Here is a 102,041-nt window from a genome sequence, read left to right on the forward strand (position 1 = left end):
CTCGTGAGATGTGTGGTCATGAGCCGTTCGTCACTCGGTCGGGAGGGCCTGCATGGCCTTGACGAAGCCGTCCGTGTCGAGCTGTCCGTTGAAGAACTGCTGGATGGCCTTGTGCAGGTCCGAGCTGGCCTTCTGCGGGTACGCCTGGTCCCAGGACAGCTGGAAGGACGGGGCCTTGGAGACGAGGTCGTACTGGAAGCGCGAGTACTCGGGGGTGCCCGAGCTGTCGATGAACTTGTCGGTGTTGGTCGTGGTCGGCAGGTTGCCGATGTCGAGCTGCGCCTTGACGAACTCGTCGGAGTACATGAGCTTCAGGAACTCGGCGACCGCCTCGGGGTGCTTGGTCTTCTTCATCACCGAGTAGTAGTTGTTGGTGTTGCCGGCGACGTTCCCCGGGTCGCCCTTGCCGCCCTCGACGCTCGGGAAGGCGGTGTAACCGAGGTCCTTCTCGGCGAACTCCTTGTGGTCCGTGAGCTGCTGGGAGTAGTACCAGGAGCCCATCAGCTCGAAGCCGGCCTTGCCGGAGGCCACCAGCTGGACGGAGCCGCCGTTGGTGTACTTGACGGAGTCGTAGTTCTTGCCGAAGGCGCCGGTGTCGACGAGCTCCTTGATCATGTCCAGGGCCTTCTTGCTGTCCGCGCTCTCCCAGGCGCTCTTGTCGCCGCCGACGGCCTTGGCGAACAGCTCGGGACCGGCTATGCGGTCGTAGAGGTACTGGAACCACATCTGGGTCGGCCACACGTCGCCGCCGCCGAGCGCGATCGGGGTGACACCCGCGTCCTTGAGCTTGTCCACCGCGGCGAGCAGCTCGTCCCAGGTCTTCGGCGGCTGGACGCCCGCGTCCTCGAGGACCTTCTTGTTGTGGAAGAGCAGGACCGGCTGGGTGCCGCGCATCGGTATGCCGTACGGCTTGCCGTCGACGACGGCGCTGTTGAAGACGGACGGGAGGAACTTGTCCTTGAGGCCCGGGTCCTTCTTGATGAAGTCGTCGAGCGGCAGCAGCAGGTCCGCCTTGACGAACGGCTTGATGCTGCCCCCGCCCCAGTTGAAGAAGACGTCCGGGGCCTGAGGGGTGTTGATGATCGTCTGGAGCTTCGTCTGGTAGTCGGCACCGGGGATGGTGTCGAGCACCGCCTTGACGTCGGACGTCTTGTTGAAGGTGTCGACGATTCTCTGTTCGACCTTGTTGCTGGCGTCCCCGTAGACCAGGACATGGATCTTGCCGTCGTTCGACGACGCCCCGCCGTCCCCGTCACCGCAGGCCGACAGGCTCAGCGCCAGGGCGAGCGTCGCACTGGTGGCGACCAGTCTGGGCAAGCGCGCACGTGTCTTCATCGTTCGCCTTTCGAAAGTTTCGGCACCATCACCGAAAGTCCATGCTGGTCGGACAGTAAAGTGAGACCGGATTTCTGGTCAATGGCCGTGCGGCTGCCGACTCAAAACGTTATCGATCGCATGCCCTATCCTTCCTGCATGCACGATGAAGTTGAGGTGGGCGCCCGGGTGACCCTGGCCGAGGTGGCGAAAGAGGCGGGGGTCTCTCCTCCGACAGTTTCGAAGGTCCTCAACGGTCGTTCGGATGTCTCCAGCGCCACCCGGGCCAGGGTGGAGCGGCTTCTCGAGGTGCACGGCTACCGTCGGCGCAACGCGAGCCCGCCGCGCTCGCCGCTGGTCGAACTCGTCTTCCACGAGCTGGACAGTGTCTGGGCGATGGAACTCGTCCGGGGCGTGGAGGACGTCGCCAAGGCCAACCGGACCGAGGTCGTACTCACCCGCAGCGGCACCCGGCACGCACCCGCGCCGGACTGGATCGAGGGCGTGCTCAGGCGCCGGCCGCTGGGCGTCGTGCTGGTCTTCTCCTCGCTCCCCGCCGAGGTCAAGCAGCGGCTGCGGTCCTGGGACATCCCCTTCGTCATCGTCGACCCGGCCGGCGACCCCGACCCCGACGTCCCGTCGGTCGGCTCGGCCAACTGGGCCGGGGGGCTGGCGGCCACCCGCCACCTCACCGACCACGGACACGAACGCGTCGCCATCATCACGGGGTTCGAGGACATGCTGTGCTCACTGGCCCGGCTCGACGGCTACCGCTCGGCGATGACGATGGCGGGCCTGCCGATCGACCCGGCCCTGGTCCGGTACGGCGACTACAGCATGGAGAGCGGCTTCGAGCACGGCATGGACCTGCTCGCGGGTCCCGACCGGCCGACGGCGGTCTTCGCGGGCAGCGACCTCCAGGCGCTCGGGGTACTGGAGGCGGCCCGCGTCAGGGGCCTGCGGGTCCCTCAGGACCTCTCGGTCGTCGGCTACGACGACGTGCCGCTGGCCCAGTGGTCGAGCCCGCCGCTGACCACCGTCCACCAGCCGCTGCGGCACATGGCCGAGGAGGCCACCCGCATGCTCTTCCGACCGGACGAGCCCGGCCGGGCCGGCCGGCGCATCGAGCTGGCGACCCATCTCGTCGTACGGCAGAGCACGGCGCCGCCGGGCGGGGCTCCCGCCGCGCCCGGCGGCGCGGACACCTGACGAGGAACCGCGGCGGCTCCTACCGGCCCCGGTCCTCGGGCACGCCCGGCACACCCGGCGCACCGGGCCGGTCGGGCAGGTCGGGCACGTCGGGCACGTCGGTCATGCGCTCGTCGTAGCCGGTGGCGGGGTCGACGACGCGGCCGGCGGCCCACCAGTTCTCCCTCGCCGTCTCGAAGGCCACCAGCATGACGTCCTCCTCGGGGACGTCCGCGTACAGCCGGAGGTTGGCGACGATCGCCCGGAACAGTTCCGCCTTCTGCTCCGCGCCGCGCCGGTTGAACGACAACTGGATGAACAGGGTGCGCGGGGTGCGCCGCAGGCCGAACACGACCGGCTGTATGACGAGGTTGTCGTCCGCGACCTCGTGGAAGACGTGGAACTGGTCGTCCTGCGGGATCTTCAGCACGTCGACCATGGACTTGTGGAGGGCCTCGGAGACGAGGCGCCGGAACTGGGGTGTGGTTCCCTGCCGCAGGGAAACGGTGATCAGAGGCATGGCGCCGACGCTAGGAGCCGGGCAGGCATTCCGACAGCGAATGTTCGGCATGGCGGATATGCTGCCGCCTCATGGGCATGGCCGATGTGACACTGGCCGGGCTGCGGGTGCTGCGTGAGGTGGCCGAGCGCGGCACCTTCACCGCGGCCGCGCACAGCCTCGGCTACACGCAGTCGGCGGTCTCCCGGCAGGTGGCCGCGCTGGAACAGGCCACGGGAGCCCGCCTGTTCGACCGCTTCCCCGGCGGTGTGCGGCCGACCGGTGCGGGCCGCGCCCTGCTGCGCCACGCCGTCGCCGCGCTGGACGCCCTGGAGGCGGCCGACCGGGAACTGCGCGGGGTGCGGGACGCCACCGGCCGGGTGCGGCTGGGGTACTTTCCCGCCGCCGGAGCGGTGCTCGTGGCCGACGCCCTGTCGGCGCTGCGCCGGGAGCACTCCCGTCTGCGGGTGACGACACGTGAGGGGAGCACTCCCGCACTGGTGCGCGCGCTGCGCAGCGGCACCCTCGACCTGGCGCTCCTGACCTCGCGGCCCCCGCACCGCTCGCCCGACACGGACGACCCTCCCCTGCACGTCGAACCCCTGCTGGAGACGCGCCTGGCCCTGGCCGTTCCGGCGGACAGCCGCTTCGCCGAACGCGGCACCGCGGACGTCGAGGACATCGCCGCTCAGCCCTGGATCGCCGGTCCCGGCAGCATGGACGAGCCGCTGCTCGGCGTCTGGCCGGGGCTGCCCGGCCGGCCCCGCATCGCGCACACCGCCCGCGACTGGCTGACCAAGCTGCACCTGGTCGCGGCCGGGGCGGGCGTCACCACGGCCTCACCGGCGCTGCTGCCGGTGGTCCCGCCAGGCGTACGCTTCGTCGACGTCACGGGCGTGGCGGAGGAAGTACGACGTATCGACCTGGTGTCGCTGCCCGGCCGCGTCACGGCGCCCGCCGGGTCACTGGTCAACGCCCTGCGACGGCGCGCCGCCGACCTGACCGGCTGACACGCGGGCCGGCCGGGCCTCATGCCCGCCGGCGGGGCCGTGATCTCGGCCCGTCCGGGGGCGGAGGCCGCATCGACCCGTGTACCGGGTCGCCGCCTGTCTGGCCTAGGACCCCGACGCCGGGGTCAGGCGCCCTCGTGGCGCCAGACCATGCTCCGTCCGGCCTCCGCGGCGGTCTGCGGCTCGTCCGCTTCGATGCGGAGCAGCCGGTACCCGATCCGGGGCGGTATCGCGGCGCTTCGGGCGTTGGCCTGGTCGCAGTGGATCTCGATGGCCTTGACACCGGGGAGCCCCAGGCCCTCCTCGGTCAGCGCGGCCGCGGCCCGGGTGGCGAGTCCGCGGCCGGTGGCCGAGGAACAGACCCAGTAGCCGATCTCCAGGACGCCCACCTCGCCGTTCGGGAACATCGCGCCCCCGCCGAGCACCTGGTCGAGACGGTCCGGCGGGGTCAGCACGTAGACGAAGGACCGCCCGGCGTCCCAGTCCGCGTCCTGTTCGGCGCGGAACCGCTCGGTCTCCTCGCGGGTGGGCGGATGCTGGGCCCAGCGAAGCCACTCACCCAGATGCTCGACGTCGGCGGCGACGGCGTCGATGAACGCGTCGTCGGAGACCAGGGAGCGCCGTCGCAGTACCGAGCCGTCCGGCAGTGCGATGTTCTCTCGTGGAAGCCCGGAACGTAGCCCCTGTGTCATGGCTGCATCCTGGCCCACCCGGCCGGCTGTTTGAAGAGGACCTCGGTGCAGCTCCATGGCCTGCCGGAAGTCGTCGAGGGCCTCGGTGAACTCCGTGGCGGCCACGTGGAAGGTGGCGCTGCTCGTCAGGACCGTGGCCAGGGCCCTGCCCCCGGCGACCGCGTCCTGCCGACGCAGGTCCCGGGCCAGAGCCACGCCCTCGTCGAACAGCTCGCGCAGCCGCGCCTTCTGCCACCCCCAGGACAGGGCCCAGCGCACGGTGAGCATCCGGTGCAGCCGGATCTGTTCCGCCAGGCGGTCCGGGCCGTCCGGGCCGTCCGCCGCGCGGAGCGCGAGTCGGTCCACGTCGGCCCGGAGACTCTCACGGCTCTGGAAGTAGCGCTCCCTCACGTCGGGCGACCAGTGATGGACCCCGGTGCCGACAGGCGGGCGGGGCTGTCCGGCCGCCGGTCGCTCGCTGTCGGCGACGGACATGAAGAACAGGAGGGCCCAGAACGCGGCCTGGTATCCGCTCCACGACTTCGCCTCCTCCTCCCCGTGGGCTGCCAGCTCCTGGAACAGGGCGAGCGCCTCCTGACGGACCGCCGTCGCCTCGGCCCGGCGGAGGACGCCGTCGAGCATCTGGGCATACCGGATCAGCAGGTAGAGCCGGCAGGCCCGCGTCCCGTCCTTCGCGGCCTCCGCCGCCGGCACGGCGAGCAGTTCCGCCACGGCGGTCAGCGCCTCGTCGGACCGGCCCGCGGCGTCGAGGGCGGCGATCCACTCCAGCAGCGTCCAGGCGAACGTGCCGTCCTGCGGGCCGTGGGGGCGTCCGCGGGCCACGGACTCCGACAGCACGTCCGCGGCTTCCGCGTAGCGGCCCTCTTCCAGGAGGCCGGTGGCCCACGGGGACAGTCCCCACACCGCCCCGTCGCCGGACGACTCGGCCCGCGTCCGCCCGACGGCGAGCATCTCGGCCCGCACGGCGAGGCCTTCGGCACGACGGCCGAGGGTGTAGAGCGCGAGTTGGCAGCCGTCGAGGGCGTCGTACAGCACGTCGGCGTACTTGGGGTGGGCCGGATCGAGGGCGTGTGCGGCGGCCACCGCCTCCTCACACAGAGCGAGTCGGTCCTCGGGGCGGTCCCGGTACACGCGGTCGTGGCTGAGATTCCGCAGCGCGCGAGCCAGCCGCGGCAGATACGCCGCAGGGCTGACGCGCGAGAGCACCCGGCAGGCGTCGACCTCCTCGCGTGCGGTCCGTCGTCCGGACGCGAGGAGTATGTTCCGCGCGCGCACGACGCTGTCCTGATCGACCTCTGTGGGCTTGGGCACGACGACGATTCTCAGCCTCGCCCAGGCATCGGGGAAGGCCGGCGAGCTGTGCCGTCCGTCCTACGAAATCCGCCTCTGAACTGTCATGATGGACATGGTTTCGCCTCCTGGCGGACGGCCCTCAGGAGGACTGTCCGGGGAACCTGCCGGCTCGTCGGGTGAAGCGGCGCAGACCGCGCCGGGCGGGTTTGAGGGGCTTGTCCTCGGGGGCGACGGCGGTGGGGGCCGAGCCGCTGCCCGCGGGCAGGGCCGCCGCCGCGTGCACGGACTGCGGCGGTACGGAACGGCCGCCTTGTGCCAGCCGGGTCCGCACGGCCTGGGCCATGGCGTGGTGGGACGCCTCCTGGAGCAGGCCGGCCTCGGACAGCCGCTCCCACATGTGCAGCAGTTCCTGCCCCCGGGTGGCCACCTGGCTCTCGTCCCACAGCCGTTGCCATGCCGCGGTGGCACGGGCCACGTCGGGGGCGGCCCGGTTCAGGTCGGTGCGGCAGCGGATACGGGCGACGGTCAGCGCGAGGACGGTGGAGAGCATGTGGTCGCCGCGCAGGTACGCGAGGTAGGCCTCGATCGCCCGTGCCTCCAGGGAGAGTTCGTCCTCGGCACCGCGGCGCAGGGTCAGGTGTTCCCGCAGTGCGCTGGCCAGGACGAACGCGGCGTGCAGTTCCTCGCGCTGCGCGTGCTGGATGATGCGCTCGACGCGGGCGAGCGGCGGGAACGCCTCCTCCTCCGCGGCGGTGCGCTCCCGCCCGGGCGGGAGGTCGTCCTCGTCGGCGATGGTCCGGCTGGAGCCGTCGGGGTGGACCCGCAGGCGCGCCACCTGCTGCACGGTGCGGTCGATGACGGTGGCCGCGACCGGGGCCCCCAGGGTCCGGGCGAACATGGCGACGGCGTCGAGGATCGCCTCGTTGGGCGGCCGCATGCCGCCCATCTCCAGCAGGTGGCCGTTGACCACCGTCGAGCCGTCCTCGGCCACGTAGGCGTCGAGGCGGATCAGCGGCGGGGCGGCCAGCGCGGGCAGGTTCCCCTCGTCACGGGGGGTCAGCGAGTGGGTCATCCGGTCAGGCTCCGGGTCGTACGACGCCGAGGACGGGCATGGAGGCGGCCGGCGCGGTCGTGATGTTGCGGCCGGGCCGCGGTGCGTGGACGATCTGTCCGCCTCCGATGTACATGCCCACGTGGGTGGCGTCGTTGTAGTAGATGATCAGGTCTCCGGGGCGGGCCGAGGACAGACTGACACGGGTCAGGCCGCCCCACTGCGCCTGCGAGGTGCGGGGAATGGGGTGCCCGGCCGCCGCCCAGGCCGCGGAGGTGAGTCCGGAGCAGTCGTACGAGGACGGGCCCACCGCGCCCCACACGTAGGGTTTGCCGATCTGCGCCATCGCGAAGCCCACGGCCTTCCCGGCCGCTCCGCTCACCTGCGTCCCGCCGCCCGGCGCCCGCCCCTTGCCCCTGCTCTTCCCCGAAGAACCGCCGGAGGAGCCGCCGGACTCCGTCCACCTGGCCTCCGCCTCCTGGGCGCGCTGCCTTTCCAACGCGGCCAGCCTGCGGGTCTGTTCCTCCTCGAGTCCGGCCTCGATCCGCTCGGCAGAGGCGATCTTCTTCTCGATCTTCTGCTTCGCCGCGGCCTTGTCCGCACGGCTGCTCTTCAGTTCCCGCAGTTCCTTCGAGGCGGCCTCGGTCTGTTCGCCCAGTGCCTCGCGGGCGGTCTTCTGGGTCTCGGAGACGTTGACCAGGCCGCGCATGGCCTGGCGGGCCTGGGACGCCTCGTCGAGGGCCTGTTCCGGGTGGTCCCCGAGCAGCAACTGGATGCCGGTGGCGGCGAGATCGCCCCCGCGGTACTGGGTCCGCGCGGCCGCGCCGGCGAGGTCGCGCAGGTCCTTCACCCGCTTCTCGGCACGGGTGAGGTCCTTGCGGAGGGTCGTCAGCCGCTTCTCCTGCTTGGCCGCCTTCTCGTTCGCGGCGTTGTAGGCCTCGGTGGCCACCTCCGCCTCGCGGTAGAGGCCGTCCAGTTCGTCGCGGATGTCCTCGATCGACTTGTCGGTGCGCGGGTCGGGGTCGCCCGGCGCCGCGTAACCGGGGCCGGGCAACAGGATGATCGCGCAGACGAGGGCTGCCGTGGCGCCCCGACTCCGTAACCGTCTGCCGCCGGTCGACACGTTCATGAACTCCACTCTCAGAGGTCGCGTGCGGGCGGACCGGACGGGCGGCTGCCGCCGCGGTCGCCACCGCGGGTGGCGCGGTGGGCCGTTCGGGCCTTGAACACACTACCTTCCCCCGAACGGCCCACCCCGGTCTCCCCATGTGTGTCGGCTTGCTCACACGCAACTGTTCACCGGGCAGTACTCAGTTGCGCCAGGTGTCGTCGAGAGCGGTCTTCGTGGTGTTCACCGTCGCGGTGCGGTTGGCGCCGCTCTCCCAGGTCACGTTGCCCGCGCCGTCCTTGCGGAGGTACTTGTACTCGAAGGTCGTGCCCGCGGGGAGTTCGACGTCCCGCTTCCACACCGGGTAGGCGGCCGGGTCGAGTTCGAGGGCGCCGGCCGGGTTCCAGTTGCCCAGTTCCGGCCGGTTGCCGGTCACGTAGATGTTCTGTCCCCAGCTGGTGGTGGCGTCGACCGCGAAGGACACGCCGGAGGACACCGGGTCGGGGTCGCCGGGATCGCCGCCGCCGTCACAGGTGCGGGCGCCGACGTGCAGGGCGACGGCAGTGTTGGCGCCCAGGGTGGCGGTGAACCGGCCTGCCCCGTCGACCGTGACACCTTTGCCCGTCTGGACGTCGCAGTAGTCCCCCGCGGGCAGCGAAGTCTGGAACGTACGGGTCAGCGAAGTGCCCTCGTGGTTGATGGCGACGTACGCCTTGGAGCCGCGGCCGAAGGCGATCTGGTCGCCGCCGTTGTCCCACCAGTCGGTCACCCCCTGGCCGCGTGCGGTGTTGCGGAGGCCGACCATCGAGGAGATCTCGCGCCAGGCGTGCTGGCACTTCCATCCGTCGCTGTAACAGGCGTTCACCTGACCGCCGTTCGGCGGGCCCGCGTCGTGGTCGCTGAACTCGTAGCCGGAGTGGACGTCGGGGCTGCCGTACGGCCAGGCCAGCATGAAGACGTGCGCCAGGGTGTAGGTGGCGCCGTCCTTGTAGGTGAGGGTCTCGCCGTTGCGCTCGGTGTCGTGGTTGGTGACGAAGACGGCGGCCTTGTCCGAGGGCAGATGGCCCCAGGCCTCGCCGAAGTTCTTCAGGTACGCGAGGTTCTCGTTGTTGAAGACGCGCTTGAGGTCGCGTGCGTAGCGGAACTCCTGTACGTCGCCGCTGCCGACGTACTCGGCCGGGGACACGGCCTCGCCCGCGCCGTAGATCGCCTCGTGCTTCCAGTAAATGTTGGGGTTGGTGAGCCGGGACTTGATGTCGGCGAGGTCGGCGGCGGCCATGTGCTTGGCGGCGTCGATGCGGAAGCCGTCGACGCCGAGGGACAGCAGGTCGTTGAGGTAACCGGCGATCTTCCCCCGGACGTAGTCCTCCCCGGTGTCCAGGTCCGCGAGGCCGACCAGTTCGCATTCCTGGACGTTGAAGCGGTCGCCGTAGTTGTTGATCTGCGAGGTGCAGTTGTCGAGGTCGTTCGACGAGTAGAGGCCGGGATAGTCGTACTTGGTGTACGACGAGCCGCCGGTACCCGTGCCGCTACCGGCCGACATGTGGTTGACGACCGAGTCGGCGACGACCTTCACCCCGGCCGCGTGGCAGGTGTCGACCATGCTCTTGAACTGGGCGCGGTCACCGAGGCGGCCCGCGATCCGGTAGCTCACCGGCTGGTACGAGGTCCACCACTGTCCGCCCTGGATGTGCTCCTGGGGCGGTGAGACCTGGACGTAGCCGTAGCCGGCCGGGCCGAGGCTGTCGGTGCACGCCTGGGCGACGGAGGTGAACTTCCACTCGAACATCACCGCGGTGACGTCCTTGTCTCCGGGCGGGGAGGCCTGGGCCGGTGCCGCAGTGGCCAGCAGGCTGCCGGCCACGCCGGCGGTGAGGGCGAGCGCGGTGGCGGTGATTCTTCGCGCTGGGCTGGTGATCCCGTGCATGGAGTCTCCCGTGTGAGGATGCGGGTGTCCCGGGTGCGGTGCCGACGGTGTCTGGGGAGTCGACGGGTCGGCACACACTTGCAACGTGTTGCAGCAAGAATTCTGCAAGCGGTTGCGATCGTGACCGTAAGGGCGGCCTTCAACCACGGTCAACCCCTCCCGCACGCCGGAAAGTTGAAACGCGACCCCTTTACGACGTCGCCGCGTACGGGTAACTTCCCGCTGCCGTAAGAGGTTTCTGCAACTTTCCGTTCACCCTTTCAAGCCCTCCGCGTTCGATCGCCCGCCTGCTGCTTCGCCCGCCACCCCCGGAGACACGCATGAGACGCACGAGACGCACGAGACGCATGAGACGCATCTGTATGCGGTGGCTCGGACGGCCGTTGGCCGCGGCCGTCGCCGCCGGCGCCGTCCTGTCGGTGGTGCCCGCCCCACCCGCCGCCTTCCCCGCGACAGACCCCACCGCGGCGGCGGCCGAGGCCGACCGCACGGCGACGGTCTTCTACTACACGAAGACGAAGAACTGGGACCGGTACAACCTGCACTACGCACCCGACGGCGGCTCCTGGACCGAGGTCCCCGGTGTGGCGATGGAGGCCGCGTGCACGGACTGGGTGAAGAGGACGGTCCCGCTGGGCAGCGCCGAGGGGCTGCGGGCCACCTTCAACAACGGCTCGGGCACCTGGGACAACAACGGGGGCGCGAACTACGCCCTCGGCACCGGAGCCATCACGGTCAAGGACGGCGTGATCGCCCACTCCGACCCCTGTGCCGGGGGCCAGGATCCCGGCCCGGCGCCGGGAGACGGCAACCGGGCCACCGTCTACTACTCCACCCGCACCCTCGGCTGGACCACTGCCAACATCCACTACCGGCCCGCGGGCGGCTCCTGGACCGCCGTCCCCGGCGTCGGCATGCAGACCGCCTGTGCGGGCTGGTGGAAGAAGGACGTCGACCTGGGCGCGGCCACCTCGATGACGGCCGCGTTCAACAACGGCAACGGAGTGTGGGACAACAACAAGGGCACCGACTACACCCTGCCCGCCGGCGTCACCACCGTCGCCGACAACACGGTCACCGCCGACGCCGACGACCCGTGCGCCGAGGAGGTGCCCGACACAGAAGCGCCGACCGTTCCCGCCGGGGTGAGCGCCCGGCCCGACGGCGTGTCCGTCGTGCTGACCTGGGAGCCGTCCACCGACGACACAGGGGTCGCCAAGTACCAGGTGACCCGCAGCGGCGGCACCGGGGGCGAGATGGTGAGCGACGTCGGCTCCACCGTCTTCTCCGACACCGGCCTGGAGGAGAACACCACCTACACCTACACCGTCAGGGCGACGGACGCCGCGGGCAACGTCTCCGCGGCCTCGGCCGCCGCGATCGCCACCACCGGCACGAAACCGCCGACGCCCTCGGCGGGCAAGCCCCTGGCCACCGATCCCCGAAAGGACCCGATCTACTTCGTCCTGACCGCCCGCTTCAACGACGGCGACAGCTCCAACAACCGCGGCGGCAGCCAGCACGAGAGGTCCGGCAACGCGGCGAACGACGACCCCATGTTCCGGGGCGACTTCAAGGGCCTGGTGAACAAGCTCGACTACATCAAGGGCCTCGGCTTCTCCGCGGTGTGGATCACTCCGGTGGTGCTCAACCGCTCGGACTACGACTACCACGGCTACCACGGCCACGACTTCTACCGGGTCGACCCGCGTCTGGAGTCCGCCGGCGCCTCCTACCAGGATCTCATCGACGCCGCCCATGCCAAGGGCATGAAGATCTACCAGGACGTCGTCTACAACCACTCCTCCCGCTGGGGCGCCAAGGGCCTGTTCACCCCGACCGTCTACGGAGTACGCGACTCCCAGTGGAGCTGGTACTACGACGAGGAGCAGCCCGGTTTCGAGTACGACGGCCTGACCGTCGAGCCCAAGAGCGGCAAGTCCTACTACAACGGCGACCTCTGGTCGACCGCCGAGCCGACCGGCAACACCTGCGTCGACTGGGGCACGCCCACCGGCGCCAAGAGCCCCGAGGGCTACACCATCTACAACTGCCAGTGGCCCAGCCCGACGTCCGGCATGTTCCCCAAGGCGCTGTACCACGACTGCTGGATCGGCAACTGGGAGGGTGAGGACTCCCGTTCCTGCTGGCTGCACGAGGACCTCGCCGACTTCAACACCGAGAACCCCCAGGTGCAGAACTACCTCATCGGCGCCTACGACAAATACATCGACATGGGCGTCGACGGATTCCGCGTCGACACGGCCGTGCACATCCCGCGCACCACCTGGAACCGCCGCTTCCTGCCCGCGATCCAGGAGCGCGTGGCCCAGCAGCACGGCGCCGAGGCGGCGAGGAACTTCTTCGTCTTCGGCGAGGTCGCCGCCTTCGTCAACGACAAGTGGAACCGCGGCTCGGTCAACCACTCGGCGCAGTTCTACACGTGGAAGGAGCGCAAGGAGTACAGCGCCGACGACGCGAAGGCGGCCCTGGAGATGTACGAGTACGAGCAGCAGCAGGGCACGGCCAACCAGCCCACGTCCGCCAACGCCTTCCTGGAGGGCAACAGCTACCACACCCCGGACCACAGCCGCTTCTCCGGCATGAACGTCATCGACATGCGCATGCACATGAACTTCGGTGACGCGAGCAACGCCTTCCACAACGGCAAGGACTCCGACGACAGCTACGACGACGCCACGTACAACGTCGTCTACGTCGACAGCCACGACTACGGCCCGAACAAGAGCAGCGAGCGTTACACGGGCGGCACCGACGCCTGGGCCGAGAACATGTCCCTGATGTGGACCTTCCGCGGCATCCCCACCCTCTACTACGGCTCGGAGATCGAGTTCCAGAAGGGCAAGAAGATCGACTGCGGCCCCACCTGCCCCCTCGCCACGACGGGCCGCGCCTACTACGGCGACCACCTCGCCGGCGACGTGGCGGCCTCCGACTTCTCCCGGGTCGACTCGGCCACCGGCGCCGTCGCCACGACACTGGCACAGCCCCTGGTCAAGCACGTACAGCGGCTCAACCAGATCCGCCGGGCCGTCCCCGCCCTCCAGACGGGCCAGTACTCCACGGAAGGCATCTCCGGTGACATGGCCTTCAAGCGGCGCTACACCGACGGCGACACGGACAGCTTCGCCCTCGTCACCGTCTCGGGCGCAGCCACCTACACGGGCATCCCCAACGGCACCTACCGGGACGCGGTCACCGGCGACACCCGCACCGTCACCGACGGCCGCCTCACCGTCGCCGCACCCGGCAAGGGCAACCTGCGGGTGTACGTCCTGAACGGTCCCGGGAAGATCGGAGCGGACGGTCCCTATCTGAAGTAGGCCGCCGGGAGCCTCCGACGTGGGGCCGGCAGCGTTCGCGGTCGGCCCCACACTTCACAGCGCTCGTTTGCCCACAGCCGCAACGGCCTCAGCAAACTCAGACGTTGCAGCTCGGAGAAGGTCGCCGCCTTCCGCTGGCGGTTCGGCGGGTGTGGCGCAGGTCCCTGCGGGCTGCCGGGCCGCGCGTGGGTTCACTACGACGGCTTCCTCTTCTTGGGCTTCTCCCCGAGGCCCGGCAGCGGACGGGCGTCTCTCAGCGTGCCGCCCTTCTTCTTCGCCCGTGCCTTCTTCCCCGGATTCGCAAGCGCCTGGCGCTTCCGCTTGCGCTTCGTCACCCCGCTGTTCAGCCAGTCGCGTGCCGTCCTCATCTCCCGCAGCAGTTTGGTGCGTTCGGATTTCGGCAGGGTGACTATCGAGTCTTCCGCCTGTTCGAGAAGCCCCACTACGAGCCTTCTGTCCTGCCTCTCCCGTGCACCGCGCAGAGCCTCAGAGAGTGGTGTGACCTCCAGTACCGGGGCGCGGGCCTCGACATGGACGATGGTTCGCCACGTCGTCGGCTCGGCTCCCTGCACGGAGATCCGTCCGTCGGTGGTGAGCGCCAGACGCGCCGGAGCGGTGCGAGACGGCATTCCGTACACGGCGAACGCCCGGTCGGCCTCCCGCTGACACCAGCGCTTCAACACCTGTGCCGTGGCCGGTGTCCCGCCCCCGACAGCGGCGACGACTTCCCGGATGTAGGGCGGTGGTTCTCCCGCGCCGGTTCTCAGAAGGGCCGACAGTAGCGGTGTGCCCTCTTCACCAGCCTGTTCCACGGCGAGGAGCAGGCCGACCCGGTCCTGCAACGAAGTCTTCAGCAGGTCACTACCAGCCGTGCGACACAGCGCCTCCCAGGTGGGCCGGGTCCGGAAGCGTGCGGCGCTGATCAGCGCCCTCCTCAGCGCACGAACCTGGTCGTCGCGCGACCTCGGCGCCGCCGCGGGACCTGCCGCATCGAGAGGTCGCGAGCCTGATGTACGGCGTCGCAGTCCGGCTCCTGGCACGCGCAGCCCCTCGGGAGTGATGACGCAGGCCCGGAGTGGCACCCATTCGGTGCTGTTGCGGGGGCCCTCCGCCCGGAGGCGGATGTGCCGCGCCGCGCCATGTGTCTCGAAGCGGAAACGGAGCAGATATCCGTACTCGTCGCACAGTGCTTCCATGGTTTCCGGTTGCACGGTGCTCGGCCCGAAGGCCCAGTCGAGGGTGTCGGCCTCGCCCGTCAGCCGATCACGTGCGCTGGTCCACTCGGCGTGAGAGAGCTTGCTGAACTGGAAGCGTACGTGCTGCTGCCTGCCGTTCCCGACACGGAAGTCGACGGCGTCGCCGGGTCCGGACCCGAGATCGCGTGAGGTGGCACGTCCTTTGATCCCGAGTCTGCCGGTCCAGGCGGCGAGGTCGTCCTTGATGAAGAGGTGGTCGGCGCTGTTGGCGCCCGTGGCCGTGCGGTGGCAGGAGGTGTGGGGCCGGTGGGCGAAGTGGCAGACCTTGTCCCGGTACAGGCGGTCGGAAAGCTCGTTGCCACAGCCGCCGAGCTGAGTTCCGCACCAGTAGGTGTATGTACGGTGACCGCGGCGCCACCGCAGCAGTTCGTCAGCGTCGGTCGGCAGAATGATCGCCCGTCCCGAGTTCGGGCTCCCGATCACCGCGGTCTGGACGAGTCTGCTGTCCGGCCCACTCACTGCTTCCCCCGGGAACTGTCCGCACCCGTCGGGGGCGACGTCACACTGATCACTTCGGCACCAGTATGTGATCCGTACACCCACTTCACAAGCTGCCCCCTATTCCAGCTGCTGTTCGGAGGACGCCCAGTCGTCGCCGCCCTCCCCCACGGCACCTGGACCGCGTACGGCGATCTGGCAGCCTTCCTCGGTTCCGGCGCCCAGGCCGTGGGAAACCACCTGGCCAACACCCTGGGTGTGGCACACGCGTACCGGGTTCTCACCTCCGAGGGCAAGGTCTCCGACGGCTTCCGGTGGGCGACGCCCCAGGACGCCGGAAGCGACGACGTCCGCGCCCTGCTGACCGCCGACGGCGTCCGCTTCACGGCCACCGGGTCCGCCGACCCGGCCCAGCGGCTCACCGCCGACGACGATCGGGCGGACGGTGAGGACACCGCTCAGGACGCGACCGCGGAAACACCGGGCGAGGAGACCCGTGCCGAACGCTTCTTCCGCCAGCTCAACCGCGGACGACTCCCCCGGAACGGTCGAAGCGGTACGCGCCCTCTTCGCCCACTGGGAAGGACTCGGCGGCTGGATCGGCCTCGGCGTCCGGGGGCGTCGCGGGCAGGCGCTCGCCCCTTGCGTCGTTGACTTCGATCTTCAGCGTCTCGGGAGTCAGGGTCAGGGCGAGGCGTGCGTTCCTGCCCTGCACCCGGCCGTGCAGGGCGGCGTTCGCGGTCAGCTGCGCGATGAGGAGGGAGGCCGTGGCCATGTCGTCGTCGGCGGGCTCCGTCCCCGTCCGTCCCCGGTGTGTGGCGAGCCAGCGTTCGGCGGCGTGGGGTGCGGTGTGCGCGCCCCTGGCGGTGGTGGGGAACATGGTGCGGAAGTGACCTGTTCCGACGGTCGGTTCACCCGCTGAGACGGACGGCACGGACGAGGTCGCCGACCTGATCCGGGCCCTCGGCCCCCAGATGCTGCTGGATGAGGAGACCAGCGCCCGCGACGGCGTCATCCCCCGCACGGAGGTCATCGAACGCTACCGCGTCACCGACCCCGGGCGCTGCGCCCGCGCGGAACTCAGGGCACCCTCACTGCTCTTCGTGGCCGCGACCCGCGCCCGCGACGCGCTCCGCATCAGCTGGCACGACAAGCCGAGTCCGTACCTGCCGGTCTGAGCCGCGCTGCGGCCTCGCCAGTGGGCCGGCGTTCAACGCCGTCGTGTGCGAACGCGGCCCACTCGCGAGAAAGCAGCGGGTTCAGCCGAGGTCCTCCAGCAGCAGATCGAGTGCCGCCTCCTCGTGCGCCGGGCGGTCCCCAGGGTGTTCATGGCAGCGCCAGTTCCGGGTCGGCCGCCCGCATGGGCCACGGTTCCGCTCAGGGGAACGCGCCAGGGCGAGGGCCCACTGATCGCCTTGCCCCGGGAACCCGACCAGTGCAGTGGATCGTCCTGACGGGCAAGGACGAGTGGACGGAAAGCAATGGTGGAGCGGGCGGGCCGTGGTGCGGCTTCGGCGGTGAAGACGGTGCGACGGTGGGTGAGACGGCCGGGATCGACTCAGCGGACGAATGAGCCGGGCCCGTCTGCCTGGAGGCGCGGGCGTGGACGGGTGCTCGCCGGGCTGGCGGTGTGCACCGCTCTCCTGCTCTCGTTCCACCGTTCGGTGCCCAACCGCGTGGGCGGGCTGGGGAGTCTGCTGGAGTCCTTCCTGCCGTGGCTCGGCGTGGTCGTCGTGGTGCTGCTCGTCCTGGCGCTGGTGCGCCGCTCGGCGCTCGCCCTGGTGGCACTGCTCCTGCCGGCGGCCGCCTGGACGTACCTCTTCGGCGGGCTGCTCCTGCCCGCGCCGGAGCCCGGCGCCGACGACCTGGTGGTGGTGCAGCACAACGTCAGCGACGAGAACACCGACCCGGCGGGCACGGCCCGCGCGCTCGCCGGAACCGGGCCCGACCTCGTCGCCCTGGAGGAACTGGTGCCGCCGGCACTGGAGGTCTACGCGAAGACCCTCACCCCCGACTATCCGTACCGGACGGTCCGGGGCACCGTCGGGCTCTGGTCGAAGTATCCGCTCTCCGGTTCACGTCCTCTGGACATCAAGCCGCGGGGCATCGAGGAGAAGTGGCAGCGGGGGCTGCGGACGGTGGCGCACACGCCGCAGGGTGAAGTCGCCGTCTATGTCGCGCACCTGCCGTCGGTCCGGGTGGGGGTGAGCGGTCTCGCGTCGTCCTGGCGGGACGAGAGCGCCGGCCTGCTCGGGGACGCCCTCGCCGCGGAGGAGCTGCGCAGGGTGGTAGTGCTGGGCGACCTCAACGGCACGGTCGACGACCGAGCGCTGGATCCCTTGACGACCCGGCTCACCACGGCCGAGCGAGGCCTCGCCCTCAGCTTTCCCGCCGGTCTGCCGCTGGCCCGGATCGACCAGGTGATGGCCCGCGCCGGGACCGTCGGCGCCCTGCGCACCCTGCCCGCCACCGGCAGCGATCACCTTCCGGTCGTCGCCCAGATCTCCTGGGACTGAAGCAAGCCGCTTGCGGTGTTTGCGTTAGCCTTGCGTTTGTGACGCGACGACTTGCTCAGGTGGCGAAGAAGGTTGGGGTCAGCGAGGCCACGGTCAGCCGGGTGCTCAACGGCAAGCCGGGGGTCTCGGAGACGACCCGACAGTCCGTGCTCAGCGCGCTGGACGTCCTGGGCTACGAGCGGCCCACCCAGCTGCGGGGCGAGCGCGCCCGCCTGGTCGGCCTGGTCCTGCCCGAGCTTCAGAACCCGATCTTCCCCGCGTTCGCCGAGGTCATCGGCGGCGCGCTCGCCCAGCAGGGGCTGACCCCGGTGCTGTGCACCCAGACCAAGGGCGGCGTCTCCGAAGCCGACTACGTCGAGCTGCTGCTCCAACAGCAGGTTTCCGGAGTGGTGTTCGCGGGCGGCCTGTTCGCGCAGGCGGACGCCCCGCACGACCACTACCGGCTGCTCGCCGAGCGCAACATCCCCGTGGTGCTGATCAACGCGTCGATCGAGAACCTCGACTTCCCGTGCATCGCCTGCGACGACGCCGTCGCCGTCGAGCAGTCCTGGCGGCACCTGGCGTCGCTGGGCCACGAGCGCATCGGCCTGGTCCTTGGCCCCTCCGACCACATCCCCTCCCGCCGGAAGCTGGCCGCCGCCCGCGAGGCGGCCCGGGCCGCCGGCGCGGAACTGCCCGAGGAGTTCGTCGAGCGGGCCATGTTCTCCCTGGAAGGCGGCCAGGCGGCCGCCACCCGCCTCCTGGCACGCGGCGTCACCGGCATCATCTGCGCCAGCGACCCCCTCGCCCTCGGCGCCGTCCGCGCCGCCCGCCGCCACGGACACCACGTACCCCACGACGTCTCCGTCGTCGGCTACGACGACTCCGCCTTCATGACCTGCACCGAACCACCCCTCACCACCGTCCGCCAACCCATCGAAGCCATGGGACGCGCCGCCGTCGACCTCCTCTGCGCACAAATCCAAGGCACCGAAGTCCCCCACGGCGAGCTGCTCTTCGAACCGGAACTCGTGGTCCGGGGCTCCACCGCCCAGCCCGCCGCCGACTAGGGACCTCTCAGCACCGTCCTGCGACCGCAAGTCTCTTGCAGGAAATGACAGTGGCTTGCGACTACCCGACGTAGCGCGTGAAAGCCGCTGATCCGAGGCATGCCCCGGCGCCTGTCCGGCCCTCACCCACCCCACCCGGCCCTTCGGCAGGCCCACTTCGCGCTGTCCATCCCGTAGACGACTCAACATTTCTCTGCAACTCTGCGAGCGCTCCGCGTAAATGTCAGAGAACATTGAGTGTCTACCTGATGTGGGGACAGATGAGAAACCGGAACTGGAGATCGCGGGCCCTGTGCACCGTGGTCGCGACCAGTCTCCTGGCGTTGGGAGGACCGCTGCTGTCGGCCACGGCAGCCGGTGGGCCCAACATCGCCGTGGGAGACGCCACCGCGGCGAGCAGCTCGCACGGTGAGTACGGCGCCGCCAACATCACCGACGGCAACCAGGGCACGTACTGGCAGAGCGGCGGCGGCAGCCTGCCCCAGTGGGTCCAGACCGACCTCGGTGCCACCGAGCGGATCGACGAGGTCGTCCTGAGACTGCCCGCCGGCTGGGAGAGCCGCGATCAGACGCTCTCCGTCCAGGGCAGCGCCGACGGCACGGGCTTCAGCACGCTCAAGACGTCCGCCACCTACGCCTTCGACCCGGGGTCGGGCAACACGGTCACCATCGCCTTCCCCGCCACCCAGACACGGTTCGTGCGGGTGAACATCACGGCGAACACCGGGTGGCAGGCGGCCCAGCTCTCCGAGCTGGAGGTGCACGCCGCCGGGGAGTCGTCCGTGAACCTCGCCGCCGGCCGGCGGCTGACGGCGAGCAGTTCCACGGGCGCGTACACCCCGGGCAACGGCAACGACGGCAACCGGGCCAGCTACTGGGAGAGCGCCAACAACGACCTGCCGCAGTGGCTCCAGGCCGACCTCGGTTCCGCGCGCCGGGTGAACCGCGTCGTACTGCGGCTGCCGGACGGCTGGCCGACCCGCAGCCAGACGCTGAAGATCCAGGCCAGTGACAACGGCTCGGACTTCACCGATCTGACCGCCGCGAAGGCGTACACGTTCGACGCGGCGGGCGGCCAGTCGGCCGCGGTCACCTTCGACGCGGCCACCGCGCGCTACGTCCGGGTCCTGGTGACGGCCAACACCGGCCAGCCCGCCGCCCAGGTCTCCGAGCTGGAGGTCTACGGCCCGCAGACGGGTGACACGCAGGCGCCCACGACCCCGGCGAACCTCGCGTTCACCGAGCCCGCCACCGGGCAGATCAGGCTGACCTGGAACGAGTCCTCGGACGACACGGCCGTCACGGGGTACGACATCTACGCCAACGGCGATCTGCTGACCTCGGTCGCGGGCGACGTCACCACGTACACGGACACCAGGCCGGCCGGCACCACGGTCACCTACTTCGTGCGCGCCAAGGACACGGCCGGCAACCAGTCGGGCAACAGCAACCCGGTCACCCGCCGTGCCGACACCGGCGACACGCAGGCACCCACGGCGCCCTCGAACCTCGCCCTCACCGAACCGGCCGCCGGGCAGATCAGGCTGACGTGGAGCGCATCCACCGACGACAGGGGCGTCACCGGGTACGACGTCTACGCCAACAACAAGCTCCGCAAGAGCGTCGCCGGTGACGTCACGACCTACACCGACACACAGCCGGCGTCGGCGAACGTGACCTACTTCGTGCGGGCGAAGGACGCGGCGGGCAACGAGTCGGGCGACAGCAACTCCGTGATCCGGGTCGGCACCGAGGACGGCTCGAACCTGGCCGTCGGCAAGCCGATCAGCGCCTCGTCCCACATCCACACCTACGTCGCCGAGAACGCCAACGACAACAGCACCTCGACCTACTGGGAGGGGGCGGCGGGCAGTTACCCGAACACGCTGACCCTGAAGCTGAGCGCGAACGCGGACGTCGACAGCGTCGTCCTCAAGCTCAACCCCGACGCCGGCTGGTCCAGGCGCACCCAGAACATCGAGGTGCTCGGCCGCGCCCAGGACGCGTCCGGCCTCACCTCCCTGGTGGCCGCCAGGGACTACGTCTTCGACCCCGCGAGCGGCGGCAACAGCGTGACGATACCCGTCGGCGCACGGGCCGCGGACGTCCAGCTGAAGTTCACCTCCAACAGCGGGGCGACGGCCGGGCAGGTCGCCGAGTTCCAGGTCGTCGGCACCCCGGCGCCCAACCCGGACCTCGAGGTGACCGGGCTGACCACGGCGCCCGACTCCCCCGTCGAGTCGGACGAGATCACGGTGTCCGCCACCGTGCGCAACAGCGGTGCCGCGGGCGCTCCGGCCGGGAAGGTCGCCGTCCGGCTGGGTGGCACCAGGGTCGCCACCGCCGACGTCCCCGCCCTGGAGGCGGGCGCGCAGCGCACGGTCAGCGCGTCCCTCGGGGCACGCGAGGCCGGTTCCTACGAACTGAGCGCGGTCGCCGACGAGGCGAACGAGATCATCGAGCAGAACGAGACCAACAACACCTACACCCGGCCCGATCCGCTGGTCGTCAAGCCGGTGCAGAGCTCCGACCTGGTCGCCGCCGCCGTCACCACCTCGCCGTCCAGTCCGGCCGCCGGTGACGACGTGACGTTCAAGGTCGCCCTGAAGAACCAGGGCACCCAGGACTCGGCGGGCGGCAGCCACACGGTGACGCTCGCGCTGGTCGACTCCAGGGGCAGCACGGTCAAGACCCTCACCGGCGCGCACTCCGGTGTCATCGCCGCCGGCTCGACGGCCCCGGCCGTGGGCCTCGGCACCTGGAAGGCGGCCAACGGCTCGTACTCCCTGAAGGTCACGGTCGCCGACGACGCGAACGAACTGCCGGTCAAGCGGGAGAACAACACCTCCACGCAGCCGCTGTTCGTCGGGCGCGGCGCGAACATGCCGTACGACATGTACGAGGCGGAGGACGGTTCGGTCGGCGGCGGTGCCACCGTGGTCGGGCCCAACCGGACCATCGGTGACATCGCGGGCGAGGCGTCCGGCCGCAAGGCCGTCCATCTGGACAAGACCGGCGAGTACGTCGAGTTCACCACGAAGGCGGACACCAACACCCTGGTGACCCGCTTCTCGATCCCGGACGCGCCGGGCGGCGGCGGCATCGACGCCACGCTGAACGTGTACGTCGACGGCGTCATGAAGAAGGCGCTGCCGCTGACGTCGAAGTACGCGTGGCTGTACGGCGCCGAGGCGTCGCCGGGCAACTCCCCCGGTGCGGGTGCCCCGCGGCACATCTACGACGAGGCGCACATCATGCTGGGCGAGACCGTCCCGGCGGGCAGCACGATCCGGCTGCAGAAGGACGCGGCGAACACCTCCGACTACGCGATCGACTTCGTCAACCTGGAGCAGGTCTCCGCGGCGGCGAACCCCGACCCGGCGGCGTACGCGGTGCCGGCCGGGTTCACGCACCAGGACGTGCAGAACGCGCTCGACAGGGTCCGCATGGACACCTCCGGCAAGTTGATCGGCGTGTACCTGCCGCCCGGCGACTACCAGACGTCGAGCAAGTTCCAGGTGTACGGCAAGGCGGTGAAGGTGGTCGGCGCCGGTCCCTGGTTCACGAAGTTCCACGCGCCCACCACGCAGGACAACACCGACATCGGGTTCCGTGCCGAGGCGAGCGCGAAGGGTTCGACGTTCGCGAACTTCGCCTACTTCGGCAACTACACGAGCCGCATCGACGGACCAGGCAAGGTGTTCGACTTCTCCAACACCTCGGACATCGTGATCGACAACATCTGGAACGAGCACATGGTGTGCCTGTACTGGGGCGCCAACACCGACCGGATGACGATCAAGAACTCCCGGATCCGCAACATGTTCGCCGACGGCATCAACATGACCAACGGCTCGACCGACAACCTCGTCTCCAACAACGACGCCCGGGCGACCGGCGACGACAGCTTCGCGCTCTTCTCCGCGATCGACGCGGGCGGCGCGGACATGAAGAACAACCTGTACGAGAACCTCACGACCACGCTGACCTGGCGTGCGGCGGGCCTGGCCGTCTACGGCGGCTACAACAACACCTTCCGCAACATCCACATCGCGGACACCCTGGTCTACTCGGGCATCACCATCAGCTCACTGGACTTCGGCTACCCGATGAACGGGTTCGGCACCGACCCGACGACCTTCGAGAACGTCTCGATCGTCCGGGCCGGCGGTCACTTCTGGGGCGGGCAGACCTTCCCGGGCATCTGGGTGTTCTCGGCGTCCAAGGTGTTCCAGGGGATCAGGGTCAACAACGTCGACATCGTCGACCCGACCTACAGCGGCATCATGTTCCAGACGAACTACGTGGGAGGTCAGCCCCAGTTCCCGATCAAGGACACGGTCTTCACCGACGTCTCCGTCACGGGCGCGCACAAGAGCGGCGACGCCTTCGACGCCAAGTCCGGTTTCGGCCTGTGGGCCAACGAGATGCCCGAGGCGGGGCAGGGACCCGCGGTCGGTGAGGTCACCTTCAACGGGCTGAAGCTCGACGACAACGCCGTGGACATCCGCAACACGACGTCCACCTTCAAGATCATTCGCAACCCGTAGACCTGGCCGCGACAAGGGCCCGACGATAGCCGTTGTCGGACAGGTCACCGACTGGCGCAAGTCTCTTGCGAAGACTTGCGCTAGTCTTGCGTTTGTGACGCGACGACTTGCTCAGGTGGCGAAGAAGGTTGGGGTCAGCGAGGCCACGGTCAGCCGGGTGCTCAACGGCAAACCGGGAGTCTCCGAGACGACCCGGCAGTCCGTACTGAGCGCGCTGGACGTCCTCGGCTACGAGCGGCCCACCCAGCTGCGGGGCGAGCGCGCCCGCCTGGTCGGCCTGGTCCTGCCCGAGCTTCAGAACCCGATCTTCCCCGCGTTCGCCGAGGTCATCGGCGGCGCCCTCGCCCAGCAGGGCCTGACCCCGGTGCTGTGCACCCAGACCAAGGGCGGCGTCTCCGAGGCCGACTACGTCGAGCTGCTGCTCCAACAGCAGGTCTCGGGGGTCGTCTTCGCCGGCGGCGGCCTGTTCGCGCAGGCGGACGCCCCGCACGACCACTACCGGCTGCTCGCCGAGCGCAACATCCCCGTGGTGCTCGTCAACGCCTCCATCCCCGATCTCGGCTTCCCCTGCATCGCCTGCGACGACGCCGTCGCCGTGGGACAGTCCTGGCGGCACCTGGCGTCGCTGGGCCACGAGCGCATCGGCCTCGTGCTTGGCCCCTCCGACCACATCCCCTCCCGCCGGAAGCTGGCCGCCGCGCGGCAGGCCGCCGAGGCGGCGCACGGCGCCCTGCCCGACGCGTACGTGGAACGCGCCATGTTCTCCCTGGAAGGCGGCCAGGCAGCCGCCACCCGCCTCCTGGCACGCGGCGTCACCGGCATCATCTGCGCCAGCGACCCCCTCGCCCTCGGCGCCGTCCGCGCCGCCCGCCGCCACGGACACCACGTACCCCACGACGTCTCCGTCGTCGGCTACGACGACTCCGCCTTCATGACCTGCACCGAACCACCCCTCACCACCGTCCGCCAACCCATCGAAGCCATGGGACGCGCCGCCGTCGACCTCCTCTGCGCACAAATCCAAGGCACCGAAGTCCCCCACAGGGAGCTGCTCTTCGAACCGGAACTGGTCGTCCGCGGCTCCACGGCGCAGGTTTCCACCAGGTAGCGAGAACCCGGCGTCTTCAACCACCTGTCAAACATTTACGAAATCAGCGCGAGATATTGCGTTCACTTGTTCACGGTGGTTGAGTGAGCGGCGCCCCACAACGCATCGGCGGTGGGGCGCCTTCCACGTTCATGCCCGAAGGGGACCACCCATGAGAAGTGCTCGGTTCCGCCGTACTCGCCGTGCCGGCGCCATCACGCTCGTCTCCGCCCTCACCCTGACCGCTCTCGCCGCCTGCGGCACGAGCAGCAGTGACGACGGCGGCGGTTCCGAAGGCGGCAGCGGGTCCTCCGACCCGGCCGCTCCGCTGGACCCGAAGACCAAGGTGACGATCACCATCGACTGCATGCCGCCGAAGGCGAAGGCGGCCGAGCTGAAGGAGTGGCAGGAGGACGTCAAGGAGTTCAACAAGACCTACCCCAACGTCACCATCGAGGGGCGCTCCACCCCGGGCCAGTGTCTGGAGCCGCCGCGCTTCACCGCGATGCTGAAGGCCAAGTCCCAGCCCGACGTCTTCTACACGTACTTCACCGACCTGCCCCAGGTGCTGGACAACGACGGCGCCGAGGACATCACGGCCTACGTCAACGACAAGACGGTCCCGGCGCTGGGGGACATCGACCCGAACGTCCTCGGCTCGCTCAAGCACGAGAACAAGCTCTACGGCCTGCCCACCAGCAACTACACGATGGGCCTGCTGATCAACCGCAAGCTCTTCAAGCAGGCCGGGCTCGACCCGGACACCCCGCCGCGCACCTGGGACGAGCTCCGCACCGCCGCCAAGAAGATCGCCGACCTGGGCGACGGCATCGCGGGCTTCGGCGAGTACAGCGCGGGCAACACCGGCGGCTGGCACTTCACCGCCCAGATGTACAGCCGCGGCGCCGACGTCGTGGACGAGAGCGGCAAGAAGGCGACCTTCAACAACGAGGTGGGCAAGGAGGTCGCCGAGAACCTCCACGCCATGCGCTGGGAGGACGAGAGCATGGGCAAGACCCAGCTGCTCCAGTGGGGCGACCTCCAGAAGCAGATCGCCACCGACAAGCTCGGCATGTTCCTCGCCGCGCCCGACGACATCACGTACATGGTGCAGCAGCTCGGCGCCGACTACGAGAACTTCGGCATGGGCCCGATCCCGGGCGGCAAGAACACCCTCGCCGGCGGCAACAGCTACATGATCAAGAAGGGCATCTCCTCCGACAAGATCAAGGCGGCCGTCGCCTGGCTCAACTTCGAGAACCTCACCGTCGGCAAGGGGCAGTTCGACTGGGCCCGCAAGAAGACGGACGAGCTGCCGGTGGGCCTCCCGCAGCCCAACTTCTGGCTGAACGAGTCGAAGAAGAAGGACGACGCGGCCCGGATCGAGCACGCCACGATGCCGGTCGAGAACTTCAAGTCGTTCATGGACACCCCGGTCCCGGGCCTGGCCGAGCCGCCGAAGGCCCAGGAGGTCTACAAGGTCCTGGACAACGTGATGTCCGGCCTCCTCACCAACGAGGACGCCGACGTCGACAAGCTGCTCTCCAGCGCGGAGCAGCAGGTCAACCAGGTTCTGGCCACGCAGTGACCGGCTCCCTCGGGGGGCGGGCCGCACCGCCCCCCGGGGCCCATGAGATCAGTCCCAAGGAGCGACGATGTCGGCCCCCAGCCTGACCCCGAGCAAGGCGGCCAGAGCCCGCCACGCCCAGCCGCCGGTGGACGGCCCGCCCCAGCGCGGCGGGTCGTTCGGCAGGAGCCTGAAGCGCAACCTCACCGCGCACGGCTTCCTGATCGGAGCGGTTCTCTGCTTCGCGTTCTTCTCCTGGTACCCGATGGTCCGGGAGTTCTTCCTCGCCTTCCAGAAGACGGACCAGGGCGAGGTCTCCTGGGTCGGCCTGGAGAACCTGGAGACGGTCTTCAACGACCCGGCCTTCTGGCAGGCGTGGCGCAACACCGCGCTGTTCACCGCGCTGGCGCTGGTGCTCGGCTTCGCGGTGCCGTTCGTCGTCGCGATCGTCATCAACGAACTGAGGCACGGCAAGGGGTACCTCCGGCTGCTCGTCTACCTGCCGGTGATGCTGCCCCCGGTCGCCTCGGTGCTGCTGTTCAAGTACCTGTACGACCCCGGCTACGGCATGCTCAACGAGGTGTTCGGGTTCTTCGGACTGCCCGAGCAGCAGTGGCTGCAGGACCCCGACCTCTCCATGCTCTCGGTGGTCATCGCCTCGACGTGGATGAACATGGGCGGCGCGGCCCTCATCTACCTGGCCGCGCTCCAGGGCATCCCGGGCGAGCTGTACGAGGCGGCGGAGCTGGACGGTGCCGGGCTGCTGCGCAAGATCTGGCACGTCACCATTCCGCAGACGCGGCTCATCCTGTCGCTGATGCTGCTGATGCAGATCATCGCCACGATGCAGGTCTTCGTGGAGCCCTTCCTGCTCACCGGCGGCGCCGGCCCCGAGGGTTCGACGACCACGGTCGTCTACCTCATCTACCAGTACGCCTTCAACTTCAACAACTACGGTGCCGCGGCGGCCCTCGGCCTGCTGCTCCTCGTACTGCTGGCCGGCTTCTCGGCGGCGTACGTGAAGCTCAGCCGCGCCGAGGACGAGTAGGGCCGGGGGAATCCACAGATGTCCACACGCACACTCATCTCACCGGCCCAGCTCGCCCGCCCGCGCGGCAAGGCGCTGTACTGGGTGGTCTTCGGCCTCGTCGTCGCCCTGTTCACCGTGGTCTTCCTGGGCCCGATGTACTGGATGGTCTCCAGCGGCTTCAAGGACACCCAGGAGGTCGTGCAGACCCCGCCGACGCTGGTGCCCGAGTCCTTCGAGCCCGACAACTACTCGCAGGCCTGGAACGTCATGGACCTGGCGAGCCTGCTGGGGAACACGCTGTTCTACGCGTTCGGCGCGCTCGCCTTCCAGCTGGTGTTCGACGTGGCGGCGGCCTACTCGCTGTCCAAGCTCCGGCCGGTCCTCGGCAAGGCCATCCTCGGTCTGATGCTGGCGACGCTGATGATCCCGGCGACCGTGCTGGTGGTGCCCCAGTACCTGACGGTGCTGGACGTGCCGATCTTCGAGCGCAACCTGCTGAACACGCCGTGGGCGATCTGGCTGCCCTCGGTGACCAACGCCTTCAACATCTTCCTGCTGAAGCGGTTCTTCGACTCGATCCCCCGGGAGCTGCTCGACGCCGCCTCCATCGACGGTGCCTCGCCGATGCGCACCCTCTGGTCGATCGTGCTGCCGATCTCGCGGCCGATCCTCGGCGTGGTGTCGATCTTCGCGATCGTGGGCGTCTGGAAGGACTTCCTCTGGCCCATGCTGACCCTGCCGGACCCCGCGAAGCAGACCCTGAACGTCGGGATCTACTCCCTGTCGAACGGGGTGCCCGTGAACGTGCTGATCGCGGCTCTCACCATGGCCTCACTGCCGACGCTCATCATCTTCCTGATCTTCCAGCGCAACATCATGAGCGGACTCACCGCCGGAGGGCTCAAGGGCTGAGGGGCCCGGGGCCGGGGCGCCTGCCGCCCGTCCTGCCTCCCCTTCCTCCTCTCCCTCCCGGCTCGTCCCGTCAACCTTCGCCGCCGGCCTGTCCGACGCCCCGCTCTGTCCGGGCCGGCGGCGAAGATCCACCCTGCCCGAAAGGACCGTCACGTGGCAGCCCCCAACTCGCACCGCACCGAAGACTGGTGGCGCGACGCCGTCATCTACCAGGTGTACCCCCGCAGTTTCGCCGACGGCGACGGCGACGGCACCGGTGACCTCGCGGGCGTGAGGGCGAGACTGCCCTACCTCGCCGAACTCGGCGTGGACGCCGTCTGGTTCACCCCCTGGTACGTCTCCCCGCTCGTGGACGGCGGCTACGACGTCGCCGACTACCGCACCATCGACCCCGCCTTCGGCACCCTGGGCGAGGCCGAGAAGCTGATCGCCGAGGCCCGAGAGCTGGGCATCCGCACCATCGTCGACATCGTGCCCAACCACGTCTCCGACCGGCACGCCTGGTTCCGGGCGGCGCTGGAGGCCGGGCCGGGCAGCGCGGAGCGGGAGCGGTTCCACTTCCGCCCCGGCCGCGGTGCCGACGGCGAACTGCCGCCCAACGACTGGCCCTCCCAGTTCTCCGGCCGCACCTGGACCCGGGTCCCGGACGGCGAGTGGTACCTGCACCTGTTCACCCCGGAGCAGCCCGACCTCAACTGGGCCCACCCCGAGGTGCGCCGGGAGCACGAGGACGTGCTGCGCTTCTGGTTCGAGCGCGGGGTGGCGGGCGTACGCATCGACTCCGCCGCGCTGCTCGCCAAGGACCCGGCGCTGGCGGACTTCGTGGAGGGCGTCGACCCGCACCCGTACATCGACCAGGACGAGCTGCACGACATCTACCGCTCCTGGCGCAAGGTCGCCGACGCGTACGGGGGTGTCTTCGTCGGTGAGGTGTGGCTGCCCGACGCCGAGCGCTTCGCGCGCTATCTGCGGCCCGACGAACTGCACACCGCTTTCAACTTCAACTTCCTGTCCTGCCCGTGGGAGGCGGACCGGCTGCGCCGCACCATCGACGACACCCTGGCCGAGCACGCCCCGGTCGGCGCCCCGGCCACCTGGGTGCTCTGCAACCACGACGTGACCCGCACGGTGACCCGGTACGGCCGTGCGGACACCGGCTTCGACTTCGCGAAGAAGGCCTTCGGCACCCCGACCGACCTCGCCCTGGGCACCCGGCGCGCACGGGCCGCCGCGCTGCTGACGCTGGCGCTGCCCGGCTCCGTCTACCTCTACCAGGGAGAGGAACTCGGCCTGCCCGAGGCGGACATCCCGCGCGAGCGGATACAGGACCCGATGCACTTCCGCTCCGGAGGCGTCGATCCGGGCCGGGACGGCTGCCGGGTACCGCTTCCGTGGGCCGCCGACGCGCCGTACTGCGGGTTCGGCTCGGAGACCGAGCCCTGGCTGCCGCAGCCGGAGGGCTGGTCGGCGTACGCGGCGGACCGCCAGGGCGCGGACCCGGAGTCGATGCTCTCGCTCTATCGCCGGGCCCTCGGCCTGCGACGGTCCACGGCGGGGTTCGGGGACGGCGGCCTGGACTGGCTGCCCGCGCCGGACGGCGTCCTCGCGTTCCGGCGTGCGGGCGGCCCGGTGTGCGTCGTCAACCTGTCCGCGGCACCGGTCGAGCTGCCCGCGCACAGCGCCGTCCTGCTCGTCAGCGGGCCGCTGGACGAGGCAGGCCGGCTGCCGTCGGACACGGCGGTGTGGCTGCGCGCCTGAGCCGTCGCCGGGCGGCACCCCCTGCCGGTGCGGACGCCGGAGGGGGGTCCGCCGTCGCCGGTCGTCCCGTGGCAGGGCAGAATCAGGACAGGAGGCCGTGGGAGGAGGCGACGCGTGCGGGAACGAGCGTGGCTGGGCGGGCTGCGCCGCCCCCCGAACCCCCTCGTGAGCGGGCACCGGGCGGCACGGGGCGCGCTGCGGTCGATGTCGGAGGCGCTCGGCGCGCGCCGCCGCCTGGCCTGGCTGAACGCGGCGGACCTGAGCATCGGCACCACGCTGGACGTGCGGCGGACGGCGGAGGAGCTGGCCGACTTCACCGTGCCCGAGCTGGCCGACGGTGCCGCCGTGGACCTGCTGGACTCGGTGCTGCGGTTCCAGGAGGGCGACCGGGTCACGGGAGGCGAGGCACCGCGGCTCAGGGCGATGGCGGTGTCGGAGGTCGAGGGCCTGAACCTGGCGCCCGATCCCGTCGGCGAGCTGTCGGTGCACACCGCCGACCGGCTGGGGCAGCGGTGCCTCACCACCCGCAGGCCGGTGCTGGTGTCCCGGATGACGCGCGCCGACTTCGCCGTGATCGCCCCCTCGCGCGAGTCGTCGGACATCATGCGCCGGGCGGGCGTCCACTCCTACCTGGCGGTGCCGCTGATCGCCCGCGGGGTGCTGCTGGGGCTCGCCGACTTCGTCCGGGCCGGGCATCGGGCGCCGTTCAACCGGACCGACGTGGCCCTGGCCATGGAGCTGGCGTCCAAGGCCGCCGTCTGCATCGACAACGCCCGCCTCTACGGGCGCGAGCGCGACCACGTGGTGACTCTCCAGCGGGCGCTGCTCCCCCGGTCCAGCCCGAGCACCCCGGGTCTGGACGTGACCTCGTGCTACGACCCGGCCGCCGATCCGGCCGCGGTGGGCGGCGACTGGTTCGACGTGGTCGCGCTGCCCAGCGGCCGCACCGCGCTGATGGTGGGCGACGTGATGGGGCGCGGGCTGGCCGCCGCCGCGACCATGGGGCGGCTGCGCACGGTGGCCCGGACCCTGATGGCGCTGGACATCGCGCCCGAGCGGCTGCTGGCCCGGCTCGACCTGGCCGCCCGCGACCTGGAGGAGGACCAGGTCGCCACCTGTCTGTGCGCGGTCTACGACCCGTACGGCAGCACCTACCGCATCGCCAGCGCCGGGCACCCGCCGCCGCTGCTGACCGGGCCGGACGGCGCGGTGTCGTTCCTGGACGTGCCCGCGGGGGCGCCGCTGGGGACGGGGGTGATCCCGTACGACCCGGTCGAGCGACCGGTGCCCGAGCGGAGCCGGCTGACGCTGTACACGGACGGGCTGATCAGGTCGCGCACGGCCGACCTGGGCACCCAGCTGGAGCGGCTGCGCGAGGCGGTGGGCGGCGGCGTGCCCGAGGACGGCACCGAGTGCCGGGCGGTGGCCGAGCGGGTCGGCGGCGACCGGTCGGACGACGCGATCGTCCTGGCCGCGTTCGCCCGGCCGCTCGGTCCGGACTGCGACGTGTACGTGCGGGCGCTGCCGCCGGACGGCAAGGCCGCCGGGCAGGCCCGTACGGCGGTGCGCGAGCAGTTGGAGCGGTGGGGCCTGGACGAACTGGTCGACACCACGGAGCTGGTGGTCAGCGAGCTGGTCGGCAACGCCCTGCGGTACGGGAACGCCCCCGGGGAGCTGCGGCTGCTGCGGCACGAGCGGCTGTCCGTGGAGGTCTCCGACTCCGGCCCCGACCTGCCGCAGATCCAGCACGCGGACGTGAGCGACGAGAGCGGGCGCGGTCTCCAGCTGATCAACATGATGTGCCGGCGCTGGGGGTCGTGCCGCACGCCCGACGGGAAGGTGGTCTGGGCGGAGCAGGACCTGCCGGTGCGGGCCGGGGCGCCCGGCCCGCAGTAGCGTCCCCGCGGCCGGCCTAGGCGGCCTTGTCGAGGGCCGGGCGCTCGAACTGGGTGCGGTGCAGTTGGGCGTAGCGGCCGTCGGCCGCGAGGAGTTCCTCGTGGGTGCCGCTCTCCACGATGCGGCCGGCCTCGACCACCAGGATGCGGTCGGCCGCCCTGACCGTGGACAGCCGGTGCGCGATCACCACGGCCGTCCGGCCCTGGAGGGCTTCGGTGAGCGCTTCCTGGACGGCCGCCTCGGAGGTGTTGTCGAGGTGGGCGGTGGCCTCGTCGAGGATGACGACACGCTGGCGGGCCAGCAGCAGCCGGGCGATGGTCATGCGCTGGCGCTCGCCGCCGGAGAGCCGGTAGCCGCGCTCGCCGACCACGGTGTCGAGCCCGTCCGGCAGGGACCGTACGAGGTCGGCGAGGCGGGCCCGGCGCAGCGCCTCCCACAGCTCGTCCTCGGTGGCGCCCGGCCGGGCGAGGAGCAGATTGGCCCGGACGGTGTCGTGGAAGAGGTGGCCGTCCTGGGTGACCATGCCGACGGTGTCGCGCAGCGACCGGGCGCTCAGTTCGCGCACGTCGACGCCGCCGACGCGGACGGTGCCGCCGTCGGTGTCGTACAGGCGCGGCAGCAGCTGGGCGATGGTGGACTTGCCGGCGCCGGACGATCCGACGAGGGCGATCGTCTGCCCCGGTTCCGCGCGGAAGGAGAGGCCGTGCAGGACCTCTTCGCCGCCGCGGGTGTCCAGGGTGGCCACCTCTTCGAGGGAGGCGAGGGAGACCTTGTCGGCGGACGGGTAGCCGAAGCGGACGTCGTCGAACTCGACGGCGACGGGGCCGTCGGGGACCGGGCGGGCGTCGGGCCTCTCGTCGATGAGCGGGGCCAGGTCGAGGACCTCGAAGACCCGCTCGAAGCTGACGAGGGCGCTCATGACCTCCACGCGGGCCCCGGCGAGCGCGGTGAGCGGCGCGTACAGACGGGTCAGCAGCAGGGCCAGCGCGACGACGGCTCCCGCGTCCAGGGTGCCGCGCAGGGCGAAGAAGCCGCCGAGGCCGTAGACGAGGGCCAGGGCGAGGGCGGAGACCAGGGTGAGCGCGGTGATGAAGGCGGCCTGGGCGGTGGCGGTGCGCACCCCGATGTCGGCGACGCGGCGGGCCCGGTCGGCGAACTCGGCGGACTCCTCCTCCGGGCGGCCGAACAGCTTGATCAGGGTGGCGCCGGGCGCCGAGAATCGCTCGGTCATGCGGGTGCCCATCGCGGCGTTCAGGGCCGCGGCCTCGCGCTGCATACGGGCCATGCGGCGGCCCATCCGCCGCGCGGGGAGGACGAACACCGGGAGCAGCACCAGGGCGAGCAGGGTGATCTGCCAGGACAGGGTCAGCATCACCGCGAGGGTGAGCAGCAGGGTGACCACGTTGCTGACCACGCCGGAGAGGGTGTTGCTGAAGGCGCGCTGGGCGCCGATGACGTCGTTGTTGAGACGGGAGACGAGCGCTCCCGTACGAGTACGTGTGAAGAACGCGACCGGCATGCGCTGCACATGATCGAACACGGCCGTCCGCAGATCGAGGATGAGTCCCTCCCCGAGCGTGGCCGAGAGCCTGCGGGAGAAGACGCCGAGCACCGCCTCCGCGACGGCGATGAGCGCGATGAGCAGGGCGAGGCGCACGACCGTGCCCTCGTCGCCGTCCGACACGATCGCGTCGACGACCTTCCCGGCCAGCACCGGGGTGGCGACGGCGAGCAGTGCGGTCGCCATCCCGAGCAGCACGAAGCGGACGATGCGGCGGCGGTGCGGGCGGGCGAACGCGCCGATGCGGCGCAGGGTGGCGCGGGCGAAGGGACGGCGCTCGTCTTTGGCGTTCATGACGCTGTACAGCTGCGTCCACGCCGTGGTCTCCATGCTCATGCCGACGACGGTAGAACCTCGACCAACATTGAGGTCAAGACGGCACGGTCCGCGGTCCGTAAGCCGCAATCCGCGCGTCGGCCACCCGTAGTTGGCGCGCCTGGGGGAATGTCTTGTGCTGTGACGACTGCGGTTCGAGCCTCCGAGAAGCCACTTCTGCACCGTGTGCCGGTCCGAAGGATCCTGTGTGTGCTCCCGCTGCTCCTGGTGGGCGTGGTCGCGGTGCGGCACCGGTCCGTGCTGGCCGACGGCTTCGGCCAGCTCGCCACCGCCCGGTGGCCCTGGCTGCTGGCCGCGGCCGGCGCGACCTGTCTGACCTGGGTTGCCGCCGCCTGCACCCGGCAGGGCGCGGTGGTGGAGCGGCTGCCCGCGCGGCGGCTGCTGGCCACCCAGTTCGCGGCCGGCGCGGCCAACCACCTGCTGCCGACGGGCCTGGGCGCGAGCGCGGTGAACCTGCGGTTCATGACGGTGTGCGGGCTGCCGCTGGCCCGATCCTCGGCCGCGCTCGCGCTCTACCTGCTGGCGGAGAGCGTCGGCCGCCTCGCCGTACTGGGCGCCCTGCTGATCGCGTTCCCCGGCGCGCTGCGGCTCGGCACCCTGCTGCCCGAGGGAGCCGTGGGACCGCTGCTGGTGGTCGCGGGCGCGGTCCCGGTCGTGGCGGCGGTGGTGCTGGCGCTGCTGCCGCGGTTGCGCGGGGCGCTGCTCTCCTTCCTGCGGACGGCACTGGGCGAGGCCCGGTCGGTGCATGCCCGGCCGGTTCGCGCGCTGGCGTTGTGGGGCGGCGCGCTGGCCTTCCCCCTGTTGCAGGCCTCGGCGCTGGTCCTGGTGGGGCGGTCGCTGGGGCTGCCGCTGCCGGCCGGGCACATGGCGGTGGCGTATCTCGCGGCGACGGTCGCGGTGGCGCTGGTGCCCACGCCGGGCGGCATCGGTTCGGTCGAGGCGGCGCTGGTCGTGGCGCTGGTGGCGGCGGGCGGGCCGGCGGCCGTGTCCACGGCGGTGGTACTGGCGTTCCGGCTGCTGACGGTGTGGCTGCCGCTGCTGCCGGGGGCGCTGACACTGGCGGCACTGGTGCGGATGCGGGTGATCTGAGCGGCGGCCCGGGAGGTCATCCCGGGTGCGGTCGGGCGACGGTGACGTGGACCGGCCCGCCCCGGGGGTCGACCCGGTGCGTCCAGCGTGCCGTCAGCTTCAGCGGGCGGTGCGGCACGGCGGTGGTGAGGTGGAACCGCTCGCGGTGCAGGGGGCGGCCGTCCTGGGTGACGTACAGGACGGGGCGGGGCAGCGGGACCGCCGTGCGCAGGAGGTAGGGGAGGCGGTCGTCCGGGGTGACGCGGTTGGGGGCGATGCGGAGCAGGGGCGGGCCCGCGAGGAGGGGGACGCCACCGGGCCAGTACGGGTCCGCCGTGCCCGTGCCGCCCTGGAGCCACTCGCGTACGGCGGTCGCGGCGTGCGCGCCCTCGTGGGCCGCCGTGTACGCGCTCTCGACGGCGTGCAGCACGCTGCCGACCGCGAAGACACCGGGCCGTGAGGTGCGCAGGGCGCCGTCCACGGCGGGGCCGCGGGTGCCGGGGTCCAGGGTCAGGGTGCCGCGCCGGGCGAGTTCGTGGTCGGGGACGAAGTCACCGGTGAACACCACCGTGTCGCAGGGCAGCACCGTGGTGCGGCCGTCGCGGTGCCGTACGCGCACGCCCGACAGGCGCCCGCGGCCGAGGAGTTCGGTGACCGTGGTGCCGGTGAGCACGGGGGTGCGCTGTCGCAGACGGGCCGGCAGGGCCCACGCGGGGGCGGCGGGGGCCCGGGGCAGTTCCGTGACCAGCGCGAGGACCTCCGCTCCGGCGGCCCGTACGGTGTCGGCGGCGGCGTGGGAGACGCCCTCGGCGCCGACGATCACCGCGCGGGTGCCGATGTGCTGCCCGTACAGGTGGACCGCCTGCTGGAGTTCGCCGGTGGTGTAAACGCCGGCGGGGCGGGTGCCGGGGACGAGACGGGCGGCGCGGGGCCGTTCGCGGGCGCCGGTGGCCAGCACCACGGCGTGGGCGGCGAGGGTCTCCGCACCGCGTGGTCCCACGGTGGTGAGGGCGCGCGGGCCCGCCCAGTCGAGGGCGGTGACGCCGGTGCGCAGGTCGGCTCCGGCGCGGGCGGCCGCGTCGGCGAGGTGGCGGGCGTGGGCCGGGCCGGTCAGGACGTGCGGCCGGTCGCCGAAGCCCCGGTGCGCGCAGTGTCCGGGGACTCCCCCGGGCGACTGTTCGCGCTCCAGGACCACGACGCGTGCGCCGGTCCGCGCGAGCCGGGCGGCGGCCGTGAGCCCGGCGGGCCCGGCTCCCACCACCAGGACGTCGACCTGTCGACTTGTCACCCCTGCGCCTCCTCGAACAACGCGCGCACCGCCGCCCCGCAGTAGAAGCCCTGGCAGCGGCCCGCCCGGGCCCGGGTGCGGCGGCGCAGTCCCTCCAGGGAGCGGGGCGGGACCGGCCCGGCGAGGGCGTCGCGGATCTCGCCGCGGGAGACGCGTTCGCAGTGGCAGACCAGGGTGCCGTACTCCGGGTCGGCGGCGACCAGGTCGGGCCGCTGGTGGGGGCGGGGGAAGGCCTCGCCGAGGTTCGGCATGCGGACCGGTTCGAGCGGGCGCCGGGGGCCGAGGTCGAGGCCGGTGTCCGCGAGGAGGGCGGTGACGTGCGCGGCGATGGCGAGGGAGGCGGTGAGGCCGGTGGAGCGGATGCCGCCGACGGTGACGTAGCCCTGGTGGGGGTGGGCGGCGATCCGGTAGTCGTCGTGCTCGGTGGCGGCGCGCAGGCCCGCGTAGACGGCGGTGACCTCCTCCTCCAGCAGGGCGGGGAGGATACGGCGGCCCTGTTCGCGCAGGCGCCGCAGTCCCTCGGCCGTCGAGCCCGTGTCGCCCTTGTCGTCCAGGTCCTCGGCGGTGGGGCCGAGCAGGACGTTGCCGTAGACGGTGGGGGCGACCAGGACGCCCTTGCCGAGGGCGGTGGGGACGGGCAGGAGGATGTGGCGGACCAGGGCGCGGGCGAACTTGTCGTGGACGACGAGCTGGCCCCGGCGCGGAGTGACGGTGAAGTCGTCGTGGCCGAGGCTCCGGTCGAGGGTGTCGGCGTGCAGTCCGGCGGCGTTGACGAGCCGCCGGGCGTACAGCGGGCCGCGCGGGGTGTCGAGCCGGTGGACGCCGTCCGTGCGACCGGCGTGCGTGACCGGCGCTTCGAGGTGCAGGTCGACTCCGGCGCGGACCGCCTGGGTGGCGTACGCGAGGGTCGTCGTCCACGGGCAGATGATGCTCTCGCCGGGTACGTGCAGCGCGCCGAGCGCGCCGGGGCCGAGGCGGGGTTCGCGGGCGTAGAGGTCGGCGGCGCCGAGGACGCGGGTGTCGTGGCACTCGTTGCGGCGGGCCTTCTCGGCGAGGCGGGGCAGCGCCGCCAGCTGCTCCTCGTCCCAGGCGACGAGCAGGGCGCCGACGCGTTCGACGGGGATGCCCGACTCGGCGGCGTACGCGGCGAGTTCGCGGGAGCCCTCGCGCACGAGCCGGGACTCCAGGGAGCCGGGTACGGCGTCGAACCCGGTGTGCAGGATGGCGGTGTTCGCCTTGGAGGTGCCCTGCCCCACGTCGTCCTGCGCCTCGACGAGGGCGACGCGCAGCCCCGGGTGGTGTGCGAGCCGCCGGGCGATCGCACACCCGACGACCCCGGCCCCGACGATCGCCACGTCGTACGGCTCGACGGGCGGCGCCCCCGACGCGGTGACGCTCACGCGGGGCCCCCGGCGAGCAGCGCGGTGACCGCCCCGCGGAAGCGGGTGCGGCGCTCGGTGGCCTCGTCGGCGGTGATACGGGGCTCGTACACGGTGGTGGGTCCGGCGGTGGGGAGCGCCTCGGCGAGGGTGAGGGACGGGTCCGCGCCGAGCCGGGCGAGGGTGCCGACGCCGAGCGCGGTGGCGTCGGGCAGCGCGGAGACCTCGACGGGGCGTTGCAGCAGGTCGGCCTGGGTCTGCATGAGGAGCGCGGAGCGGGTGAGGCCGCCGTCCGCGCGCAGGACCGTCAGCGGGGTGCCGAGGTCGGCCGCGGCGGCGTCGGCGAGTTCGGCGACCTGGGCGGCGAGGCCCTCGCACAGGGCGCGCACCAGGTGCCCGGGCGCGGTGTCCAGGCCGAGGCCGGTGAGCGAGCCGCGCACGTCGCCGCGCCACCAGGGGGCGGCCAGCCCGGCCAGTGCCGGGACGAAGGTGACGCCGCCGGTGTCGGGCACCGTGGCGCCCACGGGGTCGAGGTCGGCCGCGCCGGTGATGACGCCGAGGCCGGTGAGCCAGCGTACGGCGGAGGCGGCCGTGTACACCTGGCCGTCCAGGCAGTGGTCGGCGCGGCCGTCGAGCCGCCAGGCGACGCAGGCGGCCAGGCCCGAGGCGCCCCGGCGCGGTGTGCCGCCGGTGTGGGCGAGGAGGAAGGCGCCAGTGCCGTAGGTGCACTTGGCGGTTCCGGATTCGGTGACGCGCTGGGCGAGCAGCGCGGCCTGCTGGTCGACGGCGAGTCCGGTGAGCGGGAGTTCGGGCCCGAAGGCCCGCACCGTGCCGACGTGGGCGGCGTTGTCCACGACGGCCGGGAGCCGTTCGCCGGTCAGGCCGTACAGCTCCAGGGCGCGCGGCGACCACTCGGCGTGGTCGAGGTCGAGGAGCTGGGTGCGGGAGGCGGTCGCGGCGTCCGTGACGTGGGCGCCGGTGAGGCGGTGGACCAGCCAGCTGTCGGAGGTGGTGACCCGTCCCTCGCGGGTGAGGTGCCGTCGTATCCAGGCCATTTTCGGCGCGGCGAAGTACGGGTCCAGGGGCAGCCCGGTGAGACGGCGCAATTCGTCGGCGTGGTCGTCGAGTTCGGCACACAGGGGTGCAGCCCGGCGGTCCTGCCAGACCAGTGCGTCGGTGAGCGGGCGGCCGGTGTCCGGGTCCCAGGCGAGCACCGTCTCGCCCTGGTTGGCCAGGCCCAGCGCGGTGACCGGCTCGCCGGCGTCGGCGAGCGCCCGGTGCCCGGCCTCGACCACCGAGCCGTACAGCTCCTCCGGGTCCACCTCGACCAGGCCGCCGGGCAGGTACCGGGGCCGGACCTCGGCGAATCCGGTGCCGACGACGCCCCGTTCGGGGCAGATCACCAGCGCCTTGGTGCCGGACGTGCCCTGGTCGACGGCGAGTACCGCGTCCGGCATCGGCACCTCCCGGCTCCCGCGCCGACGGTCTCGGCGATCACTGCGCGCCAGCCTGCCCGCACGGACACACCGCGTCAAGGTTGACTGACCGTCCGTCAGTTCGCGCTGGTGGCAACGGTTTTGCGCCGCTGTGGCAAAAGTGAACAGAGGCGGAACCTCCGCCTCTATAGTGTGCGCCGACCGCTCGACCACCGCACCGCCGCCCCCGGGGAGGGCTGTTTGTCACGCCATGCTGCCGTACGGTCCGTTCCGCTCCTCGCAGCGGGCGTGTGATGGCCAGGGACGGAGCACAGCCCGCCTACGACCCCGCCGGACACGACACCGCGCTGCGCTCCGCCCTCCAGGAGGTGCGGGCCGGGCGCTGGATGTCGATGCGCATCCTGCTGGAGCAGACCGGCACCTGGTCGCAGTGGACGCGCCGCACCCAGGTGCTGGCCGCCTCCGCGGCCGGTACGGATGTGGTGCGGGCCTGGCTCGCGGAGGAGCCGGACAGCGTGGCGGCGGCGGTGATGCACGCCCGGGTGGTCGTGGAGCGTGCGCTGCGGGCGCACCGCGAGGCCCATCCCCGCACGGGCGAACTGTGGCTCCAGGCCTGGCACGCCTGCGACGCGGCGACGCGGGCCGCGCCCCACGATCCGGTGCCGTGGGTGTGTCTGCTGGCGCTGGCCCGGCTGGACGAGGGTCTGCGCTGGGAGGAGCACCGGATGGCGCCGCCGGAGCCGATGCTGCCGCCGGGACCGTGGGGACTGCTCGCCGAGGCCGGAAAGCGCGACCCGTACAACCGGGAGGCCCACCACCGCATGCTGCAGTTCTTCCATCCGCGCGGCGGCTCCGACCGCCTCGCCCAAGCGGCGGGGTTCGCGCACTGGGCGGCGGGGTCGGCGCCGCCGGGCTCGGCGCTGCACGTGCTGCCGCTGTACGTGCGGGTGGAGCGCTACCGCCGTTCGGGCGCGCGGGAGGCGGCACTTGATCTGCACTGGGTGGCGGAGGACGCCGCCCGTGAGGCCCGGCAGGCGTTCGACTCCTGGTTCACGCTCTCCCCGCTGGACGAGCGGTCGCTGCCGGACCTGAACCACCTGGCCCACGCCTTGTGGGGCGCCCTCCGGTTCCGGGAGGCGAACCAGGTGTTCGACGCGCTCGGCCCCTACTGGACGCCGCTGCCCTGGGCCTGCCGGGCCCCGGGCGACGGTTCGGCCGGGCGGGCGGTGGAGGTGTTCCTCCAGGCCCGCACGCGCAGCCGTTCGGCCGCCCGCGGCCGTGGCCACGGCCGACGGCGCCCCTGACCCCCCACCCTTCCGTCCCCGGAGGTCTGCCATGTCCCGCCCCTCTGAACCGTCCGCCACCGACGAGGAACAGCGCCTGCGCGAACTCGGCTACCGGCCGGTGCTGGCCCGCCGCATGGGCGGCTTCGGCAACTTCGCGATCAGCTTCTCGGTGATCTCGATCCTCTCCGGCTGCATGACCCTGTACGGCTTCGGCATGGGCACCGGCGGCCCCGCCGTGATGCTGTGGGGGTGGGCGGGCGTCGGCCTGTTCGTGCTCTGCGTCGGGATGGCGCTGGCCGAGGTCACCAGCGCGTATCCGACCTCGGGCGCGCTGTACTACATGGCCGACCGGCTGGGTGGCCGCCGCTGGGGCTGGTACACCGGCTGGCTGAACCTGCTGGGGCTGCTCGGCGCGATCGCTGGGATCGACTACGGGGCGGCGCTGTTCACGGGCGCGTTCCTGAACCTCCAGTGGGGCTTCGAGCCGACGCCGGAGAAGACGATGCTGATCTTCGTCGTGATCCTGCTGCTGCACGCCACGCTCAACCTGTTCGGCGTGCGGCTGGTCAGCGTGCTCAACTCGGTCAGCGTGTGGTGGCACCTGGCCGGTGTCGCGCTGATCGTCGGCGCGCTGGTGATCGTGCCCGACCACCACCAGTCGCCGTCCTTCGTCTTCACCGAGTTCGTCAACGACACCGGCTGGGAGAACCCGCTGTACGTGGCGGCGATCGGCCTGCTGCTCGCGCAGTACACCTTCTCCGGCTACGACGCCTCCGCCCACCTGTCCGAGGAGACCTCGAACGCCTCGGTGTCGGCGGCGCGCGGCATCGTGCGGGCCATCTGGGTGTCGTGGCTGGCGGGTTTCGTGCTGCTGGCGGGACTGACCTTCGCGATCCAGGACTACGACGCGACCCGCGACACCGCGACCGGCGTGCCGCCCGCGCAGATCCTCCTGGACGGCCTGGGCACGGACGGTGCGAGCGCGCTGCTCCTCGTGGTGATCGTGGCGCAGTTGTTCTGCGGCAATGCCGAGGTGGCCGCCGCCAGCCGGATGGTGTTCGCGTTCAGCCGGGACGGCGCCCTGCCCGGCTCGTCGCTGTGGCGCAAGGTCTCCGCCCGCACCCAGACCCCGGTCGCCGCGGTGTGGCTGTCGGTGGCGGTGGCCTGCCTGCTGGCGGTGCCGTCCCTGTACTCGGCGACGGCCTACGGCGCGGTGACCGCCATCAACGTCATCGGCATCACCCCGGCGTACGCCATCCCGGTGCTGCTGCGGCTGCGGGCCGGCGACCGGTTCACGCCGGGGCCCTGGAACCTGGGCCGGTGGAGCAGGCCGGTCGGGTGGGTCGCGGTGGTGTGGGTGGCGTTGGTCACCGTGCTGTTCTGCCTCCCCCAGTCGTCCCCGGTGACGGCCGACACGATGAACTACGCCGTCGTCGCCCTGGTCGTCGTACTGGTTTTGGCCACGGTGTGGTGGTTCGTCGCCCGCCGTTCGTACGGCACGCCGACGGCCGCGGCCTACGGCGACGACCGTGAGCAGGCGGAACTCGCCGAGGGCATCGTCTGAAACGCCCCGTTCCGCGCCTCGGCACGGTACGGAACACCGCCCGGGATACGGCAGGATGAGCCCTCGCGCCGGTCGAACTGCCTTGCGGTTCGGCCGGGTCGCGCATCCCCGACATGCCGTGGGCATTCGTTGATTCCGTAGTCGTTCGTTGGAGGCGGCCGGTGACCGAGGACCTGACCATGGACCACCTGCTGCCCGCCGGCATCGCGCTGGGGGCGGGTCTGCTGGGGGCGTTCCTGCTGCGGATGCTGCTGCGCTGGCTGGCGGGCCACGCCGGGCGCACCCGCTGGGGCGGCGACGACGTGATCGTGGCCGCACTGCGCACGATGGCGCCGTGGGCGGCGGTCGCGGCCGGGGTGGCCGGCGCGGCGGCGGCGCTGCCGCTGACCCGGACGGTGCAGCACGGCGTCAACCAGGTCCTGACGGTGCTGCTGATCTTCGTGGCGACGGTGACGGCGGCCCGGGTGGTCGCCGGGCTGGTGCGGACGGTGACGACCTCGCGCTCCGGGGTCGCCGGGTCGGCCACGATCTTCGTCAACATCACCCGGATCCTGGTGCTGGCCATCGGCTTCCTGGTGATGCTCCAGACGCTGGGCGTCTCCATCGCGCCGATGCTCACCGCGTTGGGCGTGGGCGGCCTCGCGGTGGCGCTGGCCCTCCAGGACACGCTGGCCAACCTCTTCGCGGGCATTCACATCCTCGCCTCCAAGACCGTGCAGCCGGGCGACTACATCCAGCTCAGCAGCGGCGAGGAGGGCTACGTCGAGGACATCAACTGGCGCCAGACCACGGTGCGCGAGCTGTCCAACAACCTGGTGGTGATCCCGAACGGCCAGCTCGCGAAATCGAACATGACCAACTTCATGCGGCCCGAGCAGCAGCTCACGGTCCTGGTCCAGGTCGGCGTCTCCTACGACAGTGACCTGGACCACGTGGAGCGGGTGACGGACGAGGTGATCGCCGAGGTGATGACCGAGGTCAGCGGCGCGGTGCCGGACCACGAGCCGGCGATCCGCTTCCACACCTTCGGCGACTCGCGGATCGGTTTCACGGTGATCCTGGGCGTGGGCGAGTTCAGCGACCAGTACCGGATCAAGCACGAGTTCATCAAGCGGCTGCACCGGCGCTACCGCGCGGAGGGCATCCGGATCCCGTCGCCCGCCCGGACGGTCGCGCTCCAGCAGGGGGCCGTGGTCCTGCCGCAGCAGCGGGCGGGCGAGGACGTCGTCCCGCTCCCCTGACCCCGAGGTGGCCGGAATCTCCCCGCGACCCCTGTCGAGCCGGGGTCGATCACGAGATATCTTGATGTCGAGCAATGTTGCAGACGTGGAGCGGAGCACCCGGTGACTGACTCGACCATCATCTATACACACACTGACGAGGCCCCGGCCCTGGCGACGTATTCGTTCCTGCCGGTGGTCCGGGCGTACGCCTCGCAGGCGGGTGTCGCGGTCGAGACCCGCGACATCTCGCTGGCCGGCCGCATCATCGCCCTGTTCCCGGAGTACCTCACCGAGGACCAGCGCATCCCGGACGCCCTCGCGGAGCTGGGCGAGCTGGCCAAGACGCCCGCCGCCAACATCATCAAGCTGCCGAACATCTCGGCGTCCATCCCGCAGCTCAAGGCCGCCGTCGCCGAGCTGCAGGGCCAGGGCTACGCGCTGCCGGCCTACCCGGACGACCCGAAGACCGACGAGGAGCGCGACGTCCGCGCCCGCTACGACAAGGTCAAGGGCTCCGCGGTCAACCCGGTGCTGCGCGAGGGCAACTCCGACCGCCGTGCCCCGGCGTCGGTGAAGAACTACGCCAAGACCCACCCGCACCGCATGGGCGCCTGGACCGGCGAGTCCAAGACCAACGTGGCGACCATGGGCGAGAACGACTTCCGTTCCACCGAGAAGTCCACGGTGATCGCCGAGGACGGCACCCTGCGGATCGAGCTGGTCGGCGACGACGGCACCACCACGGTGCTGCGCGAGTCGGTGCCGGTGAAGAAGGACGAGGTCGTCGACGCCTCCGTGCTGCGCGTCGCCGCGCTGCGCGAGTTCCTCACCGCGCAGGTCGCCCGCGCCAAGGCCGAGGGCATCCTGTACTCGGTGCACCTGAAGGCCACGATGATGAAGGTCTCCGACCCGATCATCTTCGGCCACGTGGTGCGCGCCTTCTTCCCGAAGACCTTCGCCCAGTACGGCGAGACGCTCGCCAAGGCCGGCCTCACCCCGAACGACGGCCTGGGCGGCATCTACAAGGGCCTGGAGTCCCTGCCCGAGGGGGCGGAGATCAAGGCGTCCTTCGATGCCGAGCTGGCCGAGGGCCCGGAGCTGGCCATGGTCGACTCCGACAAGGGCATCACCAACCTGCACGTGCCCTCGGACGTCATCATCGACGCCTCCATGCCGGCCATGATCCGCACCTCCGGTCACATGTGGGGCGCGGACGGCGGCGAGCACGACGCCCTCGCCGTGATCCCGGACTCCTCGTACGCCGGTGTGTACCAGGCCGTCATCGAGGACTGCCGCGCCAACGGCGCCTACGACCCCTCCACCATGGGTTCGGTCCCGAACGTCGGCCTCATGGCGCAGAAGGCCGAGGAGTACGGCAGCCACGACAAGACCTTCGAGATCCCCACCACCGGCACGGTCCGCCTGGTGGACGCCGCGGGCAACGCGGTGCTGGAGCAGACGGTCTCCGCCGGTGACATCTTCCGCGCCTGCCAGACCAAGGACGCGCCGATCCGCGACTGGGTCAAGCTCGCCGTCACCCGCGCCCGCGCCACCGGCGACCCGGCCGTCTTCTGGCTGGACGAGGGCCGCGCCCACGACGCCAACCTGATCGCCAAGGTCAAGGCGTACCTGCCGGAGCACGACACCGAGGGCCTGGACATCCGGATCCTCAACCCGGTCGAGGCCACCAAGCTGTCGGTGGAGCGCATCCGCCGCGGCGAGAACACCATCTCGGTCACCGGCAACGTGCTGCGCGACTACCTGACCGACCTGTTCCCGATCCTGGAGCTGGGCACCAGCGCCAAGATGCTGTCGGTCGTCCCGCTGATGGCGGGCGGCGGCCTCTTCGAGACCGGTGCCGGCGGCTCGGCCCCCAAGCACGTGCAGCAGCTGGTCAAGGAGGACTACCTGCGCTGGGACTCGCTGGGCGAGTTCTTCGCCCTGGTGCCGTCCCTGGAGCAGTACGCCGAGGCCACCGGCAACACCAAGGCCAAGGTCCTCGCCGACACCCTCGACCGCGCCACGGCGACCTTCCTCAACGAGGACAAGTCCCCGACCCGCCGCGTCGGCGGCATCGACAACCGCGGCAGCCACTTCTACCTGTCCCTGTACTGGGCGCAGGAGCTGGCGAAGCAGACCGACGACGCGGACCTGGCCAAGGCCTTCGCGCCGCTCGCCGAGTCGCTCACCGCGAGCGAGCAGAAGATCGTCGAGGAGCTGAACGCCGTCCAGGGCAAGCCCGCCGAGATCGGCGGCTACTACCAGCCCGACCCGGCCAAGGCCGCCGAGGTCATGCGCCCGTCGGCCACCTGGAACGAGGCCCTGGCGTCCTTCGCCTGATCCTCCCCGGGCCCGCACGGACCCCGGCACCCCGTCTCCGTCCCTCGGAGGCGGGGTGCCGCCGCTTCACCACTCCCGCGGCGCGATCAGCTCCTCCGGGTCCGCGTCCGCGAAACCGTAGGCCTCGGCGACGAACCAGAAGGCCTCGCCGATCTCCTCCCGGGCCGTGGTCTCGATCTCGCTGCCCGCCTCCTCGAAGGCCGCCTCCAGCTCGTTGAACTCCTCGGTGGCCGCGTGGGTCAGCGCATAGAGCGCCGCCAGGTCGCCCGGCCGGTCCGCCTCCACACGGGCGCACAGCCGGAGCAGGATGTCGCGGCCCCGGTCCACCACCGGGTGCGGGAAGTAGTCGTCCTCGTACAGTCCGGCCAGAAACCGGTGTGCGGCCACCCGCTGGTTGGTGATCGGCATGGTGCCCCCTGTCCTCGCTGCGTCCTCGCTGCCCGGTACCGTCCCCGTGATCCTGCCGCACCCCACTGACAACGCCCTCGGAGCCGCCCCGTGACCGACGCCCCGCCCGCCTTCGCACTCCTGCCGGGCGCCGCCGCGTCCCCGGTGATCCTGCACGTGCCGCACTCCTCCCGCGAGATTCCGGCCGACGTGCGGAGCGGCATCGTCCTGTCCGACCGGGAGCTGGAGCGGGAGCTGGACCACATGACCGACTCGCACACCGCGGAGATCGCCGGGCGGGCCGCCGAGCTGGCCGGTGTCGCGCCCTGGCGGTTCGTGAACCGGGTGTCGCGGCTGGTGGTCGACCCGGAGCGGTTCCCGGACGAGCGGGAGGAGATGACCGCCGTCGGGATGGGCGCCGTGTACACGCGGACCTCGCACCGCGAGGAGCTGCGCGCCGCGGACATGGACCCCGCGCCGCTGATCGAGCGGTACTTCCGGCCGTACGCGCGAGCGATGACCGAGGCCGTCGCCGACCGGATCGCGGCCACCGGCCGGGCCGTGATCATCGACGTGCACTCCTACCCGACCGAGCCGCTCCCCTACGAACTGCACCGTGAGGGTCCGCGCCCGCCCGTCTGCCTGGGCACCGACGCCTTCCACACGTCGCCCGGGCTGCTCGCCGGGGCCCGGGAGGCCTTCGCCCCGTGCGGGGAGACCGGGCTGGACAGCCCGTTCGGCGGGACGTACGTGCCGCTGGACTTCTACGGGACGCGGAGCGAGGTCGGCGCGTTGATGGTGGAGATCCGCCGGGACACCTACATGACGGAGCCGGGCGGTCCGGCCGGGCCGGGGCTGTCCCGGCTCGCCGGGTCGCTGGCGGCGCTCGTCGACGCCGTGTCGGGCTGAGGACGGCCGGCCTGTCCCACCGGCTGGAGCACTCCCGCGCGACAGCCGGACGGGTGCGCGGCGAGGGTGGGGGGATGACGCAGGAGACCACCACGCTCACCGGCCAGTCGCCGCCCCCGGTACGGGACTGGCCCGCCCTCGACCTGGACGGCCCGGAATTCGATCCGGTCCTCGCCGAGCTGATGCGCGAGGGGCCGCTGACCCGCGTCCGGCTCCCGCACGGCGAGGGCTGGGCCTGGCTGGCGACGCGGTACGACGACGTGAAGGCGATCACGAACGACCCGCGCTTCGGACGCGCCGAGGTGACGAAGCGTCAGATCACGCGCCTCGCACCGCACTTCAAGCCGCGGCCCGGCTCGCTCGCCTTCGCCGACCAGCCCGACCACAACCGGCTACGGCGAGCGGTCGCGGGCGCGTTCACCGTCGGCGCCACGAAACGGCTGCGGCCCCGGGCGCAGGAGATCCTCGACGGGCTGGTGGACGGGATCCTCGCCGAGGGCCCGCCGGCCGACCTGGTCGAGCGGGTCCTGGAGCCCTTCCCGATCGCCGTCGTCAGCGAGGTGATGGGCGTGCCGGCCGCAGACCGGGAGCGCGTGCACTCCTGGACCCGGCAGATCATCTCGACCTCCGGCGGCGCCGAGGCCGCCGAGCGGGCCAAGCAGGGCCTGTACGGGTGGATCACGGAGACCGTCCGTGCCCGGGCCGGCAGCGACGGCACCGACGTGTACGCGATGCTCGGCGCCGCCGTGGGCCGCGGCGAGGTCGGCGAGACGGAGGCCGTCGGGCTCGCGGGGCCGTTGCAGATCGGCGGCGAGGCCGTCACGCACAACGTCGGCCAGATGCTGTACCTGCTGCTCACCCGCCCCGAGCTGATGGCGCGGATGCGCAAGCGGCCCGGGGCGCGCGGCACGGCCCTTGACGAGCTGCTGCGCTGGATCTCGCACCGCACGTCGGTCGGCCTCGCCCGCATCGCCCTGGAGGACGTCGAGGTGCACGGGACGCGCATCGCCGCCGGTGAGCCGGTGTACGTCTCGTACCTGGCCGCCAACCGCGACCCGGACGTCTTCCCCGACCCGGACCGCATCGACCTGGACCGCGACCCCAACCCGCACCTGGCGTACGGCAACGGGCACCACTTCTGCACCGGCGCCGTGCTCGCCCGGATGCAGACCGAGCTGCTCGTCGACACGCTCCTCGACCAGCTCCCGGGGCTGCGGCTCGCGGTCCCGGCCGAGCAGGTGGCCTGGCGCCGCAAGACCATGATCAGGGGTCCGCGCACGCTGCCCTGCACCTGGTAGCCCCGCACCCGGCGGGCGGCGCGCTCAGGCCCGCAGCCACTCCGTCACGACCACCTCGCGGCCGGTCCGCAGCCGCAGTGCGAACGGGCCGGCGGGCGGTGCGTCTCCGGCGAACCGGCCCATGTCGTCCGCCGTCAGCCGCGCGTGGGCCCGCGGGCCGCTCAGCACCTCGATCCCGGCGGGACCCGGCGGCAGCAGCTGGCCGATCAGGCCGTCCGCGGTCACCTCCACGTCGACGGTCACCGCGTCCGTGCGGAAGGTCAGCATCCGCGGCGGGTCCGTCTCCCCCCTGACGGGGATGCCGTCCACCAGCGAGTCGAAGGTCAGCTCGGCGACGCGGGCGTCCAGGTCGTGCAGGACGAAGGCGTCGACGGCGATTCGCCGCAGCTCGGCCGGGACCGGGTCCAGGATCGCGGCGGCCTGCCGCAGCTCCTCCTCAAGGAGACCGTCGTGCAGCTCCCCGTCGTGCTCGTCGTGCTCGTCGTTGAGATCGCTCATTTCGTCCCCCGTGCCTCCAGCCGGGCCCGCAGCCGGCGCAGACAGCGCTGGCGCATCGGCCCGATGCTGCCCACCGCGATACCCAGCGCGGCGGACACCTCCTGATAACTGGGCGGTGGCGAGGAGATCAGCACCCGCAGCAACTGGCGGCACCGCTCGCCCAGTTCCTCGAACTCCTGCCACAGCAGCCGTACGCGCTCGGTCTGCGCGGCGGCCTCCTCGGAGTCGAGCACCGACTCCTCCGGCGTACGGTCCTCGCTCGGCCGGTCGAGCAGCTGCGGATCGTCGGTCGGCGTCCACCGCTTGGAGGCCCTGAGCAGCTTCAGGCACTCGTGCCGTGCCGTGCTCGCCAGCCAGGAGCCGGTCTTCTCCGGCTCCCGGATCCGGCCCAGATGCTGGGCGAAGCGGAACCAGGCGGTCTGGTACACCTCGTGCGCGTCGGCGTCGGACAGCCCGTGCGACCTGGCCACGGACCACACCAGCGGGCCGAGCCCGTCCACCAGTGACTTCCAGGCCGCCGCGTCCCCGTCGGCCGCCGACTGGACGAGCGCCCCGACATCTGCACGGTCCACGGTCCCACCCCTCGTGTACGACCTGCCATCGTACGCCGTGGAGTGGATGGTTCCGACCGCCAGCAGGCCGTTCACGACCCGCCTTCCGACGGGTCGACGGGGACCGGGCGCCAGGTGGGCGGCAGCAGCGCGGGCACGTGCGCCCCGCGCACCTCCGCGTACTCGGTGTTGGCCGCGAGCAGTTGCCGCCCGGCCGCGCGCGGGTCGGTCTCCTTGTGCGCCGTCATGCGGGAGGCGACCAGTCCCGCGACCACGGGGGTGGCGAAGGAGGTGCCGCTCCACTGCGCGTGTCCCTCGAACATCACCTGGTCCGGCTTGGCGGGCGCCTCGCCCGGCTCGCTCAGCACTCCGTTGTGCCGGGGGTACTGGCAGGTGCAGGCGTAGGTGAAGCCGAACCGGCAGGCGTCGTAGGTGGAGTGCTGGTAGACGTACGGCACGGGTGTCCCGAAGCCGGTGAGGGCGCTGGTGAGGCGCTCGCCGGGGGCGTAGGCCCGCACCCAGCCGCCGTGGTTGCTGAAGCAGGCGCCGAACTCGCCGTCGGAGCGCAGCGCCCCGATCGACAGCACCGAGTCCTCCCAGCCGGGCAGGGTGGCGTAGGCGGCGGGCCAGAAGGGCGTGGCGCTGGCGTTGTTGCCCGCGGCGGCGACCAGCAGGGTGCGCTGGTCGCGGAGTTCCTCCATGAAGGCGTGGACGCCGAGCAGGCCGTCGGTGCGGCCGTTGGAGGTGCCGGCGGAGAGGCTGAGGACCTCGGGCCAGCCGCCGCGGTCGACGGCCTCGAAGAGCTTCTCGCCCAGCTCCGACTCCAGGATCGCGCCCGCGTCGTTGAGGGTGTTGCGGACGGTCACGTCCGTGTTGGGCGCGACGGCGGCGACGAGCCCGGCGATGAAGGTGCCGTGGCCGACGTACTGACAGAGGACGCCGTCGTCGCCGCACTCCCTGATCTGGGCGTCGCCGTCGGTGTGGGCCAGCAGCGGGTAGGACCGGTAGTCGTGCATGAGGCCGGTGTCGATGACGAGGACGCCGACGGCGGTCTCGGCGTCGTACGGCGTCCCGTCGGCGGCCGGGTTGGGCGGCTCGCTCAGCGGGACGGGGACGGGTTCGTCACCGGGGCAGGCGTTGACGGCGATGGAGACGACGTGGTTGCGGCTGATCAGCCGGCGGCCGGCGCGGCCCTCCACCGTCCTGAGGGAGCGCAGGGCGTGGGCGACGGTGGGGTCGCCGTCGCGGGCACCCTCGCCGGGGTCGGCGACCTGGATGCGGGTGATGCCGGTGCGGTTGGACTCGGGGCTCGCCCGGCGCACGTGGTCCGGGATGAGTCCGGCCATCGTGGTGAAGTGGTCGCGCACGGTGTCCTCGACGAGCCGGGCCTCCTCGCCGTCGCGGGCGAGGACGACGCCCTTCTCGTAGAAGAACTCGGCGGAGTCGTCCGGGCCCATCGCCAGCGGGACGTCCGGCATCGAGCGCTGGATCTGGTCGAACTGCTCGCGGAATCGCTGTGGTGCCATTCTTGTCCTCCACTGTGGCGGTGGCGGTGACGACGGCCGGGGCCCCGGGCGTGAGAGCGGGTGTGACCCCGGATGTGACCACGGTGGTGGCAGCGGTCGTCAATCAGAGTCCCGGGGCGGCCGATTGATACAGACTCGAACCTGTGTGGCGTGGTTCCGGAGCACTACCATCCGTGGGGTGACAGCGCGAAACGACTCGGTTCTCGACCTGCTGCCGATGGTGTTCGCCGCCCCGGGCGAAGCGCTGGCGCGGGCGGAGGAGTTGCTCGGCGCCGATCCGTCGCCGCTGCACGCCTCGGTCGCCCATCAGGTGATCGGCATCTGGCAGCGGGACTTCGGCGACACCCGGCGCGCCCTGGCCCATCTGCGGCGCGCCCGAGACCTCGCCGCGCGCGCGGACTCGGCCGAGCGGGAGGCGGACGTCCTGGCCACGCTCGGGGTCGCGCTGGTGCACGCCGGGCGTACGCGGGCGGGGCTTGAGGCGTTCGAGCGGGGCGTGGCGCGCGGGAGCGGCCACACGCGCGCGCGGGTGCTGTTCCGGCGGGCCTACGTGTGGTGGGTCCTCGGCCGGCACGGCGAGGCGCTGGAGGACGTACGGCGGGCGATCCCGGTGCTGCGGCAGGCGGAGGACGTGATCTGGACGGCGCGGGCGCTGACGCTGCGGGCGACCGTGCATCTGGCGCTGGGCTCGGTGGAGCGGGCGGACGCCGACTTCACCGCGGCGGAGGCGCTCTGGGACACCACGGGCCAGGAGCACGACAAGGCCGACGCGGTGGAGAGCCGGGGTCTGGCGGCCTTCCGGTCGGGTGACGTACCGGCGGCGCTGCGGCTCCTCGACGAGGCCGAGGAGCGATACGGGAAGCTGGGCACACCGACGTTCATGCTGACCATCCGGCGCTGCGAGGTGCTGATGGCCGCGGGGCTGGCCACCGAGGCGCTGGCGGAGGCGGACGGGGCGATCGCGGCGCTGGACGGGATCGGCGGCCAGTCCACCCGCAAGGCCGAGCTGCTGCTGGTGGCCGCGCGGGCGGCCCGGCTGGCGGACGAGCCGCAGACGGCGCTCGCGCGCGCCGCCGTCGCGGTGCGGCTGTTCGCCGGGCAGCGGCGCACCTGGTACGAGACGCACGCCCGGCTGGTGCTGATCGAGGCGCGGGTCGCCACGGGGCGCGGGTCGGGGCGGCTGGTCGCGGACGCGGCGGCGGTGGCGGAGCGGCTGGCGGCCTTCGGTGCGCCGGCCGCGCCGGAGGCTTCGCTCCTGGCGGGCCGGATCGCGCTGGACCTCGGCTGGACCGCTGACGCGGAACGGCATCTGGCGGTGGCCGCGCGCAGCCGGCACAGCGGGCCGCCGCTGGCGCGGATGACGGGCTGGGCGGCGCAGGCGCTGCGGGCGCGGGCGGCGGGGTCGGCGCGGGGGGTCCTGGAGGCCTGCCGGCGCGGTCTGGACGTCCTCGACGACCACCGGATGACGCTGGGCGCCTCGGAGCTGCGGGCCCGGGCCACCGCGCAGGGCGCGGAGCTGGCGGCGCTGGCGCAGCGGGCGTCGCTGGTCTCGGGCGGGCCGCGGCGGCTGCTGGGCTGGAGCGAGCGCTGGCGGGCGACGGTGCTGTCGGCGCCGCCGACCCGGCCGCCGGCCGATCCGGTGCTGCTGACCGCCATGACGGCGTTCCGGGAACTGGCGGCCCGCGCGGAGGAGGCCCGCACGGACGGCGGCCGGCCCGCTCCCGCGCTGGAGCGCGAACAGCGGCGCCTGGAGCGGGAGATCCGCTCCCGCACCCTGCACATGCGGGGCGAGGCGCCCGGCGACGGCGACCGGTTCGACGTGGGGCGGCTGTTGCGGCGGCTGGGCGACGAGGTGCGGCTGGTGGAGCTGGCGGTGCTCGACGGGCGGGTGCACGTGCTGCTGTGCGGGCAGGGCAGGGTACGGCGCTTCGAGGCCGGGCTGCTGGCCGAGGCGGAACGGGAGGCCGAGCACGTTCAGGCCGGTCTGCGGCGGCTGGCCCATCCGGGGGCCGATGGACGGCTGCCCGTGGTGGAGGCGGCCGGCGCCCGCCTCCAGCACCTGCTGCTGGGACCGGCCGCGGACCACCTCGGCTCCGGCCCGGTCGTGGTGGTCCCGCCGGGCCGGCTGCACCGGGTGCCGTGGGCGCTGCTGCCCGTCCTGCGGGAACGCGTCGTCAGCGTGTCGCCGTCGGCGAGCAGTTGGCTGCGTGCGAGGGACACCGCTCCCCCGCCCGGCGGCCGCCAGGTCCTGGTCCGCGGCCCCGGCCTGGCGAGCGGCGGCGCCGAGGTGCCGGAACTCTCCGAGCGGTACGCGGGGGCGCGGCCGCCGGGACCGGAGCGCGGTGGACAAGCAGAGCCTGCCGCCCGGCCCGCGGTGCCGCCCCAGGGCGAGCGCCGGCCGGGGAACCTCGGCGAACCGACCGGGCCGTACCAAGTACCACCACAGCCCGGACCGGACCGCGGCGAACACCCACGGCCGACCGGCCCGCCTTCCACGCCGCCGCAGGCCGCACCGGACCACGAGAAGCGTGGAGAACACGGAGAGCACGGAGAGCACGGGGAGCACGGAGAGCACGGGGAACCCGCCGGGCCGCACCAGGCAGCCGCACCGGGCGGACCGGGTCGCAGGCAGTACGCGCAGGCGGCCGGTACGCCTTCAGTGCCGCCGCAGGCCGCGACGCCGGACCGCGGCGAACACGCACCGTCGCCCGGAGCGCGTCGGCTGCCGTCGCAGGGCGGGCCGCACCGCGGCGAACGCGGGCGGCCCGCCGGGGCGCTCGCGGTGCCGCCCCGGAGTGGGTGGGAGCGCGGGGGGCGGCGGGAGCCGGCCGCGGCGGAGGGCGGCGGGAGGCGGGTTTCGCTGCTCGTCGACAGCGACGGCGGGGAGGTCGTCGGGCCGGAGGGCGACGCTGCCGGGCGGGCCCGTTCTGGTGCCCCCGGGACCGGCGCCGCCGTGCGGGGCGCAACCGTGGTGCTGGAGGGCGACGACGCACGGGTGCCGAGCGTGTTGCGGGAGCTGGACGGGGCCGCGTTGGCGCACATCGCGGCGCACGGGACCTTCCGCGCGGACAGCCCGCTGTTCTCGTCGCTGCGGATGGCCGACGGGCCGCTCATCGTGCACGACTTCGAGCGGCTCGACCGCAGCCCGTACCGGATCATCCTGCCCTGCTGCGACACCGCCCGCTTCGCGTCGGTCGGCGCCGACGAGTTGCTCGGCCTGGTCACCGCGCTGCTGCCGCTGGGCACGGCCGGGGTGGTGGCGTGCACCGCGCCGGTCAACGACGCCGCGGTGGTGCCCCTGATGCTCGCGCTACACAAGGGGCTGGAGGCCGGCCTGTCCCTGGCGGAGGCGCTGCGCGACGCGCGGGCCGCGCTGCCGGGCGACGCGGTGCACCAGGCGACGGGGTGGGCCTTCACGGCGTTCGGGGCGGCCTGAGCCCGCCGCCCCGCCCCCCGGTGCCCGGCCGACGGGTCAGGCGGGTTGGGACTCGGGCAGTTCCATGAGCCAGGGCAGGGCGCCGCGGTCGCCCGCCCCGAGGCGGGTGTAGGCGCCGTAGAGGTGGTTGCCCACGGTGCGGACGGAGAGGGTCAGTCGCTCCGCGATCTGCCGGTTGCTCAGGCCCGCGGCGGCGAGCGTGACGATCTGCCGCTGCCGGGCGGTGAGTTCGCCCAGCACCAGGCCGGACAGCGCGGGGGTGCGGGCGCCCTGGCAGCGCCGGGCGAGGGCGGCGGCCCGGGTCCGGGCGGTGCGGGCGGCCCGCGGGTCGCGGTGGACGGGTACCGCCTGGGCGCTCGCCTCGGCCGCGAACAACAGGAATCCGCGCCGCTCCAACTCGTCGGCGACCCGGTCGAGCGCGGGCCCGTCCGCGCGCGCGAGGGCGTCGGCGTGCGCGGCGAAGACGCCGGTCAGACGGCCCGCCGCCCGCTCGGGCGCGCCCAGCCGGACGGCGTCGTACGGGTCGCCCCGGCCGGCCTTCCGGGCCGCCTCGTCGAGGTCGCCGCGAGCGGCGGCGGCCCAGGGGACGCCGTCGGCCGACTCGTCGCCGCCGGGTCGTCCCTCACCCGACTGTGCGACGGCCAGGGCGAGTTCACCGAGGCAGGCCGGATCGCCGCGGTCGGTACGCAGGCCCTCGCGGGCCCAGGCCGCGGCGTCGCGCAGCCGCCCGCCCAACCGGGCGAACCGGGCCCGCAACGCCGCGTACGCGGCCGGCAGCGGCACTCCCTCGGCGGCCAGCCACTCCCCCACGGGGGCCTCGGCCGGCCGTACGTCGGCCCGCTCGATGCGCAGGGCGAGGGCGGCCCGCTCCGCCTCCAGGGCGGGGCCGGTCCGGTCCGGGGTGCGGACGGCCAGGCGCCGGGTCCGCAGTCGCCCCGCGGCGGCGCGCAGCACCGGGCCGTGCAGGGGGTGCGCGAGACGGGTGGCACCGTGGTCGTCGACGGTGACCAGGCCCTCGGCCTCCAGGTTCTCCAGGATCCGCACGTCGAGGGCGTCCAGGTCCAGGTCCAGGGGCAGGGGCTCGGCGAAGGCGAGGCGTTCGAGCGTCTCCCGCTCCTCGGTGCGGGGGCGGTCGAGTACCTGGGCGGCGCGCTCCCGGACCGCCGGGGTGACCGGCACCGGTCCGCGCCAGGCCCACTGGTCCGTGTCCGGGACCGGCACGAGCAGGCCGCCCTCGCGGACGGCGGTCAGCAGTTCGCGCAGCAGCCGCAGGTCTCCCCGGCACAGGCGGTGCAGCCGGTCGACGGTGAGCGGCTCCAGGGCGGTGTCCGCGCCGGCCGCGAGCAGTTCGTCGGTCTCCTCGCGGGGCAGCGGTTCCAGGGCGAGCCGCGGCAGCAGCTCACCGGACCACAGCCGGGAGACCGCGTCCGGCACGGAGGTGCCGTCGGTGGCGACGACCAGGAGGCGGGTGCGGCCGTGCACGGCGAGCTGGTGCACGAGGGCGGCGGAGGCGGCGTCGAGCAGATGCGCGTCGTCGACCAGCAGCAGCCGTACACCGGACAGGAGTTGGACCGCGCGGTGCAGCGTGACCCCCTCGGGCAGCAGGTGCGCGAAGGCGGCGAAGGGGATGTCCCGGGTCTCGGGCGTCCCGGCGGCGCGGGCGCAGTCGGTGCCGCGCACGGCCTCCGTCACCAGCCTGGTCTTGCCCGCGCCCGCCGGGCCCGTCACCACGAGGCCGCCCCGTCCGGCCGCCACGGACCTGCGCACCAGCTCCAGTTCGTCCGCCCGCCCGGTGAACGGCCAGGGGGTCTCCAGCCTCTTCGCGTCCCGCAGAGAAGTCGTCACGGCAACATGAGTCGGCATACTCATCCCTGATACAGGGTGACTTGAGTACCCCCCGACTCAGGTGCCGGGGCCGGGCCGGACGGCACCCTGATGGCCATGACCGCACGCTACTGCTCGCTCGCGCAGCAGCCCGCCCCGGTGCTTCCGCCGGGGCTGGCCGTCGAGCGCGTCGCCGCGCTCGTCGGCGGGCAGCGGATGTGGGTCAACGCCACCGTGCTGCACTACTGCTTCCTCGGCGGCGACACCGACGCCTCGGTGGTCCCGATGCCGGGCACCGGCAGGCCGCGGCGGGGTTCGTGGGTGGGGACCGAGGAGCAGCGGGACGTGGTGCGCGACTGCTTCCGGGAGTGGCGGGACCTCGGCATCGGGCTCGGCCTCGAAGAGGTCCGCGACCGGTCGGAGGCGGAGCTGCGCATCGGCTTCCAGCCCGGTGACGGGTCCTGGTCGGCGGTGGGCAAGGACGCGCTCCGGGTCGGTCTGAACGACCGTACGATGAACTTCGGCTGGGACCTGACCGCACCGGGCGAGCGGGCGACGGCCCTGCACCAGATCGGGCACGCGCTCGGCATGCTGCACGAGCACCAGAGCCCGTTCGCGGGCATCCTGTGGGACGACGAGGCGGTCTACGCCGAGCTGGCGGGCCCGCCCAACCACTGGAGCCGGGAGCGGACCTTCCACAACATCCTACGCAAGCTCGACGGCGACGAGGCCAACGGCCCGGTCTGGGACCCGCAATCGATCATGGAGTACCCGTTCCCCTCGGGTCTGATACTGGAGCCCGAGCACTACCGTTCCGGCCTGCGCCCGCCCGGTACGCTCTCCGCCGCCGACAAGGAGTTCGCCCTGCGCTGGTACCCGCCCACCGGCCGGCCCGGTCCGCTGGTGCCGTTCCGCTCGGTGCCGCTGGGTCTGGGGCCCGGCGAGCAGGCCGACTTCCGCGTGGATCCGCCGGAGACCCGCGAGTACACCGTGGGCACCTTCGGCGACAGCGACGCCGTCGTCGTGGTCTTCGAGGAGCGGGACGGTGTGCCCCGCTACTTCGCCGGACAGGACGACGGGGGAACCCCCCGCAACGCCACGATCAGGGCCCGTCTCGTCAAGGGCCGCCGCTATGTCGTCCGGGTGCGCCTGTACTCCTCGTGGGGTGCGGGCGAGACGGCGGTCATGTACTGGTGACCGCGCGGCTCACAAGCACCCGTGCGCCGTGGCCACAGACCGGCGCCGGGGGCCGGCCGCGGCGCGCCGCCTTCGGGGGAGGGCGACGCGCCGCGGCACACGCCGTGTCCGCCGCTGGGGGGCGGCGGACACGGCGACTTCCTGATGTCCCGTCCCGTCAGGCGGGACGGCCCGCGAGGTGGCGGCGGAAGGCCGGGTGGGCGGTCAGGCGCCGGACGTGGGACCACAGGGCGGGGTGATCGTCGGCGTGCCGCGGGGTGTCGCGTCGCACGAGTGCCGCCCACACCTCGACGTCGGCGGCGGTCAGCCGGTCGCCGACCACGTGGGAGTGCGCGGCCAGTCGCCGCTCCAGCAGATCCAGCACGCCGGGCAGCGCCGCGGGGTCGGCGCCCCGGGCGCACAGCTCCTCGACGGTGGCGATCTCCGCCTCCGCGCCGCGGGGATAGAGCACCGGCCCGGTGACGGGTGTGAAGGCCCGGGCGAGGTCGCGCATGATGTCGCGCGCGTGCGTGTTCACGATCCGCCCCGACCAGCCGTCGCTGAGCACCGGCGCGACGGCCGGGCCACGGTAGTGGTGGGCGCTCGCCTCGTACAGCGGCCGCAGCGCGGCGTATCCACCGTCGGGACGGTCGGGGCGCGGGGGCAGGACGGTCACCGGACAGATCTCGTCCAGGCCGAGCAGGCGGTGCACGACGGCGATGCCCAGACAGTCGTCGTGGCCGGGTGAGAGGTGGAGGCGATAGCGGCGTGGCACGGCGTAGTGGCCGCTGCGCGGGTCGCGGCCGATCCGGCCGCGGAAGGCGGGGGCAGGGACGAGCGGTGTGACGGTCATGGTTCTCCCCGGTGTTTCCCTACCTAATCACTAGGATTACTGGGGAAGTGTCGGCCGGTGCCGAAGAGGCGTCAAGAGGGTGTCCGCCCACCAAGAAACAGCGAGGAGGGGGCACCACGGCAAAAGGGCCCCCGCGAGCTTCCGCCCGCGAAGACCCTTCACCACCGTCGGGACGACAGGATTTGAACCTGCGACCCCTTGACCCCCAGTCAAGTGCGCTACCAAGCTGCGCCACGTCCCGGTGCGCGATCCGCGTTTGCCGTGATCGCGCTGGTCAAGCCTACCCCATCCGCGCGGCGGGGCGGCGACCGGCCATGCCCCGTTCGACGATGACCAGCGGTTGAGTACCTGCATACGGTGGATGAGATGGGATGATCACATCGCGAGACGCCTTTGCGTCACGCCACCCGGCAGGCGTTACCTCGCACGGTGCGAACCGAAAGAACCGCAAACAGCGAACACGACGAACACCTCGGTGACGACGTCACCGGCGACCGCTCCGCCCGGCGTGCCGTGACCGTCTTCCCGGTCCTCGTCCTCCTGGCCGGCGCCCTCGGGCTGCTGCTCCCCGGGAGTTTCACCGGGTGGAGCGAGGCGGTGCCCTACCTGCTGGGCGTCGTGATGTTCTGCATGGGCATCACCATGACCCCGGAGGACTTCCGCGGAGTCGTGAAGCGCCCCTGGGCGGTGGCGCTCGGGCTCGTCGCGCACTACGTCATCATGCCGGGGCTCGGCTGGGCGATCGCCCACCTGCTCGACCTGCCGCCGCAGCTGGCCGCCGGCGTCATCCTGGTGGGCTGCGCGCCCAGCGGTACGGCCTCCAACGTGGTGACCTACCTGGCCCGGGGCGACGTCGCCCTGTCCGTCTCCGTCGCGACCGTCTCGACCCTGGTCGCCCCGCTGGTCACCCCGCCGCTGACGCTGCTGCTGGCCGGCGAGTACCTGCCGGTGGACGCCGGGTCCATGGTCACCGACATCCTCAAGACGGTGCTGCTGCCGGTCCTCGCCGGCGTCGTCGTACGGCTGCTCGCGGGGCGGTACGTGCAGCGGGCGCTGCCGGCGCTGCCCTGGCTGTCCGCGCTGACGATCTCCGTGATCGTGGCGGTCGTCGTGGCGGGCAGTGCGGACGCCATCAAGTCGGCCGCGGGGCTGGTGTTCGTCGCCGTCGTGCTGCACAACGGGCTCGGTCTGGCCCTCGGTTACGGCGCGGGGCGCCTCGGGCGGCTGGGCGAGCCCGGCAGCCGTGCCATGGCCTTCGAGGTCGGCATGCAGAACTCCGGCCTCGCCGCGTCGCTGGCCACGGCCCACTTCAGCCCCCTGGCCGCGTTGCCGGCGGCGGTCTTCTCCGTCTGGCACAACGTGTCCGGCGCGGTGGTCGCCGCGTGGCTGTCGCGGCGGGGGCGGTGAGCGGACGTGACAGCGTGCGGCTCCCCCGCGCGGGCGCGACCGGCCAGAGCGCACCCGAAGCCGGACGACGGCCCCTGGTAAAACGGTGCCCTCCGCTCAGCCACCGCTGACCTGTGCTGGGCCGCGATACCGGTGACGACCATGGACGAGAGGCCCGCGACCGCGGAGAAAGAGCTGTCGGGAAGTCGTCAGGCTCCCGGCGGCGTGCCGTGGGTGTGGAAGGACGCGATGGTCTTCAGGCCCCAGGCCTGTCCCCTGGTTGTTCGCGTTGTTCGGTCCATCGAGGCCAGGCTTTGTCCTGTCAAAAGGTTGACAGGATGCCGACGCCCGCCCAGGGTGGCCTCGGACAGATCACGGACAGGTTCGAAGAGGGGCTCTCATGGTCGAGGCACTCGGTGTCGCCGTCGTCGGTTTCGGCTGGATGGGCCGGGTGCACACCCAGGCGTACGCCCGGGTCCGCCACCACTATCCGCACCTGGCGCTGCGCCCCGAGTTGGTGACGGTCGCCGAGGAGGTCCCGGGGCGGGCCGAGGAGGCCGCCGCACAGTTCGGGTTCGCGTCGACGACCCGCGACTGGCGCGAGGTGGCGGCGGACCCGCAGGTGCACGCCGTCAGCATCACGGCCCCCAACTTCCTGCACCGCGAGATCGCCGTCGCGATGGCCGGGGCGGGCAAGCACATCTGGGTGGAGAAGCCGGTCGGCCTGTCCGCCGACGACGCACGGGCGGTGGCCGACGCGGTGGCCGGGGCAGGTGTGCAGGGCGCGGTCGGCTTCAACTACCGCAACGCCCCCGCCGTGGAGGCCGCCCGCGACCTGATCGCCGCCGGGGAGATCGGCACCGTCACCCATGCCCGCATCCGGCTCTTCAGCGACTACGCGGCCCACCCGGAGGGTGCGCTGACCTGGCGCTACGAGCGGGAGCGCGGTGGCAGCGGGGTGCTCGGCGACCTGGCCTCGCACGGCGCGGACCTGGCCCGGTTCCTGCTCGGCGACATCGCGTCGCTGACCGCCGACACGGCGGTCTTCCTGCCGGAGCGGGCCCGCCCGGCCGCCGCCACCGCCGGTCACGCGCGGGCCGCGGGCGGCGAGTTGGGTCCGGTCGAGAACGAGGACTACGTCAACTGCCTGCTGCGCTTCGCCTCCGGCGCCCGCGGAGTCCTGGAGGCCTGCCGGGTCTCCGTCGGCGAGCAGAACAACTACGGCTTCGAGGTGCACGGCACCACGGGCGCGGTGTTCTGGGACTTCCGCCGCATGAACGAACTGCGCGTCAGCCGCGGCACGGAGTACCAGGACCAGCCCGTGAGCACCGTGTACGTCGGCCCCGGGCACGGCGAGTTCGCCGCCTTCCAGCCGGGCGCCGCGAACGCCATGGGCTACGACGACCTGAAGGTGGTGGAGGCCCACCGCTTCCTGCGCTCGATCGCGGAGGGCACCCCGTACGGCGCCACCCTGCCGGACGCCGTGTACAGCGCGGCCGTACTGGAGGCCATGTCGCGGTCGGCGGACAGCGGCACCTGGGTCAGTCCCGCGGTGTCCGGGTGACGGCGCCCCGGCGGCGGGCCCGCGTCGCCCACCGGCCCAGCAGGCCCTGGACCGGGACCAGTACGAGCCAGCTCCACATGGCCGCGGGACCGACCGCCAGGGCCAGCGGGATACTCAGCCCGAAGACCACCGTCGTCGCCGCGATGTCCCGGCCTAAGATGACCTTGGCGACGCGCCGGGGAGCTGCCGTCCACACCTTCGAGCGGTCGCGGTTGCCGACCTGGACAACCCGGCCGTCTGGATGCTCCAGGCCCGCCTGATCCGCGGTACTGGTAAAATCGCGCTCTTCGGGCCCGAGCGGCCCGGAGTTCCGGTGAGGCACCACTGACCATGACCGAACCCGGCCCGGCCGCCCGCGCGCGGCTCGACCGAGCACTGGACCACCTGGACGTCACCTTCCGTGGGATGACCGCCAGGTCCGACGAGGTCCAGTGCGACTGCCACTGGGGCAGCCCGGAGGAGCTCGCCCTGCTGAAGCTCCCCGACACGGAACTCGAACCCGACCTCCTGCACCGCACCTGGAGCGCACCCGACTGGGATGACCACGGCGCCGTGCTGCGCCGTGTCCTCCCGCAGTTCGCCCGCGAACTAACCGGCGGCCTCGGCGCCTACGCGTGGGACATCGACAACGTCGGCGCCTCGTTCCACCGCGCCGACTGGCAACAGTGGCCCGCGCCGCAGAGCGAAGCCGTACGGGAATTCCTGTATGCCTGGTGGGCCCACACCCTGCTCACGCCGGACCCCGCCGTCCCCGTCCCCGAGCTCTTCGCGCTGTGTGCCGAGGCATCCGCCACTGTCGGCCCCTGGCTGGCGGTCTGGGAGGCCCTCCGCCACCCGGTCACCGACCAGCACCTCACCGACACCGTCGACCGGTGGGAGTGGGACCTCTTGGAAGACGCACTCCCCTGGCAGTCGTCGGCGTTCTGGCCGGACGAGGAAGCGGAAGCCGCACGAACGGAACTGGCCGCCTGGCTCGTGCGCGAGGCCCCCGCACGCCTCCGCGCCACCGGCGCACCCGCCGAACTCCGGCACGCCGTACGTCTGCTCGGCCTCCCCCGTGCCGACCGCTGGGACGACCCGCACGCACCGCGCCATCGCTACGCCTGACGCGGCCGCACGCAGGCCCACGTCCGTCACTGCGTTGTTCTTCCGGCGAGTGCTACCAGGGCCCCCACCCGGACGCGTCGGATCCCCGTCTTCAAACGACGGCGAGCTCAAGCGGTCAGCGCATCACTGCTGTTCAGAAGGTCAGCGTAGACCTCCGCCGGAGTGCGGTAGCCGTGGGTCTTGCGCGGGCGGTGGTTGAGCTCGTGTGCGATGGCGTCCAGGTCTGCCTGGCTGAACGTGCGGAGGTCCGCGCCCTTGGGGAGGTACTGCCGTAGCAGCGGGTACAGCGCGTTGCCGCGTTCCGGGAACGGCTGGCCGAGAAACGGCGTTGTCAGTGGGGTCTGCCAGGGTGTGCTCCGTGGATGAACTGGTGGAGCATGTCGACTGTCAGGATCGTGTGCTGGGGGTGGCCACCCGTTGGCAGGCCACCCGGGAGGGCTGGCTGCATCGGATCTCCTCGACGGTGTGTCGTGATGAGCGTGGTCGGATCCTCGTCCATAGGCGGTCGGAGCAGCTGTCGCGCTTCCCGGGCTCCATGAGGTCATGGTGGGTGGCGCCGTGGCTGTCGGCGAATCCTATGAACAGGCTGCCGGGCGGGAGCTGACCGAAGAGCTGGGCGTCCGTGGCCTACCGCGCTTGCTGTTCCGGTTCATCAACCGGAGCGGTCTGAGCCCCCACTGGCTCGGCGTGCACGAAGCCGTGATTCCGGATGCTGTGACCCCCGATTCCGACGAGGTCGCCTGGCATGGCTGGCTGACGGAGTCGGAGCTTCACTCGGCCCTGCTGGCATGGCGCTTCACTCCCGACAGCCATGAGGCCTTCAGCCGGTATCTCGCGTTCCGGGACGCGAGGTGTTGACCTGTCTGGTCTCTTCGATCGGGTCACTCGGCCCAGGGACAGCAGGAAGCAGAGGACGCCGTCCATCGCCGGGCTCGAACAGAGTCTCCAGCCCCTGCTCCACCACCGGCCACAGGCCACACGCGACAGGCCCAGGACGGGCCAAAAGGCTCGCGCCTTTCAGCTCAGGGACGACGGGCGACGCGGAGGCGGCACCGCCCGCAACAGCTCCCACAACGGACGTGACCCGGACGCCCACACGGCCAGCGTCTGCCGGTCGACGACGTGCAGCCGCTGCTGCTTGGCGAACGTGACCGCCGGCCCCGTCACCCGTCCGTTCGTGACGATCACCGCAACATCCGCGCCGTGCACCTGCCGGGCCGTTCCGTTGAGCACCTGCAGATCCGGCGTCCCCACCGCCGAGCCCCGGGCACCGTCGCGGCGGTGCTTGCACTGGATCACCCAGCGCCGCCCGTACGGGTCCGTGGCCTTGACGTCCGCCCCCAGGTCCCCACGGCCGCCGACCCGCTCGGCGTCCCGGCAGCCGTCCCGCCGCATCAGCTCCCGTATCGCGTCCTCGAACCGCGTGTGGTGCAGCGCGTCCAGCTGCGGCAGTCCGTAGCGCAGACCCTGCGCCCGCACCGCCTCCCACTGGGCCCGCTGCCGCCGGTTGTAGAGCCAGCCGGCGCCCGCCAGCACGGCGAGCACCAGGACCACGACCAGCACCCACCAGTGCGCCAGCAGCCAGTTGACCACCATCACCACCAGACCGATACCGGCCGCCGCCACCACGGCGAAGGCGATCAGCCGTGCGTCCCGCTGCTGCTGCCTCCGGCTGGACCGCCTCGTACGCCGCCTCACCGGCGACCGCCGCCGGGTCACCGCTCCCACCGGATCGGGTACGACACCGTGGGACGAGGCTGTGGCGCCCGCGCAGCCGGGGCGTGGTCGAACCGGATCGGGTACTGGACCGTGGTCTGCGGCCGCGGAGCCCCCTCACCCGTCGAGACGTTGCTGTTGCCCAGCCCGACCACGGCCAAAGCAACCACCCCGAGGATCACCGTTTCCCGTTTGGCACCCGGAGCCCACCGCGAATGACCGCGAACCGGTGTCCCGTCAGAACGCACATACGACCGTACCCAAGGCATACAAGCCTCCCCCTCGCAGCGACTCCCCGCACAACCACCCATGCTGACAGGAGGCACTGACAACGCGTCAGGACGCCGACACCCATAGTGATCAAGGAAAGAGAGAACGGGCCAGCTCAGGAACGACCGGGGGGGGTGGATTCGTTCGAGAGATTCGAGAGCGGGGGACGGGTGCAGGGCTCGACGCGCCGCGAGTCGCACTGACACAGATCGTCAACTGATTGATTCTCACGGGTCTGGTCGCTGTCCCGGACCTGCGTAGGGTTTCAAGCAGACGGCAGTGCGGCATTTGCGCACTCGATCTGCCGCAGCGCCGAGTGTTCAGGCGTACCCACGAGAGAAGGAAACACATCCCCTATGCGCGCCCTTGTGGTCGATCACAGTGGGGCCGGACCCGTCCGGTTCGCCGATGTCGATGAGCCCGTACCGTCCGCCGGTGAGGCACTGGTGGAGATACGGCACATCGGTCTCAACTTCGGAGAGCTGAATTACGTGGACCAGTGGCCGGCCGGCGCTGTGCACGGTCACGACGCGGCCGGCATCGTGGTGCGCGCCGCATCCGACGGCTCGGGACCGCCCGAAGGTACGCGCGTCGCGGTGGGAATGGCTCCCCACGCGTGGGCGGAGCGGGTGGCAGTCAGTCCCGCCTCACTCGGCACCGTCCCCAAGAGCGTGGATCTGGCCGATGCCGCCGCGCTGGGGATCGCCGGGGTCACCCCATTGCGGGTGCTGCGCACGCGTTCCCTGCTGGCGCGCAACGTGCTGATCACCGGCGCCAGCGGGGGCGTGGGGCACTTCGCCGTCCAACTGGCAGCGCTGGCGGGCGCCCGGGTGACGGCACTCGTCGGTTCGCCGGAGCGGGCCGCCGGACTCCGCGAACTCGGCGCCGACAAGGTCCTGACCGACCTGGCCGAGACCGGGGACCGGTTCGACCTCGTCCTGGACACGGTCGGCGGACCACTGGTGGCCCAGGCGTGGAGTTCCCTCGCCGAGGGCGGCACCCTCCACCTGGTCGGTTACTCCTCGGGACAGGAGACCACGTTCCCGTCAGGTGCCTTGTTCGGCTTCGGCGAACCCCGCAGCATCGCCACCTACGGCGACATGACACCGACCGGCGGGGAGCTGACGGACCTGCTGGGCCTCATGGCCGCCGGGAGGCTCTCGGCGCCGGTCGGACTGCGAGGCCACTGGCACGAGGTGGGTGACGCCGTCCAGGCGCTGTTCGCGCGGAAGGTGCACGGAAAGGTCATCCTTGACGTGGCCTGACGCCGTGGACCAGGACACGTGCACCGTCGCCCGCCGGGGGCGGCTCGCGGCGGTGGACGAGAATGGACCCATGGATGTACTGGCGGAGGTCTTGCGTGTTTCGGGTGCGCGTGGGGCGCTCGGGGTCATGCTGAAGGCTGGGGGAACCTGGGGCCTGTGGCTGGACTCCTATCCAGGAGCGGCACTGCACGTGGTGTCCCGCGGCACTATGTGGCTCCACGTCACGGGCGAGAAACCTTTTCAGGTGCAGGCCGGGGACGCCGTCCTGGTGCCACCGGGCACCGCACACGGGATAGCCGGCGGCATCGGCGTGACGATGGGCTCCTGCGACCGTGAAGAGGCGGCCCGGGCTTTTGGCGATGGCCGAGCCCTGAGGCTGGGCTCGGCGCCGGTGCAGACGGAAGTGATCATCCTGCACTACGAGCAGGACCCGGAGGTGCGCACACCGGTGCTCACCTCCTTCGCTCGGCCGATGCACGTCACAGCCGGGGAGAACGCGCAGCTCAGAAGGACCGTCGAACTTCTCGCTGCTGAGCTCGCGCAGCCGCAGTTCGGCACCACCGCCGCCATCAACAGCATTGTCGACCTTCTGCTCGTCCAGTTCGTACGCGCCTGGCTTGCCCGCCATCCGCAGGAGCAGTCCGGCTCATGGCTGGGAGCGATGCGTGATCCGGTCGTGCGCGACGCTCTCGCGTGTGTCCACGCCCAACCGGGCCACCCCTGGACCACGGAGACCCTGGCCGCCGCGACGAGCGTCTCCCGGGCGACGCTGTCCAGGCGTTTCCGGTCCGCCCTCGGACAGACGCCGGGCGCGTACGTGACGCAGTGGCGCATCGACCTGGCGTCCGTCCGGCTCCGAGATACCGATGAGCCGGTCGAGTCGATCTCCGGCGCGGTCGGATACGGCTCTCCGCACGCTTTCAGCCGTGCCTTCAGACGTGTCCGAGGCACGGCCCCGGGAGAGTACCGTTCTCGACTTCGCAAGTGACCCGCCTCGGGACTGGTGGGCTCGCTTGTTGAGATGTCGCGTATTCCTCGTTGAGGCCGTGCCTGGTGTCACCGTGTGTGGTCGCCGGAGGCGTATCGGGCCCAGGTTCCTCCGGCTTCAGTGACCAAGGCGGGTGGTTCTTCGCGGCTACGGCGGAGACCGAGCGGGAGAACATCCGGGAGTCGACCCTCGAAGGGCTCGACGCGGCGGCCCGCAAGGGCAAGCACGGCGGCCGGCCGCCCGTCATCACCGAGGACATGCTGCACACCGTGCCGCGGCGCCGAGCGAACGGCGAGTCGGTCGAGCAGACCCAGCCCGACCTGATCATCCCCACCGGCAAACGCAAGGGCCAGACCCCCAGCGTCGCGAGCATCCATCGCGCGCTCGCCGAGCACGAGAAGCAGGAGGCGTACCCCGAGGCCGTTGCCCAGGCACACGCCGACTTCGCCGACCGCCAGGACGCCGACGACATCCCCCGCCCCGCCGAGTCCGCATCCGGCGACCGGACGACCCGCTCACCCCGACGCCAGTCGGACCATGATCAATCTCAACGGCACTTCCTGTACCGCAACTACTCACACCCGGTCAGCGACGGTAGGAGCGAGCCCGCGGACGGCCCCGTCACACGCCGGGGGCGGCGGCGCGCGTCACACGGTCGCGGTGTCGGACGGCATGTTGTGCGGGGTGACGACCTGGATCGCCGACGGCCGCGCCGGACCGGCGGGAGGCAGGGCGCCGTGGGCGCGCATCACGTGGCGGCAGGCCTCGCGCAGGTCCTGGCGCAGGTCGTGGTGGAGCACGACGGACAGGCGCCGTTCGCGCAGCAGCCGGGTGTTGTCCTGGTCGAGGTCGTGGGCGACGAACACGTCGCAGGTGCGGCCGAGGTCCTCGAAGGCGCGCAGGGTGGCGATGTTGCCGCCGCCCATCGAGTAGACCGCCCGGATCCGCGGATCGCGTTCAAGCGCGGCCCGCACCAGGTCGTACTGGGTGGCGTCCAGGCCCTGTCCCTCGGCGATCTCGACGAGGGCCCGCCCGGGGTGCCGGGCCCGCATGACGCCGCGGAAGCCCATCTCGCGTTCCTCCTCGTTGCGGAAGAAGCCGCTGCTGAGGCTGGTGAGGACGTTGCCGGGGCGTTCGCCGAGCCACTCGCCCATGAGGTAGGCGGCGGTCGCGCCCGCGGCCCGGTCGTCGATGCCGACGTAGGCCACCCGGGGGCTGGCCGGCAGGTCCGTCGCCAGGGTGACGACGGGGACGCCCGCGGCGGTCAGCCGGCCGACGGCGGCGGTCACCTCGGGGACGTCCGGGGCCTTGAGGATCACCCCCTGGGAGCCGCGCCGGGCGATCCGGTCCAGGGTCGCGGTCAGCTCCCCGGCCGGGCCCGTCTCGCGGAAGTGGAACCGGCAGCGCACCACGGCCGGGTGCAGCGCGGGCAGTTCGGCCTCCAGGGCCGCACGCACGGCGGTGGAGAAGCGCTCCGGCGACTGCATCACGATGTCGCACATGAACGTGCGGCCGACCAGTCGGACCTGGGTGCGCTGGCGGTCCAGGTCGGCTATGGCCCGTCGGACCTCGTAGGCGGTGCTCTCGCGCACGCCGCCGCGGCCGTTGAGCACCCGGTCGACGGTGGCCTCGCTCAGGCCCGCCTGCCGTGCGATCTCCCGGATCGGGAAGGGATGCCCCATGACCGGCTCCTCGGCTTCGTCCGCGCGGCGCGCCCTGAGGGGTTTTTGATGGCCGCCTGCTGGTTGTTCGACGCGTTTGTCAGGACAAGAATGGCAGCACCGCGTCGCCCCTGTCAGCGAAAGGACGACGATGCCCGCAGCGCCCGTCCCCGCCCACCGCTCCCGGCTGTCCGCAGGCGACTGCGACCTCGACGCCTTCCGCGTGCTCGTGGAGCAGCCGACCGACCCGGCCGCGTACCCGCGGGCCGCCGCCGTGGAGCGGCACGTCCCCGTGTACGACGCCGGGCAGCTGCGCGACGACGCGGAGACGGCCGCCGAGCTCGTCCACGCCCTCGCCGACGGTCCCGGCATCGTCGTCGTCGCGGGCGCCTTCCCGGACCCGGCCGTGGTCGACCGGGCCACCGCGGTGTTCGACGCGCTGATCGCCGAGCAGCGCGCCTCGGGGACCGCCGCCGGTGACCACTTCGCCGCGCCGGGGGCCAACGACCGGGTGTGGAACGCCCTGGAGAAGGCGGCCCTGCGCGATGCGGAGGCGTTCGCCGACTACTACGCCAACGACGCCCTGGCCCTGGTCGCCCGCGCCTGGCTCGGCCCCGGCTACCAGGTCACCTCCCAGATCAACGTGGTCAACCCGGGCGGCGCCGCCCAGACCGTGCACCGCGACTACCACCTGGGCTTCCTCTCGGGCGAGGCCGCCGCCGCGTACCCGGCGCACGTGCACCGCCTGTCCCCGGTGCTCACCCTCCAGGGCGCCGTCGCGCACTGCGACATGCCCGTGGAGTCGGGGCCCACGATGTACCTGCCGCACTCCCAGAAGTACGAGCCCGGCTACCTGGCGTGGCGGCTGCCGGAGTTCCGGGCCTACTTCGAGGCGCGTCACGTGCAGTTGCCGCTGGCCAAGGGCGACGCGGTCTTCTTCAGCCCCGCGCTGTTCCACGCGGCGGGCACCAACCGTTCCGCGGGCGTCCGCCGCATGGCCAACCTGCTGCAGATCTCCTCCGCGTTCGGCCGGGCCATGGAGAGCGTGGACCGGGAGGCGGTGGTGGACGCCGTCTATCCGGTGCTGCTGAGGCGGAAGGCCGAGGGCGTGGACGGGCGGTGGCTGGAGCAGGTGGTCGCCGCGAGCGCGGAGGGGTACCCGTTCCCGACCAACCTCGACCGGGACCCGCCGGTCGACGGCCTGGCCCCGCCCTCCCAGGCGGACCTCGTACGGCGGGCGCTGCGCGAGGAGTGGACCCCACAGGCGCTGCGCGCACAACTGCGGGCGGGCCGGGCGCGACGAGAGAGCCGGTGAACGGGGGCGCACGGGGCACGGGCCCCGGCACGGACACCCCACACCCCGAGCAAGGAGCAGCACAGCACATGCGTATCGGAATCCTCGGCCTCGGCCGCATCGGCGCCTTCCACGCCGAGACCCTCGCCGGACTCGACGCCGTCGACTCCCTCGTCGTCGCCGACCCGTTCGCGGACGCCGCGAAGGCCGCCGCCGAGCGGTTCGGCGCCGAGGTGGCCGGATCGCCCGAGGCGGTGCTCGCCGCCGGTGTGGACGGTGTGGTGGTCGCGGCGGCGACCGACGCCCACCCGGACCTGATCCTGGCCGCCGTAGAGGCCGGTGTGCCCGTCTTCTGCGAGAAGCCCGTCGCCCGCACCATGACGGAGGGCGTCGAGGTGCTCAAGGCGCTCGCGGGCCGTGACGTGCCGGTCCAGATCGGCTACCAGCGCCGCTTCGACGCCGGGTTCGCCGCAGCGCGGGCCGCCGTGCGGAGCGGTGAGCTGGGGCCGCTGCACACCGTACGGTCGACCACGCTGGACCCGGCGCCGCCGCCCGCCGCGTACGTCGCCGCCTCCGGGGGCATCTTCCGGGACTGCTCGGTGCACGACTTCGACTCGATCCGCTGGGTGACCGGCCGGGAGGTGAGCGAGGTGTACGCCGTCGGCGGCAACCGCGGTGCCGACTTCATCCGGGAGGCGGGCGACGCGGACACCACCGGCGCGGTCCTCACCCTGGACGACGGCACCATCGCGATGGTCTCCAACAGCCGTCACAACGCCCGTGGTTACGACGTCCGGATGGAGATCCACGGCTTCGACGACTCGATCGCCGTCGGCCTGGAGGACAGGCTGCCACTGCGCTCGGTGGAGCCGGGCGTGACCTTCCCCGCCGGTACTCCCCACGACTTCTTCATGGCCCGTTTCACCGCCGCCTACCGCGCCGAGCTGACCGCGTTCACCGAGGTCGTCGCCGGTGCCCGCACCTCGCCCTGCACGGTCGAGGACGCGCTGGAGGCTGGCTGGATCGCCGAGGCGTGCACGCTGTCGCTGCGCGAGCACCGGCCGGTGACGATCGCGGAGGTACGGCGCGGCTGAGCTGGGGGCGGGTGCACGGTCCGGCGGGCTGCCCGGTCAGCCCGCCGGCTCGCTGATGTTCACCATCCAGGTGACGCCGAACCGGTCCGTGCACATGCCGAAGACGTCGCCCCACATCTGCTTCTCCAGGGGCACGGCGACGGAACCGCCGGCGGACAGCTTCTCCCAGTAGCCGCGCAGCTCGGTCGCGTCGTCGCCGCTGAGACTCACCGCGAAGGTGTTCCCCGGCGTGTACTGCATCCCGGGCGGGGTGTCGGCACCCATCAGGGTGAAGCCGCTCGGCGTCTCCAGCATGCCGTGCATGATCTTGTCGGTGTACGCGGGGTCCGGCATGCCGGCCGAGCCGAAGGTGTTCAGCGCCAGGGTGCCGCCGAACACCTGCTCGTAGAACTCCATCGCCTGTCGGGCGTCGCCGTCGAAGCTGAGGTACGGGTTGAGACGCGAGGACATGGTGCCTCCCGGAACGGGACGAGGTGTCAGTGCTGGGCACGCTAGCGCGCACCACTGGCATCGGCCCGCCGAGCGGCGCACCGGCGGGACGCTCCCCCGCCGGTGCGGCCGGTCTCAGGCGCCGCAGGAGCGCAGGAACTTCCGGGTGCGCACCGCGATGGGCAGCGGCTTGTCCGGCTCGCAGGGGTACATGTCCTGCTCGACGATGGCGAACAGGTCCACGCCGAGTTCCTGGGCGGCCGTGAGTACCGGGCCCAGCTCCGGCACTCCGCCGGGCGGCTCGCACATCACGCCGCGCTGCACGGCCGGGCCGAACGGCACCCCGCCCTCGCGCACCCCGGCGAGGATGTCCGGGTCGACCTGCTTGAGGTGGAGGTAGCCGATGCGCTCGCCGTAGGTCTCGATCAGCTTGACGCTGTCGCCGCCGCAGTAGGCGTAGTGACCGGTGTCCAGGCAGAGGTTCACCAGGTCGGAGTCGGTGGCGTCGAGGAAGCGCTCGACGTGCTCCTCGGTGTCGATGTGGGTGTCGGCGTGCGGGTGGACGACGATGTCCAGGCCGTAGGTCTCCCGCACCTCGCGGCCCAGGCGTTCCATGCCCCGGGTGAGGTGGCCCCACTGCTCGACGGTCAGCTCCGGCGGTTCGAGGATCTCGGCCGTCTTGTCGTCGCGCCAGAAGGACGGGATGACCACGAGGTGTTTCGCGTCCATCGCCTTGGTGAGGGCGGCGACGCGGCCGACCTGTTCCCAGGTGGCGTCCCATTCGGAGGGGCCGCGGTGCAGTCCGCAGAAGATGGTGCCCGCCGAGACCTTGAGGCCGCGCCGGGTGACCTCGTCGGTGAGCCGGGCGGGGTCGGTGGGGAGGTAGCCGTAGGGGCCCAGCTCGATCCAGTCGTAGCCGGCCTCGGTGACCTCGTCCAGGAACCGTTCCCACGGCACCTGCCGGGGGTCGTCGGGGAACCAGACGCCCCAGGAGTCGGGGGCCGAGCCGACGCGGATGCGGTCGAGGGCAGAGGGCATGCTCAGGCCTTCCCTTCGGCGGTGCCGGATGCGGTGCTGTCGGACGCTGCGGCGTCGGACTCCGCCGCGTCGGATGCGGAGGCGTCGGATGCGGCGGCGTCGGTCCTGTCGGCAGTATCGGGTGCGGCGGCCTTCGCCGCAGCGCCCGCCTCGTCGGGGAGCGCCTCCACGTCGACGCCGCCGACCTGCGCCAGCTCGTGCTTGAGGGCGGCCAGTTCGGCGCCGCCCGCCATGTGGTTGGTGAGCGCTTCGAGGGTGATGTCGGCGCGGGCGGCGCTCAGTTCGAGGGTTCCCAGGCGCAGCACGCTGAAGTGGTCGCCGACCATGTAGGCGTGGTGGGGGTTGTGGGTGATGAAGATGACGCCGAGTCCGCGTTCGCGGGCGGCGGCGATGTACTTGAGGACCACGCCGGACTGCTTGACGCCGAGGGCGGCGGTGGGTTCGTCCAGGATGAGGACGCGGGCGCCGAAGTAGACGGCGCGGGCGATGGCGACACACTGGCGCTGGCCGCCGGAGAGGGTGCCGATGGGCTGTTCGAGGTCGTCCAGGACGATGCCCATGTTGCGCAGTTCCTCGTCGGCGGTCCGCTTCATGCGGGCGATGTCGAGGCGGCGCACGGGCCAGGGGCCCTTGGTCATCTCGGAGCCGAGGAAGAAGTTCCGCCACACCGGCATCAGCGGGATCGTGGCGAGGTCCTGGTAGACCGTGGCGATGCCGCGGGCCAGCGCGTCGCGCGGGGTGCCGAAGCGCACGGCGTCGCCGTCGACGAGGAACTCGCCCTCGGTGTGCTGGTGCAGCCCGGAGATGATCTTGATGAGGGTGGACTTGCCGGCACCGTTGTCACCGAGCACGCAGGTCACCCGGCCGGGGTGCACGGCGAGGTCGACGCCGTGCAGGGCGCGGATGTTGCCGTAGGACTTGCCGGCCCGGCGCAGTTCGACGAGCGGGCGGTCCTGCTGGGGTACGGGGTCGGCCAGGACGGCGCCGTGGGTGCCGGGGGCTGCGGGGCTCTTGCTGGTCATGCCGATCACCTCCGGGTCGCGGCGCGGCGGACGTACAGGTTGATGAGGACGGCGCCCAGGAGCATCACGCCGAGGAAGGCCTTGAACCAGTCGGGGTTCCAGCCCGCGAAGACGATGCCCTGGTTCACCATGCCGAACATGAAGGCGCCGAAGACGGGGCCGATGGCGGAGCCGTAGCCGCCGGTGAGCAGACAGCCGCCGATGACGGCCGCGGCGATGTAGATCAGCTCCTGGCCGACGCCCTCGCCGGACTGCACGGTGTTGAAGGAGAACAGCTGGTGCATGCCGACGAACCAGGCGCCGAAGCCGACCAGCATGAACAGTGTGATCTTGGTGAAGGTGACCGGCACGCCGACCGCGCGGGCGGACTCCTGGCTGCCGCCGACGGCGAAGATCCAGTTGCCGTACTTGGTGCGCAGCAGGACCCAGGTGGCCAGGGCCGCGAAGACCAGCCACCACACCACCGTGATCTTCACCTCGACGCCGCCGACGTCGAAGGACGAGGCGAACAGGGCCTTGGCCTGGTCGAAGCCGTCCATGTCGCTGATGTCGTCGGTGGCGACGTTGCCGGTGACGAGCTTGGTGACGGCGAGGTTGACGCCCTGGAGGACCAGGAAGGTGGCCAGCGTGACCAGGAAGCTCGGCAGGCCGGTCTTCACCAGCACCCAGCCGTTGAAGGCGCCGACGGCGAGCGAGGCCACGAGGGCGACGACGACGCCCATCCAGACGTTCATGGTCAGCTGGTAGCTGAGCATGCCCGCGGTGAGCGCCGAGGTGACCACGGCGACACCGGCGGACAGGTCGAACTCGCCGCCGATCATCAGCAGGGCGACGGGCAGCGCCATGATGCCGATGGTGGACGACTGGTACAGCACCGTCGCCATGGAACCGCCGTCGCGGAGGGTGGGCGCGGCGATCAGGAAGAAGACGAACACGGCGACGGCGCCGAGGAAGACCCCGACCTCGGGCCGGGCGAGCACCCGCAGCGCCACGGAGCGCTCACGGGTGCGTCCGTCGGTTTGCTTGGGGCCGGGGGCCGGCGGTGTGGTCACCGCCGGCTCAGCCTGCCTGGCCATGCTCATCACCGGGTGCCCTTCGAGGCGAACTCGGCGACGGCCTTGACGTTGGTCTTGTCGACGAAGGCCGGGCCGGTCAGCACCGGCTGCTCACCGCCGCCGCTGTAGTTTCCGTTGTTCTTGTAGAGCCACAGGCCGTCGACCGCGAGGTAGCCCTGGAGGTAGGGCTGCTGGTCGACGGCGAACTCGATGTCGCCCTTCTCGATGGCGCCGGTCAGTTCCTTGTTGAGGTCGAAGGTGGCGACCTTGGCCTTGCTGCCGGACTCGTCCACCGACTGCACGGCGGTCATGGCGAAGGGGGCGCCGAGCGTGACGAGGTGGTCGATGCCGCCGTCCTGCTTGAGCTTGGCGGTGATGGTCGACTTCACCGAGGGCATGTCGGTGCCGTTGACGTAGAGGTTCTCGATGGACCCCTCGAAGGTCTTCTTCACACCGTCGCAGCGCTGGGTCAGGCCGACGTTGCCCTGCTCGTGGATGACGCAGACGGCCTTCTTGGCACCGTCCTCGTTGAGTCGCTTGCCGAGCGCCTCGCCGGCCACGCCCTCGTCCTGGCCGAAGAACTCCATCAGGCCGAGCTTCTTCCAGTCCGCCAGACCGGAGTTGAGCCCGACCACGGGTATGCCGGCCTTCTCCGCCTTGTCGAGGACACTGCGCAGGGCGTCCGGCTTGGCAAGGGTGACGGCGATGCCGTCGACCTTCTGGTCGATCGCGTTCTGCACCAGGTTGGCCTGGTTGCCCGCGTTCGGGTCGGCGGAGTAGACGAGCTTGACGTTGTCCTTGTCGGCGGCGGCCTGGGCGCCCTTGCGGACGATGTCCCAGAAGGTGTCGCCGGGTGCCTGGTGGGTGACCAGGGCGACCGTCATGCGCGGGGTGTTCGCCTTGCCCGCGGAGGCGCCCGAGTCGCTCTCCTCGTCGGCCTTCTTCCCGCCCGAGCTGCTGGAGCAGCCGGCGAGGGTCAGGGCCGCGGCGGCGGCGAGGGCCACGGCAGGGGCGAATCTGCGGGAGCGGGCGTGCGAAGAGCGGTCCATCTTTTCCTGCACCTCACTGTGCGACTGTGCGACGGGAGAGCCGTGTGCCAGACCCGAGTGCCAGACCCGAGAAGAATGGCTGTTGCTGCGCTGGGACCGGATACAAGTCCTTGGGACGCCCACTGTCAATACTTTGTCAAGACATCATTTCACTCACAGGTCCGAATGTAAGTACAAAGTATTGACAGCGTCGTCCAGGAGTCATACACCTTGGGAGGCGGCAGGCCCCCGCCCAGCCAAAGGAGCGTCGCACATGGCCGAGTCAGTCCCGCGTTTCGATCTGATCACGATGGGCCGCATCGGGGTCGATCTCTATCCTCTGCAGACGGGCGTACCCCTGGCGGAGGTTGAGACCTTCGGCAAGTTTCTCGGCGGTTCGGCCTCCAACGTCGCGGTCGCGGCCGCCCGGCTCGGCCGCACCACGGCTGTCATCACCCGCACGGGCGACGATCCCTTCGGCGGTTATCTGCACGGCGCGCTGAAGGAGTTCGGCGTCGACGACCGCTGGGTCACGCCGGTCGCCGCGTACCCGACCCCGGTGACGTTCTGCGAGATCTTCCCGCCGGACGACTTCCCGCTCTACTTCTACCGCCTCCCCAAGGCCCCGGACCTGGAGATCCACCCGGAGGAGCTGGACCTGGACGCGATCCGCGCGGCCTCGATCTTCTGGATGACCGGCACCGGACTGAGCGAGGAACCGAGCCGTACGGCGACGCTGGCCGCCCTCGCCCACCGCGCGAAGTCCGGCACCACGGTCTTCGACCTGGACTGGCGCCCCATGTTCTGGGCCGACCCGGACCAGGCCCGCCCGTACTACGCCGAGGCGCTCGCGCACGCGACCGTCGCGGTCGGCAACCTGGACGAGTGCGAGATCGCCACCGGCGTGCGCGAACCCCGCGCCTGCGCCGAGGCGCTGCTGGCGGCCGGTGTGGAGCTGGCCGTCGTCAAGCAGGGCCCGAAGGGCGTCCTCGCCGTGCACCGCGACGGCCGGTCGGCCGAGGTGCCGCCGGTCCCGGTCGAGGTGGTCAACGGCCTCGGCGCGGGCGACGCGTTCGGCGGCTCCCTGTGCCACGGTCTGCTCTCCGGCTGGGAGCTGGAGCGGATCATGCGGTACGCCAACGCGGCCGGCGCCCTCGTCGCCTCCCGTCTCGCCTGTTCCTCCGCGATGCCCACCGAGGCGGAGGTCGACGACCTCCTCGCGCGAGCCACTCCCTGAACGGAGCAAAGCCTTGTCCCGCAGCATCTCCAGCATCCCGGACCTCACCGCGGTCCGCGCCCGGCACCCGGAGGCGATCGCCGAGGCCGCGGCCCGCCGGGTACGCCGCCCGCTGATCGGCGACTCCGGCCGCCTGATGATCGTGGCCGCCGACCACCCGGCGCGCGGCGCGCTCGGCGTCGGCGACCGCGGGCTCGCCATGGCCAACCGGGCCGACCTGCTGGAGCGCCTGTGCACCGCGCTGTCCCGGCCCGGCGTCGACGGGGTGCTGGCCACCGCCGACGTGCTGGAGGACCTGCTGCTGCTCGGCGTGCTGGAGAACAAGGTCGTCATGGGCTCGATGAACCGCGGCGGCCTCGCGGGCGCCGCCTTCGAGCTGGACGACCGCTTCACCGGCCACCGCGCCGAGGACATCGCCCGGCTGCGCTTCGACGCGGGCAAGCTGCTGCTGCGCATCGACTACGACGACCCCGGCTCGCTGACCACGATGGAGGCGAGCGCCCGGGCGGTGGACGCCATGGCGGCCCGCGAACTGCCGCTGTTCGTGGAGCCGTTCATCTCCCGCCGGATCGACGGGCGGGTGCGCAACGACCTGTCGGCCGAGGCCGTGACCCGCTCCATCGCCATCGCGTCCGGCCTTGGCGGCACCTCCGCCTACACCTGGCTGAAACTGCCCGTCACCCGGAACCCGGACGACATGGCCGAGGTCCTGGAGACCTCCACGCTGCCCGCGGTCCTGCTCGGCGGCGACATAGGGGGCTCCCCGGCGGACCAGACCGCGGCCTACGAACGCTGGCGCAAGGCGCTGAGACTGCCCACCGTGCAGGGCATGGTCGTCGGCCGCTCGCTGCTCTACCCGGCCGGGGGCAGCGTGGAAGAGGCGGTGGACACGGCCGTCGGACTGCTGTGACCGGGACTGCTGTGAGCGAGGAGAGGCGGAGGAGCGGACGATGACGTATCACCTTCCCGCGGGCAGGGCGGCGGCCGACGGCCCGTACCCCGTGGACGTGACGCCCGAGAGCGCGGGCTGGGGCTACTCCAGCCTGCGCGTGGTGAACCTGGCCCCCGGCGGCAGCCACACCTTCGACAGCGGCGAGAGCGAGTGGATCGTGCTGCCGCTGAGCGGCGGCTGCACGGTCGCGACCGCCGACGACTTCGGCCGGGAGACCTTCGAACTCGACGGCCGGGACAGCGTGTTCAGCGGTGTCACCGACTTCGCGTACGTCCCCCGCGACGCCCGCACGACTTTGACCTCCACCGGCGGCGGCCGGTTCGCCCTGACCGGCGCCCGCTGCACCCGTCGGCTGCCCGCCCGTTACGCACCGGCGTCCTCGGTGCCGGTGGAGCTGCGCGGCACCGGGAACTGCTCGCGGCAGGTCAACAACTTCGGCGCGGCGGGGACGTTCGAGTGCGACAGGCTGATCGCGGTCGAGGTCCTCACGCCGGGCGGCAACTGGTCGTCGTTCCCGCCCCACAAGCACGACGAGCACCGCCCGGGCGAGGAGTCGGTGCTGGAGGAGATCTACTACTTCGAGTTCGCGGCCCACGACGGCACCCCCGGCCTCGGCTACCAGCGCGTCTCACCGTCCGGGCGGGGGCAGGGGACCGACGTCCTCGCCGAAGTGCGCGACGGGGACGTCGTACTGATCCCCGACGGCTGGCACGGGCCGTCGATGGCGGTCCCCGGCCACCACATGTACTACCTCAACGTCATGGCGGGGCCGGAGCCCGAGCGCGCCTGGCTGATCTGCGACCACCCCGACCACGCCTGGATCCGCGACACCTGGCCCGAGCAGCCGGTCGACCCCCGGCTCCCCCTCTACACCGCACCGGAGAGGTCCGCATGAGCGCCGCCGCCACCCGCCGACTGACCACCGCCCAGGCCCTGGTGCGCTTCCTGGCCGCGCAGTACACCGAACGCGACGGCGTGCGGCACCGCCTGATCGCAGGCACCTGGGGGATCTTCGGCCACGGCAACGTGGCCGGCCTCGGACAGGCGCTCGTCGAGTACCGCGAGGCGATGCCCTACCACCAGGGCCGCAACGAACAGGCCATGGTGCACGCGGCCGTCGGCCACGCCCGCCACCTCAACCGCCTGTCCGCGCAGGCGGTGACGACCTCCATCGGACCCGGCGCCACCAACCTGGTCACGGGCGCGGCCCTCGCCACGATCAACCGGCTGCCGGTCCTGCTCCTGCCCGGCGACTACTTCGCCTCGCACGCCGCCGACCCGCTGCTCCAGCAGCTGGAGCACCCGGTCGAGGCCGACGTGTCCGTGAACGACGCCCTGCGGCCCGTGTCCCGGTACTTCGACCGGATCACCCGCCCCGAGGCGCTCCTCGCCTCCGCACTCCAGGCGATGCGCGTGCTCAGCGACCCGGCGGAGACCGGCGCGGTCACCCTCGCGCTGCCGCAGGACGTGCAGGCGGAGGCGTACGACTGGCCGGAGGAGTTCTTCGCCGACCGCGTGTGGCGGGTGCGCCGTCCCGCGCCCGACCCGGTGGAGCTGGCCGAGGCCGTCCGGGCGGTCCGCGCCGCCGCGCGTCCGCTGATCGTCGCGGGCGGCGGCGTCCACCACAGCGAGGCCGAAGCGGCCCTGAAGGCACTGGTGGACGCCACCGGCATCCCGGTCGCCTCCACCCAGGCGGGCAAGGGCGCGCTGCGCCACGACCACCCGGCGGACCTCGGCGGCATCGGCCACACCGGGACGGCGGTGAGCGACGCCCTGGCCCGCACCGCGGACCTGGTGATCGGCGTCGGCACCCGCTACTCGGACTTCACCACCGCCTCCGGCACCCTCTTCCAGCACCCCGGCGTGCGCTTCCTGAACCTCAACATCACCGCCTTCGACGCCCACAAGCTCGCCGCCGCCACCCTGGTGTGCGACGCCCGGTCGGGGCTGACCGCGCTCACGGAGGCACTGGCCGGGCACCGGGTGGACGCGGCGTACGAGGCGGAGTACCGCACCGGCAGGGTCCGTTGGGAGGAGGCGGTCGAGGGGGCGTTCCGGGCCGACGACGAGAGCGCGGTGCCCACCCAGACGCAGGTGCTGGGCGCGCTCGACGCGGTGGTCGGCGACGAGGACGTGGTGATCAACGCGGCCGGTTCGCTCCCCGGCGACCTGCACAAGCTGTGGCGGGCCCGCTCCCCGCGCCAGTACCACCTGGAGTACGGCTACTCCTGCATGGGCTACGAGATCCCCGCCGCGCTCGGCGTCCAGCAGGCCGCGCCCGACACCCCCGTGTGGGCCCTGGTCGGCGACGGCACGTACCTGATGAACCCGACGGAGATCGTCACGGCGGTGCAGGAGAACCTGCCGGTGAAGCTGGTGCTGGTCCAGAACCACGGTTACGCGTCCATCGGCGGCCTGTCCGAGTCGGTGGGCGCCGAGCGCTTCGGCACCGACTACCGCCACCGCGTCGCCGACGGCTCCTTCACCGGCGCCCCGCTCCCCCTCGACCTCGCCGCCAACGCGGCCAGCCTCGGCATGGACGTACTGCGCGCCAAGACGGTGCGGGAACTGCGCGAGGCGCTCTCGACGGCCCGCGCGGCCACCCGCCCGACGTGCGTGTACGTCGAAACGGCGCCCGCGGGGGCCGCGCTGCCGGCGCAGGCGTGGTGGGACGTGCCGGTGGCCGAGGTGTCGGCCCGCGAGGCCGCCACACAGGCGCGGGCGGCCTACGAGCGCGCCGTCGCCGACCGCCGCCGCCACCTCTGACCCCTCCGGCACCCCCGCCACCCAGCCAGTCCCCTATGCAAGGGAGGTACGTCCATGGCGAAGACCGGCGACCCCGCACGTGCCGTGACCGCCCCCGCGATCGGCACCCTGGACTTCGCCCTGGACCGGAGCAGTCCGGTGCCGCTCTACTACCAGCTGGCCCGGCAGTTGGAGGCGGCGATAGAGCACGGCGCCCTCGCGCCGGGGAACCTGCTGGGCAACGAGGTCGACCTCTCCGTCCGCCTCGGCCTGTCCCGGCCGACGGTCCGGCAGGCCATCCAGTCCCTGGTCGACAAAGGGCTGCTGGTACGGCGGCGCGGGGTCGGCACCCAGGTGGTGCACAGCCAGGTCAGGCGCCCGCTGGAGCTGAGCAGCCTTTACGACGACCTGGAGGCGGCCGGACAGGACCCCGGGACCCGGGTGGTGCGCAACGAGCACGTCCCGGCCACCGCCGAGGTCGCGGCGGCCCTCGGCCTCGCGGAGGGCACCGAGGTCGCCGTCCTGGAGCGCCTGCGCCTCACCCACGGGCAGCCGGTGGCGATGCTGTGCAACCACCTCCCGGCGGACCTGCTGGAACTCGACGACGCCCGGCTGGAGTCGACCGGTCTCTACCGGATGATGCGCTCCTCGGGCATCACCCTGCACAGCGCCCGGCAGACCGTCGGCGCCCGCGTCGCCTCCCGCGAGGAGGCCGAGCGGCTCGGCGAGCGGGAGGGCGCCGCGCTGCTCACCATGCGGCGCATCGCGTACGACGACACCGGGCGGCCGGTCGAGTACGGGACGCACGTCTACCGCGCGTCCCGGTACGCGTTCGACTTCCAGCTGCTGGTCAGGAACTGACCGGACGGCCGGCCGCCGCGGCGTCAACCACTCCCTCGAACATCACCTGATCGATCGATTTCATCGTGTTCCACGCAACTGCATGACTTCTTCGCAAGTCGTACACCCGCAAGTCACGAACACTGCACAGGGAACACGATGAGTCAGCAACACGAGCAGCAGTCCGGCCCGAGCGTGGCGCAGCCGGCGAAGAAGCGCAGCGTCGGGAAGATCGTCGGTCTCGGCTGCGCCGGCGTCATCGGCGTCGTCGCGGTCCTCGGCATCGCGGGCGCCCTTGCCGGCTCCGGCGAATCCTCGGACCAGGGCGCCAAGGACAAGGCCGTCGCGGCCGACGGCAAGCCCCGGGGCGAGGAGGACAAGCGGCAGGAAACGGAGGAGCGTTCGGCGACGCAGGCCGAGCAGTTCAAGGACTGTGTCGCCGAGTCCGGCACCGCGACCGAGAAGGCTGCCGCACAGCACATCACCAAGGTCACGGGAGCGGACCGGCGCAACGACGTGCTCGACAACGCCGAGGTCTTCACCGACTTCTCCGGCGGTCTGGCAGGCCCCCATCAGGGCGAGGGCAAGCTCATCGCCTCGGCCTTCGTCTCCTGCTACGAGTCGGACAACGGACTGGTGACCGTCTACGGCGAGGACGGGGAGATGCTCGCCAACGCCAACTACTGAGCCGCGATCACGCGGCATAGGCTGGCGCGGGTGAACAGGCGAAAGCACAAGAGACTGTCCCGGCGTCTCGTCGATGCCGCGCTCGTCGGCGACCTGTCGCGGGTGCGGGCGGCGCTGCGGGCCGGGGCACCGGCCGAGACGGCGGACACGGCCGGGAGCACCCCGCTGTACCTTGCGTCCGTGAACGGGGACGCCGACATCGTCCGCGTACTGCTCGCGGCCGGTGCCCGGCCCAACACGGAGAGCGGGACCGGCTCGGAGGGCACACCGCTGTGCGGGGCGGCCTGCTGGGGGCACATCGAGGCCGTCCGCGCGCTCCTCGAGTACGGAGCCGACCCGAGCCTGCGCGAGGACCACGGCACCGGCTGGGCGCCGCTGGACTGGGCGTCGAACGGGCCGCACCAGGAGACGGTGGACCTGCTCGTCTCCGCGGGGGCGCGGCCGCGGGACTGAACACCGGGAGGAGACGGCACGAAGAAGGGCCTTCACGGACTCGCGTCCGTGAAGGCCCTTCACACCGTCGGGACGACAGGATTTGAACCTGCGACCCCTTGACCCCCAGTCAAGTGCGCTACCAAGCTGCGCCACGTCCCGGTGTCGTCACGCGCGGTGAACCGCGCGATCACGCGGACAGCACTTTACCCCACGAGCGGGGCCGCGCCTAAGTGGGCACGGGAGGGGGACAATCGGTCCCATGGACAGCCCTGCCGACAGCCCCGTGGACAGCACCGCCTCCGACCGCCCGGCGGAGGGGCGGGACCGTGACGACGAGGGCCGGGCGCGCAACGCCCGGCCGCGGGACGGGCTCGGACGCCCGCTGCCGTACGGCGCGGACGGCGTGCCGCGCCAGCCAGAGGGCGTCGTACGGGCCCCGGACGCGACGGTCACCGAGGCGCAGCGGCTGCTGGACGACGGGAAGCCGTTCCACGCGCACGAGGTGTTCGAGGACGCCTGGAAGTCGGGGCCCGAGGAGGAGCGGGGCCTGTGGCGGGGCATGGCTCAGCTGGCCGTCGGGCTCACGCACTCCGCGCGCGGCAACGTCACCGGCGGGGCGAGGCTGCTGCGGCGCGGGGCGGGCGCCGTGACCGAGTGGGCGGCGTCGGGGGCCGGGCGGGAGCGGCCGTACGGGATGGACCTCGGCTCGGTCGCCGGGTGGGCCCGGGAGCTGGCGGACGACGTGGAGGGCGGGGTGTCCGTGGACGCGGCGGCGCGGGCGCCCCGGCTGCGGGGCTGAATCCCGCCGGGGCGGCCCGGTCGGGGCGCGGTCGGTGGCGTACGGCAGACTCGTGGCGTGCGGACAATTCATGTGATCGGTATCGGCGCGGGCGACCCCGAGCAGTTGACGCTCCAGGCCGTCAGGGCGCTGCGCGGCACGGACGTGTTCTTCGTCCTGGACAAGGGCGAGGCGAAGGCCGACCTGGTGCGGCTGCGCCGGGACATGCTGGAGGCGCACGTACCGGAGGGGACGTACCGGGTCGTCGAGGCACGCGACCCCGAGCGGGACCGGAGCGCCGGCGGCGCGGCGTACTCTCCCGCCGTCGGAGACTGGCGCAGTGCCCGCGCGGGCATCTACGAGCGGCTGATCGCCGAGGAGCTGGGCGAGGACGGGACCGGCGCGTTCCTGGTCTGGGGCGACCCCGCGCTGTACGACAGCACGCTGGGCATCCTGGAGGAGATCCTGGAGCGCGGCTCGGTGGCGTTCGAGTACGACGTCGTGCCCGGCATCAGCAGTGTCTCCTCGCTGGTCGCCCGGCACCGGACCGGGCTGAACCGGGTGGCGCGCCCGGTGCAGATCACCACGGGGCGGCGGCTCGCCGAGGGCTTCCCCGAGGACGCGGACGACGTCGTCGTGATGCTGGACGCGCACCAGGTCTTCCGGCAGTACGCGGACCAGGACATCGACATCTACTGGGGTGCCTACCTGGGCACCCCGGACGAGATCCTCGACTCCGGTCCGATCGCCGAGGCCGCGCCGCGCATCGAGCGAGTGCGCGCGGAGGCCCGGGAGCGCAAGGGCTGGATCATGGACACCTACCTGCTGCGGCGCAATCCCGGCCAACGCTGATCCGGCCGGGCCGCCTTCCGACCGTGCCCCCGGCCGGACCCGGGCGGACCGTCCCCGCATGCGTGGCCCGTGCACCGGTGTGATCGTGACCGTGTGACAGTCGCCGAGGAATCCCCACGGACCGCAGCCGCCCAGCCGCCCGTGCTGGACCGGCGGCGCCGCAACGTCGTCTTCGTCACGATCATGCTCGGCATGCTGCTCGCGGCCCTGGACCAGACGATCGTGGGCACCGCGCTGCCCACGATCGTGTCGGACCTGGGCGGCGCCGAGCACATGTCGTGGGTGGTGACCTCGTACCTGCTCGCGGAGACCGTGGCGACGGTGCTGGTCGGCAAGTTCGGCGACCTGTTCGGCCGCAAGGTCGTCTTCCAGGTGTCCGCGGTCGTCTTCATCACCGGCTCGTTCCTGTGCGGGCTCGCGACCAACATGCCGCTGCTGATCCTGTGGCGGGCGGTGCAGGGCGTCGGCGCGGGCGGCCTGATGGTGACGGCGATGGCGCTGATCGCGGACGTCATCCCGCTGCGGGAGCGGGGCAAGTACCAGGGCGCCATCGGCGCGGTGTTCGGGGTGGCGACGGTCATCGGTCCGCTGCTGGGCGGGCTGTTCACCGACCACCTGTCCTGGCGCTGGGCGTTCTACGTCAACGTGCCCATCGCGGTGGTCGTGGTGATCGCCGCCGCCCGCACCATCCCGGTGGTGAAGTCGGCGGCCCGGCCCGTCATCGACTACCTGGGCATCGCGCTGGTCGCGGTCGGCGCCAGCGCGCTGATCCTGGCGACGAGCTGGGGCGGCAACGAGTACGCGTGGGGCTCGGCCGTGATCATCGGCCTGTTCGCGGGCGGGCTGATCGCGCTCGGGCTGTTCTGCTGGGTGGAGACCCGGGCTGCCGAACCGATGCTGCCGATGCGGCTGTTCTCCAACCCGGTGTTCACGGTCTGCTCGATCCTCAGCTTCATCGTGGGCTTCGCCATGCTGGGCGCGCTGACGTATCTGCCGACGTATCTGCAGTACGTGGACGGCGACTCGGCCACCGTCTCCGGGGTGCGGACCCTGCCGATGGTGGCGGGGCTGCTGATCGCCTCGGTGTTCAGCGGCAACGTGGTCAGCAAGACGGGGCGGTACCGGCTGTTTCCCATCGTGGGCACGCTGGTGATGGGTGTCGGCCTGTACCTGATGTCGCTGATGGGTCCGGACACGGGCGCGGCCCTCGAGTCGCTGTACATGTTCGTGCTGGGCACGGGCATCGGGCTGTCCATGCAGGTGCTGACCATCGCCGTGCAGAACACGGTCGAGTACTCCGACCTGGGCACGGCGACCTCCGGCGTCACCTTCTTCCGCACGCTGGGCAGTTCCTTCGGCACCGCCGTGTTCGGCACGATCTACGCCAACTCGCTGGGTCCCAACCTGCGCGACGGAGTCGCGGCGGCGGCCCGCACCGGGGCCGCCGACCCGTCGGTGATCGCCAGGGCCTCGACCAGTCCGGAGGGTGTGCACCGGCTGCCGCCCCCGGCGTCGGCGCCGATCGTCGGCGCGTACGCGGACACCATCCAGACCGTGTTCCTGTGGACGGTGCCGGTCGCGGCCCTGGGATTCCTGGTCGCGCTCTTCCTCAAGCAGGTCCAGCTGCGCGACAGCGCCCGCGCGGGCTCGACGGACATGGGCGAGGGCTTCGCCTCGCCGCACGACGCCAGCAGCAGGCGGACGCTGGAGGCCTCCGTCGGGAAGATCATCGGGGGTACGGAGCTGGACACCGCGCGCCGGATCGTCGCCGGCAGCGACACCCGGCTGGATGTCGCCGGTGCCTGGGCGGTGATGCAGGTGGACCTGTTCACGCGGCTGGTCGGGCACGCCAGCCTCGGCCTGATCGCCGCCCGCCGACGGCTGCCGCCGGAGGTGCTGCTGCCGGTCTTCGACCGGATGGTGGAGGAGGGGTTCCTGACCCGGCACGGCTCCCTGCTCTCCCACACCGACGCGGGCGCCCGTGAGGCGCTGGTGATCGGCCGGGCGTGGGCGGCCTGGCTGGAGGACCGGGTGGAGCGGGACATCGGCCGCCCCACGGACACGGAGCTGCGCGCGGCCGTCGACGCCATCGCCAAGCGCCTGCTGGTGGAGGACCTCAGCAGCGGCCTCCCCCAGCGGCTCAGGCAAGGAGCAACTGCAGACCGCCCACAACCGTCGCCGCGATCACCAGACGCTCGAACAGGCGTTGGTTGATCCGGTTCACGGCCCACTTGCCGAGCAGCGCGCCGGGCACCACGAAGACGACCAGCGCCGCGTCGAGCAGCAGCGAGTGGCCGTCGATCAGGCCGAGCCCCGCGCTGAAGGGCAGCTTGGAGACGTTGACGATCAGGAAGAAGAACGCCGACGTGCCAAGGAAGCCGAGTTTGCGGAAGCCCGCGGAGAGCAGGTACATCGACATGACCGGGCCGCCCGCGTTGGCGACCATCGTGGTGAACCCGCCCAGGACGCCGTACGAGCGGGCCTTCACGCGGCCGGTGCGCGAGGTGACCTCGTCCGGCTGCCCCTCGGCGTCGGCCCGGCGCCGGCGCCACACCGTCACTCCGGCCATGAACAGCAGGATCACACCGATCGAGGTGCGCACGACCGCGTCGTCGGCCCACACCAGGAACAGGGTGCCGACGACCACGCCCACGCCGACCGCCGGGAAGAGCCGCCACAGGGTGGGCCAGTGCGCGTGGCGCCGGTAGGTGAGGACGGCCAGGACGTCACCGGCGATCAGGATCGGCAGCAGGATTCCGGTGGAGGCGCGGGCGGGCAGGACCGCCGCGAAGATCGCGAGGCTGACGGTGTTGGCCCCGCTCACCGCCGTTTTGGAGAAGCCGACGAGCAGGGCCGCGAAGGCGAGGGCGGCGAATTCCCAGCCGGTGAGGTGCCAGAGCGTCATGGTGTCCATTGCGGGGACCGATGCTATGCGCACCCCACCGGTGTCGTATGCACCGTCTCGCCCATTGATCCTTAACGGTCGGCGTACCGCACGCGCAGCTCCCGCTTCAGCACCTTCATGCTCGGCCCGAGCGGCAGCTCGTCCGCGAACTCCACCCGGCGCGGGTACTTGTGCCGCCCGAGGTGCTGCTTGGACCACTCGGTGACCCCGGCGGCGTCCGCCACCGCGTCGGGCGTCGTGCCGGGGGCGCGCACGACCACGGCGCAGACCTCCTCGCCGTGCAGTTCGTCCGGGAGCCCGATGACGGCGACCTGGGCGATGCCGGGGTGGCGCATCAGCACCTCCTCGACCTCGCGCGGGTAGACGTTGTAGCCGCCTCGGATGATGACGTCCTTCTTCCGGTCGACGATCCTCAGGAACCCGTCCTCGTCCTTGGTGCCCAGGTCCCCGGTGCGGAACCAGCCGTCGACGAGCGCTTCCGCCGTGGCCTCGGGGCGGCCGAGGTAGCCGGAGAAGACGTTGTGGCCGCGGACGACGACCTCGCCCAGTTCGCCGGGCGGCAGCAGTTGGACGGAGCCCTCGACCTCCGCGCGGGCGATCTCCACGTCGACGCCCCACAGCGGGTGGCCGATGGTGCCGGGCCTGGCGCCGAACACCGGCTGGTTCACGGCGGCCGCCGGTGAGGTCTCCGACAGCCCGTATCCCTCGTAGATCTTCGCCCCGAAGGCCTCCTCGAACCGTTCGAGGACGGCCACCGGCAGCGAGGCGCCGCCGGAGATGCACACCCGCAGGTCCGGCAGGGCCGCGGCTCCGGCCGCCGCGGCGGCGAGGGCGACGAACATGGTCGGCACCCCGTGGAAGGTGTTGACGCCCTCCTTCACCATCAGCTCGATCGCGCGCGCCGCGTCGAAGCGCGGCAGCAGGACGAGGGTCGCGCCCGCCCGCCAGGTGGAGTTGAGGGAGACGGTCTGGCCGAAGGCGTGGAAGAGGGGCAGCGCGCCGAGCGCCACGTCGTCGGGCCGGATGTCGTTGGCGTCGAAGGCGTTGACCGTCGCGTTCATCACCAGGTTGAAGTGGCTGAGCACGGCGCCCTTGGGGACGCCGGTCGTGCCGCTGGTGTAGAAGACGACGGCCGGGTCGTCGGCGTCCCGGGTGACGTACGAGGGCAGCGGCTCCGCGTCCGCGGCGAGCCGGTCGAACTCCTCGCCGAGCGTGATCGTCCGCACGCCCGCCTCCCGCGCGGCGGCCGCTCCGGTCGCCGCCTGCGCCGGATGGCACAGCAGCAGGGTGGCGCCGCTGTCGCGCAGGACGTGCTCGACCTCGGCCGGGGACAGCAGCAGGTGCACCGGCACCACCACGGCTCCGGCCGCGGCGACGGCGTAGTACGCGACGGGGAAGTCGGCGGTGTTCGGTGCCATCAGCGCCACCCGGTCCCCCGGCCGGACGTCCAGGCCGACGAGGGCACCGGCCTGGGCGCGGGCCCGCCGCCACACCTCGGCGAAGGTCAGCCGCAGGTCGCCCTCGACCAGCGCCTCCTTGTCGGGACGGCGCCGGGCGTTCTCGGCGAGGATGGCGGCGACGGAGAGGGTTGCCATGGGGTGTTGCTCCGTTTCCTTGCTGCGGCTCTGCAGAGGGGGGTGGCTCTACGGCTGGGGCTCGGTGGCCGACTGGTGGCCTAGTGGCGTTCGACGAGGACCGCGCTGCCCTGCCCCACGCCCACGCACATCGTGGCCAGCCCGCGGCCGGCGCCCGTGCGGCGCATACGGTGGAGCAGTGTGGTGAGGATGCGGGCGCCGGAGCAGCCGAGCGGGTGGCCCAGCGCGATGGCCCCGCCGGTGGGGTTGACCAGGTCGGGGTCGATGCCGAGCTGGTCGACGCAGGCGAGGGCCTGGGCGGCGAACGCCTCGTTGAACTCGGCCTCCGCGAGATCGCCGACGCTCCAGCCGGCCCGGGCGAGGACCTTGCGGGTGGCGGGGACCGGGCCGATGCCCATGACGTCGGGGTGGACTCCGGCCGAGCCGCCCGCGACGTACCGGCCCAGCGACTCCAGGCCGAGGTCGTTCAGCGCCTCCTCGCTGACCAGGAGGAGGCCGGCGGCGCCGTCGTTCATCGGGGAGGCGTTGCCCGCGGTGACCGTGCCGCCGGGGCGGAAGACCGGCTTCAGGCGCCCCAGCTTCTCCAGGGAGGTGTCCTCGCGGACGCACTCGTCGGTGTCGACGACCACCCCGTCGGGACGCTCGACCGGGAGGATCTCGTCGTCGAAGTGACCGTTCTTCCGGGCGTCGGCGGCCAGGCGGTGGCTGCGCAGGGCGAACGCGTCCTGGCGTTCGCGCGGGACGCCGTAGCGCTCGGCGACCTCCTCGGCGGTCTCCCCCATGGCGAGCAGGCCGTGCAGGTCCTTCATCGCCGGGTTGACCAGGCGCCAGCCGAGCCGGGTGTCGGCGGTCTCGATGCGGTGCGGCAGCGCCTCGTCGGGGCGGGGCAGCACGAAGGGGGCACGGCTCATGGACTCGGAGCCGCCCGCGAGGACGATGTCGGCCTCGCCCGCGGCGATGGTGCGGGCGGCGGTGGTGACGGCTTCGAGGCCGGAGGCGCACAGCCGGTTCACGGTGGCGCCGGGCACGGTCTCGGGCAGGCCCGCGAGCAGGGCGGCCATGCGGGCGACGTTGCGGTTGTCCTCGCCCGCCTGGTTGGCGGCGCCCCAGTACACGTCGTCGATCCGGGCGGGGTCGAGCGCGGGCACGTCGGCGACCAGGCCGCGGAGCACGGCGGCGGCGAGGTCGTCGGGGCGGACGGTGGACAGCGCGCCGCGCAGTTTGCCGATCGGGGTGCGGCGGGCGGCCGCGAAGTGGACGGGACGCACGAGGGACTCCTGACCGTCGTCGCGCGGTCACCGGACGGCGCACCGCCGCCGCGTCGACCACCACGAACCTTGATGAGCACTACCCTTAATTAGCACTGCTAGTTTTGGACTATAGACCGTCGGACGGCGTCCTGGGAAGATCCTCCGGACGACGTCACCGACGCAGCCGGAGGAGCCATGGCCGAGGCCCGCGAACACACGCTGACCGGAACGCGGGGGCGGATCGCCGTCCGCGAGTGGCCCGCCGTGCGTCCCCGCTACGTGGCGCTGCTGGTCCACGGATACGGCGAGCACACCGGGCGCTACGAGGAGGTGGCCGGCGTCCTGACCGGCCACGGCGCGGCCGTCTACGCACCGGACCACACGGGGCACGGGCGCTCGGACGGCGAGCGGGTGGTCGTCGAGGACTTCGAGGACGTGGTCACCGACGTGCACGCCGTGGCGGACCTCGCCCGCGCCGACCACCCCGGTCTGCCCCTGGTCATGGTCGGCCACTCCATGGGCGGTCTGATCGCCTCCCGCTACGCCCAGCGCCACCCGGGCGAGCTGACGGCGCTGGTGCTGTCGGGGCCCGTCATCGGCGACTGGGAGCTGCCGCGCCGGCTGCTCACCCTGGAGGAGATCCCCGACACCCCGATCAGCCCGGCCTCGCTCTCCCGCGACCCGGCGGTGGGAGCGGCGTACGCGGCCGACCCGCTGGTCTGGCACGGGCCGATGAAGCGGCCGACGCTTCGCGCGTTCGTGCGGACGCTGGAGACCGTGGCCGAGGGCGGCGACGTCGGCCGGCTGCCGCTGCTGTGGGTGCACGGGGACGACGACCGGCTGGTGCCGCTGCCCGGCAGCCGCGTCGGCGTGGAACCGCTGAGCGGCGGCGACCTGACCGAGCGGATCTACCCGGGCGCCCGGCACGAGGTCTTCAACGAGACGAACCGGGCGGAGGTCTTCGCGGACGTCACGCGCTTCCTGGACGGCGTGCTCGCCCGCTGACGCGGCGTGCGTTTGCCTCCCGCACCCCTTGGGCACCCGCGCCCGCATGGAGTGGTTGCGCCGCGCCGCCTGCGTGGATGAGGACCCCGATCTGTTCTTCCCGGTGGGCACCGCCGGACCCGCCCTGCGGGACACGGCGGCCGCCAAGCGCGTCTGCGCCGGATGCCCGGTGGCCCCCGAGTGCCTGGCCTTCGCCCTGGAGTCGGGGCAGACGTCGGGCGTGTGGGGCGGCACCGACGAGGCGGAGCGCGTCGCGCTGCTCCGGCTGACCACGCAGCACGCACGTACGCACGACGAAATGAGGGACACCTCATGGCCGACGCCCTCGAACTCGACGCGCTGTGGGAGGACTTCCACCGCGTGGTGAACATGACCTCCGCGGAACTCGCCAACTGGCTCCGGGTGCGCGACTCCGGCGAACTGACCGAGCCGCTGCCGGACGACGCCGGGCCGCCGCTGGGGCAGCACGTCCTCGCGATCCTGCAGAAGCGGCGCACCGACCTGACCGATGACGACCTGCGGGCGATGCGCAAGGTCGTGGACACCGTGACCTCGCAGGCCGACCTGGAGAACGAGCCCCAGGCCGACGACACCCGCCTGCGGCACCGGCTCATGACGGTCGGTCACGACCCGCTGAAGCCGTAGCCGTGGCCCGCGACCAACGGCGGACCGTGCGCGAACTCGTCGACGCGCACGGGCGGACGTACGCCGACGAGGCGGGCATCCGGCTGAAGAACACCCCGCAGCCGCTGTACCGGCTGCTGGTCCTCGCGCACCTGCTCAGCGCCCGGATCAGCGCTTCCGTCGCCGTCGCCGCCGCCCGCGCCCTGAGCGAGGCGGGACTGCGCGACGCGCGCCGCATGGCCGGGGCCACCTGGCAGCAGCGGGTGGACGCGCTCGGCCGGGGCGGCTACCGGCGCTACGACGAGCGCACCGCCACCCAGCTCGGCGAGGCCGCCGAGCTGCTGACCGAACGGTGGGGCGGCGACCTGCGCCGGCTCCGCGACGAGGCGGACGGCGACGTCTCCGAGGTGCGGCGGCTGCTCCAGGAGTTCCCCGGGGTCGGGCCGACCGGCGCGGACATCTTCCTGCGGGAGGCCCAGCCGGTCTGGCCGGAGACGGGTCCCCGTCTGGACCGCAAGGCCCTCCAGGGCGCGGAGCGACTCGGTCTGCCCGGGGACCAGGACCGGCTCCTCGCCCTGGCCGGGAAGACGGAACCCGCCGTCCTCGCGGCCGCCCTGGTGCGGGCGGCGGTGGACAAGAAGGTGGCCGAGGACACCCTCGACCGCGTCTGCTGAGAGCGCCGGACCCGGCGGTTCCGCCCGGCCCTCCTCCCTCCTTCCGCCCCCAGCCGCGCCGGTCACCCGAACAGGCCCGTGCGCTGGTGCGCCCCCGGCCCCGGTGATGCGCTGAGGACACCGTTTCCCGTCCCAGGAGGCATCCCGCGATGAGCCGTCGTCCGTCCCACCCCGTCCGTCTCCTGGCCTCCGCCCTGGCGGCGGGCGCGCTGCTGACCACCGCGGCCTGCTCGGACGGCGACGGGTCGCAGAGCGCCTCGGACACCGCCGCCGAACAGGCCCAGGTCGCCCGGCCCGACGCGGCGAAGCAGACCCCGACCGGCTCCCCCAGCGCCTCCCCCGCCGTCCTCACCGAAACCGGCGCCAAGGCCGCCCTGCTCACCGAGGCCGACCTGGAGGGCAACTGGAACCAGGTCCAGGACGCGGACAAGTGGCGCGACCGGCTGCTCGTCGGCGAGGTCGACGTGGCCGGCTTCCTCACCGCGAAGTCCAACGCGACGGACTGCCAGGCACTGCTGGACGCCCTCTACGACGACGGCCTGCTGGGCGACCCGTCGGGACCGTCGGCCCTCACCGGCTTCGAGCAGGGCGACTCCCGCCTGCTGGAGCAGGTGGCCGGGTACGACCGAGCGGGTCTGGACGCCCGGATGAAGTGGCTGCGGACCCTGCCGGACACCTGTGACGAGTTCACCGCCACCGGCTCCGGGGGCGCCAAGCGCACGGTCCAGGTGACCGAGGCGTCGGTGCCCGACGTGGGTGACGCCCGCACGGGGCTGCGGGTGAGTGTCCAGGGGGACGCCGAAGGCGGCCCCGTCACGCTCACCGTGGACGTCGCCGCGGTGCGCGTCGACACCTCCGCGGTCACCGTGATGGGCGGCGGCCTCGAGGGCGGGCAGACCGACTCGGTCGCACAGGCGGTGCGGCAGGGCACCGAGCGTCTGCAGACCGTCCTGGACGGCAAGACTCCCTCCCCGCAGCCGACCACCATGGACTGACCCCGGCCGGCCTTCACCGCGTCGTGCGCACATCCGGCGAAACCCGGACAGGGTGATCACCGGGCGGCACAATGGTCCGCGACGGACGGCGCACGCGCGAAGGAGCCGAGACGTGAGCGAGAGCGACCCCGTGCCCGGCGGGCGCCCCGGCGAGGTCGAGCGGGCGACCGCACTGAGCGGCGAGCTGGCCGGGCAGGGCGTGCACGGCGTGGTGCTGGCGTACGTCGACACCGCCGGGATCGCCCGGGTGAAGACCGTGCCCACCGCGAAGCTCGCCGCGGCCGCGGCCTGGGGCGTCGGCATGTCGCCGGTGTTCGACACCTTCCTGGCCGACGACTCGATCGTCGGCACCGACGTCCTGGGCTCCCCCGACGGCGACCTGCGCCTCTACCCCGACCTCGACCGGCTGACCGTGCTCGCGGCGCAGCCCGGCTGGGCCTGGGCGCCGGTGGACCGGATCACGCAGGAGGGCGCCCCGCATCCGGCGTGCGGACGCACCGTGCTCCGCCGGATCGTGGCCGGGGCGGCCGAGCGGCACGGCATCGCCTTCAGGGCCGCCGTCGAGATCGAGTGGGTCGTGGGCCGGGGCGACGCGGACGGCGACGCCTTCGTCCCGGCGGTGTCCGGACCGGCGTACGGCGCGGCCCGGCAGGTCGAGCTGAGCGACTGCGCCGCCGACCTGCTGGCGGCGCTCGCGGCGCAGGGCGTGGACGTGGAGCAGTTCCATCCCGAGTACGCGGCGGGGCAGTTCGAGGTCTCGGTGGGGGCGCTGGACCCGGTGGCGGCGGCCGACCACAGCGTGCTGGTGCGGCAGACGATCCGGGCGGTCTCGCGGCGCCACGGGCTGCGCGTCTCCTTCGCCCCGGCCGTCCTCGGACAGGGCGTCGGCAACGGCGGGCACCTCCACCTCTCCGCCTGGCGCGACGGGACGAACCTGCACGCGGGCGGGACCGCCCGGTACGGGATGAGCGCCGAGGCGGAGTCCTTCCTGGCCGGGGTGCTCGGCCACCTCCCGGCGCTCACGGCGCTGACCGCACCGAGCCCGGCCAGCCGACTGCGGCTGCGGCCCTCGCAGTGGGCCGGGGTGTTCACCGCCTGGGGCCGGGAGACCCGTGAGGCCGCGCTGCGGATCGTCACCGGCACCGCCGGGATCCGCGACCGTGCGGCGAACCTGGAGGTGAAGCCGGTCGACCTCGCCGCCAACCCGTACCTCGCCCTCGCCTCGGTGCTCGCCGCCGGACTCGACGGGCTCGCCTCGTCCGCCCCGCTGCCCGAGGAGATCACCGGCGACCCGGCCCGGCTCGATCCCGCCGCGGCCGCTGCCCGGGGCGTGCGGCGGCTGCCGGTCACGCTCACGGAGTCGGTGGCCGCCTTCCGTGCCGACGGCGTGTTGCGCGAGGCGCTGGGTCCGGTGCTGGCCGACGCGGTGATCGCCGTACGGCTGGGCGAGGCCGGGTCGGTCGAGGGGCTGGACGACGACGGCGTGGCGGCGGCGTACCGCTGGAAGTACTGAGATGGCCGCCGGACCCGTCGACGAGCGGCTGGCCGCGCTGGAGCTGGTGGACCACCACTGCCACGGCGCCGTCACCGACGACCTGGACCGCGCGGGTTTCGAGTCCCTGCTCACGGAGGGCGAGGCGTGGCCCGGCGTCTCCCCCTTCGACAGCCCCGTCGGTCTCGCCGTGCGCCGCCACTGCGCGCCCCTGCTGGGTCTGCCGCGCCACTCCCCCGCCGACGTGTACCTGGCCCGGCGGTCCGAGCTGGGCGCCGCCGAGGTCAACCGGCGGTTCCTGCGGGCCGCGCGCACCGGCGTGTTCTGTGTGGACACGGGGTACGCCCCGCACCGCGTGACGAGTCCGGCCGAGCTGGCCGAGGCCGCTGACGCGAGGGCGTACGAGGTGGTCCGGCTGGAGGGCGTCGCGGAGGCGGTGGCGGCCGCCGGGGTCGAACCCGACGCGTACGCGCGGGCGTTCCGCACGGCCGCGTGGGAGGCGGTACGGCGGCCGGGCGTGGTGGCCGTCAAGTCGGTGGCGGCCTACCGCACCGGGTTCGACCTGGACCCGGCCCGCCCCTCACCCGCCGAGGTCACCGGGGCCGCCCGGCGCTGGCTCGCGCACGGCGGCGGCCGGCTCGACGACCCGGTGCTCGTGCGGCACCTGCTGTGGACCGCCGTGGACCTCGGCCGGCCGCTGCAACTCCACACCGGGTTCGGCGACAGCGACATCCGCCTGCACCGGGCGGACCCCACCCTGCTGACCGACTGGCTGCACCTGACCGCCGGCACCATCCCGGTCCTGCTGCTGCACTGCTGGCCGTACCAGCGCCAGGCCGCCTATCTCTCCGCGGTCTTCGAGCGGGTGTACCTCGATGTGGGACTCACCCTGCACCACGTGGGTCCCGCGCGGGCGGGCGCGATCCTCGCCGAGGCCCTGGAGATCACTCCGTTCCGCAAGCTGCTGTACAGCTCCGACGCCTACGGGGTGGCCGAGTTCCACCACCTGGGGGCGCTGGCCTTCCGGCAGGGACTGGCCGGTCTGCTGCACGAGCGGCTGGACGCCGACGAGCTGTCCCTCGCGGACGCGTTGCGCCTGGCCCGCTGGGTGGGACGGGACAATGCCCGGCGGGTCTACCGGCTGCCCGGCGGTCCGGCGGACGACGGCTGAGCGGCGTGGGACGGGTCACAGTCCCGGAGCGCCGCCCGGGAAGCACGAACGGCTGAAAGTATGATCAAGCGATGTCTGACATGACCGAAACCACGCCGGGCTGGCTGACGAGCGACGAACTCGAAATGGCGCGCGCCCGCATGCCGATCCTGTACGTCGAGGCCGTGCCCGTACGGGTGGACGACAGCGGCGAAGTCACCAGCGTCGGCCTGCTCCTGCGCATCGGGCCCGACGGGACGGTCAGCCGGACGCTGGTCTCCGGGCGCGTGCTGCACCACGAGCGGGTCCGGGACGCCCTGCTGCGCCATCTGGAGAAGGATCTCGGCCCGGTGGCGCTGCCCCGGGTGCCGACCTCGCTCCAGCCGTTCACGGTGGCCGAGTACTTCCCGACGCACGGTGTCACGCCGTACCACGACCCCCGGCAGCACGCGGTCTCGCTCGCCTACGTCGTGCCGGTGACGGGTGACTGCCGGCCGCGCCAGGACGCGCTGGACCTGGTCTGGTTCGATCCGCGCGAGGCCCTGTCCGAGGCGGTGCGCAGCGAGATGCCGGGCGGGCACGGGGTGCTGCTGAAGCAGGCGCTGGCGCACGTGGGCTGCGTGGGCTGAGCGCTCCCCGGGGCTACTCCTCGCGCCGGTCCCCGTCGCTCAACTGCGGGTCCAGGTCGTCCCTGAGCAGGCCCCGGGACCCGGTCTGCCCGGTGCGGTAGGCGGAGCGGGCCACCAGGTGGGACGCGACCGGGCTGGTGAGAAACTGGAAGAAGGCGATGAGCGCGAGGGTGCCCACGTCGGTGCCGTGGCGCAGCCTCAGCGCCACCCCGGTGAGGACGAGGAGCATGCCGAGGGTCTGCGGTTTGGTGGCGGCGTGGCTGCGGGAGAGCACGTCGGGGAAGCGGACCATGCCGATCACCCCCAGGAGGCACTGCAGGCAGCCGAGGAGCAGCAGGACGGTCCCGGCCAGGTCGGCGGCCTCGGCCCAGGCGTTCACCGGTGGTCCTGCCTGCCGTCCGGGCGCACGGTGGGCCGGTCGCGCACGGCGATGAAGCGGGCGATGCCCACCGAGCCGGTGAAGCCGAGGAAGGCGAGCACCAGCATCACGGGGAAGTAGAAGGAGTCGCGGTCGTGGGCGGCCTTGACGCCGATGCCGGCGATGATGAGCGCCGCGGCCACGTCCAGGGCGACGGCGCGGTCCAGCATCGAGGGGCCGTACCAGATCCGGTACAGCAGCAGTGCGCCGGCGACGAGGATCATCGCGAGCGCGGCGACGAGCAGGGCGTCTTCGACGGTGTGCAGGGTGGTCACGTCGGGAGGTCACCTTCCGGTACGGGACGGGCGGCATCGGCGATGTCCTCGGCGGTGCCGAAGGCGCGGGCGACGAGTTCCTCCATGCGCCACACCTGCCGCTGGGCGCCCTCGATCTCGCCGGGGTTGCCCGCGTCGAGGACGTGCAGGAACAGGGTGGCCGTCGACCGGCGCACCTCGATGACGGAGCCGCCGGGGACGTTGGAGACGGCGACGGCGGTGGCCGTGAGCATGAGGTCGCTGCGCACCCGCAGCGGGACGGCGACGACCGCGGCGTGGTAGGGGCCCTTGGCGAAGATCTGCCGGGTGACCTCGACGCTGGAGGAGAACATGTCGAACAGCAGGTAGGCCGCGAGGCGCAGCACGCCCAGGGGGCGCAGCCGGAGGCCGATGTCCACGGCGGGCAGCGGGAAGGCCAGGCACAGGCAGAGGGCGACGAGGACGCCGTTGACGAGGTTGGCCCAGGACGGGGTGCCCCACAGCAGGATCCAGATGACGGTGAGCCAGCCCACGAGCGGCAGGTCGAGCACGCGCCGGCCGCGGCCGACCCGGAAGGACCAGCTGTAGGGGGAACGGTCGCGGAAGAGGTTGCTCACCGGCCGAGCACCGCCTCGATGTAGGGGGTACGGGCGAGGAGTTCGGTGGCGGCGGCCTGGGTGAAGGTGGTGAGGGGGCCACCGAGCACGGTGTACGACAGGCCGAGGGCGACGGCGGCGCCGGTGGCGACCAGCATGGGCCAGGGCAGGTGCTTGGTGGTGGTGATGGACTGCCCGAGGAAGCCCGCGGAGACGACGGCACCCGCGGGCACCGGCAGCCCGCTCCCGGAGCCGGCCCCGGTCGGTCTGCCGGGGCCGGGCGCCTCTCGGGGGTCGGGCGTCCCTCCTGGGTCGGGCGTCCCTCCTGGGTCGGGCGTCCTCCCCTCTTCGTCGCCCCCCGTGTCGTCCCCCGTGTCGTCGTCCGTGTCGTCGTCCTCGGCCGACTCCAGCACGACGCCCTCCTCCTCGGCCCCGGGGGGCGCGTCGCGCCAGAACGCGAGGTTCCAGACCTTGGCCATGACGTAGAGGGTGAGCAGGCTGGTCGCGGCGGACCCGGCGACCAGTGCCCAGGCCCAGCCGCCGCCCGCGGCGACGCCCGCGCGCATCAGACCGAGCTTGCCGATGAAGCCGGACAGCGGCGGGATGCCCGCGAGGTTCATGGCGGGCACGAAGAACAGCACGGCGAGCAGCGGCGTCGTCCTCGCCAGGCCGCCGAGGCGGGTGAGTTCCGTGGTGCCGTCGCGCCGCTCGATGAGTCCGGCGACGAGGAACAGGGTGGTCTGCACGGTGATGTGGTGGGCCACGTACACGATCGCACCGCTGATCCCGCCCCCGCCCGCGAGGGCGATGCCGAAGACCATGTAGCCGATGTGGCTGATGAGCGTGAAGGACAGCACCCGCTTCAGGTCGGTCTGGGCGACGGCGCCGAGGATGCCGACGACCATGGAGGCGAGTGCGGCGAGCATCAGCAGGTCGCCCAGGCGGTGACCGGGGAAGAGCAGGGTCTGGGTGCGCAGCATCGAGTAGACGCCGACCTTGGTCAGCAGTCCGGCGAAGACCGCGGTGACGGGCGCGGGGGCGGTGGGATAGGAGTCGGGCAGCCAGGCCGCGAGCGGGAACACTGCCGCCTTGATGGCGAAGACCGTCAGCAGCATCGCCTCCAGCAGGGTGCGCACGCCGAGCGGCACCTCCTGGAGCCGCTGGGCGAGCTGGGCGAGGTTCACGGTGCCCGCGACCGCGTAGGTCATGGCGATGGCGACCAGGAAGAGCACGGAGGAGAACAGCGAGATGATCACGTACGTCGATCCGGCTCGGATGCGCGTCGCGGTGCCGCCGATGGTGAGCAGGACGAAGCTGGCGACGAGCATGATCTCGAAGCCGACGTAGAGGTTGACGAGGTCTCCGGCGAGGAAGGTGCAGGAGACGCCCGCCACGAGGATGAGATAGGCGGGGTGGAAGACGCCGACCGGCGCCTGGTCGTCGCGGTCGGCCATGCCCTGGCCCAGCGAGTACACGAGGACGAGCAGGGTGACGGCGCTGGAGACGGTGAGCATCAGGCCCGCCAGCCGGTCGGCGACGAGGGTGATGCCGACCGGCGGTGCGAAGTCGCCGAGGTGCACGCTGAGCGGGCCGTGGCGGTCGGCGGCCACCATGAGCACCACGGAGAGCACCAAGACCGCGCCGAGTACGGCGATGCTGATGAAGCGCTGGAACCGGTGCAGCCGGGGCCCGATGGCCAGCTTCAGGCCGGTGACGCACAGGGGCAGCAGGACGGGGAGCGGGACGAGCGCGTTCACCTGGTTCCTTCCGTGCCGGCGCCCTCGGGGTCGTCGGGCTGGTCGGGCGGCGGGTGGCAGGAGTCCTCGCCGGGGAGCGAGTCGGGTTCGCGGCCGGTCTCCTCGGGGTCGTTGGAGGGTCCGGCGACACGGGCCGGGGCGGGCCCGGGGCGGCCGGCGGCGTCGGTGGAGCCCAGTTCGCGGCCTTCCCGGTAGTCCTCGGGGTCGGCGCCGAGGATGTCGTTCCACAGGTTCCCGGAGACGTCGTTGGCGCGGGCCTGGTAGGCGCGTTCCTCACGGACCCGCCGGCGCAGCCGTCTGCGGGCGGCGCGGTAGCGGGCGCGCTGCTCGGCGTCGGCGCCGCCTTCCTCGGCGCGGGCCTCGCGGTAGCGGTCGCGGAGTTCGCCGCGCCGGTCGAGGAACTCGGCGCGCAGGGCGACCAGCCGGTCCTCGGTGTCGTCGCTGATCTCGTCGGAGCCGGTGACCTGGTGGCTGCGGTAGGCCATGGCGAGCAGGAAGGCGGTGGTGGCGAGGGTGATGACGATCGCGGTCAGGGCGATGGCCTGGGGCAGCGGGTCGGTGACGCGGTTGCGGATGATGTGCGGGTAGAGCAGGGGCGCCTCGCCCGCGCTGCCGGTGGCGGCCAGGACCAGCAGGTTGACGCCGTTGCCGAGGACGACGGCACCGAGCAGGATCCGGGTCAGGGAGCGGGTCAGCAGCAGAGTGGCGCCGACGGCGCTGAGGACGGCGGCGGCCACCAGCAGGGACAGGCTCACCGTCATGCGCGACCCGCCTCCGGGCGCGGGGCGGCCCGCTCGATCTGGCGGTCGATCCGGGCGCCGAGGGCGCGCACGATGTCCAGGACCACGCCGAGCACGAGCAGGTAGACCCCGCAGTCGAAGAGGACGGCGGTGGACAGGTGGGCGTCGCCCCACACGGGCAGGTGACCGTGCCAGGTCCAGCCGTGCAGGACGGTGCCCTCGCCGAGGCCGCCGAGCGCGACCCCGGTGGACAGGAACAGGCCGAGGCCGGTGAAGACGCCCGGCTTGAAGGGCACGGCGTCGGCGAGTTCGTGGCGGCCGCCGGCGAGGTAGCGGGCGATGAAGGCGACGCCCGCGGTCAGACCGGCGACGAAGCCGCCGCCCGGCAGGTTCTCCGCGCACAGCAGCAGGTATACGGAGAGGACGAGGACGGGGTGGAAGATGAGACGGGCGACCACTTCCAGGACGAGGGAGCGGCGCTCGGGGGCGAGGGTCGCGCTGGCGGCGAGCCAGGTCCGCTCGGGTCCGCCCTCGTCGCCGGTGGGCAGGCCCGCCGACTCGTAGCGGCTCGCCCGCCAGGCGGTGCGCAGTCCGGCGTGCGGGTGGTCCCCGGGCAGCGGCAGTACGGGCTGTTCGGCGCCGTCGGCGCGGCGGTGCAGGTAGATGAGGCTGGTGACGCCGATCGCGGCGGCGGCGAGCACCGCGGACTCCCCCATGGTGTCCCAGGCCCGCAGGTCGACGAGGATCGTCGCGACGACGTCCTTCAGCCCGTGGTGCGCGGTCTCCTCGACCATCGCCGCTCCCGCGCTGTCGGCCCGGCGGTGCCCCGCCATGATCCAGACGACGACGGCGACGGCGGCGCCGCCCGCGAGGGCCACCGGCATCCGCAGCAGGCGCCGCCACCGGCTGAAGTTCTCCTCGAAGCGCACCGGCATCCGGCGCAGCACCAGCACGAAGACGATCATCGAGACGGTCTCCACGCAGAACTGGGTGAGCGCGAGGTCGGGCGCGCCCTGGGCGACGAAGAGCAGCGCGGTGCCGTATCCGGTGAGGCCGGCGAAGACGACGGCCTTCATCCGACGCCGCACACCCAGGCACAGCAGGGCCGCGGCGCAGGTCAGCAGGGCGACGGCGGCCTGGGCGGGATGGTCCCACAGGCGCGGGGCGGGTACGTCGGTCCAGGGTTCGTCCGCGACGAGCACGGCGATCTGTCCGGCGAGGACGACGCTCATGGTCGTGACGAGGTACACCGACAGCGAGCCGCGCTGCACGAATCCGGTGCACTGCAGGGCGGTGCGCTCCAGGGCGAGCAGCATCCGTCCGAAGACGAGGTCCGCTGAGCGCCAGGCGAGCCGCTGACCGGCCCGTGCGACGGGGCTCGCGGCGAGGAAGAGCAGGACGCCGCCCGCCCAGGCCGCGCCGGACAGGCCGAGGGCGAGGCCCGCCCCGTGCCACAGCGCCAGGTGGTACGGGTGGGCGGGCGCGGGGAACTGCCCGGCGTAGGTGCCCAGCAGTCCCTGGAGCCACGGCACTCCGGGGCCGAGGACGAGGCAGGCGAGGGCGAGCACGGCGGGCGGCGCGAGGAAGGCCGCCGGGACGGGGTGCGCGGCGGTGTCGGGGAGGCCGGGCTTGCGGGCGAAGGCGCCCCACAGGTAGCGCAGGGTGTAGGCGGTGGTCAGGGCCGAGCCCACGACGGCCGCGGCGAGCGCCCAGCGGTCGCCGGTGCTTCCGTCGAGGAGCGCCTGGAAGGCGGCCTCCTTGGCGCTGAAGCCGAGCAGGGGCGGCACGGCGGCCATGGACGCTCCGGCGAGCACGGCGACGGCGCACACGGCGGGCAGCCGGCGGCCGAGTCCGGAGAGCTTGCGCAGGTCGCGGGTGCCGGTGGCGTGGTCGACGATGCCGGTGACCAGGAAGAGCGGCGCCTTGAACAGGGCGTGCCCGAGGATCATGGCGGTGGCGGCGAGGCCGGTGTCGTGGCGGCCCGCGCCGGTGAGGACGGTGAGGAAGCCGAGCTGGCTGACGGTGCCGTAGGCGAGGACGAGTTTCAGGTCGTGCAGCCGCAGCGCCCGCCAGCCGCCCAGCAGCATCGTCACCGAGCCGAGGACGAGCAGGAGCGGGCGCCAGGGCGTGACCTCGGCGAAGGCGGGGGCGAGCCGGGCGACGAGGTAGACGCCGGCCTTGACCATGGCGGCGGCGTGCAGGTAGGCGCTGACCGGGGTGGGGGCTGCCATGGCGTTGGGCAGCCAGAGGCTGAAGGGCCAGATCGCGGACTTGGACAGGGCGCCGACGAGGATCAGCACGATCGCCGTGGACAGCGCGGCCGACGGGTCGGGCGGGTCGGCCAGGATCGCCGAGATGCGGTAGGTGCCCGCCTCGTGCCCCAGGAGCAGGAAGCCGACGAGCATGGTCAGTCCGCCGAGCGCGGTGACGGTGAGGGCCTGCAGGGCGCTGCGCCGGTTCCGCTTGTGGTCGCTGGTCTGGCCGATCAGCAGGTAGGAGAAGACGGTCGTCAGTTCCCAGAAGATGTAGAGCAGGACGAGGTCGTCGGCGAGGACGAGCCCCAGCATGGCCCCGGTGAAGGCGAGGAGGTTTCCGGCGAACCTGCCGAGCTGTCGGGAGCGGTCGTCGAAGTAGGAGGCGCAGTAGACCAGGACGAGGGTGCCCACGCCCGCGGCGAGCAGCACCATGAGTTCGGCGAGGGCGTCCAGCCTCAGTGCCCAGTCCACGTGGTACGTGGGCAGCCAGCGCCGCACGGCGGTGTCGGCGCCGCCCGCGGCCGTCGTGCTCCATCGGGTGGCGGCCCAGGCGGTCGCCGCGGCGGGCGGCAGGGCCAGCACCAGGAAGGCAGCGGTTCCGCACCGTCTGACCAGCGGCGCGGCGAACAGCGCGAGCGCGAAGTGGCAGAGGATGAGCGCGGACACCCGACAGTGATATATCGGGCATCTCGCCCGAGCGCCCAGGCACGCCGCAGGGAGAACAATCGAGGGGCGGGTTGGGGTATGTACGGAAACCCCCCCCCGGGAACCCAAGTGGCCCCGCGGGGGCCCCGGGTTTTTAACAGCGGCCCCCGTACCCCCCCGCAAAGGGGCG

Annotated in this window: 83 protein-coding genes, 2 tRNA genes and 1 pseudogene (1 of these 86 running past the window's edge); 48 read left to right on the forward strand and 38 right to left on the reverse strand. The window is 72.3% G+C overall.

Annotation, left to right across the window (positions count from 1 at the left end; genetic code table 11):
- Positions 1–20 carry the 5' portion of a carbohydrate ABC transporter permease gene (locus ACFYZ3_RS32050; RefSeq protein WP_388525059.1) on the reverse strand. 937 nt of this gene lie to the left of the window's left edge, so the window shows 20 of its 957 coding nt (coding positions 1–20); it begins with the start codon at positions 18–20; the stop codon falls past the left edge of the window.
- 10 nt (positions 21–30) lie between these two features.
- Complete coding sequence (locus tag ACFYZ3_RS32055; RefSeq protein ID WP_388525062.1) at positions 31–1,335, reverse strand: ABC transporter substrate-binding protein; 1,305 nt, start codon at positions 1,333–1,335, stop codon at positions 31–33.
- Positions 1,336–1,473: 138 nt separating this feature from the next.
- On the opposite strand from ACFYZ3_RS32055, the gene ACFYZ3_RS32060 reads away from it, so the two are divergent.
- A complete protein-coding gene (locus ACFYZ3_RS32060) occupies positions 1,474–2,523 on the forward strand; it encodes a LacI family DNA-binding transcriptional regulator (protein WP_388525065.1) in 1,050 nt (349 codons plus the stop codon).
- A 19-nt stretch (positions 2,524–2,542) separates the two neighbouring features.
- Here the strand turns inward: ACFYZ3_RS32060 and ACFYZ3_RS32065 are convergent, their stop codons facing one another.
- Positions 2,543–3,022, reverse strand: coding sequence for a tautomerase family protein (locus ACFYZ3_RS32065; RefSeq protein WP_388525069.1), 480 nt, complete (start codon positions 3,020–3,022; stop codon positions 2,543–2,545).
- A 71-nt stretch (positions 3,023–3,093) separates the two neighbouring features.
- Here ACFYZ3_RS32065 and ACFYZ3_RS32070 point away from each other — a divergent pair, with 71 nt between their 5' ends.
- Positions 3,094–4,011 carry a LysR family transcriptional regulator gene (locus tag ACFYZ3_RS32070; RefSeq protein WP_388525072.1) on the forward strand — a complete coding sequence of 306 codons (918 nt, stop codon included), beginning with the start codon at positions 3,094–3,096 and terminating at the stop codon, positions 4,009–4,011.
- 125 nt (positions 4,012–4,136) lie between these two features.
- Here the strand turns inward: ACFYZ3_RS32070 and ACFYZ3_RS32075 are convergent, their stop codons facing one another.
- The 4 genes from ACFYZ3_RS32075 to ACFYZ3_RS32090 form a co-directional block, all read right to left on the reverse strand.
- Positions 4,137–6,014: a GNAT family N-acetyltransferase gene (locus ACFYZ3_RS32075; RefSeq protein WP_388525075.1), complete on the reverse strand. Its 1,878-nt coding sequence runs from the start codon at positions 6,012–6,014 to the stop codon at positions 4,137–4,139.
- Positions 6,015–6,135: 121 nt separating this feature from the next.
- Complete coding sequence (locus tag ACFYZ3_RS32080) at positions 6,136–7,068, reverse strand: hypothetical protein (RefSeq protein ID WP_388525078.1); 933 nt, start codon at positions 7,066–7,068, stop codon at positions 6,136–6,138.
- A 4-nt stretch (positions 7,069–7,072) separates the two neighbouring features.
- Positions 7,073–8,176 carry an NlpC/P60 family protein gene (locus ACFYZ3_RS32085; protein ID WP_388525081.1) on the reverse strand — a complete coding sequence of 368 codons (1,104 nt, stop codon included), beginning with the start codon at positions 8,174–8,176 and terminating at the stop codon, positions 7,073–7,075.
- A gap of 181 nt (positions 8,177–8,357) precedes the next feature.
- Positions 8,358–10,082: a carbohydrate-binding module family 20 domain-containing protein gene (locus ACFYZ3_RS32090; RefSeq protein WP_388525084.1), complete on the reverse strand. Its 1,725-nt coding sequence runs from the start codon at positions 10,080–10,082 to the stop codon at positions 8,358–8,360.
- Between the two features lie 362 nt (positions 10,083–10,444).
- Here ACFYZ3_RS32090 and ACFYZ3_RS32095 point away from each other — a divergent pair, with 362 nt between their 5' ends.
- Positions 10,445–13,426: a carbohydrate binding domain-containing protein gene (locus ACFYZ3_RS32095; RefSeq protein ID WP_388525270.1), complete on the forward strand. Its 2,982-nt coding sequence runs from the start codon at positions 10,445–10,447 to the stop codon at positions 13,424–13,426.
- Between the two features lie 194 nt (positions 13,427–13,620).
- On the opposite strand, the gene ACFYZ3_RS32100 is transcribed toward ACFYZ3_RS32095, so the two are convergent.
- Positions 13,621–15,141 carry a hypothetical protein gene (locus ACFYZ3_RS32100; RefSeq protein WP_388525087.1) on the reverse strand — a complete coding sequence of 507 codons (1,521 nt, stop codon included), beginning with the start codon at positions 15,139–15,141 and terminating at the stop codon, positions 13,621–13,623.
- Positions 15,142–15,640: 499 nt separating this feature from the next.
- Entirely contained in the window at positions 15,641–16,000 is a 360-nt protein-coding gene (locus ACFYZ3_RS32105; RefSeq protein WP_388525090.1) for a hypothetical protein, read from the reverse strand.
- Positions 16,001–16,094: 94 nt separating this feature from the next.
- Between ACFYZ3_RS32105 and ACFYZ3_RS32110 the strand changes: the two genes are divergently transcribed.
- From ACFYZ3_RS32110 to ACFYZ3_RS32155, 10 genes are all read left to right on the forward strand, one after another.
- On the forward strand, positions 16,095–16,298 hold the full coding sequence (locus ACFYZ3_RS32110; RefSeq protein WP_388525092.1) for a hypothetical protein: 204 nt from the start codon (positions 16,095–16,097) through the stop codon (positions 16,296–16,298).
- Between the two features lie 432 nt (positions 16,299–16,730).
- Positions 16,731–17,636, forward strand: a complete 906-nt coding sequence (locus ACFYZ3_RS32115; protein WP_388525095.1) for an endonuclease/exonuclease/phosphatase family protein — start codon at positions 16,731–16,733, stop codon at positions 17,634–17,636.
- Between the two features lie 38 nt (positions 17,637–17,674).
- Positions 17,675–18,685: a LacI family DNA-binding transcriptional regulator gene (locus ACFYZ3_RS32120; RefSeq protein WP_388525098.1), complete on the forward strand. Its 1,011-nt coding sequence runs from the start codon at positions 17,675–17,677 to the stop codon at positions 18,683–18,685.
- A gap of 260 nt (positions 18,686–18,945) precedes the next feature.
- The gene (locus tag ACFYZ3_RS32125) at positions 18,946–23,235 is read left to right on the forward strand and encodes a discoidin domain-containing protein (RefSeq protein WP_388525101.1); all 4,290 of its coding nucleotides are present in this window, start codon (positions 18,946–18,948) and stop codon (positions 23,233–23,235) included.
- Positions 23,236–23,329: 94 nt separating this feature from the next.
- On the forward strand, positions 23,330–24,343 hold the full coding sequence (locus ACFYZ3_RS32130; RefSeq protein ID WP_388525104.1) for a LacI family DNA-binding transcriptional regulator: 1,014 nt from the start codon (positions 23,330–23,332) through the stop codon (positions 24,341–24,343).
- A gap of 151 nt (positions 24,344–24,494) precedes the next feature.
- Positions 24,495–25,910, forward strand: coding sequence for an extracellular solute-binding protein (locus ACFYZ3_RS32135; RefSeq protein WP_388525107.1), 1,416 nt, complete (start codon positions 24,495–24,497; stop codon positions 25,908–25,910).
- A 67-nt stretch (positions 25,911–25,977) separates the two neighbouring features.
- Positions 25,978–26,937, forward strand: coding sequence for a carbohydrate ABC transporter permease (locus ACFYZ3_RS32140; protein ID WP_388525110.1), 960 nt, complete (start codon positions 25,978–25,980; stop codon positions 26,935–26,937).
- An 18-nt stretch (positions 26,938–26,955) separates the two neighbouring features.
- Positions 26,956–27,831 (forward strand): carbohydrate ABC transporter permease, encoded by an 876-nt coding sequence (locus tag ACFYZ3_RS32145; protein WP_388525113.1) that lies wholly within the window; start codon positions 26,956–26,958, stop codon positions 27,829–27,831.
- A gap of 153 nt (positions 27,832–27,984) precedes the next feature.
- The gene (locus tag ACFYZ3_RS32150) at positions 27,985–29,589 is read left to right on the forward strand and encodes a glycoside hydrolase family 13 protein (RefSeq protein WP_388525116.1); all 1,605 of its coding nucleotides are present in this window, start codon (positions 27,985–27,987) and stop codon (positions 29,587–29,589) included.
- Positions 29,590–29,703: 114 nt separating this feature from the next.
- Positions 29,704–31,485 (forward strand): SpoIIE family protein phosphatase, encoded by a 1,782-nt coding sequence (locus ACFYZ3_RS32155; protein WP_388525119.1) that lies wholly within the window; start codon positions 29,704–29,706, stop codon positions 31,483–31,485.
- 16 nt (positions 31,486–31,501) lie between these two features.
- Here ACFYZ3_RS32155 and ACFYZ3_RS32160 read toward each other — a convergent pair whose 3' ends face one another.
- A complete protein-coding gene (locus ACFYZ3_RS32160; protein ID WP_388525272.1) occupies positions 31,502–33,376 on the reverse strand; it encodes an ABC transporter ATP-binding protein in 1,875 nt (624 codons plus the stop codon).
- A gap of 195 nt (positions 33,377–33,571) precedes the next feature.
- Here ACFYZ3_RS32160 and ACFYZ3_RS32165 point away from each other — a divergent pair, with 195 nt between their 5' ends.
- Entirely contained in the window at positions 33,572–34,471 is a 900-nt protein-coding gene (locus ACFYZ3_RS32165; protein ID WP_388525122.1) for a YbhN family protein, read from the forward strand.
- Positions 34,472–34,487: 16 nt separating this feature from the next.
- Here ACFYZ3_RS32165 and ACFYZ3_RS32170 read toward each other — a convergent pair whose 3' ends face one another.
- Genes ACFYZ3_RS32170 through ACFYZ3_RS32180 form a run of 3 tightly spaced genes read right to left on the reverse strand, consistent with a single transcriptional unit; the run spans position 34,488 to position 38,574 of the window.
- Positions 34,488–35,738: an NAD(P)/FAD-dependent oxidoreductase gene (locus ACFYZ3_RS32170; RefSeq protein ID WP_388525124.1), complete on the reverse strand. Its 1,251-nt coding sequence runs from the start codon at positions 35,736–35,738 to the stop codon at positions 34,488–34,490.
- Entirely contained in the window at positions 35,735–37,138 is a 1,404-nt protein-coding gene (locus tag ACFYZ3_RS32175; protein WP_388525127.1) for an FAD-dependent oxidoreductase, read from the reverse strand. The genes ACFYZ3_RS32170 and ACFYZ3_RS32175 overlap by 4 nt, the downstream gene beginning before the upstream one ends.
- A complete protein-coding gene (locus ACFYZ3_RS32180) occupies positions 37,135–38,574 on the reverse strand; it encodes an FGGY family carbohydrate kinase (RefSeq protein WP_388525130.1) in 1,440 nt (479 codons plus the stop codon). The genes ACFYZ3_RS32175 and ACFYZ3_RS32180 overlap by 4 nt, the downstream gene beginning before the upstream one ends.
- A gap of 272 nt (positions 38,575–38,846) precedes the next feature.
- Here ACFYZ3_RS32180 and ACFYZ3_RS32185 point away from each other — a divergent pair, with 272 nt between their 5' ends.
- The 4 genes from ACFYZ3_RS32185 to ACFYZ3_RS32200 all read left to right on the forward strand — a co-directional run bounded on the left by ACFYZ3_RS32185 (position 38,847) and on the right by ACFYZ3_RS32200 (position 44,966).
- Positions 38,847–39,857 carry a hypothetical protein gene (locus ACFYZ3_RS32185; protein WP_388525133.1) on the forward strand — a complete coding sequence of 337 codons (1,011 nt, stop codon included), beginning with the start codon at positions 38,847–38,849 and terminating at the stop codon, positions 39,855–39,857.
- A gap of 31 nt (positions 39,858–39,888) precedes the next feature.
- Positions 39,889–41,403: an amino acid permease gene (locus ACFYZ3_RS32190; protein WP_388525136.1), complete on the forward strand. Its 1,515-nt coding sequence runs from the start codon at positions 39,889–39,891 to the stop codon at positions 41,401–41,403.
- A gap of 179 nt (positions 41,404–41,582) precedes the next feature.
- Positions 41,583–42,644, forward strand: a complete 1,062-nt coding sequence (locus tag ACFYZ3_RS32195; protein WP_388525275.1) for a mechanosensitive ion channel family protein — start codon at positions 41,583–41,585, stop codon at positions 42,642–42,644.
- A 102-nt stretch (positions 42,645–42,746) separates the two neighbouring features.
- Positions 42,747–44,966 (forward strand): NADP-dependent isocitrate dehydrogenase, encoded by a 2,220-nt coding sequence (locus tag ACFYZ3_RS32200; RefSeq protein ID WP_388525139.1) that lies wholly within the window; start codon positions 42,747–42,749, stop codon positions 44,964–44,966.
- 66 nt (positions 44,967–45,032) lie between these two features.
- Here the strand turns inward: ACFYZ3_RS32200 and ACFYZ3_RS32205 are convergent, their stop codons facing one another.
- The gene (locus tag ACFYZ3_RS32205) at positions 45,033–45,374 is read right to left on the reverse strand and encodes a DUF5713 family protein (RefSeq protein WP_361014257.1); all 342 of its coding nucleotides are present in this window, start codon (positions 45,372–45,374) and stop codon (positions 45,033–45,035) included.
- Positions 45,375–45,464: 90 nt separating this feature from the next.
- Between ACFYZ3_RS32205 and ACFYZ3_RS32210 the strand changes: the two genes are divergently transcribed.
- Together ACFYZ3_RS32210 and ACFYZ3_RS32215 are read left to right on the forward strand one after the other, a co-directional pair.
- On the forward strand, positions 45,465–46,262 hold the full coding sequence (locus ACFYZ3_RS32210) for an N-formylglutamate amidohydrolase (RefSeq protein WP_388525142.1): 798 nt from the start codon (positions 45,465–45,467) through the stop codon (positions 46,260–46,262).
- Between the two features lie 74 nt (positions 46,263–46,336).
- Entirely contained in the window at positions 46,337–47,560 is a 1,224-nt protein-coding gene (locus ACFYZ3_RS32215) for a cytochrome P450 (protein WP_388525144.1), read from the forward strand.
- Between the two features lie 24 nt (positions 47,561–47,584).
- Here ACFYZ3_RS32215 and ACFYZ3_RS32220 read toward each other — a convergent pair whose 3' ends face one another.
- From ACFYZ3_RS32220 to ACFYZ3_RS32230, 3 genes are all read right to left on the reverse strand, one after another.
- Entirely contained in the window at positions 47,585–48,058 is a 474-nt protein-coding gene (locus ACFYZ3_RS32220; RefSeq protein ID WP_388525147.1) for a hypothetical protein, read from the reverse strand.
- Positions 48,055–48,630, reverse strand: a complete 576-nt coding sequence (locus ACFYZ3_RS32225; RefSeq protein ID WP_037923721.1) for a sigma-70 family RNA polymerase sigma factor — start codon at positions 48,628–48,630, stop codon at positions 48,055–48,057. Before ACFYZ3_RS32225 ends, ACFYZ3_RS32220 begins: the two co-directional genes overlap by 4 nt.
- 71 nt (positions 48,631–48,701) lie before the next feature.
- Positions 48,702–50,135 carry a S8/S53 family peptidase gene (locus tag ACFYZ3_RS32230; RefSeq protein ID WP_388525150.1) on the reverse strand — a complete coding sequence of 478 codons (1,434 nt, stop codon included), beginning with the start codon at positions 50,133–50,135 and terminating at the stop codon, positions 48,702–48,704.
- Between the two features lie 217 nt (positions 50,136–50,352).
- Here ACFYZ3_RS32230 and ACFYZ3_RS32235 point away from each other — a divergent pair, with 217 nt between their 5' ends.
- A complete protein-coding gene (locus ACFYZ3_RS32235) occupies positions 50,353–53,571 on the forward strand; it encodes a CHAT domain-containing protein (RefSeq protein ID WP_388525277.1) in 3,219 nt (1,072 codons plus the stop codon).
- A 36-nt stretch (positions 53,572–53,607) separates the two neighbouring features.
- Here the strand turns inward: ACFYZ3_RS32235 and ACFYZ3_RS32240 are convergent, their stop codons facing one another.
- Entirely contained in the window at positions 53,608–55,440 is a 1,833-nt protein-coding gene (locus ACFYZ3_RS32240) for a LuxR C-terminal-related transcriptional regulator (RefSeq protein ID WP_388525153.1), read from the reverse strand.
- A gap of 72 nt (positions 55,441–55,512) precedes the next feature.
- Here ACFYZ3_RS32240 and ACFYZ3_RS32245 point away from each other — a divergent pair, with 72 nt between their 5' ends.
- Positions 55,513–56,592 carry a hypothetical protein gene (locus ACFYZ3_RS32245; protein WP_388525156.1) on the forward strand — a complete coding sequence of 360 codons (1,080 nt, stop codon included), beginning with the start codon at positions 55,513–55,515 and terminating at the stop codon, positions 56,590–56,592.
- 157 nt (positions 56,593–56,749) lie between these two features.
- Here the strand turns inward: ACFYZ3_RS32245 and ACFYZ3_RS32250 are convergent, their stop codons facing one another.
- Together ACFYZ3_RS32250 and ACFYZ3_RS32255 are read right to left on the reverse strand one after the other, a co-directional pair.
- Positions 56,750–57,424 carry a glutathione S-transferase C-terminal domain-containing protein gene (locus ACFYZ3_RS32250; RefSeq protein WP_388525159.1) on the reverse strand — a complete coding sequence of 225 codons (675 nt, stop codon included), beginning with the start codon at positions 57,422–57,424 and terminating at the stop codon, positions 56,750–56,752.
- Positions 57,425–57,591: 167 nt separating this feature from the next.
- A tRNA-Pro gene (locus ACFYZ3_RS32255) sits at positions 57,592–57,665 on the reverse strand.
- Positions 57,666–57,853: 188 nt separating this feature from the next.
- On the opposite strand from ACFYZ3_RS32255, the gene ACFYZ3_RS32260 reads away from it, so the two are divergent.
- Both ACFYZ3_RS32260 and ACFYZ3_RS32265 read left to right on the forward strand, forming a co-directional pair.
- A complete protein-coding gene (locus ACFYZ3_RS32260) occupies positions 57,854–58,831 on the forward strand; it encodes a bile acid:sodium symporter family protein (protein ID WP_388525162.1) in 978 nt (325 codons plus the stop codon).
- A 379-nt stretch (positions 58,832–59,210) separates the two neighbouring features.
- Complete coding sequence (locus tag ACFYZ3_RS32265; protein WP_388525165.1) at positions 59,211–60,374, forward strand: Gfo/Idh/MocA family protein; 1,164 nt, start codon at positions 59,211–59,213, stop codon at positions 60,372–60,374.
- Here ACFYZ3_RS32265 and ACFYZ3_RS32270 read toward each other — a convergent pair.
- Positions 60,352–60,570, reverse strand: a complete 219-nt coding sequence (locus ACFYZ3_RS32270; protein WP_388525168.1) for a hypothetical protein — start codon at positions 60,568–60,570, stop codon at positions 60,352–60,354. The two genes, ACFYZ3_RS32265 and ACFYZ3_RS32270, sit on opposite strands and share 23 nt — an antisense overlap.
- A gap of 134 nt (positions 60,571–60,704) precedes the next feature.
- Between ACFYZ3_RS32270 and ACFYZ3_RS32275 the strand changes: the two genes are divergently transcribed.
- Both ACFYZ3_RS32275 and ACFYZ3_RS32280 read left to right on the forward strand, forming a co-directional pair.
- The gene (locus ACFYZ3_RS32275) at positions 60,705–61,481 is read left to right on the forward strand and encodes a hypothetical protein (RefSeq protein ID WP_388525171.1); all 777 of its coding nucleotides are present in this window, start codon (positions 60,705–60,707) and stop codon (positions 61,479–61,481) included.
- Positions 61,482–61,839: 358 nt separating this feature from the next.
- A pseudogene (locus tag ACFYZ3_RS32280) lies at positions 61,840–62,339 on the forward strand (NUDIX hydrolase).
- Between the two features lie 159 nt (positions 62,340–62,498).
- Here the strand turns inward: ACFYZ3_RS32280 and ACFYZ3_RS32285 are convergent.
- Positions 62,499–63,179 (reverse strand): restriction endonuclease, encoded by a 681-nt coding sequence (locus ACFYZ3_RS32285; RefSeq protein ID WP_388525174.1) that lies wholly within the window; start codon positions 63,177–63,179, stop codon positions 62,499–62,501.
- 644 nt (positions 63,180–63,823) lie between these two features.
- On the opposite strand from ACFYZ3_RS32285, the gene ACFYZ3_RS32290 reads away from it, so the two are divergent.
- Together ACFYZ3_RS32290 and ACFYZ3_RS32295 are read left to right on the forward strand one after the other, a co-directional pair.
- Complete coding sequence (locus ACFYZ3_RS32290; protein ID WP_388525177.1) at positions 63,824–64,732, forward strand: zinc-binding dehydrogenase; 909 nt, start codon at positions 63,824–63,826, stop codon at positions 64,730–64,732.
- A 70-nt stretch (positions 64,733–64,802) separates the two neighbouring features.
- A complete protein-coding gene (locus ACFYZ3_RS32295; protein ID WP_388525179.1) occupies positions 64,803–65,720 on the forward strand; it encodes a cupin domain-containing protein in 918 nt (305 codons plus the stop codon).
- Between the two features lie 647 nt (positions 65,721–66,367).
- On the opposite strand, the gene ACFYZ3_RS32300 is transcribed toward ACFYZ3_RS32295, so the two are convergent.
- Positions 66,368–67,402, reverse strand: coding sequence for a LacI family DNA-binding transcriptional regulator (locus tag ACFYZ3_RS32300; RefSeq protein WP_388525182.1), 1,035 nt, complete (start codon positions 67,400–67,402; stop codon positions 66,368–66,370).
- Positions 67,403–67,532: 130 nt separating this feature from the next.
- Here ACFYZ3_RS32300 and ACFYZ3_RS32305 point away from each other — a divergent pair, with 130 nt between their 5' ends.
- A complete protein-coding gene (locus tag ACFYZ3_RS32305) occupies positions 67,533–68,696 on the forward strand; it encodes a phytanoyl-CoA dioxygenase family protein (RefSeq protein ID WP_388525185.1) in 1,164 nt (387 codons plus the stop codon).
- 68 nt (positions 68,697–68,764) lie between these two features.
- On the forward strand, positions 68,765–69,769 hold the full coding sequence (locus tag ACFYZ3_RS32310; RefSeq protein ID WP_388525188.1) for a Gfo/Idh/MocA family oxidoreductase: 1,005 nt from the start codon (positions 68,765–68,767) through the stop codon (positions 69,767–69,769).
- A 36-nt stretch (positions 69,770–69,805) separates the two neighbouring features.
- Here ACFYZ3_RS32310 and ACFYZ3_RS32315 read toward each other — a convergent pair whose 3' ends face one another.
- From ACFYZ3_RS32315 to ACFYZ3_RS32335, 5 genes are all read right to left on the reverse strand, one after another.
- Entirely contained in the window at positions 69,806–70,219 is a 414-nt protein-coding gene (locus ACFYZ3_RS32315; RefSeq protein ID WP_388525191.1) for a VOC family protein, read from the reverse strand.
- Between the two features lie 114 nt (positions 70,220–70,333).
- Positions 70,334–71,236, reverse strand: a complete 903-nt coding sequence (locus ACFYZ3_RS32320) for a sugar phosphate isomerase/epimerase family protein (protein ID WP_388525193.1) — start codon at positions 71,234–71,236, stop codon at positions 70,334–70,336.
- A 2-nt stretch (positions 71,237–71,238) separates the two neighbouring features.
- On the reverse strand, positions 71,239–72,258 hold the full coding sequence (locus ACFYZ3_RS32325; protein ID WP_388525196.1) for an ATP-binding cassette domain-containing protein: 1,020 nt from the start codon (positions 72,256–72,258) through the stop codon (positions 71,239–71,241).
- Between the two features lie 5 nt (positions 72,259–72,263).
- Positions 72,264–73,340, reverse strand: coding sequence for an ABC transporter permease (locus tag ACFYZ3_RS32330; protein WP_388525199.1), 1,077 nt, complete (start codon positions 73,338–73,340; stop codon positions 72,264–72,266).
- On the reverse strand, positions 73,340–74,362 hold the full coding sequence (locus ACFYZ3_RS32335) for a sugar ABC transporter substrate-binding protein (RefSeq protein WP_388525202.1): 1,023 nt from the start codon (positions 74,360–74,362) through the stop codon (positions 73,340–73,342). The genes ACFYZ3_RS32330 and ACFYZ3_RS32335 overlap by 1 nt, the downstream gene beginning before the upstream one ends.
- A gap of 253 nt (positions 74,363–74,615) precedes the next feature.
- Between ACFYZ3_RS32335 and iolC the strand changes: the two genes are divergently transcribed.
- The 7 genes from iolC to ACFYZ3_RS32370 all read left to right on the forward strand — a co-directional run bounded on the left by iolC (position 74,616) and on the right by ACFYZ3_RS32370 (position 81,255).
- Positions 74,616–75,578, forward strand: coding sequence for a 5-dehydro-2-deoxygluconokinase (gene iolC / locus ACFYZ3_RS32340; RefSeq protein ID WP_388525204.1), 963 nt, complete (start codon positions 74,616–74,618; stop codon positions 75,576–75,578).
- 13 nt (positions 75,579–75,591) lie between these two features.
- On the forward strand, positions 75,592–76,488 hold the full coding sequence (locus ACFYZ3_RS32345; RefSeq protein WP_388525207.1) for a deoxyribose-phosphate aldolase: 897 nt from the start codon (positions 75,592–75,594) through the stop codon (positions 76,486–76,488).
- Positions 76,489–76,528: 40 nt separating this feature from the next.
- Positions 76,529–77,425, forward strand: coding sequence for a 5-deoxy-glucuronate isomerase (iolB, locus tag ACFYZ3_RS32350; RefSeq protein WP_388525209.1), 897 nt, complete (start codon positions 76,529–76,531; stop codon positions 77,423–77,425).
- The gene (gene iolD, locus ACFYZ3_RS32355) at positions 77,422–79,296 is read left to right on the forward strand and encodes a 3D-(3,5/4)-trihydroxycyclohexane-1,2-dione acylhydrolase (decyclizing) (RefSeq protein ID WP_388525212.1); all 1,875 of its coding nucleotides are present in this window, start codon (positions 77,422–77,424) and stop codon (positions 79,294–79,296) included. The genes iolB and iolD overlap by 4 nt, the downstream gene beginning before the upstream one ends.
- Positions 79,297–79,350: 54 nt before the next feature.
- Positions 79,351–80,136, forward strand: a complete 786-nt coding sequence (locus ACFYZ3_RS32360; RefSeq protein WP_388525214.1) for a GntR family transcriptional regulator — start codon at positions 79,351–79,353, stop codon at positions 80,134–80,136.
- Between the two features lie 138 nt (positions 80,137–80,274).
- Positions 80,275–80,802: a hypothetical protein gene (locus tag ACFYZ3_RS32365; RefSeq protein WP_388525217.1), complete on the forward strand. Its 528-nt coding sequence runs from the start codon at positions 80,275–80,277 to the stop codon at positions 80,800–80,802.
- 30 nt (positions 80,803–80,832) lie between these two features.
- Positions 80,833–81,255: an ankyrin repeat domain-containing protein gene (locus ACFYZ3_RS32370; RefSeq protein WP_388525220.1), complete on the forward strand. Its 423-nt coding sequence runs from the start codon at positions 80,833–80,835 to the stop codon at positions 81,253–81,255.
- A gap of 67 nt (positions 81,256–81,322) precedes the next feature.
- On the opposite strand, the gene ACFYZ3_RS32375 is transcribed toward ACFYZ3_RS32370, so the two are convergent.
- Positions 81,323–81,396 (reverse strand) — tRNA-Pro (locus ACFYZ3_RS32375).
- A gap of 100 nt (positions 81,397–81,496) precedes the next feature.
- On the opposite strand from ACFYZ3_RS32375, the gene ACFYZ3_RS32380 reads away from it, so the two are divergent.
- The 3 genes from ACFYZ3_RS32380 to ACFYZ3_RS32390 all read left to right on the forward strand — a co-directional run bounded on the left by ACFYZ3_RS32380 (position 81,497) and on the right by ACFYZ3_RS32390 (position 85,081).
- The gene (locus tag ACFYZ3_RS32380) at positions 81,497–82,036 is read left to right on the forward strand and encodes a DUF309 domain-containing protein (RefSeq protein WP_388525223.1); all 540 of its coding nucleotides are present in this window, start codon (positions 81,497–81,499) and stop codon (positions 82,034–82,036) included.
- A gap of 57 nt (positions 82,037–82,093) precedes the next feature.
- Positions 82,094–82,867 (forward strand): precorrin-6A synthase (deacetylating), encoded by a 774-nt coding sequence (gene cobF / locus ACFYZ3_RS32385; protein ID WP_388525226.1) that lies wholly within the window; start codon positions 82,094–82,096, stop codon positions 82,865–82,867.
- A gap of 93 nt (positions 82,868–82,960) precedes the next feature.
- Positions 82,961–85,081, forward strand: coding sequence for an MDR family MFS transporter (locus ACFYZ3_RS32390; RefSeq protein ID WP_388525229.1), 2,121 nt, complete (start codon positions 82,961–82,963; stop codon positions 85,079–85,081).
- Here the strand turns inward: ACFYZ3_RS32390 and ACFYZ3_RS32395 are convergent.
- The 3 genes from ACFYZ3_RS32395 to ACFYZ3_RS32405 form a co-directional block, all read right to left on the reverse strand.
- The gene (locus tag ACFYZ3_RS32395) at positions 85,008–85,781 is read right to left on the reverse strand and encodes a sulfite exporter TauE/SafE family protein (RefSeq protein ID WP_388525232.1); all 774 of its coding nucleotides are present in this window, start codon (positions 85,779–85,781) and stop codon (positions 85,008–85,010) included. The genes ACFYZ3_RS32390 and ACFYZ3_RS32395 overlap by 74 nt on opposite strands.
- Before the next feature lie 62 nt (positions 85,782–85,843).
- Positions 85,844–87,367, reverse strand: a complete 1,524-nt coding sequence (locus ACFYZ3_RS32400; protein WP_388525235.1) for a long-chain fatty acid--CoA ligase — start codon at positions 87,365–87,367, stop codon at positions 85,844–85,846.
- A gap of 80 nt (positions 87,368–87,447) precedes the next feature.
- Entirely contained in the window at positions 87,448–88,635 is a 1,188-nt protein-coding gene (locus ACFYZ3_RS32405; RefSeq protein ID WP_388525237.1) for a thiolase family protein, read from the reverse strand.
- 177 nt (positions 88,636–88,812) lie between these two features.
- Here ACFYZ3_RS32405 and ACFYZ3_RS32410 point away from each other — a divergent pair, with 177 nt between their 5' ends.
- The 8 genes from ACFYZ3_RS32410 (at position 88,813) to ACFYZ3_RS32445 (ending at position 95,186) form a co-directional block, all read left to right on the forward strand.
- Entirely contained in the window at positions 88,813–89,622 is an 810-nt protein-coding gene (locus ACFYZ3_RS32410; RefSeq protein ID WP_388525240.1) for an alpha/beta hydrolase, read from the forward strand.
- A 46-nt stretch (positions 89,623–89,668) separates the two neighbouring features.
- Positions 89,669–89,989: a WhiB family transcriptional regulator gene (locus ACFYZ3_RS32415; RefSeq protein WP_388525243.1), complete on the forward strand. Its 321-nt coding sequence runs from the start codon at positions 89,669–89,671 to the stop codon at positions 89,987–89,989.
- Positions 89,935–90,267: a DUF3140 domain-containing protein gene (locus ACFYZ3_RS32420; protein ID WP_388525245.1), complete on the forward strand. Its 333-nt coding sequence runs from the start codon at positions 89,935–89,937 to the stop codon at positions 90,265–90,267. The genes ACFYZ3_RS32415 and ACFYZ3_RS32420 overlap by 55 nt, the downstream gene beginning before the upstream one ends.
- A 2-nt stretch (positions 90,268–90,269) precedes the next feature.
- Positions 90,270–90,920 (forward strand): endonuclease, encoded by a 651-nt coding sequence (locus tag ACFYZ3_RS32425; RefSeq protein WP_388525247.1) that lies wholly within the window; start codon positions 90,270–90,272, stop codon positions 90,918–90,920.
- Between the two features lie 149 nt (positions 90,921–91,069).
- Complete coding sequence (locus ACFYZ3_RS32430) at positions 91,070–91,915, forward strand: hypothetical protein (protein WP_388525250.1); 846 nt, start codon at positions 91,070–91,072, stop codon at positions 91,913–91,915.
- 112 nt (positions 91,916–92,027) lie between these two features.
- Positions 92,028–93,428, forward strand: a complete 1,401-nt coding sequence (gene glnA3 / locus ACFYZ3_RS32435; RefSeq protein ID WP_388525252.1) for a gamma-glutamylpolyamine synthetase GlnA3 — start codon at positions 92,028–92,030, stop codon at positions 93,426–93,428.
- A gap of 1 nt (position 93,429) precedes the next feature.
- Positions 93,430–94,578 carry an amidohydrolase family protein gene (locus tag ACFYZ3_RS32440; protein WP_388525254.1) on the forward strand — a complete coding sequence of 383 codons (1,149 nt, stop codon included), beginning with the start codon at positions 93,430–93,432 and terminating at the stop codon, positions 94,576–94,578.
- A gap of 80 nt (positions 94,579–94,658) precedes the next feature.
- Entirely contained in the window at positions 94,659–95,186 is a 528-nt protein-coding gene (locus ACFYZ3_RS32445) for an NUDIX hydrolase family protein (RefSeq protein ID WP_361015895.1), read from the forward strand.
- Between the two features lie 13 nt (positions 95,187–95,199).
- Here ACFYZ3_RS32445 and mnhG read toward each other — a convergent pair whose 3' ends face one another.
- From mnhG to ACFYZ3_RS32475, 6 genes are read right to left on the reverse strand one after another with little or no spacing between them, the layout of a single operon-like run.
- The gene (gene mnhG, locus ACFYZ3_RS32450) at positions 95,200–95,565 is read right to left on the reverse strand and encodes a monovalent cation/H(+) antiporter subunit G (protein WP_003972187.1); all 366 of its coding nucleotides are present in this window, start codon (positions 95,563–95,565) and stop codon (positions 95,200–95,202) included.
- Positions 95,562–95,879, reverse strand: coding sequence for a monovalent cation/H+ antiporter complex subunit F (locus ACFYZ3_RS32455; RefSeq protein ID WP_361015817.1), 318 nt, complete (start codon positions 95,877–95,879; stop codon positions 95,562–95,564). The genes mnhG and ACFYZ3_RS32455 overlap by 4 nt, the downstream gene beginning before the upstream one ends.
- Complete coding sequence (locus ACFYZ3_RS32460; protein ID WP_388525258.1) at positions 95,876–96,475, reverse strand: Na+/H+ antiporter subunit E; 600 nt, start codon at positions 96,473–96,475, stop codon at positions 95,876–95,878. The genes ACFYZ3_RS32455 and ACFYZ3_RS32460 overlap by 4 nt, the downstream gene beginning before the upstream one ends.
- Entirely contained in the window at positions 96,472–98,211 is a 1,740-nt protein-coding gene (locus tag ACFYZ3_RS32465; RefSeq protein WP_388525261.1) for a Na+/H+ antiporter subunit D, read from the reverse strand. Before ACFYZ3_RS32465 ends, ACFYZ3_RS32460 begins: the two co-directional genes overlap by 4 nt.
- Positions 98,208–98,972, reverse strand: coding sequence for a Na(+)/H(+) antiporter subunit C (locus ACFYZ3_RS32470; RefSeq protein WP_388525264.1), 765 nt, complete (start codon positions 98,970–98,972; stop codon positions 98,208–98,210). The genes ACFYZ3_RS32465 and ACFYZ3_RS32470 overlap by 4 nt, the downstream gene beginning before the upstream one ends.
- Positions 98,969–101,872 carry a Na+/H+ antiporter subunit A gene (locus ACFYZ3_RS32475; RefSeq protein WP_388525267.1) on the reverse strand — a complete coding sequence of 968 codons (2,904 nt, stop codon included), beginning with the start codon at positions 101,870–101,872 and terminating at the stop codon, positions 98,969–98,971. The genes ACFYZ3_RS32470 and ACFYZ3_RS32475 overlap by 4 nt, the downstream gene beginning before the upstream one ends.
- Positions 101,873–102,041 lie beyond the last annotated feature (169 nt).

This window comes from Streptomyces sp. NPDC001599 (assembly GCF_042893535.1).
Classification (GTDB): Bacteria; Actinomycetota; Actinomycetes; order Streptomycetales; family Streptomycetaceae; genus Streptomyces.

Coding starts and splice junctions, on each gene's coding strand:
- ACFYZ3_RS32445 (WP_361015895.1), top strand. CDS start 94,659: ATGACCGAAACCACGCCGGGCTGGCTGACGAGCGACGAACTCGAAATG.
- ACFYZ3_RS32145 (WP_388525113.1), top strand. CDS start 26,956: ATGTCCACACGCACACTCATCTCACCGGCCCAGCTCGCCCGCCCGCGC.
- ACFYZ3_RS32400 (WP_388525235.1), bottom strand. CDS start 87,367: ATGGCAACCCTCTCCGTCGCCGCCATCCTCGCCGAGAACGCCCGGCGC.
- ACFYZ3_RS32060 (WP_388525065.1), top strand. CDS start 1,474: ATGCACGATGAAGTTGAGGTGGGCGCCCGGGTGACCCTGGCCGAGGTG.
- ACFYZ3_RS32470 (WP_388525264.1), bottom strand. CDS start 98,972: ATGACGGTGAGCCTGTCCCTGCTGGTGGCCGCCGCCGTCCTCAGCGCC.
- ACFYZ3_RS32365 (WP_388525217.1), top strand. CDS start 80,275: ATGAGTCAGCAACACGAGCAGCAGTCCGGCCCGAGCGTGGCGCAGCCG.
- ACFYZ3_RS32110 (WP_388525092.1), top strand. CDS start 16,095: ATGCTGCTGGATGAGGAGACCAGCGCCCGCGACGGCGTCATCCCCCGC.
- ACFYZ3_RS32090 (WP_388525084.1), bottom strand. CDS start 10,082: ATGCACGGGATCACCAGCCCAGCGCGAAGAATCACCGCCACCGCGCTC.
- ACFYZ3_RS32275 (WP_388525171.1), top strand. CDS start 60,705: ATGACCGAACCCGGCCCGGCCGCCCGCGCGCGGCTCGACCGAGCACTG.
- ACFYZ3_RS32415 (WP_388525243.1), top strand. CDS start 89,669: ATGGAGTGGTTGCGCCGCGCCGCCTGCGTGGATGAGGACCCCGATCTG.
- ACFYZ3_RS32325 (WP_388525196.1), bottom strand. CDS start 72,258: ATGACCAGCAAGAGCCCCGCAGCCCCCGGCACCCACGGCGCCGTCCTG.
- ACFYZ3_RS32085 (WP_388525081.1), bottom strand. CDS start 8,176: ATGAACGTGTCGACCGGCGGCAGACGGTTACGGAGTCGGGGCGCCACG.
- ACFYZ3_RS32320 (WP_388525193.1), bottom strand. CDS start 71,236: ATGCCCTCTGCCCTCGACCGCATCCGCGTCGGCTCGGCCCCCGACTCC.
- ACFYZ3_RS32235 (WP_388525277.1), top strand. CDS start 50,353: ATGGTGTTCGCCGCCCCGGGCGAAGCGCTGGCGCGGGCGGAGGAGTTG.
- ACFYZ3_RS32330 (WP_388525199.1), bottom strand. CDS start 73,340: ATGAGCATGGCCAGGCAGGCTGAGCCGGCGGTGACCACACCGCCGGCC.
- ACFYZ3_RS32240 (WP_388525153.1), bottom strand. CDS start 55,440: ATGAGTATGCCGACTCATGTTGCCGTGACGACTTCTCTGCGGGACGCG.
- ACFYZ3_RS32125 (WP_388525101.1), top strand. CDS start 18,946: ATGAGAAACCGGAACTGGAGATCGCGGGCCCTGTGCACCGTGGTCGCG.
- ACFYZ3_RS32250 (WP_388525159.1), bottom strand. CDS start 57,424: ATGACCGTCACACCGCTCGTCCCTGCCCCCGCCTTCCGCGGCCGGATC.
- ACFYZ3_RS32420 (WP_388525245.1), top strand. CDS start 89,935: ATGGCCGACGCCCTCGAACTCGACGCGCTGTGGGAGGACTTCCACCGC.
- ACFYZ3_RS32180 (WP_388525130.1), bottom strand. CDS start 38,574: ATGCCGGACGCGGTACTCGCCGTCGACCAGGGCACGTCCGGCACCAAG.
- iolC (WP_388525204.1), top strand. CDS start 74,616: ATGGCCGAGTCAGTCCCGCGTTTCGATCTGATCACGATGGGCCGCATC.
- ACFYZ3_RS32265 (WP_388525165.1), top strand. CDS start 59,211: ATGGTCGAGGCACTCGGTGTCGCCGTCGTCGGTTTCGGCTGGATGGGC.
- ACFYZ3_RS32220 (WP_388525147.1), bottom strand. CDS start 48,058: ATGAGCGATCTCAACGACGAGCACGACGAGCACGACGGGGAGCTGCAC.
- ACFYZ3_RS32215 (WP_388525144.1), top strand. CDS start 46,337: ATGACGCAGGAGACCACCACGCTCACCGGCCAGTCGCCGCCCCCGGTA.
- ACFYZ3_RS32195 (WP_388525275.1), top strand. CDS start 41,583: ATGGACCACCTGCTGCCCGCCGGCATCGCGCTGGGGGCGGGTCTGCTG.
- ACFYZ3_RS32065 (WP_388525069.1), bottom strand. CDS start 3,022: ATGCCTCTGATCACCGTTTCCCTGCGGCAGGGAACCACACCCCAGTTC.
- ACFYZ3_RS32360 (WP_388525214.1), top strand. CDS start 79,351: ATGGCGAAGACCGGCGACCCCGCACGTGCCGTGACCGCCCCCGCGATC.
- ACFYZ3_RS32295 (WP_388525179.1), top strand. CDS start 64,803: ATGGATGTACTGGCGGAGGTCTTGCGTGTTTCGGGTGCGCGTGGGGCG.
- ACFYZ3_RS32245 (WP_388525156.1), top strand. CDS start 55,513: ATGACCGCACGCTACTGCTCGCTCGCGCAGCAGCCCGCCCCGGTGCTT.
- ACFYZ3_RS32440 (WP_388525254.1), top strand. CDS start 93,430: ATGGCCGCCGGACCCGTCGACGAGCGGCTGGCCGCGCTGGAGCTGGTG.
- ACFYZ3_RS32315 (WP_388525191.1), bottom strand. CDS start 70,219: ATGTCCTCGCGTCTCAACCCGTACCTCAGCTTCGACGGCGACGCCCGA.
- ACFYZ3_RS32185 (WP_388525133.1), top strand. CDS start 38,847: ATGGCCAGGGACGGAGCACAGCCCGCCTACGACCCCGCCGGACACGAC.
- ACFYZ3_RS32395 (WP_388525232.1), bottom strand. CDS start 85,781: ATGGACACCATGACGCTCTGGCACCTCACCGGCTGGGAATTCGCCGCC.
- ACFYZ3_RS32380 (WP_388525223.1), top strand. CDS start 81,497: ATGGACAGCCCTGCCGACAGCCCCGTGGACAGCACCGCCTCCGACCGC.
- ACFYZ3_RS32310 (WP_388525188.1), top strand. CDS start 68,765: ATGCGTATCGGAATCCTCGGCCTCGGCCGCATCGGCGCCTTCCACGCC.
- ACFYZ3_RS32070 (WP_388525072.1), top strand. CDS start 3,094: ATGGGCATGGCCGATGTGACACTGGCCGGGCTGCGGGTGCTGCGTGAG.
- ACFYZ3_RS32290 (WP_388525177.1), top strand. CDS start 63,824: ATGCGCGCCCTTGTGGTCGATCACAGTGGGGCCGGACCCGTCCGGTTC.
- ACFYZ3_RS32160 (WP_388525272.1), bottom strand. CDS start 33,376: ATGGAGACCACGGCGTGGACGCAGCTGTACAGCGTCATGAACGCCAAA.
- ACFYZ3_RS32080 (WP_388525078.1), bottom strand. CDS start 7,068: ATGACCCACTCGCTGACCCCCCGTGACGAGGGGAACCTGCCCGCGCTG.
- ACFYZ3_RS32190 (WP_388525136.1), top strand. CDS start 39,889: ATGTCCCGCCCCTCTGAACCGTCCGCCACCGACGAGGAACAGCGCCTG.
- ACFYZ3_RS32305 (WP_388525185.1), top strand. CDS start 67,533: ATGCCCGCAGCGCCCGTCCCCGCCCACCGCTCCCGGCTGTCCGCAGGC.
- ACFYZ3_RS32055 (WP_388525062.1), bottom strand. CDS start 1,335: ATGAAGACACGTGCGCGCTTGCCCAGACTGGTCGCCACCAGTGCGACG.
- iolD (WP_388525212.1), top strand. CDS start 77,422: ATGAGCGCCGCCGCCACCCGCCGACTGACCACCGCCCAGGCCCTGGTG.
- ACFYZ3_RS32230 (WP_388525150.1), bottom strand. CDS start 50,135: ATGGCACCACAGCGATTCCGCGAGCAGTTCGACCAGATCCAGCGCTCG.
- ACFYZ3_RS32300 (WP_388525182.1), bottom strand. CDS start 67,402: ATGGGGCATCCCTTCCCGATCCGGGAGATCGCACGGCAGGCGGGCCTG.
- ACFYZ3_RS32410 (WP_388525240.1), top strand. CDS start 88,813: ATGGCCGAGGCCCGCGAACACACGCTGACCGGAACGCGGGGGCGGATC.
- ACFYZ3_RS32430 (WP_388525250.1), top strand. CDS start 91,070: ATGAGCCGTCGTCCGTCCCACCCCGTCCGTCTCCTGGCCTCCGCCCTG.
- iolB (WP_388525209.1), top strand. CDS start 76,529: ATGACGTATCACCTTCCCGCGGGCAGGGCGGCGGCCGACGGCCCGTAC.
- ACFYZ3_RS32140 (WP_388525110.1), top strand. CDS start 25,978: ATGTCGGCCCCCAGCCTGACCCCGAGCAAGGCGGCCAGAGCCCGCCAC.
- ACFYZ3_RS32205 (WP_361014257.1), bottom strand. CDS start 45,374: ATGCCGATCACCAACCAGCGGGTGGCCGCACACCGGTTTCTGGCCGGA.
- ACFYZ3_RS32135 (WP_388525107.1), top strand. CDS start 24,495: ATGAGAAGTGCTCGGTTCCGCCGTACTCGCCGTGCCGGCGCCATCACG.
- ACFYZ3_RS32095 (WP_388525270.1), top strand. CDS start 10,445: ATGCGGTGGCTCGGACGGCCGTTGGCCGCGGCCGTCGCCGCCGGCGCC.
- ACFYZ3_RS32335 (WP_388525202.1), bottom strand. CDS start 74,362: ATGGACCGCTCTTCGCACGCCCGCTCCCGCAGATTCGCCCCTGCCGTG.
- ACFYZ3_RS32105 (WP_388525090.1), bottom strand. CDS start 16,000: ATGTTCCCCACCACCGCCAGGGGCGCGCACACCGCACCCCACGCCGCC.